The organism is Pseudomonas sp. RGB (genome assembly GCF_007713445.1).
Classification (GTDB): Bacteria; Pseudomonadota; Gammaproteobacteria; order Pseudomonadales; family Pseudomonadaceae; genus Aquipseudomonas.
On sequence record NZ_VMSH01000012.1, the window covers coordinates 55810 to 161348 of the forward strand.

Below are 105539 nucleotides of genomic sequence, written 5' to 3' on the forward strand. Positions count from 1 at the left end.
GGGTTTCGGCCATGCGATTGATGCCCGAGGCCAGCTGATCCAGCTCCTGGCTGCCCAAGGGTGGCAAGCGGGTTTCCAGGTTGCCGTCCTTGAGTTGGGCCACGGCCAGCTTGATCTGGCCAATCGGCGAGTTGATCGTGCGGCTGATCCGCAGCGCGAGCGCGGCGGTGCAGATCAGGCCGATGGCGATCAACAGCAAGCTGGCGAACAGGCTGCGGTAGCCGCGCAACAACATGCCATTGTGCGACAGCTCTACCTCGACCCAACCCAGCAAACGGTCGGCTTCATCGGGGATCAGCTCGCCGGCGAGGTTGCGGTGGCGGCCAAATACCGGCAGCAGGTAGCGCGTGGCGTCATTGCCGGTGCGCTGCAGCAGGTGGGAACTGTTACCGACGGGCGGCTGGTTGAGCATGGTCGGGCCGGCGTGCGCCAGGGGCGAGCGGTCTGGCGCCAGAAACGACACGGCACGCACGTCCGGTTGTTCCAGCGACTGGGTAGCGATGCGTTCCAGCAGGTCGGTGTTCTTGCTACTCAGGGCCGGGGCTACCAGCGGCGCCAATTGCTCGGCAATCATTTCGCCACGCTGCAGCAACTGGGTTTGCAACTCCGAGAGCTGCATCCAGGTGAAATAACCCCCCAACAACAGGGCCATCAGGCTGGTCGGTAATAAGGTCAGCAACAGTACGCGGCCTTTTATCCCCATTCTTCTAAGCACGCCACTCTCCTGCTACCACATTGTTTTCGATTATCTGCGCGGGCATCCGGCCCACGCCACTTGCGCAGTGTAGCCATTTGCGCGGCCTGGAATCTCGCAAATTAATGACATACCGCAATCTTCGGGCCATTGAGAGCCGGGCGGCGATTGCCTGGGGCAGTTTAATCTTGAATAATCAGCGATTGAGAATGACTTGCAGACGCTAATGACTCCCGCAGCTGGCTCACCCAGTATCCTGACGATCGAAGACGACCCTGTGCTGGGTGCTTATGTGCATGAGCATCTGGGCCGCTGTGGCTTCCAGGTGACGTGGTGCCAGAATGGCCAGCAAGGTCTGCAAATGGCCCGCGACCAGGCGTTCGACGTGGTGTTGATGGATATCCTGTTGCCCGGGATGGACGGGTTGTCGATCCTCACCCACCTGCGCCAGAGCCATGCGATCCCGGTGATCCTGATGTCGGCGCTGGGCGCAGAAGCCGACCGTATCAGTGGCTTTCGCCTCGGTGCGGATGACTATTTGCCCAAGCCATTCAGCATGATCGAGCTGCGGGTGCGCATTGAAGCCATCTTGCGCCGTGTGGCCCTGGATCGGCGCCCGCTGCCCATGCCTCGGGCGGTGCGCGACGACAGTCGTACGCTGCGCTTTGACGACGAGCTGTGCGACGTCTTCTATCAGGCACACTGGGCCGGGCTGACCCGCAGCGAATACCGTCTGCTGGAAACCCTGCACCGCAATGCTGACGAAGTGCTCAGCAAAGCCTTCCTTTATCAGCATGTGTTGCAGCGCGGTTATGCGCCCCACGACCGCAGTCTGGACATGCATGTCAGCCAGATTCGCCGCAAGCTCAAGGCCATCGGCTACAGCGAATTTGAAGTGCGCACTGTTTGGGGCAAGGGTTACGTACTGAGCGGCCATGATGAAGGGCGTTGAGCGGTTGCCGGGCAAGCATTCGTTATTCTGGAAACTGGCCTGCCTGCTGATCGCTTTCTGTTTGCTGATGATTTGGCTCAGTTGGTCGTGGGGCCGCTACATGGAAGAGCAGAATGCCTACGTGGCCGAGGAGTCGCGCGAGATTCTGCGGGGTTATGCCGCAGGCGCCGAACTGGCCTGGAGTACCCAGGGCAGGGCAGGCGTGGATGCCTGGTTAGCGCTTATGGCCAGGCGTGAGGCCACGTGGATCGGTGTGATCGGCAACGACTTGCAGTCTCTGAGCAGTACGCCACTGAGTGACAAAGAAAGCCAGCGCCTGACCTTTCTGCGCGGGTTGGAGTGGCCGGTCAGCCGGCATGTCAAAGGCCTGCCGTGGATGAAAATCCCGTTTCCGGTCGACCCAGGCGCGGGTTCGCTGGTGATTGAGCTGCCCCAACGTTTCATGCCGGGGCGCTACCAACTGTTTTGGCGCGTGGTGACCAATGGCGTGATCCCCGGCCTGTTTACGCTGTTGCTGTGTATTGGGCTTTATCGGCTTTTGATCATGCCCCTCAATCAATTGCGTGAGCAGGCCAATGCCTGGCGCGCCGATCAATTGAATACGCGCATGTCGCGTGAGGCCACCAGCCGTCAGGACGAGCTGGGCGAACTGGGCCGGGCCTTTGACCATATGTCCGAGCGCTTGCAGGGCACGGTGGTGTTGCAGCAACAACTGTTGCGGGACATGTCCCATGAGCTGCGCACACCGTTGAGCCGTTTGCGCGTGGCCTGCGACAGTGAACAGGATTTGACGCAGTTGCGTGAGCGCCTGGGCCGGGAAATCGATGCCATGCAGCGCCTGGTGGAAGACAGCCTGCAGCTGGCCTGGCTGGACAGCGAACGCACGCCGTTGCCCAATGAAGACATTCAACTCCCGGCCCTGTGGGACATGCTGAGGGAAAACGCGTGTTTTGAAAGTGACTGGCCGGCGTCGCGTTTACCTTGCCGGTTGCCCGCAGACTGCTGGGTACAGGGCAACCTGAACGCGCTGGCTCAGGCCCTGGAAAACATCCTGCGTAACGCCATTCGGCATTCTCCCCCGCATGGGCGGGTGCAGCTTGATGGCTGTCGAGACGCTGATTACTGGCATATCTGGCTCCAGGATCAGGGCGCCGGCATTGATGAACGTGACTTGGAGCGTATTTTTGCGCCGTTCACACGCTTGGAAGGGTCACGGCCCGGTGATGGCGGTTTCGGCCTGGGCCTAAGCATCGCCCGCAATGCCGTGCAGCGTCAGGGCGGGCGTTTGTGGGCGGAAAATACCGGGCAAGGCCTGCGTGTGCATTTGCGTCTGCTGGCGCGCTAGCCTTCACGCGCGACGCTGTTTGCGCTTCTTCCACTGATGCGCGACCCACCAACGCCAATAGCCCATGGTCAGGCAATAGGCCAGCGCGCCCAATACCAGCCCCACGACCACCGATCCCAACAGGAATGGCTGCCACAGCGTGCTCAACTGGCCGCTGATCCACTCCCAGGTGAGGTTGTCCGGCAGGCTGCGCGGCGGCACGTTCATCAGCCAGGCACCGGTCAGGTAAGTGCAGATAAACACCACCGGCATTGTGATCGGGTTGGTCAGCCACACCAGGCTGACGGCGATAGGCATATTGCCGCGCACCACAATCGCCAGGATCGCGGCCAGCAACATCTGCAGCGGAATCGGGATGAATGCCGCGAACAGGCCCACCGCCATGGCACGCGCAACGGAGTGCCGGTTCAGGTGCCAGAGGTTGGGATCATGCAGCAACGTGCCGAGAAATCGTAAAGACTTGTGTTCCCGGATACTCGTGGGATCGGGCATGTACCGTTTGAATAAGCGCCGGGGCATAAGGGGGCCAGGTCAGTTCGAGGGGCAAGTATGCCCGCATTCTATAAACAGAAAATTCAGACTTTGTGACAAAACATCATCGGCAGCGCTGGGCGAGCGACTAAGACTGAGTGGATCACTTGCAAGGGATGATTCATGAAAATCGGCATGTTTGCGCTCGGACTTGGCCTGCTTTCGTTGCGACTTTTACCCGCACTGCCGCCTACCGGATGGCTACTGGCCATGTGGGTGATTGCGTTGATGTTGTTGCCTTTTCGCACCTACCCGGTGGCCTTTTTCCTGTTCGGATTGGGCTGGGCGTGTCTGAGCGCGCAGTGGGCCTTGGACGACCGTCTGAAGCCGGCGCTGGATGGCCAGACGCGTTGGGTAGAAGGCCGCGTGACCGGCCTGCCGCAGCAGACGAGCACTGGCGTACGGTTTGAACTGACCGACAGCCGGTCACGCACAGCCCGCTTACCCAAGCGCATTCGGGTGTCCTGGCACGGTGGCCCGCCAGTAAAGAGTGGTGAGCGTTGGCGCCTGGCGATCACCTTGAAACGGCCCGCGGGGCTGCTCAACTTTCACGGTTTTGACCACGAAGCCTGGCTGCTGGCCCAGCGCATCGGCGCCACGGGATCGGTCAAGGACGGCCAGCGGCTGGCGCCAGCCCGCAATGCCTGGCGCGATGCTGTCCGCCAACGCTTGGCGGCGGTGGACGCCCAAGGGCGCGAGGCGGGTTTGGCGGCGCTGGTATTGGGCGATGGCTCCGGGCTGGCTGCCGGGGACTGGCAGGTATTGCAGGACACCGGAACCGTGCACCTGCTGGTGATCTCCGGCCAGCACATCGGCTTGCTGGCGGGGTTGATCTACGGCCTGGTGGCCGGGCTTGCGCGCCACGGCTGTTGGCCGCGAGCCTTGCCGTGGCTGCCATGGGCGTGTGGCCTGGCGTTTGCCGCCGCGCTGGGTTACGGCCTGTTGGCTGGGTTTGGTGTGCCGGTACAACGCGCCTGTGTGATGGTCGGCCTGGTATTGCTGTGGCGTCTGCGTTTCCGGCATTTGGGGATCTGGTGGCCACTGTTGTTGGCGCTCGACGCCGTGCTGGTGCTGGAACCGTTGGCGAGTTTGCAGCCGGGGTTCTGGTTGTCGTTCGCGGCCGTCGCGGTGCTGGTACTGGCGTTCAGCGGGCGCCTGGGCCCATGGAGTCTGTGGCACGCATGGACGCGTCCACAGTGGTTGATTGCCATCGGTTTGTTTCCGCTCCTGCTGGTGCTTGGGTTGCCTGTAAGCCTGAGTGCGCCAGTGGCCAATCTGTTTGCCGTGCCATGGATCAGCCTGGTGGTATTGCCATTGGCCCTGCTGGGGACTGCGCTGCTGGCGATTCCGTTTGTGGGTGAAAGCTTGCTGTGGTTGGCCGGCGGCGCACTTGATGGGCTTTTCAGGGGGCTGACGCTGCTGGCGAGCCAGCAGCCGGCCTGGATACCGGCCGAGGTGCCCCTGGTGTATTGGTGTGTAAGCCTGGTGGGCGCGGTGTTGTTGCTGCTGCCCCAAGGCGTGCCGTTTCGGCTGCTGGGCTGGCCAATGCTGTTGCTGGCGGTCTTTCCACCCAGGCAGGCCGTGCCTTTTGGGCAGGTTGAAGTGGTGCAACTGGATGTCGGCCAGGGGCAGGCGCTGATCCTGCGCACGCGTCATCACACCTTGCTTTACGATGCGGGGCCGCGTTCCGGCGAGTTTGATCTTGGCGCGCGCGTGGTGCTGCCCGCGTTGAAAAAACTCGGGGTCGACACCCTGGACCTGCTGGTGATCAGCCATGCTCACGCGGATCACGCGGGCGGTGCGCCAGCCGTTGCCCAGGGGCTTGCAGTCCAGCGGGTGATCGGAGGAGAAACCCAAGGCTTGCCGGCATTGCTCGATACTCAACCCTGCGTCAGTGGCGAGCAGTGGGAGTGGGACGGTGTAGCGTTTGAACTGTGGCAGTGGCCTGGCGCCACTAGCAGCAACCCGAAATCCTGTGTGTTGGGTGTAAAGGCCAACGGCGAACGCCTGCTGTTGACCGGCGATATCGACCGCGCTGCCGAACGGGCTTTCCTCGCGTCCCCCCTGGCGGTACGGACCGATTGGCTGCAGGCGCCGCATCATGGCAGTCGCAGTTCTTCATCCTGGCCCTTACTGGAACAGCTGGTGCCCAAATCGGTCCTGATCTCACGGGGGCGTGGCAACGCGTTCGGTCATCCGCACCCGCAGGTGCTGGCGCGTTATCAGGCGTTGGGCAGTCGCGTGTACGACAGCGCCGAGCAAGGCGCCGTGCGTGTGCAATTGGGCGCCTTTGAACCACCTGAAGTTGCTCGCAGTCAACGCCGCTTCTGGCGTGAAGCGTTACCCTAAATCAACCTCGCCCAAGACCCAGGCCCGCGACGGGCGGGCCGGTGGCTGACGAGCCCCGCTGACGAACCTATATGGTAAAGTGGCGCACTTTTTCGAGGGGACATTCACTGTGTGGGAATTGGTCAAATCCGGCGGCTGGATGATGTTGCCGATCATCTTGAGCTCCATCGCCGCACTCGGCATCGTCGCCGAACGCCTGTGGACCCTGCGTGCCAGCCGCATCACGCCCGAGCATTTGCTGGGGCAGGTGTGGGGCTGGATCAAAAACAAACAACTGGATAAAGACAAACTCAAGGAATTGCGCGCCAACTCCCCCCTGGGTGAAATCCTGGCTGCCGGTCTTGCCAACTCCAAACATGGTCGCGAGATCATGAAAGAGTGCATTGAGGAAGCCGCCGCGCGGGTCATCCATGAGATGGAGCGCTATATCAATGCGCTGGGCACCATCGCGGCCATGGCGCCATTGCTGGGCCTGCTGGGTACGGTGTTGGGCATGATTGATATTTTCAGCTCATTCATGGGCTCAGGCATGACCACCAATGCCGCGGTATTGGCAGGCGGTATCTCCAAGGCCCTGATTACCACGGCTGCGGGCCTGATGGTCGGTATTCCCTCGGTGTTTTTCCACCGTTTCCTGCAACGCCGCATCGATGAACTCGTGGTAGGCATGGAGCAGGAAGCCATCAAACTGGTGGAAGTGGTGCAGGGTGATCGTGATGTCGATTTCGTCGAGGGCCGGGTGTGAAATTTCGCCGCAAGCAACGGGAAAACGTTGATATCAACCTCGCGTCGCTGATTGACGTGGTGTTCATCCTGCTGCTGTTCTTCGTCGTCACCACCACGTTCACCCGGCAAACCCAGCTGCGTGTCGACTTGCCGGAAGCGGTGAGCGGTTCGCCGGCCGAGGACCAGGACGCCAAGCAACTGGATATTGCCATCAGCGCCGACGGGGTGTTCTCGGTGAATAACCAATTGCTTGAGAAAAATGACCTCACCAGCCTGATGGACGCCTTGCAGAAAGAATCCGGCGGCGATACCAACATGCCGCTTTCGATCAGTGCAGACGGCAAAACCCAGCATCAAGCCGTGATCACCGCGATGGATGCCGCCGGCAAGCTCGGCTTCACCCATCTGCGCATGACCACCGTAGAGGCGGCGGCCCAACCCTGATGGCCATGTCCGATCGTTTGCTCAAGGCCTGGTACGAAGGCCACCCGGCACTCACGCTGCTGCGGCCGCTGGAGTCTTTGTATCGGCGTGTGGTGCAGCGCAAACGTGCGCGTTTTCTCGCGGGTGAGGGCGCGATCTATCAATCGCCAGTACCGGTGGTGGTGGTCGGTAATATCACTGTGGGCGGAACGGGCAAAACGCCGCTGATTCTGTGGCTTATCGATCACTGCCGGCGCAGTGGTTTGCGGGTAGGGGTGGTCAGTCGCGGTTACGGTGCCAAACCGCCGCAGTTGCCGTGGCGGGTCGAGGCCAGCCACAGCCCTGAAGTGGCCGGTGACGAGCCGTTGCTGATCGTGCAGCGCAGCGGCGTCCCGCTGATGATTGACCCAGACCGCAGTCGCGCGGTGAAAGCGCTGCTGGCCAGCGAGCCGCTTGACCTGATTCTTTCCGACGACGGCCTGCAGCATTACCGCCTGGCCCGTGACCTTGAACTGGTGTTGATCGATGCCGCCCGTGGCCTCGGCAACCGTCGTTGCTTGCCGGCCGGACCTTTGCGCGAGCCGGTCGAGCGCCTGCAGAGCGTTGATGCGCTGCTCTATAACGGTGCCGCGTCCGATCGCGAGGATGGCTTCGCCTTCCGTCTCCAACCCACGGCACTGATCAATTTGAAAACCGGTGAGCGCCAGCCCGCCGATTATTTTCCGGTAGGCCAACAGGTCCATGCGGTCGCGGGTATTGGCAACCCGCAGCGTTTCTTCACTACCCTTGAAACGCTACACTGGCTGCCGATACCGCATGCGTTTGCCGACCACGCGCCCTACAGCGCCGATGTCTTGAATTTTACGCCGGCATTGCCGCTGGTCATGACCGAAAAGGACGCGGTGAAGTGCCGCGCCTTTGCCCGTCCCGACTGGTGGTACCTTGCAGTGGATGCGCTGCCGTCACCGGCGTTTGTCGCCTGGTTCGACACGCAACTGATGCGCTTGCTGCCCGCCCGACTCTTGCCTTAAATCGCTTTTACCCAGGAAACGCTCATGGACACCAAACTGCTCGACATCCTCGCTTGCCCGATCTGCAAAGGCCCGCTCAAGCTCAGCGCCGACAAAACCGAGCTGATCAGCAAAGGCGCCGGCCTGGCGTACCCGATCCGTGATGGCATCCCGGTGATGCTGGAGAGCGAAGCCCGTACCCTGACCACCGATGAGCGTCTGGATAAATGACCACCGCCTTTACCGTTGTCATTCCTTCGCGCTATGCATCGACCCGCTTGCCGGGTAAGCCGCTGCAATTGATCGGCAACAAGCCGATGATCCAGCTGGTGTGGGAGCAGGCCTGCAAAAGCAGCGCCGAACGGGTCGTGGTGGCCACCGATGACCCGCGCATCATCGAGGCCTGCAAAGGTTTTGGCGCCGAAGCGGTGTTGACCCGCGAAGACCACAATTCCGGCACCGACCGCCTGGCCGAAGTCGCCACGCAGCTGGGTTTGGCGGCGGATGCAATTGTGGTCAACGTGCAGGGCGACGAGCCATTGATCCCGCCGAGCGTGATCGATCAGGTCGCCGCCAACCTGGCTGCCCATGGCGAAGCGCGCATGGCGACCCTGGCCGAGCCTATCGAAGACATCGACACGCTGTTCAACCCGAACGTGGTCAAGGTGGTCAGCGACATCAATGGGCTGGCGCTGACATTCAGCCGCTCGACCCTGCCTTGGGCGCGCGACGCGTTTGCCAGGAGTCGCGACGTCTTGCCGGAGGGCGTGCCGTACCGCCGCCACATCGGCATCTATGCCTATCGCGCCGGTTTCCTGCATGACTTTGTCAGTTGGGGCCCGTGCTGGTTGGAAAACACCGAGTCTCTGGAGCAACTGCGTGCCTTGTGGCACGGCGTGCGTATCCATGTGGGCGACGCGCTGGAAGCACCGCCGGCCGGCGTCGATACCCACGAAGACCTTGAGCGCGTCCGTCGCCTGCTGGGGGCCTGATGGAGGTTCTGTTTGTCTGCCTGGGCAACATCTGCCGTTCGCCGACCGCCGAGGGCGTATTGCGCCATAAACTGCGCGAAGCGGGCTTGGCAGGCCAGGTCGAAGTGGCGTCTGCGGGCACCGGTGATTGGCATGTCGGCAACCCGCCGGACCAGCGTAGCCAGCGTGCGGCGTTGGTGCGCGGGTATGATCTGTCGGCTCAGCGTGCCCAACAGGTCTCGCGTGCCGACTTTGCACGTTATGACCTGATCCTGGCTATGGACCACAGCAACCTGCGCAACCTCAAGGCGCTGCACCCCGGGCAGGGTAAAGCGGAGCTGGACTTGTTCCTGCGCCGTTTTGAGTCTGAAGTAGACGAGGTGCCAGACCCTTACTACGAAGGTGAACAAGGCTTTGAACGGGTTCTTGACCTGATCGAGCGCGCCTGTGATTTATTGGTAATCGAATTGAAGGGGCGGTTATGACCTTGCAGGTGCTTGCGCAGGTATCGCTCAAGCCATTCAACAGCTTTGGCATCGACGTACGCGCCCAATTGTTTGCCGAGGCCCGTAGTGATGCCGATGTCCGCGAAGCCCTGGCTTACGCGGCTGCGCACGCAGTGCCGCTGCTGGTGATCGGTGGCGGCAGTAACTTATTGCTGACCCAGGACATTCAAGCATTGGTGTTGCGCATGGCGACCCAGGGCATTCGCGTGTTGCAGGATGATGGGCAGCAGGTGGTGGTCGAGGCCGAAGCGGGCGAAGCGTGGCACCCGTTTGTACTGTGGACCCTGGAGCACGGTTTCTGTGGTCTGGAAAATCTCAGCCTGATCCCCGGCACTGTCGGGGCCGCGCCGATGCAGAACATTGGTGCCTATGGTGTAGAGATCAAGGATGTGTTTGCCGGCTTGACCGCTCTGGATCGCCAAACGGGCGAGCTGCGCGATTTCAGCCTGCAAGAGTGCAACTTCGCTTACCGCGACAGCCTGTTCAAACACGAAACCGGGCGCTGGTTGATTCTGCGCGTGCGTTTTGCCTTGAGTCGCACCAGTCACCTGAAGCTCGGCTACGGCCCGGTGCAGCAGCGCCTGGCCGGGCAGGGGATCACCGAGGCGACGCCCAGCGACGTCAGCCGCGCAATTTGCAGCATCCGCCGGGAAAAACTGCCGGACCCGGCCGAGCTGGGTAATGCCGGAAGCTTTTTCAAGAACCCGCTGGTGTCCCAAGCGCTGGCCGCAGAGCTACAGGCGCTGTATCCGGACCTGGTGGCTTACCCGCAGACTGACGGGCAGATGAAACTCGCGGCCGGCTGGCTGATCGATAAGGCCGGCTGGAAGGGCTTTCGTGATGGCGATGCGGGCGTACATAAGATGCAGGCACTGGTGCTGGTCAACTATGGTGGGGCGACAGGGCACGATATTGCCGACCTGGCGCTGCGTATCCAGCAGGACATTGCTGAACGCTTCAAGGTTGAGCTGGAAATGGAACCTAATCGGTACTGAACCGTTAGAAACAAAAATGCCCCGCATCTTTCGATGCGGGGCATTTTTTATGGCGCTAGCAATCAGTCATCACGGCCCATGATGCCGAAGATCTGCAACAGGCTGATGAACAGGTTGTAGATCGATACATACAAGCTGATGGTCGCCATGATGTAGTTGCGCTCACCGCCGTGGATGATGGCGCTGGTCTGGAACAGGATGCATACAGAGGAGAACAGCACAAACCCTGCGCTGATCGCCAACTGCAGGCCGCTGATCTGGAAGAACATGCCTGCGACCACTGCTGCCAGCAACACGAAGAAGCCAGCGGTGATGAAACCGCCCAGGAAGCTCATGTCCTTGCGGCTGATCAGCACGTAGGCCGACAGACCACCAAAGACCAGGGCCGTCATGGCAAACGCCGAGCTGACCACTTGCGCGCCGCCGGCCATGCCGAGGTAACGGTTAAGGATCGGGCCGAGGATAAAGCCCATGAAACCCGTCAAGGCAAACGCCGACACCAGACCCCAGGCCGAGTCACGCAGCTTGTTGGTCAGGAAAAACAGACCGTAGAAACCGATCAACACGACAAAGATGTTCGGGTAGCCAACGCGCATTTGCTGCGCTACATACGCCATTACGCCGCTGAATGCGAGGGTAAGGGCGAGCAAGCCGTACGTATTGCGCAACACGCGGCTGACTTCAAGCTGCTCAGCCTGCGCGTTACCATTCACCGCGTAATTCTGTTCGCGCATGGCGACACTCCTTCAGTTTTGAAACGTTCAGTCGCAAAGATCATAACAGACGCTCTGTAACAAGCGATGCCGAGAGTTTGACAGTGTGTTTCATTCGGGTATTATGGCGCCCGCTGACACGGGATGGGCTACTATAATCCTGTGATGCAAAAGGGAAATTGGCAGAGTGGTTGAATGCACCGGTCTTGAAAACCGGCGAACGTTAATAGCGTTCCCAGGGTTCGAATCCCTGGTTTCCCGCCGCGAACTCAACAAAATCAAGGGCTTGGATGAAAATCTAGGCTCTTTTTTTGTGTTTTTTCGGCCGAGAGATGGGGTAGGGCGTGCCACTCCCTGGATAAAATGAGTGGTCTCTAAGAGTGCAACAATTCCAGTTGCACCTTACCAATCCTTTCAGTTGACGCTTTGGGGGGGTGACTACCTTTCACTTCTCTCTGTGCTTCCCTTAGGCGCACGTCCAATAAATGAACGTGGTTCGCTGGCCGGGCGATTTGTCCCAATCCTAATATGAGCTAGAGCCCAGAGTCTGATGGTGGCCAAAGGAGGCGGCATGTGCACATTGTGATGCCCCGTTGATGACTAGTAGAAATGAAAAAGCTGCGGCGTAAGATGCTCGGTTGGGACATTTTCAGATTGGCGAACTGATTGGCTTCCTCCTTCGGCAAAATCACGTCTCGTGCAGAGTCTTCGTTCAGCGACCGATTTCCTCCGCTTCCTGTCTGCCCCTCCCCGCACGATGTTGCTGAATTTTTGGTAGTGCCCCCTTTGGTATTTATCTCATCCAAAAACATTCATCACTCGCCCGCTTGCCTCTGGCTGTGATGGGGCGAAACGGTCGCCGGTGAATTCGTTAGGCTACCGCAGATCCATCAGCGGTATCTCCGCCTTGCTGAATTTGAATCCCTCCAGGAACAGCTCGCTTAGGGTCGCAACCGCAGCCTTTGTGATGACCCGCGTGTCGTCCGTTGGATATGGCAGCTCACAGATAACACCGCGAGCATACCCAGGGGGCCTATGACCAGCATCACGAGCCTTGATAAGCGCCCCAAGGCACTGAACAAGACATCGATCAGCCTTTCGAGACGGGAACTCAAACCACTGAAGCCTGCGACTTTCCAAAAACTTCGCGTAGTTCAACAGCCCGTTCAGGTTGCTAGAAACGGTCTTAAGGATTGCCTCACCATTGGTGACTCTCTCCATAGCCCAGAGATTCGCTTCTCTCCAGGGCAAACCGTCTTCCTAGAATATTTGTGGTAGCCCTTCGATCACTACACGGGAGCTATTCAGCGAGTAGCTAATCAGGCGGTCTTTGACAGAAAGGTCATGCGGACTGAAGTGAGTGTGTTCGACGGTAGGCAAGGGAAATCTCTGTAAGAACAAGCGTCAATGTCCATGAACGCGCCATCTGACTTTGGACGTCCACGGTATGCAACTTATTGTTATCAATGCTGTAGACCTCAAGCGCTGGCACCATCGACTCGTTGATCGTCATGACGCGTTCGCGCGTGTCGCCCTTTATGTGGAATAGACAATCAACGGGAATTGTTCGATAGCAGGCATTTGAGCACGCAGGCTTGTGTATTCGCAGGTGGGCAGGCGGATGCATTGCCGCTTTCAGCTGGCGATTACGCGTATAAACTGCCAGGCGGCGAAGCCCAGCAGGAAGAGGCCTGCGCTGCGGTCGATCCATTGCATGGCGCTAACTCCCAAGCGGTGACGAATACTGGACACGCCGAAACTGAGGGCTAGCCACCAGAGCGCAGAGCCGCAGAATATGCCCAGCACCATCACCAGCCCGTCCGCACCGGACAGAGCCTCGCCGCCGGACAGAGTGGCAAAGATGGCAACGAAAGAAAGTATGGTCAGCGGGTTGCTCAGCGTCAGGAGGAACACCGAGGCGAATGCCGGCAGCACGCGGGCTTGGTCGCTCGCACTGGCGGCTTGTTCCGGTGGTGTGGCGCGCAACATCTTCAATCCCATCCAGGCCAGAAACAGGGCGCCAAAGAGGGCGAGCGGGGTGACCAGCGTGACGAAGACACGGGTGATTGCACCGATACCAAAGGCGCCCAGCGCACCATAGCAGGCATCCGCCGCCGCAGCGCCCAGGCCGCTTATAAAACCGATGCGCGCACCATGCCCCAGGGTTCGCTGGATGCACAACAGACCAATGGGGCCAACAGGCGCTGCGATGGACAGGCCGATCAGGACGGATTTGAGAAACAGGAGGGTCGCCATGCGCAGGCTCCGGGACAGTGGACATGGGCAATATTCTGCGTTGCAATGCATCGATCCTGAATGCAGGGATTACGGTAGTTTCGTGTAATCGCCTGAATAAATTACGAATTTAGAATCGGATGCCTGAAAAAATGGAGCTGGATGCAAAATCCTGGAAAATACTTCAGGTCGTACAACGTGAGGGACGTATTTCCCTGACAGATCTAGCACCAAGGGTGACCCTTTCGCTGCCGGCCACCTCCGAGCGCCTAAAGCGCCTGGAAGAGGCCGGAGTGATTGAGGCGTACTGCGCAACGGTTTCCGCCGAAAAGGCCGGTTACGGGGTGATGGCGCTGATCGGCATGACTACTCCGCAATTGAACAAGGCGCGGCTGATCGGCCAGTTGCAGCAGATGTCGGAGGTGCTGGAATGCCTGCACGTGACCGGGCAGGACTCCTTTATCCTGCGGGTGGTGACCCGCGATATCCGCCACCTGGAGCGTTTCGTCGGCAGCATCAACCACTTTGGCGAGACGCGTACGTCCATCGTCATGTCTGCGCCCATTCCCATGCGCGGGGTGGCACCGCCACGCGATTGATCACTCGAGTTGGGCAGAGCTCAAGTTCGAATGGAAACGACCTGACGACGGCGCACCTAACGCTGCCAGGATCATTGAGGCCGCGACAATTGATGGCCTTGGGCAGGTTGCTGCGCAGCTTTCCGGATCATAAGCTGACTACCCGGCAGCGCCGCCTGGACTGCCTCGACCACTCGGCGAAGGTGGGTGAATTTGTGGTTCTCTTCGACCGCCTTGTCATACCAAAGCTCACGGGCTTCATCTTTGCTCAGATTGCCCAGTTCCCAGTCATGGCGGCCTGTCCGCTGGCGGCGGCGCTGCAGGATGCACTTCTGGGCCAGGGCGTGCAGAGCGTTGCCGCTGAACACTGTAGGGCTGATGCCGCGATCCAAGCAATTTAGGATGTAGTCCCAGCCGCAGTCGGCGACGAGCTCGGCGACGGTGCGCGGACCCATTCCATCCCAGTAGGTGTTCCGATCGGCTGGCTCTATGCATTTCCGTGGCAGATGTGGTTTGCGTGGGGAAGCTGATTAGCCGATCACTGGCTGGTGTTACCAGGTGACGCCCGGGTGGCGGTGGCGATTGATTTGAACTGCTGATTCCACCAGGTGCCGAAACAGCTACCACCCAGAGGACATAGCGATGACTGAAGAAAAGAAGAAAGAGCCCGAGCAGGAAACCCCGGCACATTCCACCGAGGAAGAGCGGGAACGCCTGAAGGACTTCAACAAAGACGGCATACCGCCTGGCGCGTGCTGATCAACTCGCCAATTGAAGCAATAGCCGCCGCCCGATCCATCGAACCACGGCAACGGCCTTACTGTTGCCGATCGCCTTGTAGCGGGGGACCGTCCGGGCATTTGCTGGCTGGTGGGTAATTGCACTCCACCTGACCACCCATTTGCATTCGACTTGACCAGTCGTTTGCATCGGATTTGACCAGCACACTGGGCGGCCCTGACTGGCAGTAGTCGACCCAAAGCGGACCAAGGATTATTGCAGGTGGGTTAGTTTCCTGACGCTTTTGTGCGCCTTATAGTGGCAATAATTTTTCGGTCAAAGGAATGGCTATGACCCCGTTAAACGGCCTACTCATCGGTGCAATTGGCGACTTCGACATCGTAAATACCACTTCGCATTGCACAAAAAGGGGAGCGCCATGCGTGCAGGAATGATCCTTGCCGGGATTGGCACCACTCTGGCGCTGTCGTCTGCATCGCTAGCCCAGCCTGCGCCTCTGCCGCCACTCACCGTCAACCAACGTGGCATCTCGGTTCTGGTACAAGGCTCGGGAACAGATATCATCTTGATCCCAGGGTTTGCGTCGTCCTACGAAGTATGGGCTGATTTGGCCTCTAGATTACGGCAGAGCCACCGCCTCCATCTCGTACAGGTAGCTGGTTTTGCCGGCTCGCCTGCTGTAACCAATCCAGACGGGCGAGTAGTGGCGTCGACGGTCGAGGCTATCTCTGAATACATCCGCAGCCAGCGCATCGAGGCGCCTGTCATCATCGGTCATTCGTTGGGTGGTGAGGTGACGCTGATGTTAGGGGCTCGTCATCCCGATCAGGTGGGACGCCTTATGATTGTCGATGCGATGCCCTTTTATACGTTGCTGTTTGACCCCTCAGCGACCAGTGAAACTGCTGCGCCGCATGCTGCTGCGATGCGCGATGGAATGTTAGCGGCAACGCCCGAGCAGGTGGAAGCTATGCAGCATGCCTCCATCGCCCGTCTTGCCAAAACCGAAGCGGCCAGACCAGGCCTGGTGGCAGCGGGGATAAACTCGGACCGAAAGACTATGGCCGATGCCATGTATGAACTGATGGTTACCGATCTCCGGCCTGAGCTTGGACGCATCAAGGTGCCTGTCGAGGTCGTTTATGCCTACGACTCGCATTACGGCGTAGAGGCGTCCCAGGTTGATGCAATGTTCCGTAACGCCTATGCCTCAACCCCAAACATCAGCTTCAGGCGCATTGACGACAGTTTTCACTTCATCATGCTTGATCAGCCAGAACTGTTTGCCGGTGCTGTCATCAAGTATCTGAACCCGTGAGCGACGGAGGGTTTGCTAGAGTGATGAATTACCGTTAAAGGGCACAGGATTCGTTGCTGTGCTTGCAGATCACCGACCGTCCGTTTTTGGCCGTTTTTGCCGGTCAAGGCCACCCAGTGTGCTGGTCAAATCCGATGCAAACGACTGGTCAAGTCGAATGCAACTGGGTGGTCAAGTCCATGCAATTACGCAGCTGGCTTGCCGCGCCGGGGAATCAGCGTGTGGTCGTCGGCCATGTCTTGGAGGCGCTCGCACTCGACGGGAGTGAGGCGGCGCAGCATTGCAGAGTGGCAGCAGCAGGTGACCAAATGATCATCAAAGTTCTGGAGTTCAGGCGGGAGGACTGGCGCGACGCGGCCAAGACCCTGCGCAAGATCGCCGATGACCTCGATGCGGCCGAACATCCGGAGTGCACCGTAGGCGCCTTGACGCTGATCGGTGCGAAGGGAGAGGTGACCGTGTTCGGCCTCGGCCCCAAGTGCGATGACCTGTAAGGCTTAGGTGCGATGCGCTTGGGAGAGCAGAAGCTGATCGATGTGCTGCGCGACAGTTCAGAAGGGTAAATTGCTGACCCAATTCTTCGCCTACGTCACGCTTTCGCTCTTTTCAATGTAAGGGCGAGCATAGCTGTCGAGACTGTCCCCGGCATCAGAAAAATGTATGTGAGCTCGGGTAGCGTGCGCGTGCAGTACGCGAGAACCATACCCCAAATCATCGCAATCACTGCTCCTGATGCCAGTAAGCCTGAGTTGCGCACAATGGGTCTGGCCGCCATTGAAAGTGCATAGATCTTCCATGCCGACCCTATCGCGAATGCCGAGACGATTACTGCGCCTATAAGTGCTAGCGTCCCGAGCGGAGGACTCTTCGCGACAAAAATGAGCGGAATAAAGAATGCCACGACGCCGACTGCGAAGAGAATGGTAATTGGTAGAAAGGCGCCAACCGCTGCCACTGTCAGTCCGATGCGTAGCTTTATCAGGTTATCCATTTCCTGCATCTTGAGCCCTATAGCGTTATCGGGCGGAGTTATAACCGCCAACGCGCCACCATTTCAAGCGTGAGAGAGAACCATGGACCGGTCATACCCTCCATCGTCACTTCTTGAGTTGTCCGAGCTTTGCGACTTCGGTATCCGCCTGACACCCGCACCTGACGTAGCGGGCTGCCACTGATCTTCGAGTGCATGGCAATTCTAAGCAGGAATTGAAGCCCTCGCTTACCATTGGCGGCTTACCGCCAACATTTGGTAGGAGAGTGGGGGACGTGCAAGATCAGCACAAACCGTTTGATTGACAGTCTTGCAGTGTTGATCATCAAGCGCTGGATCAGAATGGAGCGGTTATGAATCGAGTATGGAAGATCTCAGCACTTGTCTGGTTGGGGCTCTTAAGCGCCTGCACGATCACAGGGCCAACATTTACACCTCTTGAAAACGTGGATTCACAACAGGGTGTCATCTATGTCTACAGGCCCAGTAACTACGACATGGGCTTAATGTCTGCCTTGATTTCTTTGGATGGCAAGCAAGTAGCGTCTCTGGAGAACGGTGGTTACATAGCCGTACCTGTTGCACCCGGTGAGCACAGGGTCACTCAGAAATGGAAAGCTGGAATCCTGGGGAATTCTGATCTTGAGGGCGGCACCACCGCCGTTGTCATCGACGTTAAAAGCTCAGATGCCTCGTACATCAGCCTCACGTCCAGCAGCGCAAGAGTGCGTGTAAACCAATCAAACGCTGTCAAGCTGCATTGGCAGCTTAATAAAATCTCTGCCGACCAGGCATTGCCCGAGATTTCTCAATGTAGAAAGGTTGAGGCGATCTAGTTCCAATCGGGTCGCAATATCAACAGCTAAATTGCGCGCAAAGAAAAGCCCGCGATGGGGATCAGCGGGCTTAAAGGGATGTTCACCAGGAGCTTGGGTTAACCATAGGCGCTCGACTGTGAAAAGTTTGTGAGTGTCTGGCGAGGTCACTGCCTGGATTGCGATATAACGGCAATGGCGTCCACCCAAAATCCGTGGGCAGCCATGCCAAGGGCTTTAGGCGGCCTACGGTGCAACACCGCGCCGTGATGACATAAAGGCGTTATTCTGGGTACAGGCGACGCAGCATGGCGCCGCCGTTTCGCTTGTATCCGCCGGTAAGCATCAGGAGATCCTGTGTCCACTTCCGAGCTGACTTCGCACATCTTCAGTACGCCCCGTCATACGACGCACTATGTGGCGTCGGGGCCTGCCGAGGGGCCATTGATGATGTTCCTGCACGGCTGGCCGGAGCTCGGTCTGATCTGGCGCGCGCAGATGGAAGCGTTCGCTGCCCAGGGCTGGCACTGCGTTGCACCCGACATGCGCGGCTATGGCGGCTCTTCTGTGCCGGCGGACACCCGCGCGTACACCATTGAAAACATCGTGGCGGACATGGCAGAGCTTCATGACCATCTCGGTGGAATGCCCGCCATTTGGGTGGGCCACGATTGGGGCAGCGTTGTGACGGGTGAATTGGTCGCTCATCAGCCCCAACGCAGCCGCGGCGTTGTGCTGATTTCGGTCCCGTACTTCCCCACCACCAACGCGTTGCCGACGCTCGTCCCGCTGGTTGACCGAACAATCTATCCGGCAGACGAGTATCCAGACGGTCAATGGGACTACTACCGCTATTACAACACGCACTTCGCGTCCGCCGTCGCTGACCTTGATGCACATAAAGCCGCATCACTGGCTTCGATTTATCGACGAGGCGACCCTGCGAGCATCACTAAAGTCGCATCAAACGCCCAAGTCACCAGCAAAGGAGGGCGGTTTGGCGAAGCGCACCGAGCCCCGCCCACCCAGCCCGACCCCGCGCTCTGGCCGCAGACGGACTTCGCAGCACTGGTGCGCAGTTTTGAGGAGCATGGTTTTCGCGCGCCCTGCGCGTGGTATTTGAACGACGATGCCAACATCGCTTATGCCCATCGAGCGCCCAATGGCGGCCGCCTGTCCTTGCCCGTACTGTTTGTGAACGGCGACTACGACCCGATGAATACCATCAAGGGTAATCAGTTGGGCGAGCCAATGCGTGCGGCCTGCGCAGACCTCACTGTGACGAGCTTATCTGGCGGGCATTGGTTGCCGGTGGAGTGCAAGACCGAACTCGTCGAGGCAATCAGTACCTGGCTTCAACGCAGAAACTTACGATGAATATCGAGACATTCATGTTGCGGTGCGCCGGCTAAGGCTTATGAACGTTTCGGCATGGCTCATGAACACGGCCATGATCACCAGCCGGTTATTGACAGGCCTCACTACCCGGCAAACTGCGCGTCTGCCGGGCTTGAAGAGCGTTTAAGGCATCAAGACCGAGTCGACAACGTGGATCACGCCGTTGGACTGCATCACGTCTTCGATGCTGATACTTGCCTTACCGCCTTTGGCATCTACCACCCAAAGCTTGCCGTCGTGCAGCTTGATATTCAGCGACTCACCTTGAACTGTTTTCAACACAACGGTGCCGCCGTTCTTTTTGGCGTCGGCCATCAGTTGTGCCGATGTATGAGTGCCGGGTACGACATGGTAGGTCAGGATTTTAGTCAGGTCGGCTTTGTGTTCAGGCTTGACCAGCGTATCTACGGTGCCTGCGGGCAGCTTGGCAAAGGCTTCGTTTGTCGGCGCGAATACGGTGAATGGTCCTTTGCTATTAAGCGTATCAACCAACCCGGCAGCCTTGACTGCTGCAACCAGCGTCGTGTGGTCCTTTGAATTGACCGCGTTTTCCACGATGGTTTTACTGGGGTACATCGCTGCGCCTCCGACCATCACAGAGTCGGCGGCGAAGCTTGCGGTTGCAGTTACGGAGAGAATAGCGAAGCAGGCTGCTGCAGCAATTTTTTTGTAAAAGGCGTGCATGGTGTATCTCCTTGGCTCGTATGCCCTCCGAGTGAGGGTATTGAATCTACGCGCCAGCGATCAAAGTGGATGCACCCGTTCATACAATAATTTTGTGAGCGTCTCGCGTGTTCGCTCAAGTTTCTTCCTGAAGTGGCCGCCGCACCCACCACATCTGGCTACCCGCCAAGACTCACACAAAAGCCCCGTTAAAGCGGGGCTTCTGCATTTCTGGGATGAAAGACGCTCGACGCAGGAGCCTCCGATTATTTCTTCTTACTTGAACAAACCACCGATGGCGTTGATCGCATCCGCGGCCTTGTTCATGTTTTGTTGGCGTTGAGGGTGGGTGTCCACCTGCGCCTGAGCGTTGTAGTTGGAATTACTGCAGCTTTTGTTGGTTTGCGTCAACGCTGCCTGGAAGGCCGTCGCGCGCAAGGTGTCACCCTTGGCATTGGCCGCGTTTATGTTTGCCTGGAGGTCGCGGATCTGTTGCTGGCAGGAGGCGTTATTGGTGTTGAGGGTGTTGCTGTTGCTGGCGCCGCCCAGGGCAGACGACAGGGCGCCTGTCAGGGCGGTCAGGTCGGCAGCGTGGGTGGGCAGAGTAAACAGGCTGAGCAGGGTGGCGGCTGGCGCGAGTTTGGAAAGACGCATGGCAAACCTCAATGTTTGATTGCCTGCGCTCAAGTGGGGACCCGAGCTGGCGCAGAACAATATCCGTATAGAGGTGAGCGCTCGGGTGAAGCGAAATATAGGTTGGTCAATTATTGACCTTCAATATCGACGTTGCATAAATGTGAGTTGTTTCACGTTGTGCGTCGGCCATCGCTGGCGGCCCATCAGGTTTACAGCGGCTCTACCTGCGCGCGGTAGTAAACATCCGAAGCTCAAAGCGTTAAGACCGAGCGTTGATCGGCACCATTCGTCTAATGCTTTGCACTCTGAATGCTGCGCCGTCTCTCAAGCTTAAGTGCGCATTTCCCGTGCGCCAAAGCGGAGAGTCAACATGGAAATCAACGAGAAGGCGCCAGGAAACCTTTCCCAACAAGCCGTGACGCGCGGCACAGACAACGAAACGGGCCACGATCCGCGCCAAGATGAGGGCGCGCTCCCATTGCCGCCTGACGACGACGCGCCACTGGAAGAGGATATGTCGGATGTGGATGCGGCTGATTCAGTCGCGAGTGAACATCCCGATAATTGATCATTTCACTTCAGCGAACCCGGCCACTGCGCCGGGTTTTTTATTGCCTGCAGAACGTGATCACCCATGCAACCCGTCTAGATCAATGGTTTTAAGGCGACTCGGGGTTGCCATGCGTGGTTTTGGCGATTAACCTGAAAATGTTTGAATTGTTACGAATAATTTCGGGTGCGACCGATTTCGGTTTTGCACGACTTCAGGATGAGGAACGAAAAATGTTTTCACACGAAGGTCCCGCACTAGAGCTGTTACTGTTCGTTTTTGGCTTGGCAGGCCTGCTTCTGGTCGTCTGGTTCTGTCATCACCAATACGAGCGAAAAACCGGGAAGGGCGTTAAAAAACAACAAAATCGTAACGAAAGCTGTTCGAGCTAGGGTGATCAACGCGGTGCCAGCGGTCGGCCAGTAAGCCTGACCGCCGGCAAAATGCAGCGTTACGCGACGGTGCAAATCCAGCGGTGATTTTGCCGATACGGCGCGCGGGTGAAGTGCACATCTGAAACCAAATTCAGGCCGCGCTCCTGAAGCGCTTCGGTCAATGCTACGAGTGTCTCTGCTTGGATAGTCATTGCTGTTACCTCGTCAGATTTACTGCGTTCATAGTTCTTGACCGGGCGGGCAACTGACTAATTCAAATTATCTATGCGCGTGCTTAACCTCTTGCGCTGGGTGGCGATTGGTTCAGCGTCATCGCTCATTCATCCAGTTCAATAAACAGGTGAAATGGAGCAAAAAAACCGCGCAGCCAGTGCTGTGGTACGACGATAAGGCGAGTATCCAATGAGAATCGCAGACAAAGAAAAGCCCACGATGGGGGCGCGGGCTTAAAGGTGTTCACTTAGGAGCTGAGTTGAGCCTATGCGCCCGACTGTGAAAACCGTGTGAAATGCGCTCCTCGGTTAGGCTTTTTTGCACCTTGGCGGCGTGCTCACGTACTGTGCGGCTTCCTTAACCAAACTTTGCGGTGGTGTTTGCATGTCAGATGAAGTGCGGCTTGTCGTCATTATCAATACGCAGCCCGGCAAGGGCGCCGAGCAACGTGCAGCGTTCGCCAAACTGGCCCCATTGGTCAGGGCTGAGCAGGGCTGTCTGCAGTACGATTTGCACCCCGTGGTCGGCAAACCCGACAGTTTTGTCTTGATCGAAAAGTGGGCTTCGAAGGACGCCCTGACCGCCCACCATGAGGCCGCTCATATGGTTGAAGCAGCCAGGCACAATCCGTCTTTTCGCGCCGGCCCCGCGACCGTTCTGCTGTTAGAGGATGCGCTCTAGCCTCATAGCTGCACCCGCCGCAGCCTGCCACTGAGCGGCGCCACAGTGCCGTCGGGTGTCGGCAGCGGTCGGCCCGTCAAGCCCATGCCTTCGCTCACCACTACCGCGTCCTGCACCACACACAGGTTGGACGGCGTATCCAGCCCGCGCGCGAGCACTTCAACTGTTGCGTTGCGCAGGTCACAGCGCAACAGTCGCCCGGTAAAGCGGGTAAAGCCTCCGTGCAGCGGCTCGCCGTTCCAGTCCGGCAGCAAGGGCTGTTGCAGATGGCTGCACAGCTCCAGCACCAGCAGATTGCCTTGCGGGCACAGCGCCAGCCCGGTGGGCAGTTGCAGGCCGCGAATCACCACTTCGATTTGCCCACTGGCCGGGTGAACTCGAATCACTTGCCCGGCGTAGTCGGCAAAGTCGATGCCTTTGCGCGCGGGGTCGCCGTGCAATTCCCCAGAGAACAAGCTGATCAACACGGCGTCTGTGTGCGGCTCGTACACCAGGGTGACAGGAACAGCTTCCTGATCCTCATCCAGAACGGGCAATTGCGCGAGCACGCGTTCTTGCTCGCCGTGGCTGAACTCCACCAGTTGATTGGTATCCGGTTTCACCGCCAGCCAACTGCGTCGCGTTGGGTGGTAGCACAGCGCGTTCAGGTTGCCACGGCTGTGGAACACCGGCTCGGGCGGGTTGTATTGCAGGTCGAGCAGTCTGGAACCGCCGACGTAATCGGTCTGGCTGGCCAGGCAACGTCCGTCACCACAGGCGATGTCGGACAGGCCCATGATTTCATCGCGCAGCATGCGCGCCTGCAGGTTCATGCTGCGAAAACCCTGGGCGAGCACTTCGCCGGGCAGATAGGCCCCAGGCCTCAGCGGGTCAGGCTGCAGCCGACTGATGCGACTGCTGAACGGCTGGTCCGCCACGCCTGAGCCGGCTTCGGCCAGCCACAGGCTGCCATCGGCTTGCAGGCTCATGCCACGCGGGTTGAGCAGGCCTTCGGCGATAACGCTGCTCGGACGCAAGGCTTCGATGGGCTGTGCGGGAATATGAAGTGTCATAGCGTTTGCCTCCTATTGCGGTGGCTGCCACGGGCTGCCGGTGAGATAGGCCCGCAGCAGTGCGCGCTGGGCGGGGGACATCGAGCGCACCACCGGCATGAACAGCGTGGTGCCTTTGTAGGCGTCCGAGGTGCGCGCGAGGATGGCGTTCTTCGCGCCCATGATCGCGTCAGGCTGGTTCAACGGCACGTAGCGCGACATGGCGGGGAAGGCCAGATAGTGAAAGCGCAGCACATTCGGGTACACCTGTTGCCAGGTAATGACGCTGCCCTTGGCGATGCCAAAGTCGGTCTGAGCGTATTTTCGGAAGTTGGTGAAAAAGGCGCCGTCGTCCACGCCATTGGCCGTGTAGGTCAGGGCCACGAAGCCCGCCTGGGCGGCGCTGCCGGATTTGAGCGTAACGGGGAAACTCACCGTCTGTTGGCCAGCATTCACCGTCAGCGAGGTCGGAAAGTTGAGAAAGTCCGTGTACTGCTTCTGCTCGTAGACGCCCGGCGCACTCGCTGCGAGGCTGACTTTGGTGGCGCCGGGCACCGGCCCGCCCAGGTAGCGAACCTGCAAGGTGACCGTCAGGCCGTTGGGGTAATCCTCCAGGTACACGTTGCGCTGATCCGCATACACCCGATAGGTCGACTCGGTCGCCTGCAACTGAGTCCCGGCCACCTGGCCAGGGGCGTTGATCGCCAACGGCGTGGTCCTGACGGCCTGCTGCTGGCTGGTGGTCAGCGCCACATCGACGATGCCGCCATACACGTAGTAATTGACCAGCGGGCTGGCAGTCGGGTTAAGGGTGATCAGCGGCGCGGCACCGGCTGAAATGGTCACCGGCCCATAATTCGCATTCGGCCCGATCGGGCTGGTGATGTCGTCCCGTACCGCGCGGAAGGTTTGCTTGGGAATCACGTTGACCATGTCCAGGCTCAACAGCCCGTTATTGCCCAGCGCCGCATAGGCGGCGTTGTTCGTGGCTGCGTTGACCAATTGCCGCCCCGGCTGGCAGCTCAGCGGCTCGCCGGCAAACGCCGGGGCCAGCGTACCGATGACCCGGCCAATGCTCGGGTTGGGCGTGTATTTACCGGCAGCATAATCGGCATCGAGCTGCGCGGTGGTCATCTGCGGGCACATCTCGAACATCACGAAACGCAGGACGATGCCCGTCGCGCCCGGCGCCTGGATGATCGCCTTGAGGCCGCTGCTGTTCGGGTTCCAGCTGACGATGCTGCTCAGCGGGAACGTCAGCTGGAACGTGCCGCTGGCATGGAACGATCCCGGAGCGTCCATTTTTGCCGGCTCGAGCACGCGCCCGGTCACGTCGAAACTGCTGCACACCGCATTGCAGCGAATCAGCAGCTGGATATTGTCGTTGCTGCCGATTTGCAGGCCGCCGACAAAAATCTGCGTGGTGGTCGAGGCGCTGGGGTCCAGATCCACCATCATCGGCCCGGACACCGGTGCCTGGCCGCTCACCGGGTCCACCGAACCGAGCAGGTACACCGGCTGACCGACCTGGTCACCCGTTGTACTGATATTGCCGGGGCTGCCTTGGGAACTGATCAAGGCGTTCTGCATGTCCACCACGTGCTGGCCGTAGTGGTTCCAGCCGCCGGCGGTGTAGTAGTTGCCGTCGGGCGCGTTGATCATGCTGTTCAACTGGTCGTCGGTGTAAGACTGCGCGCCGGGTGCCAGGGTCGACGTGGTCAGGTCGAAGAGCGGCCATTGCTTGTTGCCATTAAAAGGAATGGTCGGCGAGTTGTTCGGCAAGCTCACGTCCGTGCGGATGCCGCCCCAGAAATTCAGTCGTGGTCCGTTGAGGATGCTCATGGTCTATTCCTTGCCCGTGGCGTGTGGGGTGATGGGGCTGTTGGCAAATTTGAACAGGTAGGAGAAGTCGGACTTGAACGGGCTTTTCACCGGTGTCGCCATCGAATGGCAGTTCATGCAACTGCTGGTGGGCTGGATATAGCTTTCCATGGTCACGTTGGCCGACAGCGCCGGGGTCGGCTGGCCCAGTGGGTTGCCTGGGTTGTTCGGCATCAGCGGGCGCTGGGTGGTGATCAACTGGTAGTACTTCAATACGCTGCGTTGCAGGCCCGGATCATTGCGATAGTTGTTGTTCACCCAACTCGTTACATCCGCAATGGGCGTCACGCGGTTCAGCGGGTTGGGCGTCTGGAATGTGGTGCCGGGCTTGGGCACGCAGACCAGCTGGGTGCCTTGTGTTTGCCAGTTGCAGGGTGACTGGTTCAGCGCGGCGGCGGGCGCGGCCGCATTGAAGTAGGAATAGGCCGTGCCGGGAGCCGGTTGATCGACCCATTGACCGTTGACTTTGGCTTTGGGCGGCACGTTCTCGACCTGCTCGAAGGTGGACCAGATCCACTGCGGGTAACCGTTGACCTTGGTGATGATGTGCAAGCCCACCAGGCCCAAGTACGCCTCGCCGACGCCAATGCGCTGCCCCTGGCTGTTGAACCGCGCCACGCGGGCAAACTGCGTGAGGTAGTGGCTGGCATTGTCACGGGCGGTGAGCACGCGCCAGCTGGATTTAACCTCGATCACGCCATTGGGGAAGTTGATGGTATTGGCCCTGGACACCACATTCGCGTTGTAGAAGTTATTGCCGACGATGTAGTTGTAGGACGCCTGGTTGGCCGAAATATCGTAGTAGGTCGGGTTGCCTGCCTGATCGATCAACCAGCCGCCCACCGCCTGGTCGATGGAGTTGACCAGTGAGCTGTTTTTCAGCGCTGCGATGTTGATGATGCCCAGGCTTCTGGCGGTCAGCGGGCTATTCCACGGCCCGGGGTTGGCGGCCCCCGGCAGGAAAATTTCGCTGACGGTCTTGTAGGTCTGCCACACGGTATAGCCGGGGTCGCCGGGCTGTTTGCTGCAATTGGGCGCGCCGCGCTGCCCGTCCTGTGCCGGCCAGTTCAAGGCAACAAAAAGCTGCCAGCTGTATTGATCGAACTGGTCCTGGCTGGCAGTGGCTGCGGGCGCGCTCGTGGGCGGCTGGCAATTGAGTTGCGTGGCCAATGCCGAGGGCTTGCCGCTGTCGTCCCTGGCAAAGGCGCCGGGGCTGAGCAGCATCAGCAATAGCAACAGTCGGCTCAAGAGGCTGGCGTTCATAACACACTCCTTTGAAAACCGGGTGACAGGGGCGTCACCCGGTGGTCCTGTGCGTGGCTTACGCGTAGTCGTTCATGCTCAGCGGGACGGGTGGATAGTTACGCTTCACCAACGCCTGCGCCCACAGTTCCAGCACGGCGCGACGGCTTTGCGGCATGTCCCGCGTGATGGGCATCGCCAGCGTGCTTTCCTCCTGATAGGCCTTGCTGATCAACACGATCAGTTGGTCGACGGCGCCCTCGATGCGCGTCAGGTTATTGAGCGGCATGTACTTGCTCATGATCGGGTAGAGGTAATAGAACGGCTGCAGGATGAACGGGTAGATGAAGGTCTCCCAGATCAGCTGGCCGGCATTTTCACGCTGATAAATCAGGTTCCAGGCGTTGACGAAATCCTGCTGCATCTGCGGTTCCAGCGGCAGTACACGCAGCGGCGCGAGAAAATCGGTAAAGGCCTGGTTGAGCGGAAAGCTGAAAGGAATCTCCGGTTCCTGCTGGCCTTCCTGGACAAAGAAACGCAAGGTCGGAAAGCCCGGCGCCTGGGCCGTGACCGTCAGGTTGGCGATGCCATTGGCATCGGTCTGGATCTTGGTCAGGCTAAATTGCACCGGGCTGTTCAGTGGGTCTTGCAACGTGCGTTGCAGGGTGATCGGGTTGGCGAACGTCAGCGTCGGGCTCAGGGCGACAGCGGCGGGCGTCGGCAGGAATTGCTGGTAGGTCACCGGCACGGTTTGATCGGCGGGCACCGCCAGCCGGGTTGCCATGAGCTGGCGGCCCGTGCCTTCGGTGATCTGGCCGGCCAGGGTCTTCGCACCGACAAATTGCGGCAGGCAGGGGCTGTTGTTGGCCGGGTTCTGCGGGTCGTTATTGAACAGCGAAAAGTCCGCTGCGTTACTGAACGCCAGGTAGTAATCGGTGGTGCACAGCATGTAGGCATTGCCGTATTCGGCCACCCACAACGTGGTGCCGGCCGGTGCGGGCTGGCCGTCGTATTGCACCATCACCTGCAACGTCTTGGTGTCGCCCACGTCGATAAAGCTGGCGCTCTCTACCACCTCGGCAGTCCACAGTTGCTGGGTCGCGGCGATGACCGGCGTGGTGCCTTGCTGTTGCAGTTCCAGCGTGCCGGATTGCAGCTGCGCCTGGGCCTCGACGGTGAGGGGCAGGTCGAGGATGCCGGCGCGCTTGTCGAACGCCAATTGCTGGTAATCGTCATAGCCAAAGCTGGCCAACGGGCTGAATTGCGTGCCTTGGCGGATACCGATCTGGTAGTTGCCGGCCTGGTACTTGGCCGCGACCGGAATGTCGGCTTTGCTGTCGATGGGGTAGAACGGAAAGGCGTTGCCCAGGTCCAGCGACAAGGTATTGCCATGGGCCTGGGCCGAGATCACGCCCAGTTGAACCTGGCTGGTGGTGCCCGGTGAGGTTTTGTAGATCGCCACCTTGGCGGCCGGCACCAGGCGCCTGCCTGCCGGCGCGGTGGGGAATTCATCCTCAAACCACAACCCCAGGCTGCCGACGGTACGGCTATAGGCCGGGTTGAAGAAAATATCACCGACGTTATCCAGCGCCTGTTGATACATGGCCTGTACCTTGGCCTGGGCTTCGGGCGTGGCGCTGTGGGTGTTGATGGGTGGGTAGTTGTTGAAGATGCCGTTCTTGTCGTAGCAGGTCAGGTAGGTGGTAAAGCGGAACATCAGCCCCTTGGCCTGTTGTTGCGCCATCTGCGCCTGCAGGTTTTGCAGCAAGGCCGAGTTGCCGATCACCCACTCCAGGTTTTCTTTCGCAAAGCAGGTCTGCCAGGTGGTGGTCACGTACGCCAGGCCGCCGAGGTTGGCCCAGTTGAAATTGAGGAAACGGTCGAGCATGCGATGCTCGCGGTTGAGCGTCAGGCCGCATTGCGCATTGCCCAGCACCAGCTTGTCGAAGTACAGCGCGGTGAAAGTGTTCTGCCACGGGCTCACGTCGACAAAACGCGCCGGCGACGTCGGCGCGCCGCCAAACGGATTGCCGAGCAGCTGATAACTTTGATTGATCAGCGGGTCCTGGCTGACGTAACCACCGTCGGGCAACTCGCCGCCGGTGATCACCGACTGGGTCTGGTTGTAGCTCACGGTGCCGCAGGCGTTATCGCCGAACAGGTTCCACTCGCCGGGAATCATGGGGGATGCCAACTGCCCGGCATTGCCCGGCACCTGCATCACGTAGTCCGGCACGGCGGCCGGCGCCAGTGGTGCGATGGTCCACGGCAGCAATTGGCTGGCGGCGTTCAGCGGCGTGATCTTGAAGGCTTCCAGGAACCGCCAGTTCATCTGCATTTTTACCGCATCGTAAAGCGGGTACATGTCGTTGTTGTTGGCGGTCGGCGGGTTCCAGAACATATGGCCGCCCAGGTAGATACGCGGGAAATTCAATACGCTCATGTGAGGCTCCTTAGCGTTGCCACTGGGCGCGTTTGAGCGACCAGACAAAGTCCAGTTTGTGATACCCGACAAAGTCGGAAGCCGGCAGTGCGGCGGTTGGGTAAACGATGCCGCCGTCTTGTTTGAGGGCGAAATTGAAGTAGCCCTTGGTCGGCGAATACGCGGCGGTGCCGTGGCAGGCGAAACACGACGACTGGTTCTGGAACGCCGATTCCAATTGGGAGTTGGCGAGCAGCGTGGGCGTGGTATTGGATTGCACGCCGATCAACTCGTATTGCGCCAGCGTGGGGTTGCTTGCCTGAAAACTCGTATTGACCGGCTGCGCCGCCGGGGTCGGCCCGGTGCTGTTGGTCATCGGCGTGGGCGGGATCGCGTTGGTCACGGTGTACTTGCTGTTGTTGCGGTTTTCGAAGGTGGTCCACACCCAGTCGGGGTTCAACTTGTTGATCACATGCAAGCCGCTCAACGCGGCATAGCCGACCACGTACTCACTGCCTTGCTGGTAGTAGGTCTGGGCGATGTAGTAGCCATCGTTGGCCAGTTGCTGCTGGTAGGTGGGGTTGTTGCCGATCCACAGCCAGGCGGCCTTCAGCTCCCAGGCCGTGGAGGGAAAGTTGAGGTCGCTGGTCAAGGCGGCCTGGCCATTCACGTTGTAAACCTTCTGCTGCACGATGTAGTTGAAGGTGTCCGGGCCCATCAGCAGCTGAAACCGCACCGCCTGGCCTTGCTGGGCTTGCGGCACCTGGCCGCCCATTTCCAGGATCAGCCCGTCCACCTGTTGCGTGGCGTTGAGGTTGTGAAACAGACGATTGACGTTCATGCCCATCGCCTGGGCTTGCGTCAGCACCGCAGCGGGCACGGGTGTGCGCTGGGCGTAGGGCAGGGGTTGCGTGCCATTGGCCAGGTAAACCTGGTCTGAAGGCTTCATGGTTTCCCAGGCCCGATCAGGGCTTTGTGCCGCAGCCGGTTGGTTGAGGCAGACAAACCAGTTCCAGGCCAGGGTCTCGGGGCTCTGGGTGAAGGTGGCTCGCGTCTTGTCGAGGTTGCCGCCAAACTGCAGAAAATTCGTGCAGTCGAAGGCCGTGCTTGCGCCTTGGGCCTGGGCCAATCCGGCCAGTGCACTCAGGACAGTGATAGATAAGGCTCGCCGCATGGAAGCTCCTTGGCATTGGCCAGTTCGAGGTGTGGGCGCCCCAGGAAATGTTCCAGGAGCAGTTGCTTGACTGCCGTCGCCGCAAGCTGCTGCGGTAACGCCAGGTCGCAATTGGTGATCAGCAATGGGCCGGTCTGTGCGCTGCTGGGCAGGCGGCCGTGGCTGCCACGCACCAGCGTGGTGTCCAGCGCGATCAAGTCCATGTAGTAGCGAAAGCCGAGCTTTTTTTGCAGCAGGCGGCGCGCCATTTTCAGTTTGGGGAAGCGAATCGCCGGGTCGATGAACAGCTCGACCGGGTCGTAGCCAGGCTTGCGGTGGATGTCCACGGTGCGCGCAAAGTCCGGCGCCTTGCGCTCATCCAGCCAGTAGTAGTAATCGAACCAGTACCCCGCGGCGGCCACGGCCACCAGCTCGCCGCTGCGCGGGTGATCGAGCTGCCAGGTGCGTTGCTCGGCTTTATCGAGCACTTGCTCGATACCGGGCTGGCGCTGCAGCAAGGCTTTGATCCGCGCAATGTCCTGTGCCTGCTTCACGTAGATGTGCGCAACCTGATGATCGGCCACCGCAAACGCCGCGCTGGCGCCCGGGTCGAGCAATTCCCAGCTCAAGGATTGGCGCACCTGCAATAGGCCTTCGGCGCGCAGCACGCGGTTGATCGACACCGACTGCTCGACCGCTTCGATGCCGTACTCGGACAGCACCATCACCGCCGCCCCCTGCGTCTCGGCGAAGGCCAGCAGGCGCCCCACCTCGGCGTCGATGGCGCGCACTTCATCGGCAATCGAGGGGTGCTCAGGCCCCACGCGCTGCAAGCTGTAGTCGAGGTGAGGCAAGTAGATCAATTGCAGGTGAGGGCGATTGATCTGGAACTCGGCCATTGCGCAATCGACGATCCAGCGGCTTGATGCAATGCCCGCCGCCGGCCCCCAGAAGCCATGGAAAGGGAACTCGCCAATCTGCGCCTCGATCTGCTCATGCAGCCCGGGCGGTGACGAATACAGGCCGAACTGTTTGCGCCCATCGGCCGGGTAATGCGGGCGCGGGGTGATGGCGGCGTCTACGTCGGCGTACATGTTGTACCACCAGAACAACTGGCTGCAGCGAAAGCCCGGCAGCTCGCGCTTGAGCGTGTGCCAGACCTTTTCGCCCTGGATCAGCGCGTTGGGTTGCAGCCAGAAACGCACCTCGGCCTGATCGCGAAAGTACCAGCCATTGCCGACAATCCCGTGCTGCGACGGCGGTGCGCCGGTGAGGATCGAGGCCTGCACCGTCGAGGTCACGGCGGGGAACACCGGTTGCAGGCTGGCCATCTTGGCGGTCTTGAGCAGGGTGTTGATGTGCGGCGTCGCTTCGCCCAGCAGCGAGGGCGTCAGCCCGACCACATTGATCAGCAGCAGCGGTTGTTCAGAGGGCATCGGCGTAGGCCTCCCGCACATGCAACAGGTTGCGCTGGCGCAGTTGCTCTTCGACCCAGCGCAGTTCGGCGGCGATGCCGGCCAGTTGAGCGGCCTCGGTAGCGGGCCGCAATTCAACGGGCAGCACGCCCCAACTGTAGGTTTCCACCTCCAGCACCGGGCGAAAATCGGCATGCGCCGCCAGGTAATCGAAGGTCTGCGCCAGGGCAACCTGACTGCCGCTGAGTTCGGGCAACAACAGGTGGTCGCTGAACAGCGGGATGTGGAAGTGGATGCGCAGTTCGTCGAACCCGGCGCAGTCAGTCAGGGCGGCCGGCAGGTCTGGCCAGGCCACTCGATGGCCCTGGGCCGTGAGCGCTTTCACCTGGTGCAAGTAGGTGAGTTCGGCGAAGCTGCTCAGGGTCGTGAGCACGTGTTCGCGCCGGCTGGCATCGTCCGATGGCAAGCGGCAAATCATCGCGTTGGACAGCTGGACCTTGCCCACCGGCACCCCGGCCGCGCGCAGCCGTTCCAGCGACTGGTAGCAGTCTTCGAACATCACCGCCTGATGGCACACATCGAAGCACAACGCCAAGTAGGCATGGTTGGGGTCCATGGCTTGCCGACGCTGGAAAAACGCGATGGCCTGCTCGGTGTTTTCCAGCACGCAGTCCGGCTCCATTTCCAGGCAGAACACGATTTTCTTGCCGGTTTGCCAATGCAGGTGGGCGAGTGCGGCGGTGAGTTGGCTCAGATGCTCGTCGGCGCGCGCCTGCAATGCCGGCGTCCAGGTGGCGGCATAGCCCAGCGGTACCGTGGAAATCACGCCGTGGCGGCAGTCGTTTGGCAAGGCATCGGCGAGAATGCGCGCCAGGTCCAGGCTGTAGGCCAGGCGTTGCGGGTCGGCCCAATTGGGCAGGTAGACGTCGGCTTTGACGGCGCCCCGATGAAATTCGCCATAGGGAAAACCGTTCAGTGAGGTCAGGCGCAAGCCGCTTTGCGTGAGCAATGCCAGGAACGGCACGCGCGCCGATTCCTGCTGCAACTGCGCCGCCGCGTGAGCGCAAATCCACAGGCCGCTGTCCTGTTGCCGCAGCCCGCGCAAACTGCGCACGCCTTCAAAGTGCTGCTTGATCGAGGCACGTAACCCGGCCAGGTCGCGGGTCGGGTGCACATTGCTGCAATACCCGAGTTGGGCGGCCGTCCAGCCGTTGCCGACACTCATTTGACCACCGGTTCCTGGCCGCGCAGGGCCGAGTTTTCCTGCCATTGCTTGCGCTGGTCGATGGGCAGTGGCGTGCTCACCAGCGCCTTGTCGAGCTGGCCACTTTGGGCAAAAAAGTCCACCGGGTTATGGAACAGCACCTGTTCCACCTGGGCTTCGCTGAAGCCTGCGGCCAACATCGCCTGGCCGGTCTTGGGCACTTTGAGTGGGTCGCTGATGCCCCAGTCGGCAGCGCTGTTGACCACCATTTTTTCGGTGCCGTATTCCTTGAGCAGCGCGACCATGCGCTGCTCCGACATCTTGGTGTTGGGGTAGATGGAATGGCCGCGCCAGCACTCGCTGTCGAGCACCAGCGGCAGGGTCAGTTCGTTGAGGTGGTCGATGATCACCAGGTGCTCGGCGATGCCTACTTCACGGATCACCGCGAGGGTGCGTTTGGTGCCGCCGATCTTGTCGCGGTGCGGCGTGTGCACCAGCACCGGCAGGTTGAATTGCTTGGCCAGCTCCAGCTGCGCGGCGAGAAAGCGGTCCTCTTCAGGGGTGATGTCGTCGTAGCCGATTTCGCCCACTGCCACCACGCCGTCCTTGACCAGATAGCGCGGCAGAATCTGCAGCACTTCATTGGCGATCGACAGGTCATTCGCTTCTTTGGGGTTCAGGCCGATGGTGCAGAAATGATGAATGCCAAACATGCTCGCGCGAAAGCGTTCCCAGCCCAGCAGCGTGTCAAAGTAGTCGACAAAACTGCCGACACTGGTGCGCGCCTGGCCCTGCCAGAACGCCGGTTCGATCACGCCGGTGATGCCGGCGGCGGCCATGTTCTGGTAGTCGTCGGTGGTGCGGCTGACCATATGAATATGCGGATCGAAGTACTTGAGCATGGTGAATCCTCGTCAAGGGCAGGGGCGGCGTTGTGCGGTGTCAGGTCAGGTAGGCGCGCCATTGCGGCGGCAGGTTCAGGCTTCGCAGGCGCTGGTGTTGCGCCGGGCTGAGCAGGTCAAAGGCGATGACGGTGGGCAGCCCGGGGGACACGGTTCGCTCGGCCGCGAGCTGTTCGTCGAGCAGGTCAAGGGCCAGCTGGTTGAGCGTGACGCCCTGGCGCTGCGTGAGGCCCATCAAGCGCCCGACGTCGAGGCCCATGCCGAGCGCTTTGAGTACCAACTGGTGAAAGGCGCGCTCCGGGTAATGGCGTGACGGGTAAGCCGTATCGAGGGCAAGGGCGGCAAATACCTGCGGGTTGCTGGTGCGCCCGGCCTGCAGGGCGAGCTCCACGCAAAGGCCGTCGCTGTCGAGCCAGTCGAGCGCACCCAGCAGGGCGATTTTTTCCTGGTCGTCACCCCACAGGAACAGCTGACGCAGCAACGGCACCTGCTCGGTGGCCGGGGTGTGTTCGAGTGCCTTGGCCGCCACCAGTGCACGTGCCAACTCGACGGCCGGCGCGGGCAGCAGACGCTTGCATTGGCCGCTCAACAACGCCGCCAGGGTGGCGCTGGGTTGCTGGGCAAGCTGCGCCTGCGCCTGCTGCCACCAATCCAGTTCGGCGGCGTTCAGTTGCTGGGTCAGGGCTTGAAGGTGTGCGGCGAGGCCATCCTGGCGCATGTTCATGTCGGCTTGATCCAGCGCTGAAAGTGGGGAAGCAGGAAAAACACCAGCACACACAACAGGCTGCCCAACGGTTGGTTGGCCACCGCCAGCACCAGCGCGTCGAACAGCGGCAGGGCGGCCAGGCCAGCGCCGATAAAGGCACGCACCTGGCGTTGTTGCGGGTTGGCCAGGTGTTTCCAGTAATGCCAGCCCAACCAGCCGAGCCACAGCAGCAATACCGGCCAGAACCACAGCGTGTTGGAGTAGAACGCCAGGGCCAGCGGGCTGAGCATCAGCAGCAATGGCAAGCGGCTGATCAGCTGGTTGCGATGCTCCTGGCGCGCCAGGTAGGTCAGGCCGCTGATGTACACGCCGAGCAGCATCGCGCACAGCCAGATCGGCTCCGGCGGCACCGCCAGGCTGGCCGCTGCCGTGAGGTACAGCGCCGAGCGACAGGCGCCCATCAGCCACACGCTGTGGGCGTATTTCTTGTGCAGCAGGTTGTAGCCGACGATGCAGCCCACCAACAGCACCACGCTGCCAAGCAACCAATGCGGCTTGTCGATCAAGCGGCTCAGGCCCAGTACCGCTGCGGCGGCGAGTATCAGCAGCAGCGCCGTGGCCAGGCCGACTTGCTGCCGGCTGGCCAGGCCCAGGGTGATCGGACGCGGGTTGTGGTGTTGCCGATCCCAGTCGGCGTCAAGCCAGTCGTTCAACAGCATGCCGGCCAGGTACAGCAACGACAGCGTGATCAGCAGCAGCCCCCACACCAGCGACGACGGCGGTGCCAGGGCGCCGGCGCTGCTGGCGAGCAGGGCCGCAGCGAGGGTGTTGGTCCATACCGTGGGCAGGTTGGAGACGCGGCCCAGGGTCATCCAGGTTTTCATCGGGCTCATTGTGCGTAACCCTCGCCCAGCACCAGCGCTGCATCGCTTGCGGTCGACAAGCGTTGCAGCGCGACCTCCATCGTCGCGCTGTCGATTTCATGCAGGTCCACCGACTGGCCGATGCGGTTGAGCATGGGGATCGACAGTTGCCCGCCCAGGTGCTGGCGGAACTCCTCCAGCCCCAGCAACAGCGGCGAGCGGCCCTGCGCATCTTTCAAGGTCAGCTCCGGCGGGCACAGGTTGAAGCCCAGTTTGCGCAGCAGGCTCATCACTCGTTCAGTGTCGGTATCGCTCAACAACCCCAAGGCATTCGCATACAGCCCATCCAACGCCATGCCCACCGCGACCGCTTCGCCATGGCGCAGCCGGTGGTGGCTGAGGTTTTCCAGTTTGTGCGCGGCCCAGTGGCCGTAATCCAGCGGCCGACCGTTGCCGCGTTCGAACGGGTCGCCGGCGCCGGTGATGTGCGCCATGTGCAGCTCGGCGCAGCGGCGAATCGCATGGCGGCTGGCCGGGTGATCAAAACGGGCGAGGGCATCGGCGTGTTGCTCCATCCACGCGAAGAACGCCTGGTCCTTGATCAGCGCCACCTTGACCGCTTCGGCCAGCCCGGCGATCTGGTCGCGGCGGGTGAGGCTGGTGAGCAGTTGGAAGTCGTTGATCACCGCCGTGGCAGGGTAGAAAGCGCCCAGCAGGTTCTTCTGGCCGAAGGCATTGATGCCGTTTTTCACGCCGATGCCGGCGTCGTTCTGGGCCAGTACCGTGCTGGGAATACGGATCAGGCGAATGCCACGGTGGAAGGTGGCGCAGGCGTAGCCCACCGCATCCAGGACCGCGCCGCCGCCCAGGGCCAGCACGTAGCAATGCCGGTCCAGCCCGTGTTGCAGCATGTCGGTGTAGAGCTGCTCTAGCACGCGTGAGGTTTTGCTCAGTTCACCCGCCGGCACGGCGATGGGGGCGGTTTGCAAATGCAGGTCTGCATGGGCGGCGAAATAGGCGTCGATTTGCGCCAGCAACTGGGGGGCGCTGTGCAGCAGTTGCTCATCGACGAACACCATCACCGTCACCGGCGCCTCGTGCTGGGTGACGAGCGCGCAGTGCAGGCACGGGTTGAGCGGATCAAACACGTGATCGGTGAACATCACCGGGTAGTCGTAACTGACCTCGAACCGTCCGCGCAGCGGCTGCTGCCCATCGGGTTTGCGTTTGAGCAGGCTGTAACCGGCCATAAACGCCAGCGGCAGCACCATGCTGGCGAGGAGGGTGACCAGCAGCGAGTTCTGCTCGATGAGCAGCGTGCCGATGGCGGTGTAAGCCAGTGCCAGTCCGGCGTTGGCCAGGGTGGTGATCAGCAAGAATGCGCGCAGCGGGTAGCGTTGCATGCCGGCGGCCACCACCGAGGTTTCCGCCAGCACCGGCACGCCGCGCAGGCAAATCAGCGACAACGTGCCCAGCCGATACGCCAACTGCCCAGGCTGGCGCTGAGGCAAGCCAAGGCGGCCGGACAGCAAGCGCAAATAGCCGGCGCCAAGGGCATAGCCCAACCCGGCGCCCAGGCACAGCCCAATGAAAATCACCAGGTAACCGCCAAGGCTGCCGAGCATGGCCACCGCCAGCAACGCCACCAGGCTTGACGGCACCGGCAACACCACATCGAGGGCGAGCAGGGCGAGCAACAGCAGTGCCAGGTTGAATGCCTGGACAGGCGTCGAAGGTTGGTACAGGTTGAGGTGAATCAGGAAGTCCTGGATCTGTTGTTCAAACAACAGGAAGCTGGCGATCACCAGCACAGCAAAGCCTATCAACGACAGCCAAAAATGTTCGGCTGGCCCCTTTTTCGAGAACGCACGGTACCACCGGCTGCGCTTCATCAAAGCATCCCTTTTGAGAGTTAAGACTAAGTTCCGTGTCAGTGTTAAGCGCTGTTTTCAGAGCAATAGAGTTCCTCGCCCGTCGGGCTGGTTGTGTGCGTAATGGCTGATGGCTTTCACGGTATTCATGAACGTAGCCGGTTGTGGTTTTTTTGCAAGTTTGCGCCGCAAGGAGTTTAAAATCGGCAGGTTGGCGAGGTTTACACAGCGATATTTATCTATGTTTTACAATTAGTTGTATGGCTTTTTTTAAAGCGTCAAGAACCCGTTGTTGCAGGCGTTGGCAAGTAACAAGTTCAATACAAGGTCTTAACGTTGGTTATTTGGATTATTGCCGCTGGCTATAAGTCGTTCGGCACTAAGTGCTTGTCGAGAATGGTTCCGCTTAAGTCGTCTGCATAAGTGTGTTACTTACCCATGAACCGAAAACCGCCGGACAACTTATCCTTTAGATAGCCAACTAAGGTACTGACCGATTTAGGTACATGGGGCGAGTACGGTCGAATCAGGTATATCTCATCGGCAAACGCGCCCCTGAGCGTCCAGCCCTTGAGCACCTGCACCAACATGCCATTGGCCAGTGCGGCCTGCGCGCTGAAATCCGGGAGCAGGGCGATGCCGAGGTGGTTCACCGCCGAGTCGCGCAGCGCTTCACTGTTATTGGTCGAAAAACTCCCAGCGATCGGCACGGTCACCCGTTCAACCTGTTTGCCGCCGCGTTCAAAGGTCCACGCCGGCTGGTCGGTGCCCCGCGGGTAGTACAGGCAGTTATGCGCGGTGAGGTCGCCAGGTTCGCGCGGTTCGCCGTGCTGTTGCAGGTACTCGCGCGTGGCGACCAGCACCGAGCCGGTGTCGCACAGCTTCCACGCCACATGGGTTTCCGGCACCTGGAAGCCGTGCCGTACCGCCAGGTCGTAGCCTTCGGCCGCCAGCGAACTCAAGGCATCCGAGACGTCCAGCTGGATGCGCACCTGCGGGTAAAGCTGCAGGAACTCGGACAGGTGCGGCACCAGCTGCTGGCGGGCAAACGCCACCGGCGCGGTGAGGCGCACCAGGCCGCGAATTTCCCCGGCAGCGTCGCGCACCGACGAGAAACTACGGGCGATGTGCGCATAGGCGCTGCGCACTTCGCGGGTCAGTGACAGGCCCGCATCGGTCAGCCGCACGCTGCGCGTGGTGCGGGTGACCAGCCGGGTGCCGGTGGCTTTCTCCAGGTCTGAAATGCGCTGGCTGACGGCGGATTTGCTCACGCCCAGGCGCGCGGCGGCGGCGGTGTAGGTGCCTTGCTCCTCAAGCACCGACAGCCAATGAATGTGGGTCCACAGCCCTTCGATCTCAGCCTTTTCCATGATTCTATTGTTCGCTTATGAGGACAATAAGTTCTGGATTCTGCTCTGGTTCGGAACAAACTGAAAGCCTATCGTGGGCTCCAACGTTACCGACCTGGGATCAACTGCCATGCGCACCATCGAGCATTACATCAACGACCAGCGCGTTTCCCGCGATGATCGCTATCAGGACGTTTACAACCCGGCCACCGGTGAGGTGACCGCTCGCGTGGCCTTGGCCAGCCGCCAGACCGTGGGCGAGGCCGTCGCCGCCGCCCAGGCCGCCTTCGCCGGTTGGGCCGACACCCCGCCGATCCGCCGTGCCCGCGTACTGTTCCAATACCTGCACCTGCTGCGTGAACGCAAAGACGACCTGGCGCGCATCATCGTCGCCGAACACGGCAAGGTGTTCACCGACGCCCAGGGCGAAGTCGACCGGGGCATCGACATCCTCGAGTTCGCGTGCGGCATTCCCAACCTGCTCAAGGGCGAACATTCCGACCAGGTGTCGCGTGGCATGGACAACTGGACGATGCGCCAGCCTTTGGGCGTGGTGGCCGGCGTGACGCCGTTCAACTTCCCGGTGATGGTGCCGATGTGGATGTACCCGATCGCCATCGCGGCGGGCAACACCTTCATCCTCAAGCCCAGCCCGACCGACCCGAGCGCGTCGCTGTTCATGGCTGAGTTGCTGCGCGAAGCCGGCCTGCCCAACGGCGTGTTCAACGTGGTGCAGGGCGACAAGGAAGCGGTGGATGCCCTGCTCGAACACCCGGACGTCAAGGCCGTGAGCTTTGTCGGCTCCACGCCGATTGCGCAATACATCTACGAGACCGGCGCGCGCAACGGCAAGCGCGTGCAAGGCCTGGGCGGCGCGAAAAACCACATGGTGGTGATGCCCGATGCGGACATCGAAAAAACCGTCGACGCATTGATGGGCGCCGCCTACGGCAGTGCCGGCGAGCGCTGCATGGCGATATCGGTGGCGGTGCTGGTGGGTGATGTGGGCGATAAAGTCATCGCTGCCTTGACCGAGCGCGCGAAGACATTGCGCATCACCGACGGCCGCGATTTGAAAGCCGAGATGGGCCCTATCGTGTCGCGTGCCGCACTGGAACGCATCAGCGGCTACATCGAACAAGGCGTGCAGGCCGGCGCGCAACTGCTGCTCGATGGCCGTGACTACGTGCCCACCGAACCCGGCCTGGAAAACGGCTTCTGGCTCGGCGCCACCTTGTTCGACCACGTGACGAAAGACATGAGCATCTACCGCGAAGAAATCTTCGGCCCGGTGCTGGCCTGCGTGCGCGTGAATGACTTCGGCGAGGCGATCAAGCTGGTCAACGACCACGAGTTCGGCAACGGCGTCAGCTGCTTTACCCGCGACGGCAACATTGCCCGCGAGTTTGCACGGCGTATCGAAGTGGGCATGGTCGGCATCAACGTGCCGATTCCGGTGCCGATGGCCTGGCACGGCTTTGGTGGCTGGAAGAAGAGCTTGTTTGGCGACATGCATGCCTACGGCACTGAAGGCGTGCGCTTTTATACCAAGCAGAAATCGATCATGCAGCGCTGGTCGGAGAGCATCGAGCAGGGCGCGGAGTTTGCGATGCCGGTGTCCAAATAGTTCGATAACACCGCAGATCAACTGAGGGAAATCTACTGTGGGAGCGGGCTTGCTCGCGAAGGCGGTGTGCCAGCCAGCTCATGTGTCACTGACCCAACGCATTCGCGAGCAAGCCCGCTCCCACAATTTGACCGAGTTCAACTGCCAGCCCCGTGGTGCTCTGCGTTTCTGTGGGAGCTGGCAAGCCAGCTCCCACATTTTTTTGACCGCGTTTATTCAGGCCGTGGTTTTTGTCGGGTTCAGGCACTCAATGGAGCGATCCACCGTCGTCCTGGCCATCTCCAGCAAATGCCACACCGCCAGAATCTTCGCCCGCTCGGGGTTTGGCAGCAGCTCGCTGCAATTGAGGGTGGTGGCCGACGCGCTGTCGAGCAGGCTCGCGGTGTAGAGCAGGGCGTCTTCGAAGCTCAAGTCTTCGATGGGAACACCCTGGGCAGGCAGGTAATGGTCGATGGCGCGGTTGAATGCGGCGCGGGCCTTGGCTGAACTGAGGGGTGGGTCGGGGACGACTTTATTCATGGTGTAACTCCTATTGAACAAGGAAGCTACCGCCAACGCTGCTAAACGAGGGTGGCAGCTGTACGCGGGTTAGCAGACCGGTCAATAGGAAAACCAGCGCACCCGAAGGTGCCCCACGCACAGCCACCATAAAAGCAGAAGTGAACCGTGTGCCTATTGAAGTCAGGCTGCTAAACCCGGTCGCTGAAATGCAGCGACGGACCGCAGACTAGCCACCGATTCCAACAGGCACAAGGCGGCGGGGATTGTCTAGGAAACGTCCTGCGATTAAAAGCGACGCGCCTTGCTGGCCTTTTAAAAACCAGAAAAAAAGCCATTTCCTACTCATTGGTGGTGCTCGTGGGTTGACCGCGTACTGAATGTCCACTACTGTATATAAACACAGTGTTTAAGCGCTGATCAGCCAAAACCGGCATTACCAGCCACGCCGAACACTGTGTGCAAGTTAACGGATTAACTTGAATGCACAGGTTCGCACTGTCGAGCCGCTTTTTATGAAAGAGAGGGAACTCATGTCGTATCCAGAAAGCAAGCTCATCGGCTTGACCGGTTTCGCCCTTGCGGCAAAAGTCACTGGTGGCTGGGCGGGCCAGGTGGTCAGTATCACCACGCTGGACCAACTCAAGGCCAATATTGGCGACACCACCCCGCGGGTGCTGGTGATCAACAGCAATATCTCGGCGTCGAGCCTGACCAAAGTGAACATGGGCGCCAACAAGACCCTGATCGGCTCCTTCCAGAACCGTACGCTGGAGAACATCCACCTGCGTGCCACGGCGCAGTCGCAGAATATTATTCTGCAGAACATTATCTTCAAGCATTCGGCAAGTATTAAGGCCAATGACGATATCCAGGTGTACCTGAACTACGGCAGTAAATACTGGATCGACCATTGCTCTTTTGTCGGCCACACCTGGTCCACCACGGACGGCAGTGAAGATAAACTGGTGTATATCGGCGAAAAGGCCGACTACGCCACCATCAGCAACTGCTTTTTTGGCAACCACAAATACGGCTTGATCTTCGGCCACCCAGCCGATGACAACAACGCAGCTTTCAATGGTTACCCGCGTCTTACGCTGTGCCATAACCGCTTCGACAACATGGAAGTGCGCGCGCCGGGTTTGATGCGTTACGGTTATTTTCACGTGTATAACAACTACGTGAATAACTTTCACCTGGGTTTTACCCTGGCGCAGAACGCCAATATCCTTTCTGAAAGTAATTACTTCGGCGAGGGCAGCCAGAATAACGGCATGTTGGACGATAAAGGCACTGGTACGTTCACCGACACCAACAGTGTGCCCAGCATCACCAACCAGAAGTCGCCTAACGCCCAGTGGACAGCGCGTTCCAACTATAACTACACCTTGAAAACCGCAGCACAGGCCAAGGATTTCACGCAAAAGAACGCTGGGGCTCAGGCAGTAGCGCTGGTGTTTGGTAGTTGAGCAGCTCACTGTCTATTGATCGATCATTTATGAAGCGTGCCACTGTATTTATATCAAGGATATAAATACAGTGGTGGCACTTGTGACTTAAATAATTCTTAATGTTGTCATCAATAGGCTTCATGTTAAACCTTGTTTCGCACATATAGAGCCAACTACGGCTCGCTCTTTTCAGTCGCAATGCAGTTGCCGGCTGTCAGTGTTATTTAATCTTCGCTTGTCACTAAAGCGTCAGTAAAAGGACATCATCATGAAACCTGCGAATCACACACCCACTCGCTGGACTCGGGCCGATGCGCTAAAAGTTAATGAAAATGACCCGACGACTACACAGCCGTTAGTGAGTCCTGACTTCCCTGTCATGAGTGACACCGTGTTTATTTGGGACACCATGCCATTGCGTGAACTGGATGGCACGGTGGTATCGGTTAATGGTTGGTCGGTTATCTTCACGTTGACCGCAGACCGTCGCCCGCATGATCCACAATTTATCAATGCCGATGGCCGTTACGATATCAAGCGTGATTGGGAAGACCGCCACGGCCATGCGCGCATGTGCTACTGGTATTCGCGCACCGGCAAGGACTGGATCTTCGGTGGCCGCGTGATGGCCGAAGGGGTTTCGCCGACCACCCGTGAATGGGCAGGTACGCCGATCCTGCTCAACAACCACGGCGATATCGACCTGTATTACACCTGCGTAACGCCGGGGGCCACGATTGCCAAGGTCAGGGGCCGGGTCGTCACGTCGGACAGCGGCGTTACGCTTGAGGGCTTCACTGACGTCAAGTCGCTGTTCGAGGCGGATGGCATGTATTACCAGACCGAAGCGCAGAATGCGACGTGGAACTTTCGCGACCCCAGCCCGTTTATCGACCCCAACGACGGCAAGTTGTACATGGTGTTTGAAGGCAATGTCGCGGGCGAGCGCGGTACTCACGACGTAGGCCCGGATGAACTCGGCCTGGTGCCGCCTGGCCATGAAGGCGTCGGCGGTGCGCGGTATCAGGTCGGTTGCATTGGCATTGCCGTGGCCAAGGACCTCAATGGTGACGAATGGGAAATCCTGCCGCCACTGGTGACGGCGGTGGGCGTGAACGATCAAACCGAACGCCCGCCGCCACTGGTGACGGCGGTGGGCGTGAACGATCAAACCGAACGCCCGCATTATGTGTTCCAGGACAACAAGTACTACCTGTTCACCATCAGCCACAAGTTCACCTACGCGGACGGTGTGACGGGGCCGGATGGCGTCTACGGGTTTGTTGGCGATCATCTGTTTGGTCCCTACACGCCGATGAATGGCTCGGGGCTGGTACTTGGCAACCCACCGTCGCAACCTTTCCAAACCTATTCGCATTGCGTGATGCCCAATGGCCTGGTGACGTCGTTTATCGACAGCGTGCCCACCTCCGGCGATGACTACCGTATCGGCGGCACCGAGGCGCCCACCGTGAGGATTGTATTGAAGGGGGACCGTTCGTTTGTGCAGGAGGCTTACGATTACGGTTACATCCCGGCAATGCGTGATGTTGTGCTGAGCTAGACCGGCCAAAAAGAAGCCACTCATTCGAGTGGCTTTTTTTATGGCTGTGATTCAGCGCCGCCCGGCCCGCGTACTCACATCCACCCACACCGCCAGCACCAGAATGCTGCCCTTTACGATCATCTGCCAGTAACTGTCCACATCCAGCATCGACATGCCGTTATCCAGGCTGGTAATCACCAGCGCGCCGAGCAGCGCGCCATACACCGTGCCCGAGCCACCGCGCATCGAGGTGCCGCCGATAAAGCACGCGGCGATGGCATCCAGTTCGCCCATGTTGCCCGCCGACGGTGAGCCCGCCGCGAGGCGCGCGGTGTTGACCAGGCCGGCGAGGGCGCACATCACGCCCATGATGCCGAAGATCCACAGTTTCACCGCCTGCACGTTGATGCCCGACAGGCGCGTGGCTTCCATGTTGCTGCCCACCGCATACACGCGGCGGCCGAACACGGTCTGGCTGGTGACGTAGCTGAATACGCCGAGCAGCACCAGCAACAACAGCACCGGCACCGGAATGCCGTCGTAGCTGTTGAGGGTGGTGACGAACCCGGCGAGTACGGCGCCGATCACCGCCACGCGCAGCCCATCACGCATCAGGGAGTGCGCAGCCAGGCTGTGCAGGGCGCGGTTCCGCCGTTGTTTCCAGGTGAGGAACAGAGTCAGAGCGAACAGCAAAACCCCGAGGCCGATACCCACGCTGTGCGGCAAATACCCTTGGCCCACATACACCAGCGACGGTGACACTGGCGCGATGGTGGTACCGCCGGTAATCCCCAGCAGAATCCCGCGAAACGCGAGCATGCCGCCCAGGCCGACGATAAACGACGGGATGCGCAGGTAGGCGGTCATGTAACCGTTGGCCAGCCCGAGCATCAGGCCGCAAAGTGCCACCAGGCTGAGGTTGGCCAGCAGCGGGATGTGATAGACCACATCCAGAATCGCCGCGAGCCCGCCCAGCAATCCGAGCAGTGAACCCACCGACAAATCGATCTCGCCGCTGATGATCACCAGCACCATGCCGCACGCCAGGATGCCAGTTATCGACATCTGCCGCAGCAAGTTGGAGAGGTTGCGTGGCGTCACGAAACCGCCCTCGGTCTGCCAGCTGAAAAACAGCCAGATAAACGCTACGGCAATCACCAGGGCGAGCATTTTGTAGCGGGTAAACAGCTGTTTGACGTGGTTCATCTACGCGGTCTTCCGATCATTATTGTTATGGCTGAGCGCGGCGGCGAGCACCTGTTCCTGGGTGAGGCCCTGGTTGATGAAATCACCGCGCAACTGGCCGTCGCCGATCACCAGCACGCGGTTGGAAACCCCCAGCACCTCGGCCAGCTCCGAGGAGACCATGATGATCGCCACGCCTTCGGCCGCCAGCGCACACATCAGTGTGTAGATCTCATACTTGGCGCCCACGTCCACCCCACGCGTAGGCTCGTCGAGGATCAGCACCTTGGGCTTGGTCATCAGCATTTTTGCCAGCACGGCCTTTTGCTGATTGCCCCCGGACAGGCTGGTGATCGGCAAAAACGGGCTGGCGGTCTTGAGGTGCATACGCGCGATTTGCTGGTCGATGCTGCCCAGTTCGGCCTCGGCGTCGATGCGGGTCAGGTGCGCATAGGTATCGAGCACCGCCAGGGTGATGTTCTGGCCCACACCCAGGTCGGGAATGATGCCTTGGCGCTTGCGGTCTTCGGGCACCATGCACAGCCCGGCGCGGATCGATTTGAGCGGTGTGCGCGTGTCGATCACCTGGCCATCGAGCCACACTTCGCAGCGGTAGCGGCCGGGGTACGCGCCGAACAGCGCCGACACCAGCTCCGTGCGCCCAGCCCCCACCAGCCCGGCAATGCCGAGGATTTCCCCGCGCCTGAGCACAAAGGAAATATCGTCGACGCGTTTGCGCTTGGGGTTGTCCACGTCATAGCAGGTCACGTTACGCGCTTCGAAAATCACCTCGCCGACCTCGTGCGGCTCGGTGGGGTAGAGGTTGCTCATCTCGCGGCCTACCATCTGGGTGATGATCTGCGGGATATCCATGTCGGCCATGGCGGTGGTAGCGATGTGTTTGCCATCGCGGATCACCGCGATGGTGTCGCACACCGCTGCCACTTCATCGAGCTTGTGCGAGATATACACGCAGGCCACACCCTTGGCTTTCAGGTCACGGATGATGTCCAGCAGTACGTCGATTTCCGAGCGGGTCAGGGCCGAAGAGGGCTCGTCGAGGATCAACAGGCGCGCCTGTTTGTTCAAGGCCTTGGCGATTTCCACCAGTTGCTGGTAGCCGCCGCCGTACTGTGAAACCGGCAGCGCCACGTTCATGTCCGGCACCTTGAGTTCACGCATCAGTGCCTGCGCACGATGAATCATCGCCGGGTAGTTCATGCGCCCGCCGGGCAGGGTCAGTTCATGGCCCATAAAGATGTTTTCGGCCACCGACAGGTCCGGCACCAGCGTCAGCTCCTGGTGGATGATGACGATGCCCGCGGCCTCGGTTTCGCTGATCGACTGGGCCTTGAGTGGCTGCCCATCCCAGAGGATTTCACCGTCCCAGGTGCCATACGGGTAAACCGCCGACAGCACCTTCATCAAGGTGGATTTGCCCGCACCGTTTTCACCGCACAGGCCAACACATTCCCCCGGCCGTACCTTGATATCGATGCCGTTCAGCGCCTTGACACCGCCAAAGGTTTTGACGATGCCGTTCATTTGCAGCAAGTAGTCGGCCATGGCGGTCACTGCCCGGCAATCTGCTCTTGGGTATAGAACCCGTCTTTCTCCAGCAGATCGATATTGGCCTTGGTCAACGGCGTAGGCGTGAGCAGGATGGTGTCGACCTTCTTGCTGCCGTTGTCGTATTGCGAGCTGTAGGTGGGTTTCTCATTGCGCGCCAGTTGCACCGAGAGCTTCGCCGCTTCCGAGGCGATCAGTTTGAGCGGCTTATACACGGTCATGGTCTGGGTGCCGTCGATCACGCGCTTGACGGCAGCGAGGTCGGCGTCCTGCCCGGAGATCGGCACTTTGCCCGCGAGTTTCTGCGCGGCCAGGGCCTGGATCGCACCGCCGGCGGTGGCGTCGTTGGAGGCGACGATGGCGTCGATCTTGTTGTCGTTTCGGGTCAGGGCGTTTTCGACGATGCTCAAGGCTTCGGTGGGGTTCCATTCCTTGACCCACTGCTGGCCGACAATCTTGATGTCGCCCTTGTCGATGGCCGGTTGCAGCACTTTCATCTGGCCTTCGCGCAGCACCTTGGCGTTGTTGTCGGTGGGCGCGCCGCCGAGCAGGAAGTAGTTGCCTTTGGGCGCCGCTTGCAGAACACCATTGGCTTGCATCTCGCCGACTTTTTCATTATCGAAGGAGATGTAGGCGTCGATATCGGCGTTGAGGATCAGGCGGTCATAGGACACCACCTTGATACCGGCCTTCTTGGCTTCGGCGACGGCGTTGGTCAGCACGGTGGCGTTGAACGGCACGATAACGATCACATCGACGCCTCGGGAGATGAGGTTTTCGATCTGCGAGATTTGCTTCTGTTCATTGGCATCCGCCGACTGTACGAAGACCTTGGCGTCGAGTTTTTCGGCCGCGGCGACGAAGTAATCACGGTCACGGGACCAGCGTTCCAGGCGCAAATCGTCAATGGAGAAACCGATTTTTGGATGGGCGGAATCGGCCATCACCGGCAGGGCGAGCAGGGCCAGAGCAGTGGCGAGCAAGGTGCGTTTAAATGACTTCATGGTGGTGCGTCCTTTTATTGTTGTTGGAAAGACACGGTGTGACGACTGTAGGCGAACAGTGTAGTTGTGGCGAGCGGGCTTGCCCCGCGTTGGGCGGCGCAGCAGCCCCATTCCTGGCGACCCGCTCTACCTGAAATACCGCGGTGTCAGGTTTCAGGGCCGCTTCGCGCCCCAACGCGGGGCAAGCCCGCTCGCCACAGGCAGACACCCTGTCAGGTATAGATAAACCGGTTGACCACGCCTTCAAGCATCTCCTGCCGGCCACTCACGGCCTGCGGGTTCAGCTCGTGTGCAAAGGCATGCTCGGCCAGCGACTCCAGGCTGAACTCACCGGCCAATACCGCCCGGCCCAATGGCTGGTTCCAGCCGGCATAACGCTGGTCCTTGAACTGCTGCAGCCGGTCGTTCTGCACCATTGCCGCTGCGCGCTCCAGCGCCAGGGCCAGCACATCCATGGCAGCGACGTGGCCATGGAACAGGTCGACATCGTCCAGGCTCTGGCGGCGGACTTTGGAATCGAAGTTGTAGCCGCCGTTCTTGAACCCACCGGCCTTGAGGATTTCGTAGGTGGCCAGGGTCATCTCCTCGACGCTATTGGGGAACTGGTCGGTGTCCCAGCCGTTCTGCGGGTCGCCGCGGTTGGCGTCGATGCTGCCGAAGATCCCGAGGGACACGGCGGTGGCGATCTCATGATGAAAACTGTGACCGGCGAGGGTCGCGTGGTTGGCCTCGATATTCACTTTGATCTCGTGTTCCAGGCCGTACTCATGCAGGAAACCGAACACCGTGGCGCTGTCGTAATCGTATTGGTGTTTGGTCGGCTCCTGGGGCTTGGGCTCAATCAACAGGTCGCCTGTAAAGCCGATCTTGTGCTTGTGCTCCACCACCATGCGCATAAAGCGTCCGAGCTGTTCGCGCTCGCGTTTGAGGTCAGTATTGAGCAGGGTTTCGTAGCCCTCGCGGCCGCCCCACAGCACATAGTTGGCACCCTTGAGCCGCAGCGTGGCGTTCATCGCGCTGAATACCTGCGCGGCGGCGTAGGCGAACACCTCCGGGTCCGGGTTGCTGGCAGCGCCGGCGGCAAAGCGCGGGTTGCTGAAGCAGTTGGCGGTGCCCCACAGCAATTTGATGCCGGTCTGTTCCTGGTGGCGCTCCAGGTGGTCGACCATTTGCGCAAAATGGTTGCGGTACGCCTTGATCGAGGTGCCTTCGGGTGCGACGTCGGTGTCGTGAAAGCTGTAGTAGTCGATGCCCAGTTTGGAGAAAAACTCGAACGCCGCTTCCGCCTTGCCGATGGCCAGTTCCATCGGGTCGCCGGTGCGCTGCCAGGGGCGTTTGAAGGTGCCTACACCAAACATATCCGCCCCTGGCCACACGAAGGTGTGCCAATAACAGGCTGCCATGCGCAGGTGCTCGCGCATGGGTTTGCCGAGGATGATTTTGTTGGCGTCATAGTGGCGAAAGGCGAGGGCAGAGTCGCTGCTGGGGCCTTCGAAGCGAACCTTCTCGACACCGGGGAAGTACGGCATGGCGATTTCCTTATTGTTCTTGGCGGTGACTCGATACTAGCAACGGCATCGGGACTGCCGATTATGAAAATCACCAAGCCATGGTGCGATTTTGACTAGAGAGGTCTAGGCTGTGGCGACCGGCTTCAAGGATAAAAACAATGAAAACCCTACCGCCTGTTCACCGCATCGCCTTGCTGTTCAATGGCAGCAAGATCTACGACCGGGGCATCATCACCGGCATCGGCAATTACCTGAGCAGCACGCGCGTGTCCTGGGACCTGTTTCTTGAAGAGGACTTTCTGTGTCGCCTCAAGGGCATCGAACGCTGGCAGGGCGACGGCATCATCGCCGACTTTGACGACCCGCTGATCGGCGAGGCGCTGGCCGACATCAAGCTGCCGGTGGTGGCGGTGGGCGGCTCCTATCAGGATGCGCGTGCCTACCCGAAGGGCATTCCCTATGTCGCCACCGACAACCGTGCGTTGATGAAGCTGGCGTATGAGCATTTGATCGAAGCAGGCCTGCGCCGTTTTGCCTGTTTCAGCCTGCCGGAAGCCCAGGCCAATCGCTGGGCCCAGGAGCGTGAGAAAGCCTTCCGCCGTCTGTTGCAACGCGATGGCCTGCACGTGGAGGTCTACCGCGGTCTAGGCACCAGCGCACCGTTGTGGGACAGCGCCGTGGAACAGCAGATTGCCTGGCTGCACAGTTTGCCCAAGCCCATCGGCATCATTGCCGTCACCGACGCCCGCGCACGGCAGTTGCTGCAAGCCTGCCTCACTGCCGGCATTGCCGTGCCCGAAGAAGTCGCATTGATCGGCATCGACAATGACCCGCTGACTCGCACGCTGACGCGCGTGCCGTTGAGTTCAGTCATCCAGGGCACCGAGACCATGGGCCGCACGGCTGCGGCGCTGCTGCACCAGATGCTGCACGGCAAACCCTGCGCGGGCACACAGATTCTGGTGCCGCCGGATGCGATCAATGTGCAGGCGTCCAGCTTGCATCAACCGTTGGGTAACCCGTACGTGATGCAGGCGCTGTTGTTTATCCGCCAGTACGCTTGCCAGGGCATCAAGACCGCCCAAGTGGCGGCCTATGTTGGCGTTTCGCGCTCCTCCCTCGAATCACACTTTCGCAAGGCGCGCGGCTGCAGCGTGCACGATGAGATCCTGCGCTTCAAACTCGCAGCCGCCGCCAAGGGCCTGGAAAACCAAACCCTGGCGATTGCCGACATCGCGGCGCGCTGCGGCTTCAAATCGGCGCAGTACCTGCACACCGTGTTTCGGCGGGAGTTTGGGTGTACGCCGCGTGAGTATCAGCACACAGCGGCTTCATAATGTCGGCAGACGCGGGGAAAGGGATAAGGACATGCGGTATTACTTACTCAGGCCGGATCACTCCGTGCCGGAGAAATGGGTGCTTGGAGACATACGGCACGTTAATAACTGGCACTTCAGTAATCCGCCGCCCAATTACATGGAGCCTGGCACGTACACCCTCGACGTCAGGTTCGAAGGGGTTGAGGTTGATTACGCGCTGGCGGGTTATGGCAGTGTCCCGGTATTGAGCAGAAGAGCACGTGATGCATTAGTGGGCTTGCCGGAGGTGGATAAGCCTTATCACCATCTCGTACTTGAGCCGGTGCACATCGCGAACACGCACGTTGAACAGGACTATTTCGTGATGATCATCGAGACGCAGGTTGAGTGCGTTGATCAACAACGCTCGGAATATCAGCGGTATGCCGTGGATGATCCGGTACGGCCGGACCGGGCGGGGGATTATCGCGGCTTTACCAGGCTCGTTATCGATCCGGTAAACGTGGGTGGCCGAGATATTTTCAGGCTTAAGCACTATCTGGGTGCAATCATCGTCAGCGAAGAGGTAAAGCGTCGCTTCGAGAGCGCAGGGGTAGTCGGGATGGTGTTTGATTCGGTAAATGGTGACACAACCACTGTGACCTGACAGGCGCGAGACGCAGCTGGCGCTCGCGCCTCGGCCTTTATCCGGTCAGAAAGTGGCCTTCACCTGTAAACCCACTACCAGCGCGTTATCGATGTTCTCACCGGAAAACGCCCCCGGCTCGATGATGTATTGCACATCCGGGCGCAACGTCAGCCACGGCGTGGCCTGGTAGCCGTAACTGAGTTCGATCAGTTGCTCGGCATTGTTCAGGTTGGGGTAGTCGGTGCCCGCGTTGAACGCCGCCAATTCCTGCACATCCCGACTGCGCGGGTTCGGCACCGCACGGCCATAACCCAGGGCGACGGTGTCGCGCGGGCGGCCTTCGAACGGTTTGTACAGCACCACGCCCGCGCCATACCACTTGCTGAACGGCGAGGCGGCCTCGCTGGCGGCCGAGTACTGGCCGAAGGCATGCAGCACGCGACCGGCTGATGTGCTGGACGCCCACACGGCCTGGTCGATCAGCAGGTAGTGACCGCCGCGCCCGCTGACTTCTTTGTTGCTACCGATGCGTTTGACGTCGGAGCTGTCGTAGTAGTAACCCAGCTTGTATTCACCCGGCAGCGTGCCCGCGTGTTTGTAGACCAGCTCGATCGGTACCACCGTGCCGGTGGTGCGTTTAGGGTCCAGGCGCCAGGCGCGGCTGGAATTGCCGTTACTGTCCGGGTCGACATTGAACGCTGCCACGCGCAGTTGCCAGGATGGCGAGAAATCGTATTTCACCCGCGCGCCGAGGCGCGCATTCGGGTAGTTGGTCCAGCCGCTGCCGCCGGACATGTTCAGCGGGTGCCCACAGAAACCGGCGTTCATGAAGTTGCACAGGATGCCGCTGTCGAGGCCGCCGAGGTCATTGCCCATGGCCATGTAGCCCAGCTTGACGTTCAGCGCGGGGGTGAACAGCGTGCGTTCGTAGCTCAACTCGGTGAGGCGCGTGTAGAGGCCGCCGTAGTTTTCCTGGATCGGCAGGCGGTTGCCCACCAGGTCTTCGGAGGCGCTGTTGCCGCGCCGGTCGTTGATGGTCAGCTGGATGCGGTCGCCGTTGTTGAAACCGTAGAGCATGCCCAGGTCGAACTGCACGCCAAGCTTGATGTTTTGCGAGTAGCGCGCCGAACGGTGTTGGCCGCCGTCGGCGTTGTAGGCGGTTTCGCCACTGTAGTCGCCGGTGAAGCGGATGCCTTGCTCGTCGAGTTCACGGCGCAGGCCGCCCCAGTCGCCGGTCAGGGTGGTGTCGTCGGCTTGAACGGGCAGGGCGGCAGCAAAGGCCAGGCCCAGCACCAGGCGGCCAAGGGGCAGATGAGAAGTGGGGGTCATGCGTGGTTTTCCAGACAAAAAGCGCGGTGCCGGAGGGCGACACCGCGCGAACACGGGGTTATGGCAGGGCGTAGGCGATCACGTAGTCGCCACGGTCAGTGGACTGCCGCGCGCCGCCGGCGGTGATGACGATGTATTGCTTGCCGGTTTTCGGCGACACATAGGTCATCGGGCCGCCTTGGCTGCCCACCGGCAGGCGGGCTTTCCAGACTTCATCACCGTTGCCGCTGTTGAAGGCGCGCAGGTAGAAGTCCTGGGTGCCGGCGATAAAGATCAGGCCGCCCTGGGTGGACAGCGTGCCGCCGAGGGTCGGCAGGCCAATCTTGATCGGCAGGTGCATGCGGATGCCCAGCGGGCCGGTGTCTTCAACCGTGCCCACCGGCACTTGCCAGGCGATCTGCTGGGTCTTCATGTCGATGGCGGTCAGGGTACCGAACGGCGGCGCCTGGCACGGGATGCCGGCCACCGAGAGGAAGCGGTTTTTGTTCACCGCATACGGCGTGCCCTTGAGCGGTACGGCGCCCATGCCGGTGTTCAGCGCTTCGCCACCGGACGAGGCCTTGGCCTTGTTCTGCGACGGGATCATCTGGATCCACAGGCCCAGGCGCATGTCGTTGACGAAGATAAAGCCATGCACCGGGTCGGTGGAAATGCTGCCCCAGTTCATGCCGCCCAGCGAGCCTGGGAAACTCAGCGATTTATCGGTGCCCGGCGCGGTGTACAGGCCTTCGTAGCGCATGCCCTTGAAGTCGATACGGCACAACAACTGGTCGTAGGGCGTGGCGCCCCACATGTCCGATTCGTTCAGGGTTTGCGCGCCGATCTGCGGCATGCCCACCGATTTAGGCTGGGTCAACGAGTACGGCTCGTTGGGAATGTTCGCGGCCTTGACCGGCACTTCCTTGACGTCTGTCAGCGGCTTGCCGGTGGCGCGGTCGAGCACGTAGATCTGCCCGGCCTTGGTGCCGATCACTACAGCCGGTACTGCCTTGTCGCTGCCCGGTGGGGTGAAGTCGATCAGGCTCGGCTGCATCGGCAGGTCGAAGTCCCACAGGTCGTTGTGGACGGTCTGGTACACCCACTTTTCTGCGCCGGTGGAGGCGTCCAGCGCCAGCACCGAGGCGCCGTATTTGTGATTCAGTTGGGTACGTTCAACGCCATAGATGTCGGTGGACGAGCTGCCCATCGGCAGGAAAACCGTGTTCATCAGCGGGTCGTACGACATCGGCGCCCAGCTGTTCGGCGTGCTGCGCACGTAGGTGCTGCCCGCGGCTGGCGCTTGTTTGTCTTCGGGGTTGCCCGGGTCGAAGGCCCAGCGCATTTGGCCGGTGATCACGTCGAAACCACGGATCACGCCGCCGGGCATGTCGGTTTGTACGTTGTCGGCGACGCGGCCACCGACGACGACGGTGGTGCCGGCCATCAACGGTGCCGACGACAATTGGTAGTAGCTGTCCGGCACATCGCCCAGGCCGGCTTTGAGGTCCACTTGGCCGTGGGTGCCGAAGTCTTCGCAGAATTTGCCGGTGTCGGCATCCACCGCGATCAGGCGTGCATCAATGGTGTTGGTCAGCAGGCGACGCTGGCACTGTGCACCGGCCGCCACGCTGGCAGCCATGATCGGCGAGCTGTTGGGTTGGGTCGGCTGGGCAATGGGCGCGGTGGCGTCGAAATACGCCATGCCACGGCAACGCTGCCACACCGCCGATTTGGCGTTGACTTCGTTCTTCCACAGCTCTTTGCCGGTGTCGGCGTCCAGTGCGATCAGGTTGTTGTGCGGTGTGCAGATGAACACCTTGTTGCCGATCTGCAGGGGCGTCAGTTGGTCTTCGGCACCGTTGCCGTCGCTGATGGCAACGTCGCCGGTGTGGTAGGTCCACGCCACTTTGAGCTTGTTGACGGTGTCGCGGTTGATCTGGTCCAGCGCGGCAAAACGGCTGCCGCCTTCGGTGTTGCCGTAGTGGGCCCAGTCTTTCTGCGCGTCGGCGGCAGCCACCGGCGTGATGCCCGGGCCTTTACCGGTGGGCGCCACGCTTGGGTGCGCCACGAACATGTTGCCTGCAGCGACGACCACGCCCACTGCCAATACGGCAGCAATGCCATACGCGCCGCGAGCCGGCTTGCCGGCCAGCAGCGGATACACCAACGCCACCACCACGCCGATCACCGCAAACATGAACAGCCGCGAGAACAGCGGCCAGTACACCAGCCCTACATCCGCCACCGCCCAGACCGCCGTGCCCACCAGAAAGGCGGCGAACAACCACGCGCCAGCCGGGTTGCGTCGCGCGATCAACAGGCCGGAAACGGCCATGGCCACGCCACCGATCAGGAAGTACCAGGAACCGCCCAGGCTGACCAGTTTGGCGCCGCCAACGGCCAGGGCCACGCCGAGCAGGGCAATGATGATGCCCAGGCCCAGCAGGAGATATCGTGAGGCGCCAGCGGCGCGGGATGCTCGTTTCATGTCGACAGGACTCGAAGGTGAGTGACTAAAGGTCGAATGTTAGCAAGATAAGTAACTGGTTAGTACATTCTACTGGGTAATAGTCTGTTACAGGCTTTGGGATGATGGTGTTGCAAACCGCCTTGAAGTGGCAAGCAGGCTTTTGTGTGGTGAGCAGGCTTGCCCTGCGTTGGGCTGCGAAGCGGCCCCAATAAAAACACCGCGGTCCGCCAGCCAGAACGCGGTGTTTGTTTTCAGGACTGCTCCGCAGCCCAACGCAGGGCAAGCCTGCTCGCCACTCTTCACTTCAGGGAGGCGAGAAACTCGGCTACACACGCCATGCACGCTTCACGCTCTTCAACATGCGGCATATGGCTGGACTGCTCGAAAATCTGCCAGCGCACGTCGCGGATGCCGTCGGCAAACGGCTGCACCGTGGCCGGTGTGGCTTCGTCGAAGCGCCCGGAGATCAGCAGCGAGGGCACCTGGATACGCGCCAGGCGATCAATGATCGTCCAGTTGCGCATGCTGCCGATCACGTGGAACTCAGTGGGACCATTCATCGCGTGGTAGACGGTGGGGTCTTCTTCGATGGCGGCATTGGTGCGCTCAACTTCGGCCGGTATCGGTTGGGTACGGCACACATGGCGCGCGTAAAACACTTCCGCTGCGGTGAGGTATTCAGCGGTGTCGGTGGTGCCGGCGGCCTCATGGCGCAGCAACGTGGCCTGCACCTCGGGCGGCAGCGCTTGGCGCAGTTCATTGGCCGCTTCGCACCACAAGTCCATCGAAGCTGGTGAGTTGGCAATAATCAATGCTTTCAAGCCGGCAGGCTGGCGCACCGCGTGCTCGGCGCCGAGCATGCCGCCCCAGGACTGGCCCAGCAGCGCGTAGTCGCTGATCTCAAGGTGCTCGACCAGGTTGTCCAGCTCTGCCAGGAACAGTTCCACGCTCCAGAAGTCGACAGAGGCGCCGGGTAAGTGGGTCGAGCGGCCATTGCCGACCTGATCGTAATGCACCACCGCGCGGCCCGTGGCGGCCAGGTCTTTGAAACTGTCGACGTAATCATGGGTGCAGCCCGGGCCGCCGTGGGCAACGATCAAGGGCAGGCGCCCTGAATTCAAGTCGCCGGTGACCCGGAACCACGTCCGATAGCCACGGAAATCGGCATAACCTTCGCGAACCTGCATGTTCTGTACCTCATTGGGATCGATGCGGTACAGGCTAGCCAAAACGGCGCGTCAGGTGCACTGGTAAAAGTGATAGGTTCTCAAACTTCCACCAGCCGGTAATGCAAACCACGCGCCACGGCTTCGACGCGATTGCGCGCACCCAACTTGCGCGCGGCGGCGACCAGGTGCAGGTTGACCGTCGCCTCGGAGCGGTTGAGGGCCGCCGCAATGCACTTGGCCGACAGCCCCTTGGCCGAATGCTGCAGGCACTCGCGTTCGCGCCGGGTGAGGTGAACATGCGTGCAACAGCGCTGCGCCGGTGCCAGCAGTTCGCTGGCCCGGGCCTGGAAGGTGTGTGCCAATCCCAGCATGTCACCAAGACTTTGCCGAGCCTGCTGCTCGGCCTGCGCCGGGGTGCCGTCGATGATCGCGGTAAGCGTGGCAAAGCCGCCATCCGGCAAGTGCAGCGGCACCGTCAGGCCGGTGCTCAGGCCGTAGTCGCGGACATAGTGGGCCACCGGGCGATGGGCGTCGGTCAGGGCGACGTTCCACGGGGTGTCGCTGCCGAACGACCACACAAACGGCGTGGTTCTGCGCGCTGCGCATTGCTGCACCGGGTCGATCTGGTAATAGCCGCCTGTGCACCACAGGTCGTGCATGTCCAGCGGTGCATTCAGCGCCTTGAACACCGACGGGGTGATCAGCGCGCCTTCATGGCTGACCGGCACTGGCGCAAAGTCGTAGATCAGCGTGTTGAACCCCAACCGGTTGGTCACCGCCTGCACATGCGCCAGGCACGCATCCAGGCTGGTCAGGTGGGCGAGTTGCTCGCTGAATGTCATCAGGTCGGTGTGCATGATGCCTCCGGGCGGTGGGATGCGCGGTTTCTCCAGCAAACGCCATACCAACGGTTGTCATGCGGGCTTTGGCGCATCGCGCGCCGAACCGGCGGTGGCAGGTGAAATGCGCCTGACAAGCACCACCTGCCTTCGTGAGCCTGTTGATGCGCTCAGCCGATGCGCTCGCCACCCAACGCATCGCGCTGCATCGACTGCAGGTTTTTCTCGATGGTTTCGCAGATGCTTTCCATCTGGATCTGGTGCTCGCTTGAGTGAAACGGGCTTTGCAGGTCGGTGCCGATACGCTCGATCGCCAGCAGCATAAAGCCCACCACCGTCGAGGCCAGCGGGGTGAACCAGCCCAGGGACTCCACCAGCCCGACCGGCACGATCAGGCAGAAAAGAGAAATAAACAGCCGTGGAAAATACACGTAAGGGTAGGGCAGCGGCGTATTGGCGATGCGCTCCATGCCACCTTGGGCGTTGGACAAGTCCACCAGGGTTGACTCCACTCGGGACAGGCGGATGCTGTCTAGGTGGCCGGCCTTGTACTCCCTGGCCAGCAATGCCGCCGAGCCGGTAAGGATGTCATTGGCGAAGTTATTGGTCGCACCGTTGCGCGCGAACTCCTCGGCCGGGATGAACGCACGCACCTCGTCGGGGCACGGCTTGCCCCTGAGGTGCGCCGCCAGGCAATTCACATAGGCCACATGACGGCGCAGCAACGTGGCTTTGGCCGGGTTCACTTCGCCGTCCGGGTCGTCCAGCAGCGTCAGCACCTGTCGGGCAAAACTGCGTGAGTTATTGACCATCGCGCCCCATAGCGTGCGGGCTTCCCACCAACGGTTGTAAGCGCTGCTGTTGCGAAAACTGATCAGCACCACCAGCGCCGAACCCAGCAAGGTCAACGGCATCAGCGGCAAATTGATCTTGGTGGTGAGAAACAGCATGAAATCCACCGTCACGGCGACATCCCACAACAACAGCCAGAACAGGGCCCAGCCCACATAGCCCATGGTCTTGATGATCAGGCGGTATTTTTTGATGATGGCGGCTTTCAAACGAGGTCCTCGCGGCGAGCGGTAAGCAACAATGCCTTAGCTCGGACGCTGGTTTGGGGGGAAGGTTCGCTGATGACCTGAATCGTTTAAGGCGAGTGCGGTCAATGTTCATAACCCTTAGGAGGCTCTATGAAAATTGGCGTGATTTCCGATACCCACGGCTTGCTGCGGCCTGAGGCGATCGCGGCGCTGCAAGGCTGCGAGCAGATTATCCATGCGGGCGATATCGGCGGGCCGGACATCCTTGAACACCTGGCGCGGATCGCGCCGGTGCATGTGGTGCGCGGCAACAATGATCAGGACGCGGCCTGGGCGCAGCAGGTGCCTGACCATCTGAGCATTGATCTTGACGGCTGGAAAACCCTGGTCGTGCATGACATTGCCGACGTGCCCGCGTTACTCGACCCGCACACACGGCTGGTGATCACCGGCCACTCGCACAAACCCTTGATCGTGTGGCGCGGCGCAACGTTGTACGTCAACCCGGGCAGCGCTGGCAGGCGTCGGTTCAAACTGCCGGTGACACTTGCGGTGCTTGAGATCGTTGAGGCGTCGATTGAGTCGCGGCTGATTTCGCTGGTGGACGCTGTTCAGTAGCCGATTGGCTCAATCAGGTGACGCCCGTCGTGCATTTACAACGGGGTCAGTACGTTCATCACCGTGTCCAGCGCCACGCGCGTGTCGTCCAGTTGCACCAGCGAAGCGTGGCGGGCGCCGAGGGCGTCGCGGTTCTGGATCGCCGTGAGGATCGCCTTGTGACGCGGCAGGCTCAGGCCCTGGATGTCCGGGCGGCGGTTGGTGATGTTGATCGACTCGCGCAGCGGCAGCGAGAGCATGTTGCACATATAGGCAAGCAGGTCATTGCGGGTGGCGTCGGCAATCGCGCGGTGAAAGTCCAGGTCGGCCTGCAGCAGGTCGTCATGGGTCTTGGCGGTTTCCATGCCCAGGTAGGCTTGTTCGATGGTGGCAATGTCTTCATCGGTGGCGGTGGTCGCGGCCATGGCGGCGATTTCCGGTTCGAGGATGCGCCGCACGCCGGCCAGGGTGTTGAAAAACTCACTGTGAGGCGTGGTCTGCATCAGCCAGGACAACACGTCAGGGTCGAGCAAATGCCATTTCAGGCGTGGCCGCACCACCGCGCCCACCCGGGGTTTGGAATACACCAGGCCCTTGGCGCTGAGCACGCGCGTCGCCTCGCGTAACACCGACCGGCTGACCTTGTACTCCTCGCACAGCGTGGCCTCCATGGGCAGGCGTTCTTCGGGTTTGAAGCGACCGGAAACGATGTGCATGCCCAAGTCCTGAACGATCTGGGCATGCATGCTCTTGCGCGGCTTGGACGGCTGGTGATCCATAACGAACGGGAGGCCCTGGCTAAATAGGCGGCATCATAGCATCCCAATTAGTGGGAATGACGGGGGACTTCAGCCCCGCGGCAACCCACCAGAAAGTCGAAGTCGCAGCCTTGGTCGGCCTGCAGCACATGGTCGATGTACAGCTGACGGTAGCCGCCGACGATCAGCTTCTCCGGCGGCGGCAGCTCGGCCATGCGTGCCGCCAGCTCTGCGTCGGGGATGTCCAGGTGCAGGCGGCCATTGGCGCAGTCCAGTTCGATCCAGTCGCCTTCCTGCACCGTGGCCAGCGGCCCGCCGGCGGCGGCTTCGGGCGCCACGTGCAACACTACCGTGCCGTAAGCGGTGCCGCTCATGCGCGCATCGGAAATACGCACCATGTCGGTCACGCCCTGGGCCAGCAGCTTGGCCGGCAAGCCCATGTTGCCGACTTCGGCCATGCCTGGGTAACCCTTGGGGCCGCAGTTTTTCATGACCAGGATCGAATTGGCGTCCACGTCCAATTCCGGGTCATTGATGCGCGCCTTGTACATGTCGAAGTTCTCGAACACCACCGCGCGGCCGCGATGCCGCATCAACTCGGGGCTGGCGGCCGATGGTTTGAGCACGGCGCCCAACGGCGCGAGGTTGCCGCGCAGCACGCAAATGCCGCCGTCGGCGCGGATCGGGTTGTCGAGGGTCCGGATCACTTCGTCCTGGCCGTAGATCGGCGAGTCCTTGGTGTTCTCGCCCAGGGACTTGCCGTTGACGGTCAGCGCATGCGGATGCGGGATCAGGTTGGCTTCGCCCAATCGGCGCAACACGGCGGGCAGGCCACCGGCATAGTAAAACTCCTCCATCAGGAAACGCCCCGACGGCTGCAGGTCGACAATGGTCGGCACGCCGCGGCCCATGCGCGTCCAGTCATCCAGGTCGAGTTCGACGCCGATGCGCCCCGCGATGGCCTTCAGGTGGATCACCGCGTTGGTCGAACCGCCGATGGCCGCGTTCACGCGGATCGCGTTTTCAAACGCTTCCTTGGTGAGGATCTTCGACAGCTTCAAGTCTTCGCGCACCATCTCTACCGCACGCATGCCGGACATATGCGCCAGCACATACCGGCGCGCATCCACCGCCGGGATCGCCGCGTTGTGGGGCAGGGAAGTGCCCAGTGCCTCGGCCATGCAGGCCATGGTGGAGGCCGTGCCCATGGTGTTGCAGGTGCCGGCCGAGCGCGACATGCCGCCTTCGGCCGCGAGGAAATCGTCCAGGGTGATGGTGCCGGCCTTGACCTGTTCGCTGAGCTGCCACACCACCGTGCCCGAGCCGATGTCCTGGCCTTTGTGTTTGCCATTGAGCATCGGCCCGCCGGTGACGACGATGGCCGGCACGTCGCAACTGGCCGCGCCCATCAGCAGCGCAGGGGTGGTTTTGTCGCAGCCGGTGAGCAGCACCACGCCGTCGATGGGGTTGCCGCGAATCGCTTCTTCCACGTCCATGCTCGCCAGGTTGCGCGTGAGCATGGCGGTGGGGCGCAGGTTGGATTCGCCATTGGAGAACACCGGGAATTCCACCGGGAAGCCACCGGCTTCGATCACACCACGTTTGACATGCTCGGCGATCTGGCGGAAGTGCGCGTTGCACGGCGTCAGCTCCGACCAGGTGTTGCAGATACCGATGATCGGTTTGCCATGGAACTGATGGTCGGCGATGCCCTGGTTCTTCATCCAGCTGCGGTACATGAAGCCGTTCTTGTCGGCGGTGCCAAACCACTGGGCGGAGCGGAGGGTGGGCTTTTTATCAGGCATGGTGGTCTCTCTTATTGTATGACTATATGTTCTATATACGGCTAAACATAAGCGCAAAATCGAGGCTTTGGAAGAGTTGTTTTGTAAATAGTCATACTATATAGTCGGCTTCAAATGAGGTATCGCCCTGCCTGAATTTGGCCGGCGGCAACCCCCGAGCTTCTATAAAAACAACAATCGGAGATCGACCCATGAGCCAGGAACTGCGGCTTATTCGGCGCATCACGCTGAAACTGATTCCCTTCCTGATCCTGCTCTACCTGATCGCCTACGTGGACCGCTCGGCGGTGGGTTTCGCCAAGCTGCACATGGGCGCCGACGTCGGCATTGGCGACGCCGCCTATGGTTTGGGCGCGGGGCTGTTCTTCATTGGCTACTTCCTGTTCGAGATTCCCAGCAACCTGATGCTCGACCGCTTCGGCGCCCGGCGCTGGTTTGCGCGCATCATGCTGACCTGGGGCGCGATCACCATCGGCATGGCCTTCGTGCAGGGGCCGCACAGTTTTTACGTGATGCGCTTTCTGCTCGGCGCGGCGGAGGCGGGGTTCTTTCCGGGCGTGCTGTACTACATCACCCAGTGGTTCCCGGTGCGCCATCGCGGCAAGATCCTCGGGCTGTTCATCCTTTCCCAACCCATTGCGATGATGATCACTGGCCCCGTGTCCGGCGGCTTGCTGGGCATGGACGGCATCCTCGGCCTGCATGGCTGGCAGTGGTTGTTCATCGTCATCGGCACGCCGGCGCTGTTGCTGACCTGGCCGGTGCTGCGCTGGCTGCCGGACGGCCCCCAGCAGGTCAAGTGGATGAGCGAGGACGAGAAATCCTGGCTCACCGGCGAGCTTAATAAAGACCTGCAAGCCTACGGCCAGACCCGCCACGGCAACCCGTTGCATGCACTGAAAGACAAACGAGTACTGCTGCTGGCGCTGTTCTACCTGCCCGTGACCTTGAGCATTTATGGGCTCGGCCTGTGGCTGCCGACGCTGATCAAGCAGTTCGGCGGCAGTGACCTGGTCACCGGTTTCGTCTCGGCGGTGCCGTATATCTTCGGCATTCTCGGCCTGCTGATCATTCCGCGCAGCTCCGACCGTTTGAATGATCGCTACGGCCATCTCGCGGTGCTGTATGTGCTGGGCGCCATCGGGCTGTTCTTGAGTGCCTGGCTGAGCTTGCCGGTGCTGCAAATGGCCGCGTTGTGCCTGGCGGCGTTCGCGCTGTTCTCCTGCACTGCGGTGTTCTGGACCCTGCCGGGGCGCTTTTTCGCCGGCGCCAGTGCGGCGGCGGGCATTGCGCTGATCAACTCGGTGGGCAACCTCGGCGGCTATATCGGCCCGTTCGTGATCGGCGCGCTCAAGGAGTACACCGGCAACCTGGCCTCGGGCTTGTACTTCCTGTCGGGTGTGATGGTGTTCGGGTTACTGCTGACCGGCGTGGTGTACCGCGTGCTGGAACGCAAGCACGTGCTGCCCGCCGAGCAATTTGCCGCCAGCGCCCGGGGTGCCACGCGGACTTAATCAAGGAGACATTTCATGCGTTTAGTTCAGTTTGAGTTACGCAACGGTGAGCGCCGCGTCGGCGTAGTAGAAGGCACCAAGCTGCGCGAAGTGCAGACGGCCCGCAGCGTGCGTGAGCTGGCGTTGGCGGCCATCGAGGCGGGCGTCAAATTGGCGCAACAGGTCGACAAGCTGGGCCTGGGCGACAGCTACGATTACCGCGCATTGCTGGCTGACCTGAAAATCCTGCCGCCGCTCGATCACCCGGACCCGGCCCACATGTTGGTCAGCGGCACCGGCCTGACCCACCTGGGCAGCGCCTCGGCGCGGGACAAGATGCACCAGCAGGCCGGTGACGACAGTGCGATGACCGACACCCTGCGCATCTTCAAATGGGGCGTGGAGGGCGGCAAGCCCGCGTCTGGCCAAGCGGGTGTGCAACCGGAGTGGTTCTACAAAGGCGACGGCAGCATCGTGGTACGCCCGGGCCAGGCTTTCCCGGTGCCGCCGTTTGCCGAAGACGCCGGTGAAGAGCCGGAAATCGGCGGCCTCTACGTGATTGGCCACGACGGCAAACCCTATCGACTGGGCTTCGCCATGGGCAACGAGTTCTCTGATCACGTGATGGAGCGCAAAAATTACCTGTACCTGGCCCACTCCAAGTTGCGCAGTTGCAGCTATGGTCCGGAGTTACGCGTAGGCGAGTTGCCGCAGCACCTGGCGGGCACCAGCCGTATCCTGCGTGACGGCAAAGTGATCTGGCAAAACGAATTCCTCAGTGGCGAGGCCAACATGTGCCACAGCCTCGAAAACCTTGAGTATCACCACTTCAAATACAGTCAATTCCTCAAGCCGGGTGACGTGCACATTCATTTCTTCGGCACTGCCACCTTGTCATTTGCCGACGGTATACGTACGCAGCCGGGCGATGTGTTCGAGATCAGCCAGGCCGAGTTCGGCGCGCCGCTGGTCAACACGGTCGGCAAGGCCGACGCGGTGTTCGAGCCCGGCAATGTCATCACCCTTTAAGGAGATCAACATGACCCAATTCCTCGGCCACAACTACATCGGCGGCCAGCGCAGCGCCCTCGGCAGCGTGACCCTGCACAGTGTCGATGCCAGCACCGGCGAAGCCTTGCCGCAGGATTTTTTCCAGGCGACCCCCGAAGAAGTCGACGCCGCCGCCTCAGCGGCCGCCGCGGCTTACCCGGCATACCGCGCGTTGAGTGCCTCGCGGCGCGCGCAGTTTCTCGACGCAATAGCCGACGAGCTGGATGCCTTGAGCGATAACTTCATCGCGCTGGTGTGCCGCGAAACGGCACTGCCCGCCGCGCGTATCAAAGGCGAACGCGGGCGCACCAGCGGCCAGATGCGTCTGTTTGCCACCGTGCTGCGGCGTGGCGATTTCTACGGCGCACGCATCGACAAAGCCTTGCCCGAGCGTCAGCCGTTGCCGCGTCCGGACCTGCGCCAATACCGCATTGGCCTGGGCCCGGTTGCAGTGTTTGGCGCGAGCAACTTTCCGCTGGCATTTTCCACCGCCGGTGGCGACACCGCAGCGGCGCTGGCGGCGGGTTGCCCGGTGGTGTTCAAGGCCCACAGTGGGCACATGGCTACGGCTGAGCAGGTCGCCGATGCAATCCTGCGCGCGGCCCACGCCACCGAAATGCCGGCGGGCGTGTTCAATATGATCTTCGGCGGCGGCGTCGGTGAGGCGCTGGTCAAGCACCCGGCGATCCAGGCGGTGGGTTTTACCGGCTCGCTCAAGGGCGGTCGCGCCTTGTGCGACATGGCCGCAGCCCGGCCGCAGCCGATCCCGGTGTTTGCCGAGATGTCGAGCATCAACCCGGTGATCGTATTGCCCCAGGCATTGCAGGCGCGGGCGCACACCATCGCCCGCGACCTGACGGCCTCGGTGGTGCAAGGCTGTGGTCAGTTCTGCACTAACCCAGGCCTGGTGATCGGCATTGCATCGCCGCAGTTCAGCGCATTCACCCAGCAGGTGGCCAGCCTGATCAATGATCAGCCGGCGCAAACCATGCTCAACGCCGGCACCTTGAGCAGCTATGGCAAAGGCCTGGAAAAGCTGCTCGCGCACCCGGGCATCCAGCATCTGGCGGGCAGCGCTCAAGCAGGCAACCAGGCGCAGCCGCAGCTGTTCAAGGCCGACGCCCGCCTGCTGATCGACGGCGATGAAGTGCTGCAGGAAGAGGTGTTCGGCCCGACCACGGTGGTGGTTGAAGTGACTGATCAAGCCCAACTCAGCGCCGCCTTGCAGGGGCTGCATGGCCAACTGACGGCGACGATTATCGGCGAGCCGGCCGACTTTGAGCAGTTCACCGAACTGACCCCGCTGCTGGAACAAAAAGTCGGCCGCATCCTGCTCAATGGCTACCCTACCGGCGTTGAAGTCTGCGACGCGATGGTCCACGGCGGGCCCTATCCGGCCACCTCGGACCCGCGCGGCACCTCGGTCGGTACCTTGGCCATCGACCGCTTCCTGCGTCCCGTGTGCTTCCAGAATTACCCTGATAGCCTGCTGCCCGACGCGTTGAAAAACGCCAACCCGTTGCGCATCCAGCGGCTGGTCGATGGCACGCCATCGCGCGAGCCGCTGTAAAAAACAGGAGGTCACATGCCGTTTAATGCCGTTACCGCACACCGTGCACAGTTGGGCGAAGGCCCGTTTTGGGATGCGCCGACCCAGGCGCTGTATTGGGTCAATATCATCGGCAAACAGGCGTTGCGCCTGATGGACGGGCAGTTGCAGATCTGGCAGCTGCCCGAGCACGTCTCGGCGTTTATCCCCTGTGAAAGCGGCGATGCGCTTGTGACCTTGAGCAGCGGCGTCTACCGGCTCGACCTGGCGACCGAAGCGCTGACGCTGCTGTGTGTGGCCGACCCGCAACCCGGCAACCGTGGCAATGAAGCACGCTGCGATGCCCAGGGCCGCCTGTGGCTGGGCACCATGCAGAACAACATTGGCGAGCGGGGCGAAGACCTGCCGATCACGCGACGTTCCGGTGGGCTGTTTCGCATCGACGCCGATGCGCAGGTCACGCCGCTGCTGCACGGCCTGGGCATTCCCAACACCTTGCTGTGGAGCGAGGACGGCAGCCAGGTGCATTTCGGCGACAGTCTGGACGGCACGCTCTACCGACACGTGATCCAGGAGGGCGGCCAACTCGACCCGGCGCACGTCTGGTTTGGCCCGCATCCACGCGGAGGGCCGGACGGCTCGGCGATGGACAGTCAGGGTTATGTCTGGAATGCACGCTGGGACGGCAGTTGCCTGCTGCGCCTGACGCCTGACGGCGCAGTGGACCGCGTCATCGAACTGCCCGTCAGCCGCCCCACCAGTTGTGTTTTTGGTGGGCCGACTCTCACCACGCTCTATATCACAAGCGCCGCCAGCCCGTTGGATCACCCCCTGGATGGCGCGGTATTGGCCATCGAGGTCGATGTGCCCGGCACACCCTGTCACCGCTTTGCCGGTTAAATCCTGACATTCAAAAACAACGCCAAGGAGTCACCCGTATGAATCGTCGTCGTGGTTTGCGTTCCCTGTGCTGCGCCGCTGTGGCGGTGTCAGCCCTGAGCCTGAGCGGCCTGTTGCTGGCTGCTGAAGAAGTGAAGATCGGTTTTCTGGTCAAGCAGGCTGAAGAGCCGTGGTTCCAGACCGAATGGGCGTTTGCCGAAAAGGCCGGCAAGGAACATGGTTTTACCGTGATCAAGATCGCCGTGCCCGATGGCGAGAAAACCCTGGCGGCCATCGACAGCCTGGCGGCCAACGGCGCCAAGGGCTTTGTGATCTGCCCGCCGGACGTGTCCCTCGGCCCGGCCATCGTCGCCAAGGCCCGCGTCAACGGCCTGAGAGTGATTGCCGTGGACGATCGCTTTGTCGATGCCAAGGGCAACTTCATGGAGGACGTGCCGTACCTGGGCATGGCCGCTTTTGAAGTCGGCCAGAAGCAGGGCGCGGCGATGGCGGCTGAAGCGAAAAAACGCGGTTGGGACTGGAAGGACACTTATGCGGTGATCAACACCTTCAACGAACTCGACACCGGTAAAAAGCGTACCGACGGCTCGGTCAAATCCCTGGAAGATGCAGGCTTTCCCAAGGATCACATCCTGTTCACGGCCGCCAAGACCCTCGACGTCCCGGGCAGCATGGACGCCACCAACTCGGCTCTGGTCAAGCTGCCCAGCGGTGCGAAAAACCTGATCATCGGCGGCATGAACGACAACACGGTGCTCGGCGGCGTACGCGCTACCGAAACCGCAGGCTTTGCCGCAGCCAATGTGATCGGCATCGGCATCAATGGCACCGACGCCATCGGCGAACTGAAGAAAGCCAACAGCGGCTTCTTCGGCTCAATGCTGCCCAGCCCGCACATCGAAGGCTACAACACCGCGAAGATGATGTTCGACTGGGTCACCACCGGCAAGGAACCACCGAAGTACACCGCCATGGATGAAGTGACGCTGATCACCCGCGAGAACTTCAAGCAGGAACTGGAAAAAATCGGCCTCTGGAACTGAGCAGTGGCCAAACCGATGAACCATTGCTGAGCCATGCTCAGTGAGCACTGAATGTGGGAGCGGGCTTGCTCGCGAAAGTAGAGTGTCAGTCACTGCGTCTGTCACTGAACCACCGCTTTCGCGAGCAAGCCCGCTCCCTCAGTTCAATCGGCGGAGAACTTGAACACGGTGTTCTGGGTGTAGGTCTGCCCAGGGTTCAACCGGGTCGATGCAAATGCCGGCTGGTTGGGTGCGTCCGGAAAGTGCTGGGTTTCCAGGGTAAACGCGCTCCAATGCGCATACGCCTTGCCGGCCTTGCCCTTCACCGTGCCATCCAGGAAGTTGCTGGTATAGAACTGCACGCCCGGCTCGGTGGTGTAGAGCTGCAAACGTCGGCCGGAGGCGGGGTCGTGTACGTCGGCGGCGAGTTGCTTGATATCGCCTTTGGTATCCAGCGCCCAGTTGAAGTCAAACCCACCCTGTTTGGGCTCGGCGAACTTGAGCTGCGGATGGTCGTCCTTGATGTGCTGGCCGATCGGCGTGGGTTTGAGGAAATCCATCGGCGTGCCTTTGACCGGAGCCAGTTCGCCGGTCGGAATCAACGTGGCATTTACCGGTGTGTAGTGGCTGGCATGCAAGGTCGCCACTTGCTTGAGGATGTCGCCATTGCCTGCGCCGGCGAGGTTGAAGTAGCTGTGGTTGGTGAGGTTCAGCACCGTCGGTTTGTCGGTGGTGGCCTTGTAGTCGATGTGCAGTTCGTTTTTATCGTTGAGGCTGTAGGTGACCTCGGTCTTCAGGTTGCCGGGGAAGCCCATTTCACCGTCCTTGGACAGGTAGCTCAGCTTCACGCCGACCGAATCCTTGCCCTTGACCGGTTCGGCTTGCCACACGTGCTTGTCGAAACCCTGAGCACCGCCGTGCAGCGAGTTGGGGCCATCGTTGAGCGGTACCTGGTAACGCTTGCCATCGAGTTCGAACGCCCCGGCGGCCAGACGGTTGCCGAAGCGGCCGATGCTCGCGCCGAAAAAGGCCGTACCGCTCTGATAGCCCTGCACGTCGTCGAAACCGAGTACCACGTCATCGACCTTGCCGTTTTTATCCGGCACTTTCAGCGACTGCAATACGCCGCCGTAAGTGATCACCGTGGCTTGCATGCCATGGCTGTTGCGCAAGATGTATTGCTCGACGGCGGTGCCGTCGTTGGTTTTGCCGAAAGGCTTGTGTTCACTGCTAAGCCCGGCGGCCTGGGCGCCACCGCTGGCAACCAGCATGGACAAGGCAAGGCTTGAAAGCAGGTGTCGAGGGTGCTTCATGGTCGAACTTCCTTTTGTTGTTTTCAGTGGAATAGTTCTACTAATGTGCGATATTTCGTCGAGTTGACAGCGAATTTATAGCCTTAAACCCCAGATACGCCAAATAAAATAAGACTAATTGATCGAGGCAAGCGTTATATGAGTACTGCACACGCCGTTTATCCCGACCTGAAGGGTAAGACCGTACTGATTTCCGGAGGTGCCTCGGGCATCGGCGAATTCATGGTGCGCGCCTTCGCCGCGCAGGGCGCCAACGTGGCCTTTGTGGACCGCGCGCAAAGCCAGGGCGAGCGGCTCGCGGCGGTGTTGAGTGCCCAAGGGCATAGCGTTGAGTTCGTGTGCTGCGACATCACTGATGAAATCGCCTACAAAGCGGCGATCGCCCGTTTTGAGCAAACGCTGGGGCCGATCACCGTGCTGGTGAACAACGCGGCCAACGACGTGCGTCATACGCTGCAAGAAGTCGATTCGGACACGTTCGACAGGCTGATCGCCGTCAACCTCAAACACGCCTTTTTTGCCGCCAAGGCCGTGGTGCCGATGATGAAAAGTGCGGGCGGCGGGGCGATTATCAACCTGGGCTCGGTCGGCTGGATGATGGCGTCGGCGGGCTACCCGGTGTATGCGGCCAGCAAGGCGGCGGCCCATGGCATGACCCGAGCGCTGGCGCGGGAACTGGGCCCCAGCCGTATCCGCGTCAACACCCTGGTGCCCGGCTGGGTCATGACCGAAAAACAGCTGGCGATGTGGGTGGACGATGCGGCCAGGGAGCTGATCAGCCGCAGCCAGTGCTTGCCAGGCAGTGTGCTGCCGGAACACATCGCCAACATGGCGCTGTTTCTTGCCTCCGATGCGTCGGCGATGTGTTCGGCACAAAACTTCATTGTGGATGGGGGCTGGGTCTAGGCCAGTTATTCGATGGGGTATTTCCTGAACGCCGGATGCTGTTCCAGCTGATTGGCGTGGTGTTGCAGGTTGGGATACGCCTGGGCCTTGAGCAGCGTCGGCAGTTTTAACTGCGTGAACGACCAGGCCACGGCCGCCGTCAGCGCGGCCTGGTTCAGGCGTTCACCGCTCGCCTGGGCCAGGTGTGTTTCCAGCAGCGAATAAGCCGCCAGCAACTGCCCGGTCACGCGATCGAGCCACGGTTCATGCAGTTTCTCAGCTGGGCGCAAGTGGTGCTCGTAGACGATCTGCACGGTTTTCTCACACGCCGCCAGGGCCAGGCCGAGCACTTGCAGCTCTTTGGCGCGTGCGCCGGCGTTGTGTGGCAGAAGTTTTTTGTCGGTCGGCGCCAGGGTTTCGAAGTAGTCCAGGATCAGGCTGGAATCCATCAGCACCGTTCCATCATCGAGCACCAGCGTGGGCGCCTTGACCACCGGGTTGATTGCAGAAAATTCAGCGTAGGTGCTGAACACCGAGAGCGACTCGTGTACGAAATCCACGCCGTACAGTTCAAGGGAGATTGCGACGCGACGAACGTAAGGCGAGTCCAGCATGCCGACCAGTTTCATGAAGCCTCCAAGGCTCTCAGGGTGTTTGGCTCAAGAGATTAAAGGCACCGGGCCGGCCTGCGCAATGGCGGCGCGCAGCGGCTGATAGGCGTGCACCAGTTGCTCCAGGCTGAACGCCAGGTTGCGCCCGCTCGGGTTGGGCAACACCCACACCGAGGCGCCGCCCAATAACTGTGGCTGCAGCCCCCAGGCGATCTCGCGCTGGCCGGACAACGCGCTGTAACCGACCTTGCCCAGGAACGCCACACACCGCGGCTGGCAACGACGGATCTTGTGTTCAAACGCCGTCGCCGCTTCGGTGAATTCATGTCGCGCCAATTCCCCCGCGCTCGCCGTCGGGCGCTCGACCAAGGTGGTCAAGCCGCAGTGATAGTCGAGCAGGCTGCGTGCATCCTCCGGGCGGATTTCATGCGGGGTAAAACCCGCCAGGTGCAACGTGCGCCAGAAGCGGTTGCTGCGATTGGCGAAGTGCAGGCCGAGGGCGGCAGAGCCCTTGCCCGGGTTGATGCCGCAGAACACCACGTGCAGGTGGTCGGCGAGGATGTCTTCGAGGCGGATGGCTTAATCGTCCTTGGCCAGGAGCGTGCGGGCAAACTGGTCGGAGGCGATAAAATCCAGGGTCTGGCGCAGCTGCGCCGCCGCTTCACGGCCGAACGCCTGATCAAAGCGCTCGGCCATTTGCGTCGAGATGCGCTTGGCGGCCGCGTGCGTGCGCTGGCCTTGCTCGGTCAGCAGCACGCGGCGGGTGCGGCGGTCGAATTCGTCCACGCGCAGCTCTACCAGGCCATCGCGCACCAATGGCTTGAGTGTGTGGCCCAGGGCGGACAAATCCATCACCAGGGCTTGCGCCAGTTCGCCCATCTTCGGCGTGCCGGCCTTGGCGATGCGGTTGAGCACCGCGTATTGAGTGGCTTTCAACCCGCAGGGCGCATACGCCTCGTCATAGATCTGGCCCAGGCGACGGGACGTGCGACGCACGGCACCGTTCACGCAGGCGCTGGGACTCTCGGAACAAGGCGGGGCAGATTTCAAGGGCAGATACTCTCTGATACAAAACACGACGCGGGTGATTATGCCTGCGCGACCTGTCAGGACAAGGCCTTTCAGACCGAAGATGGCTTGCAGATGAAGACTGAGACAGCTTGAAACAAATTAGTTGCGTACGCCACTAAATTAGATATCGTGGCATATGCCTCTTTGTGACCGGATGTCGTTACAAGCTCCCCAGGAAACGCGTGGGGCGAGGCGGGAAAACGGCACGGCTCTGCCTGCTTGATCATCCAACCCCTGTCTGGATCACCTCCTATGCTGAGCCTCGTGCGCATCGCGTTGCGGCGCCCCTATACCTTTCTGGTATTGGCTATTTTCATCCTGATCATCGGCCCGCTGGCGGCCTGGCGAACGCCGACCGACATCTTTCCCGAAATCCGCATTCCGGTCATCGCGGTGATCTGGCAGTACACCGGCCTGCCGCCCGACCAGATGGCGGGGCGCATCACGTCGCCGTTCGAGCGCGTGCTGACCACCACGGTCAACGACATTCGCCATATCGAAGCGCAGTCGATGAATGGCTACGGCATCGTGAAGATCTTCTTCCAGCCCGGCGTCAACATCAGCACGGCCAACGCCCAGGTCACGTCGGTGTCCCAGGCGATCCTGCGGCAACTGCCGCCCAGCACCGTGCCGCCGCTGGTGCTCAACTACAGCGCCTCCACCGTGCCCATCGTGCAGTTGGCCCTGTCGGGCGCGGGTTTGAGCGAGCAGCGCCTGGGCGATATTGGCCTTAACCAGGTGCGCCTGATGCTCACCACCGTGCCCGGTGCGGCGCTGCCATACCCATTTGGCGGCAAGAGCCGCCAGGTGCAGATCGACCTTGATTCGGCGCGCATGCAGGCGCGCGGCCTGTCGGCGCAAGACGTCGCCACCGCCCTGGCCACGCAGAACCTGATCACGCCGGTGGGCACGCAGAAGATCGGCAGCTACGAATTCAACCTGCAACTGAACAACGCGCCGTCGGATTTCCATGACCTGGAAAACCTGCCGATCAAGACCGCCGACGGCACCACCGTGCTGATCCGCGATGTGGCCACCGTGCGCGACGGCAACCCGCCGCAAACCAACATCGTGCACGTGAACGGCAACCGCTCGGTGCTGCTGCCGGTGCTCAAGACCGGCTCGGCATCGACCTTGGGCGTGATCGCCGGGATCAAGGAAAAGCTCGCGGACAACAAGGCCGCCTTGCCGCCTGACCTGAACATCGACCTGATCGGCGACCAGTCACTGTTCGTGCGCTCGGCCATCAGCGGCGTGGCCCGTGAAGGCGTGATCGCGGCGGCGCTGACCAGCCTGATGATCCTGCTGTTCCTTGGCAGCTGGCGTTCGACGGTGATCATTGCCACGTCGATTCCGTTGGCGATCCTGGCCTCGATTGCCACGCTTTCGGCTCTGGGCGAAACCCTCAATATCATGACCCTCGGCGGCCTGGCGCTGGCAGTCGGCATCCTGGTGGACGACGCCACGGTGACCATCGAGAACATCAACTGGCACCTGGAGCAGGGCAAGCCGGTGGAGACCGCGATCCTCGACGGCGCGGCGCAGATCGTCACGCCGGCGTTCGTTTCGCTGCTGTGTATTTGCATCGTGTTTGTGCCGATGTTCTTCCTCGACGGCGTGGCGCGCTTCCTGTTTGTACCGATGGCTGAGGCGGTGATTTTCGCCATGATCGCCTCGTTCATCCTGTCACGTACGCTGGTACCGACACTCGCCAACTACCTGCTCAAGCCGCATGTGCACGGTGAGGACGGGCACACGCCGTCGCGCAACCCGCTGGTGAATTTCCAACGTGGTTTCGAGCGGCGTTTTGAAGGCTTTCGCGAGCGCTACCACAGCGTGTTGGACAGTGCCTTGCACCATCGCCGCACGGTGGTGATCGGCTTGCTGGCGTTTGTTGCGGTGTCGTTTGCACTGGTGCCGTTCCTGGGCCGCAACTTCTTCCCCGAGGTCGATTCCGGGCTGATCCTGCTGCACGTGCGTGCCCCGGTGGGCACGCGGGTGGAAAGCAACGCGCACTTGATCGCCGACATCGAGAACGCGATCCGGCGCAAGGTCCCGGCCAATGAGCTCAAGGCGTTGGTCGACAACATCGGCCTGTCGATCAGTGGCATCAACGTGGTGTACAACAACACCGGCACCGTGGGCTCCCAGGACAGCGACATTCAGATCAGCCTCAATGAAGGCCACCGCCCGACCGCAGAATACATGCGCATATTGCGCGAAACCCTGCCACGCGAGTTCCCCAGTGCGGTGTTCTCGTTCCCGGCGTCAGACATCGTCGGGCAGATCCTCAACTTCGGCTCCTCGGCGCCGATTGACCTGCAAATCACCGGCAATAACCTGGCGGGCAACTTCACGTACGCCAGCGCGTTGCTGCGGGATATTCGCCGGGTGCCGGGCGTGGTCGATGCGCGCATCCAGCAGTCGCGGCAATTGCCGACGTTCAATATCGACGTGGACCGCACCCGCGCGCAATTGGTCGGCTTGACCGAGCGTGACGTGACCAACAGCCTGGTGGTCAACCTCGCCGGTTCCAGCCAAGTGGCGCCGACCTTTTGGTTGAACCCGGCCAACGGCATTTCCTACCCGATCGTGATGCAAACCCCGCAGTACAGCCTTGAAAGCCTGGCGGCGTTGCACAACCTGCCGTTGAGTGGCGGCAGCGGGGCGGCCACCGACCAGACGTTGGGCGGCCTGGCGAATATCCAGCGCAGCCACAGTAATTCGGTGTTCACCCAATCGGATATCCAGCCGGTGGTCGAAGTGCTGACCGCGATTCAGGACCGCGACCTCGGTGGCGTTGCCGCCGATATCCAAAAAATCATCGCCGCCCACGCCGGTGAAGTACCGACCGGCTCCAAGGTCATCCTGCAAGGCCAGGTACAGACCATGAACGCGGCGTTCAGTGGCTTGCTGTTCGGCCTGCTCGGCGCGGTGGTGCTGATCTACTTGCTGATCGTGGTCAACTTCCAGTCCTGGGCCGACCCGTTTGTGATCATCACCGCGTTGCCGGCGGCATTGGCGGGCATCGTGTGGATGCTGTTTGTCACGCACACGCCGCTGTCGGTGCCGGCGCTGACCGGGGCGATCATGTGCATGGGCGTGGCCACTGCCAACGCCATTTTGGTGGTGAGCTTCTGTCGCGAACGCCTGGCGGTGCACGGCGATGCGGTGCAGGCCGCGCTCGAAGCCGGCTTCACGCGGCTGCGGCCGGTGTTGATGACGGCCATTTCGATGATCATCGGCATGGCGCCCATGGCCTTGGGCCTGGGCGAGGGCGGCGAGCAGAACGCGCCACTGGGCCGCGCGGTGATCGGCGGCCTGGCGTTTGCCACCGTCGCCACGTTGATTCTGGTTCCGTTGATTTTCAGTCTTGTCCACGGGCGTCGCCAGCACGCCACGCGTGCGACCACCGTTACCCAAGGGGTTTGACATGTCCGTTTCCGTTTCTAAATCCAAGTCTTCCCGTGGCCTGCTGTGGCTGATCGTGGGCGCGGCAGTGGTGGTTGTCATCGTCGGTGTCGGCATCGGCGTGCGCGCCAGTGAATCGCGCGACCTCAAGACCTGGACCGACGCCCAGGCGTTGCCCAGCGTCAACCTGATCAAGCCGGTGGTGCAAGCCCAGGGCCCGGTGCTCAACCTGCCGGGGCGGATGGAGGCGTATTCACGCGCGTCGATCTTCGCCCGGGTCAACGGCTACCTGAAATCCTGGAATGTCGACATCGGCACCCGCGTCAAAGCCGGGCAAGTGTTGGCTGAAATCGACACCCCGGAACTCGACCAGCAACTGCTGCAGGCCCGTGCCACATTGGCCTCGGCCCAAGCCGATGAGCACCTCGCCGAAACCACCGCCAAACGCTGGCAGGCCATGCTGGCGAACGACTCGGTGTCGCGCCAGGACGTGGATGAACGCACCGGTGACCTGACCGCCAAGCAAGCCAAAGTGGCGGCGGCCAAGGCCAATGTCGACCAGCTGGTCGCAACCAAGGGCTTCCAGCATCTGGTCGCGCCGTTTGCCGGTGTGGTCACCGCGCGCAGCACTGACGTAGGCGCGTTGATCAGTGCGGGCGGGACCGCCGGCAAAGAGCTGTTTGCGGTGGCCGATGTCAGCCGCCTGCGCGTGTATGTGCAGGTGCCACAAACCTTCTCGCCACAGATTCGCGAAGGCACCACCGCGCGCCTCAGCGTGCCGGAGTACCGCGGCGAAACCTTCACCGGCAAAGTGATTGCCACCGCCGATGCGGTCAACGCCGCCTCTGGCAGCACGCTCGTGCAATTGCTGGTGGACAACCCCGGTGGCCGCTTGCTGCCCGGCGGCTACACCAGCGTGCAGTTTGACCTGCCGGTGCAGGCCGACGTCATCCGCGTGCCGTCCAGCGCCTTGGTGTTCGATGACAAGGGCATGCGCGTCGCGACCCTGGACGCCAACAACCATGTGCACTTCAAGACCGTCAGCATCGCTCGTGACTTTGGTGACAGCGTCGAAATCGCCAGCGGCCTGCAAGCCGCCGACCGCGTGATCGACACGCCGCCCGATGGCCTGGCTGATGATGATTCGGTGCAGCTGGCGGTCGCTGCCACTGAGGTCAAACCCCATGGCTAAGCGCAATGTGCTGGGCTTGATCGCCACGCTGAGCCTGGGCGCCTGCTCGTTGGCGCCACCGCTGAACGTGCCGCAAACACCGATGGCTGCGCAGTTTCACACCCAAGGGCCCTGGACGGTCGGCACGCCGAACGATCAGGCCAACCGGGATGGCTGGTGGCGCGTCTACAACGACCCGCAGCTGGATGCGATGCAGCAGCAGTTGTTGAAAAACAACGCCGACCTGAGCGCGGCGCTCGCGCATTACCAGCAATCTCAAGGGTTCCTGGCCCAGGACCGTTCGGGGCTGTTCCCGAAGATCTCGGCCATTGGCAACGGCCAGCGCATTCGCCAGTCAGACACCAAGCCGTTGCGCTCGGCCACTTCACCGGATGTCTACAACTCCGCGACCCTGGGCCTTGAAGTCGACTATGAAGTCGACCTGTGGGGCCGCGTGCGCGACACCGTGGCCGCCGGCACCAGCGACTCGGATGCGGCCAGGGCAGACCTGGCGTCGGTACGCCTGAGCCTGCAGGCGCAACTGGCCGACAGCTACATCCGCCTGCGCGGCATCGACTGGCAGAACCAGTTGCTGGCGCAGACGCGCGACGCTTACGCCAAGGCCCTTGGCCTGACCGAAGGTTTGCATGGCGGCGGTATCGTCTCCGGCCTGGACGTGGCGCGGGCGCGTACGCAGTTGTCGACGGTTAAATCGCAGCTCAGCCAGAGCCAGGTGCAACGGGCGCTGCTGGAGCATTCGATAGCGGCGATGCTCGGTGAGTCGGCTTCCACTTATAGCGTCGCCGTGAACGTGGCGCCGATTGCCTTGCCGAACGTGCCGACCGGCGTGCCTTCCAGCCTGTTGCAGCGCCGGCCGGATATTGCGGCTGCCGAGCGTCGTATCGCTGCGGCCAATGCGCGGATTGGCGTCGCCAAGGCGGCGTGGTTCCCGCAGATCACGCTGAGCGCCCAAGGCGGTTATCAGAGTGACGAGTTTGCCCGCTTGCTCAGCGCACCCAATCTGTTCTGGGCCATCGGCCCATCACTGGTGGGCACCCTGTTTGACGGCGGCGCGCGCCAGGCCCAGGTGGACATCGCCAAGGGCGCCACCGATGAAGCGGCGGCCAAATACCGTGGCGTGGTGTTGGGTGCGTTCGAGCAGGTGGAGGACAACCTGTCGCAAATCGCCGGCCTGGGCGCTGCGCTGGATGATCAGCGCGATGCGGCGGCTGCGGCGCAATACGCTGAAGACCTGTCCACCTCGCGTTATCGCCAGGGCGCCGTGGCATACCTGGATGTGGTGACTGCGCAAGTGGCGGCGCTGGAAGCCAAGCGCAGCGTATTGCAATTGCAAACTCAGCAATTGAGCGCCAATGTGGGCCTGATCAAGGCGCTGGGCGGCGGATGGAACGTGGCTCAATTGGCTGCGTCGACCCCTGATGAAACCAAGGAGAAGTGAGCATGACCGAGTACGTACCCCCGAAAGTCTGGACCTGGGACACTGAAAGCGGCGGCACCTTTGCCAGTATCAACCGGCCTATCGCCGGTGCGACTCACGAGCAGGAGTTGCCGGTTGGCAAGCACCCGTTGCAGCTGTATTCGCTGGCCACGCCCAATGGCCAGAAGGTCACGATCCTGCTGGAAGAGCTGTTGGCCCTGGGGCACGCCGGCGCGGAATACGACGCCTGGCTGATCAAGATCGGTGACGGTGATCAGTTTGGCAGCGGGTTTGTGGCGGTGAACCCGAATTCGAAGATCCCGGCGTTGCTGGACCGCAGTGGGGATACGCCGATTCGGGTATTTGAGTCGGGGGCGATTTTGCAGTACCTGGCGCAGAAGTTCGGGGCGTTCTTTCCCTCTGAGCCGGCGGCGCGTGCGGAGTGTTTGTCGTGGTTGTTCTGGCAGATGGGCAGTGCGCCGTACCTGGGCGGCGGGTTTGGGCATTTTTATGCGTATGCGCCGAGCAAGATGGAGTACCCGATCAATCGGTTTGCCATGGAGACCAAACGCCAGCTGGATGTGCTGGATCAGCGGTTGGCAGTGAGTGAGTACATTGCCGGGGATGAGTACACCATTGCGGATATTGCGATCTGGCCTTGGTATGGCGGGTTGGTCAAAGGCCGGCTGTATGGGCAGTCGGCGGAGTTTTTGTCGGTGCATGAGTACAAGCATGTGCTGCGTTGGGCGGACGCGATTGAAGCGCGGCCGGCGGTGCAGCGGGGGCGCAGGGTGAATCGGGTTTCTGGGGAGGTTTCGGAGCAGCTGCGTGAGCGGCATGATGCGAGTGATTTGGACTGACTTTTTTTGGGGGGGGGTGAGTACATATCCGTTGCTGCGGTAACGGCCACTTAGGGTTCCGCTCTTACAGCGGGTCACTTTTGGCAAACGCCCGGAATGCCGGCCCAGCCAAAAGTAACCAAAAGGTCTTTGCCCCACCACTCGGCACCTCGCCTAGGCTCGGCATGCCCTCACTCCGGCTTGAATCCGTGGGCCGCCGCGACGGGCCATCCATGGCCCAACGCGGCTAACCCGGCGTCCTGCCGGGTTACCCACGGATTCAAGCCTGCGTTCGGCCAGCGTGGTTGACGGGGCCTGTCAGATCACAAGCAAGATCAAAAGCAAAAGCACGGCGGCCTGAAAGCCGACCTGAGTGGTAGAAGCAAAAGCAGATCAAAAGCAGAACAACACCACATCAACCTGATGCACAGAGATCCAAATGTGGGAGCGGGCTTGCCCGCGAATGCTGTGTGTCAGCTACACATTAGTTGACTGACCCACCGCCTTCGCGAGCAAGCCCGCTCCTACAATTTGACCGAGTGCAGCCCGCCACCACCGCACTGCTTTGCTTTTCTGTGGGAGCTGGCTTGCCTGCGATGCAGACACCTCGGTGTATCAGGCATAACCAGTCGATGCTATCGCAGGCAAGCCAGCTCCCACATTTGATTGAGTTCAGCTTCCAGAATCAGGTCGGCTGTCAGGCCGCCTCGGCCGCGCTTTTGATTTTGATCTTAGGCGCCCCGTTAAACCACGCTGGCCGAACGCAGGTTTTGGAGCGTGGGTAAACCGGCAGGACGCCGGTTTAGCCGTGTTGGGCCATGGATGGCCCATCGCGGCGGCCCACGCTCCAAAGCCTGCGTGAGGGCACACCGAGCCTAAGCGAGGTGCCGAGTGGTGGGGCAAGAGCCTTTTGGTTACTTTTGGGCTCTTTTCAAAAGTGACCCGCTGTAAGAGCGGAACCGATATCAGCCCTCACCCAGCTAACGGATATGCCCCCCATAGCACGCCCAACCACCCGGCCCCACGAACCGGTAAACCACACCCCCAAACCCCATTAACAACGCGAAAAAATCCCCAGCGAACCCAACTGCCAACCTCAGGCCTCCACAGACGCTACCTGCTTCCAATCCAGCCCAAACCGCGCCAGGTACTTGCGCAAACGGTCCGCGTCATTCGGTTGCGCCTTGGCCTGTCGCGACACGCCGAACAACCGGCGCCCCGCATCCGAGAGGCTGTCGGACTGCCGACACACCTCAATCACCGCCTTCAGTTGCACCTGATCAAACAGATCCAGCTCCGCCGGCAGCAAGGCTTGCCACTCAGCCTGCGGCGCAGACAACCCCCAGGCATAACGCAAACGTTGAATTTCCTCTTCAGCTTGCGCCTCATCAATACGCCCACTGTCTGCCAGCGTGGCCATGCGCGTGATCGAGGCCGACAACTCACGAAAGTTACCCAGCCAGGCGGCTTCGCTGGAGCAGGCAAACGCCAGGTAACGCCGCCGCGCCTCCAGGTTGAAACGCACGCGCCGGCCTTGCTCGCGGGCATGGCGCTCCAGTTCGAAATCGATATTGGGTTCGATATCCTCACGCCGGCCGGCAAGGCCCGGCAGGTCAAAGGTCCACAGGTTGATCCGCGCGTAAAGGTCTTCGCGAAACAACCCTTGCGCCACCCGCTCGCGCAGGTCGCGGTGGGTGCCGGCGATGATCAGGAAGTCGCTGCCCACCTCTTGGTCGGCACCCAAGGGGTAGAAGCGTTTTTCTTCGATGGCCTTGAGCAGCATCGCCTGCTCATCCAGCCCCAACTCGCCGATTTCATCGAGAAACAGCATGCCGCCATCCGCTGCGCGCAGCAGGCCATCGCGGGCATGTTGGGCGCCGGTGAAAGCGCCCTTGATGTGACCGAACAACGCCGACATCGCGCCATCGCCGCGCAATGTCGCGCAGTTCACTTCAACAAAACGCCCCTGGATTTGGTGGCGGCTGCGCTTGAGTTCGTAGATGCGCCGGGCGAGGAATGACTTGCCGGCGCCGGTCGGGCCGATCAGCAGCATCGGCGCCTTGGAGCGCACGGCCACGCGTTCGATCTGCTCGATGGAGTCGTTGAAAGCGCTATTGCGCGTGGCGATCCCCGACTTGAGAAACGCCAGGCCCTCCAGGCGCTTGTGGGCAAAGCGCGAGGCGATGCGGTCGTAGCGCGACAGGTCGAGGTCGATCAGCGTGTGCGTGCCGGTGGCGGGCGCGGTGTCGTCACGGCGGCGGGCTGGTGCGGTCTGGATCAGGCGCGCCGGCAGGTTGCGCGCCTCGGTCAGCAGGAACCAGCAAATCTGCGCCACGTGCGTGCCGGTGGTGATGTGCACGAGGTAGTCCTCGTGCTCGGTGTTGAAGGCATAGTCGGTGGTGAAATCGTGCAGCGCGGCATAGACCTCTTCGAAATCCCACGGGTTTTGCAGCGGCATCGCGTGCAGGCGCACCTCGGTGTGCGGGGAGATTTGCAGAATGTCGGCGCGCACCCGTTCGGCGAGGCTGACGTCACGGGCATCGACGTCGTGGATCAGCTCCAGGCGATCAATCAGCACATCGGCCTGCTGGCACAGACCGACGCTGGGGCGCCAGTGGTTCCAGCGGTTGGCGCCTTTGCCGACGCGGTCCAGCTTTGACCCGATAAACCCGATGGCGACGGTACGCTTGTGTTTCATGACTAGACCAAAATATAAGTAACGATAAGCAAGGATATGAATTGGCGAACACGCTTGCCATCGATTTTCAGCGTTTAAATCTTATTGGTTATAAATATCTATATAAAACAATGTGATATGGATTTTATCTGAGTTGCGTGAAAAGCTGGCACGTCCGCTGCTATAGCCTGTTCAACGCCGCGATGACGGCTTTCAAAAAAAGAATCGAGATCATGCAAGAGAAAACCTACCAACTGCTGGAAGTGGCCAACGGCAAGCCGATCAAACTCTGGACGCAGGGCGTGCCGGTTGAGCCTGAAGCTCGCCAGCAACTGATGAACACCGCCAGGATGCCGTTTATCTTCAAGCACCTGGCGGTGATGCCGGATGTGCACCTGGGCAAGGGCTCGACCATCGGCAGCGTAATCCCTACGGTGGGGGCGATTATCCCGGCGGCAGTGGGCGTGGACATCGGCTGCGGGATGATTGCCGCGCGCACCACGCTGACCGCCAGCGACTTGCCCGACAACCTCCACGGGCTGCGTTGTGCCATCGAGGCCGCCGTGCCCCATGGTCGTACCCGCAGCCGTAAAGGGCGTGACAAAGGCGCCTGGGAAGACGTGCCGGCCCAGGCCGATCAGGTATGGGCGACGCTGCACCCCAGGTTCAAGGCAATCACCGATAAGTATCCGCAGCTCGAGCACAGCAACAACCGCCAGCATTTGGGCACGCTCGGCACGGGTAACCACTTTGTCGAGGTGTGCCTGGATGAAGCCAACCGTGTCTGGTTCATGTTGCACAGCGGTTCACGCGGCGTGGGCAACGCCATCGGCAACCTGTTTATCCAGTTGGCGCAGGCGGACATGCGCCAGCACCTGACCAATTTGCCGGACCGCGACCTGGCCTATTTCGAAGAGGGCAGCCAGCACTTCGATGACTACGTGCAAGCCGTGGGCTGGGCCCAGGACTTTGCCCGCCAGAACCGCGAATTGATGATGCGCGCGGTGGTTCAGGCCACGCGCCAGGTGATCAGCAAGCCGTTTGAGGTGGTGCTGGAAGGGGTGAACTGCCATCACAACTACGTGCAAAAAGAGCGGCACTTTGGTGAAGAGATTCTGGTGACGCGCAAAGGCGCGGTATCGGCGAAGAAGGGCGAGCTGGGGATCATTCCGGGCTCCATGGGCGCAAAAAGTTTCATCGTGCGCGGCCTGGGCAACGAAGAGTCGTTCTGCTCGTGCAGCCACGGCGCGGGCCGCACCATGAGCCGCACCAAGGCCAAAAACACCTTCACGGTGGCTGACCAGATCCGCGCGACGGCCCATGTGGAGTGCCGTAAGGACGCCGACGTGATCGATGAAATTCCGATGGCCTACAAGGACATCGACGCCGTCATGCATGCCCAGCGCGAGCTGGTGGAAGTGCTGCACACCCTGCGTCAGGTGGTGTGCGTAAAAGGTTAAGAGGAGAACACCGATGGAAAGGGAGGAACGCCACCCACTCAGCGGCGCCATGCGCGCGCGGGTGCTGGATGAGTTGCAACGCATAGAGCGCGAGCGCAACGTGAGCGTGCTGTATGCCTGCGAGTCGGGCAGTCGCGCCTGGGGGTTTGCGTCTACCGACAGCGATTACGACGTGCGCTTTGTCTATGTGGAAAAGCCTGATTGGTTTATGCAGGTGGATGCGCCGCGGGATGTGATCGAGCGCCCGCTGGATGACGAGCTGGATGTCAGCGGTTGGGAGCTGCGCAAGACCTTGGGGCTGCTGCGCAAGTCCAATCCTACGTTGCTGGAGTGGCTGGATTCGCCCCTGGTGTATCGCCAGGAGACTGAGGCGACGGCGCAATTGCGGGCCTTGGCCGAAGCGTTCTACAGCCCGCCGGCGGCGCGTAATCACTACTTGTCGATGGCCAGGAAGAATTTTCGTGGTTACCTGCAAGGCGAGGAGGTGCGGTTCAAGAAGTACTTCTACGTGCTGAGGCCGTTGCTGGCAGTGCGTTGGATCGACCTGGGCCTGGGACGCCCGCCGATGACCTTCGCCGACTTGCTTGGCACGGTGGATGACCCGCAACTGCTCGACGAAGTGGCAACGCTGCTGGCCCTCAAGCGCAATGCCGGCGAGGCCGCTTATGGACCACGGCGCCCGGCGCTGCACGCATTTATCCTGCGCGAGCTGGAACGCGAAGTGCCGGTTTTGCCACGCACGCAAGCAGACTCAAAACGCCTGGATCATTACCTTCGGGACACGGTTAACCGCTACGCATAAGGACCAACATGAAACAGGACGTGATTGAACTCGACGGCGCCATCGGTGGTGGCCAGGTGTTGCGCAGTGGCTTGAGCCTGGCAATGGTGACCGGGCTGACGTTGCGCATCAAAAACATCCGCGCCAAACGCAGCCGGCCAGGCTTGATGCGCCAACACCTGACCGCCGTGCTGGCCGCCGCCCAAGTGTGTGGCGCCAAGGTGCAAGGGGCTGAGCTGGGCTCGCAGAACCTGCTGTTCGAGCCCGGGCCGATACAGGGCGGCGAGTACCGCTTTGCGATCGGCACGGCCGGCAGCTGCACCCTGGTGTTGCAGACGTTGCTACCGGCGCTGTTGCGCGCGCCAACCGCCAGCCGCGTGACGATCAGCGGCGGCACCCATAACCCGCTGGCGCCGCCAGTGGACTTTTTGCAGCGGGCCTGGCTGCCGCTGTTGCGGCGCATGGGGGCGCGCGTTGAATTGAACCTCATGCGCCATGGTTTCGTCCCGGCTGGCGGCGGCGAAGTGGAGGCGTTTATCCAGCCATCGGACCTGCAGGCGTTGCAGCTGATGCAGCGCGGCAAGCTGCTGGAAAAACGTGCCATCGTGCTGAATGCCGGGCTGGCGGATCAGGTGAGTGAGCGTGAATTCAAGCGCGTCCGCCAGCGCCTGGGGTTCACCGAGGCGCAGCTGTGTCCTGTGCAAATTGATCCGCAGCAAGGACCGGGCAATGTGCTGATGCTCGAATATGTTCACGCGCAGGTCACCGAAGTATTCAGTGCGTTCGGCATGACCACCGTGCGGGCCGAAGCCGTGGCCGATGACGCCATCAACCAAGCGATGGAATGGCAGGGCACCGACACCGCAGTGGGTGAGCACCTGGCGGATCAACTGCTGTTGCCGATGGCGTTGGCCGGCGGCGGGCGTTTTACCACGCCACACATGAGCGAGCACTTGCACAGCAACATGACGGTGATTCAACGTTTCCTGCCGGTGGTGATCGAAAGCCGCGTGCGCGAGGAGGGCGGGTTGCTGGTCGAGTGTCGCAGTATCTGATCTGCTCACTCGCGCGGGTCAAAACCGCCCTCAGCCGTTGGATGTTCATCATGAGTACGTGCCCCGTTCAGCCACCTCTTGAACCGCAGTTCGTCTGCCACCCCATCACCCGCAGCGCGATTTTCATGGTCGCCACTCTGACGCCCGGCGGCGTTGTATCCATATCGCGAGTTAGGTGTGCAAGAGCGCAAGGCCGTCTCGACCCCTGGCGACATCCTGCTGCACATCCGTGCCGATTAGATGGCCCTGGCCACCCAATTGATGGCGGCCCTGGGCGACAGCGTCAAGGTGGAAGAAGTGAAGATCCTGCGCGACAACATGCCCTTTGGCCGCCCGGTGGGTAACTACGACCGTTTGCTGGACTTCAGCACGGCGGTCACCGGCGGCCTGTTTTTCGTGCCCTCGGCCGACCTGCTCGAAGCATTGGCCGACCGCCAGCCTGGGGCTTAGCTCCGCACGGCTTAACTCAAAAAGCCGGTGCTGACCGCCACGATCAGGAAAATCCCCAGCAGTGCGCGGTAGATCACGAACGGCCAGGTGGAGAACCGCTCCAGGAACTTCATCAGGCCCCAAATGGCAAAGAACGCCGAGACGCTGGCGACCACCAGCCCGAAGATCAAGTGCGACCAGGCGTGGGCAGGCATGTCGGCGTGCAGCAGCACCCACAGTTCTTTCAAGCCGGCGAGGGCGATGGCCGGCAGGCCCAGCAGGAAGGAAAAGCGCGCAGCTTCTTCACGCTTGAAGTTCAGGAACAGCGCGGCGGTGAGCGTCGAACCGGAGCGCGACACCCCAGGGATCAGCGCGCCAATCTGCGCGATACCGACAATCAGCGCATCGCGCAGGCGCATTTCGCTCATTTCACGGGTATGGCGCGCGCGCACTTCGGCCACTGCCAGCAATACCGCCATCACCACGCAGGCAATCCCGATCACCATCAGGCCGCGTAACGGCGAGTTGCAGGTATTCAGGGTCGAAGACAGCGCCAGGCCGGCAATCCCAATCGGGATAGTGGCCAACACAATCGCCACGGCCAGTTTGAACCACCGGTCGTTGTAGTCGCCCCGGCGCACCGCACTGATGCTGCCGGTGGTCACCTGGCGCACGTCACGCCAGAAGTAACTGACCACCGCCGCCAGCGCCGCCAGCTGCATGGCCGCGGAAAACGCCGAACCCGGGTCTTGCCAGCCGAGCAGGGCGGGCACCACTCGCATGTGGGCTGTGGACGACACCGGCAACAGCTCGGTAATGCCCTGGATGACGCCCAGGATGAAGATCTGCAGGTAGTCCAGAGAGGCAAAGCCCACATCCAGGCCGGCGGAACAGACGTTTGTCACAATACGTGTCCTTGAAAAAAGGGGCTTTAGAAGAAGCAGTGAGCAAAGTTTATTCTAAATGTTTCAGGATATTGGACGCGGAGTAGCAAATCCGCAATCGGTTCAGCAAACAGAAAGGTTATGCAATGTATTGGCGTGTGTATCACTTTTGTGAACAATGGGGCTTTGCGTATTTTCACCGAGAGCCCAATGCCTGAAACCACCGTCGAATTGATCCAGACCGGCCCCGATGCGTCTGAGCTGATCCGTAATCTTTACCAGTACTATGCCTATGAGTCGTCAGACTGGGAGCAGGAAGATGTGGAGTCGGATGGCCGTTTCTATATCCATGACGAGCACCTGACCCGCTACTGGCAAGACCCGCAATGGAGCGCCAACCTGCTGCTGGTGGATGGCTACATCGCCGGCTTCCTGCTGATCGAAGGCAGCGAGCTGCCGGGCATCGACGCACTGGAACTGGCCGACTTGTTCATCCTCAAGCGCTACCGCCGCAAAGGCATTGGCCGCGCTATCGCCACCCAAGTGCTGCGCAGTGGCGAGACCAATTGGCTGGTGCGGTTCTACGATCAGGATGAAGTGTCCCAGGCGTTCTGGCGCGCGGTGCTCGATGACCTGCCGCGCCCGGTGCAGCTGCTTGAGCTGGATGACGATCCGCAGTTGGTCAGTTATTTGATTACGCGGGCCGCGCTGCATTAAACACGATGTTGAACTTAGCCGGGCACGGCCGCACTTGGACTCGTCGGCCGGTTTCGCCCTGAATGGCACAGGCCCAAGGCCCGGCCTCTACTCTATTCGCAGCGCGTTTTGCCTGAATATCCGAAGGACACAGTGACCCGCCGTGGCCTGGGTACGGGTAAACAACCCAACAGCCAAAACCCTTATCACTGCCGCTAGGCACCCGCGTTGAACAACACTTGCTGCATCGCCTGCGGCGGTTGCCCGAACGCGCGCAGAAACGCCTGGCGCATGCGCTCGCGGTCACCGAAGCCGGTTTCGCGGGCCACCACTTCGACCGGGTGACGGCTGGTTTCCATCATCGCCCGGGCAGCTTCCACCCGCAGCGACTCGATGGCCTTGGCCGGCGTCTGCCCGGTTTCTTCGCGGAACACCCGGCTGAATTGGCGCGGGCTCAGCCGAGCCACCTCGGCCAGGGCTTCCACCGACAGGTCGTGGGTCAGGTTTTCGCGGGCATAGGCCAGGGCCAGTTGCACGCGGTCGGACTTGGGGTCCAGTTCCAGTAACGCCGACAATTGCGATTGCTCACTGCCGCGGCGCTGGGCAATCACCAGCTTGCGGGCGATACGCCGGGCGAGGTCGCTGCCCAGGTCGGCTTCCACCATGGCCAACGCCAGGTCGACTCCGGCGCTCATGCCGGCGCCAGTCCAGACCTGGCCGTCAACCACGAACAGTTTGTCTTCTTCGAGCTGAATATCCGGGTAGCGCTTGCGAAATGCCGGCGCGTGAATCCAGTGGGTGGTGGTGCGCTTGCCTTCAAGCAAACCGGCTTCGGCCAGCACGAAAATGCCCATGCACAGCGAGGCCACGCGCCGCGACTGCGCAGAGGCGGCTTTGACCACTTCCAGCAGGTTGGCCTCGGGCAGGCGAAATTCCAGGTAGCCGCTGACGATCAGCGTGTCATAACCCTGTGGCCGAATCGGGCTGGTATTCACCGAAAAACCCTGGGAGGTCATGACGGCGCCGCCGCTCTCCGAGACCAGATGAAACTCATAAGCCGGTTCACCGCGCAGCAGGTTCGCGCACTCGAACACCGAACCCAGGCTGAGGCTCAGGGACTGGAAATTCGGGTAAACCATCAGCGCAACGCTGTGCATCGTCATTCTCCAAGGGGCGTGGGAGAGGGGATTGTCGGCGGGTGCCAGGCAAACGGCAACCGACTTTGTGCCATGTCCGAAATCCTTGCGGATATGACATTGTTGAAGTTTTTCTCGACGCCTAACATCCCCTCAACGAACTAGACGACTGGTCTAATCGGGACGAGATGAATGATGACTAACGCGACTAACAGTACAAGGCAGACCATTCTGGATACGGCGCAATTGATTGTGAGCCGCAAAGGATTTTCTGCCGTGGGGTTGAATGAAATACTTCAAGCCGCCGATGTACCCAAAGGGTCGTTTTATCACTACTTCCATTCCAAAGATGCATTCGGCGTGGTCTTGCTCGACACCTATTTCGACCAATACCTCAAAGGCATGGAGCAACTGTTCCAGCAACCCGGGCTGCCCTGGGCCGCCAGGTTGATGCGCTATTGGCACACCTGGATCGACAACCAGACCGGCTGCACCGACGCGGGCAAATGCCTTGCCGTCAAACTTGGTGCCGAGGTGTCAGACCTTTCAGAACCAATGCGTTTGTCCCTGCAGCGCGGCACCACACGCACCATCGCCTTGCTGGCCGAGGCCTTGCAGCACGGCATCCAGGACGGCTCGCTGGCGGTTCAGCAACACCCCGAAAGCCTGGCTCGGCGCTTGTACGCGCTGTGGTTGGGGACCAGCGTCATGAGCAAGATCACCCGAACATCCGCGCCTTTTGACGAAACGCTGCTGCTGACCCGACAGTTATTGGGTTGCCCTGAACCTGCTGATGCATACACCTACTGAAACCATCGATCGAGGCACTGGAAAATGAAAGTATTAATGGTACTGACCTCTCACGACCAGCTTGGCAATACCGGTCGTAAAACCGGCTTCTGGCTCGAAGAATTTGCGGCGCCCTATTACACCTTCAAAGACGCGGGTGCCGAACTGGTGCTGGCATCCCCGGCCGGCGGCCAGCCACCGCTGGACCCGGTCAGCGATCAGCCGGATGCACAGACCGAGCAAACCCGTCGCTTTGCTGGCGACCCGGCGGCCCAACAGGCCCTGGCCAGCACCGTCAAGCTGGACACGGTCAACGCCGACGACTTCGACACCGTGTTCTACCCAGGCGGCCATGGCCCGCTGTGGGACTTGGCCGAATCGCAAACGTCGATCGCACTGATCGAAGCGTTTGAGCGTGCCGGCAAGCCGATCGGTTTTGTCTGCCATGCGCCGGGCGCTCTGCGTCATGTCAAGGCCGTGAATGGCGAGCCGCTGGTCAAGGGCCGTCGTGTTACCGGCTTCTCCAACGCTGAAGAAGCTGCGGTTGGCCTGACCGATGTGGTGCCGTTCCTGATTGAAGATGATTTCAAGGCGCTCGGCGGCCACTATGAAAAGGGCGCTGATTGGCAGTCCTTTGTGCTCGAAGACGGCTTGCTGGTGACCGGGCAGAACCCTGCCAGTTCCAGTGCTGTGGCCAAGGCCCTGCTCACACTCACCGCCTGAATTAACCACACGCGTTATTGATTGGCGGCTCCTTGGAGCCGCCAATGCTTTTGCTCGCCCTGAATTTGGAAATTTCACATGACTCATCATTTAAATACCCCGGTAAAACTGGGCCATCACACGCTCAATAACCGTGTTGTCTTGCCGCCTCTGACGCGTCAACGCAGCGCGCAACCCGGCGATATCGCCACCGACCTGATGGCCGAGTATTACCGCCAGCGCGCCACGGCCGGTTTCATGGTCAGCGAAGGCACGCAGATCGAACCGCGCGGCCAGGGTTACGCCTGGACGCCGGGTATCTACAGCCCGGCGCAGATCGACGGCTGGCGCAAAGTCACCGACGCCGTGCATGCCGAAGGTGGCGTGATCTTCGCCCAGCTGTGGCATGTGGGGCGCGTGTCCCATAACGCGCTGCAACCGGAGGGCGCCGCACCGGTCGCGCCGTCGGCCATTGCGGCGGAGCAGGCAAAAGCCTTTATCGAAACCGGGCCTGGCGTCGGCGAGCTGATGCAGCCGCCCGTGCCGCGTGCGTTGAGCCGGCTGGAAATTGAAGAACTGGTAGGGCACTACGCACAGGCGGCGCGCAATGCGTTGGACGCCGGTTTTGATGGGGTGGAAATCCACGCCGCCAATGGTTACCTGGTCAACCAGTTCATCTCGGCCCACGCCAACCAGCGTGACGACGAATACGGCGGCTCGCTGCACAACCGCCTGCGCTTTCTGCGCGAGATCGTCGAGGCCGTGACCGCCGTGGTCGGCCCGCAGCGCCTGGGTGTGCGTTTTTCTCCGCTGTTCAGCGGCACGGACCAGGACCGCGTGTACATCGGCCTGGTCGAGGAAGATCCGCATCACACCTACATTGAAGCGATCAAGGTGCTGGAGGCATCGGGCATTGCCTATGTGTCTATCGCCGAGGCTGACTGGGACAACGCTCCCGACCTGCCCGAAACTTTCCGTCAGGCGGTGCGCAGCACGTTCAGCGGGCGCATCATCTACGCCGGTCGCTATACCGCTGAGCGTGGGGCAAAATTGGTGGAGGCGGGGCTGGCAGACTTGATTGCCTTCGGCCGTCCGTTCATTGCCAACCCGGACCTGCCGCAGCGACTGTTCAACGGCTGGCCGCTGAACCCGTTGCGGGCGCAGGGCATGTACGGCGGCTCGGAAGAGGGCTACACCGATTACCCGGCGTTCGCCGAGTAATTAGTCGATGCCCCGGCACAGATCCGTTGTCGGGGCCGTCGAGCAGTGGCGCGGCGGCGAAGGCGGTGGGGCAGGCAACAACAGGGTGACCGTGCCGCCGCCATTGCAGCCTCGCTGGGGCTCTACAGCTGCCAGCGTTGATCTTCAGCGGGGCGGATGAGCGTCATTCCACGCGCAACACAATCTTGCCAATGTGATCGCCGCCTTCCATCCGCGCATGGGCCTGGGCGGCGTCGGTGTATTCGTACACCTTGTCGATCATCGGCAGGCAGCGTCCGGCGGACAGCACCGGCCACACGTATTCGCGCAGTTGTTCGGCAATGGCAGCCTTTTCGTCCTTGGTGCGTGCGCGCAGCAAGGAGCCGGTGATCACGGCGCGCTTGCCGAGGATGGTCAGCAGGTCGACGTCATTGGCCTTGCCGCCGCCGAGGAAGCCGAGCATCACCAGGTGCCCGTCCATGGCCAGGGACTTGAGGTTATTGTTCAGGTACGAGGCGCCCATGATGTCGAGGATCACATTCACGCCCTTGTTGTCGGTCTTCTGCGCGATGACCTCGGCGAAGTCCTGCTCGCGGTAGTTGATCGGCTCGGCGCCCAGCTTGGCGATCGCCGCACATTTGTCGGCGCTGCCGGCGGTGGCGAACGCCTGGATACCGTATTCGCGGCACAGCATCAACGCGGTGGTACCGATGCCGCTGGTGCCGCCGTGGATCAGCACGCTCTGGCCGGTATGAGCATCACCTAGGCCAAACAGGTTGGCCCAGACGGTGAAGAAGGTTTCCGGCACGGCGGCGGCTTGAATCCAGTCCATGCCATCCGGAATCGGCAAGGCCTGGCTGGCAGGCACCGCGCAAAATTGTGCATACCCACCGCCGTTGGTCAGGGCACACACTTTGTCACCCAGCGCGTACTCGCTGACACCTTCGCCCAATACAACCACTTCACCCGCCACTTCCAAGCCTGGAATGGGGCTCATGCCAGGTTTCATCGGGTACTTGCCGGCGCGCTGCAACGCATCCGGGCGGTTGACGCCGGCCGCGTGCACGCGAATCAGGATTTCACCGGGCTCTGCCACCGGCACGTCGGCCCGGCGCGGTTGCAGGACCTCGGGGCCGCCAGGGGCGGTGATTTCGATCAGGGTCATTTCTTTTGGCAGTGACATGTGCGATTACCTGCAACGATGAGCGTATGAGTTGGGACCGCGTCGGGCAGTCGCCGGTTCAGCCGCATCATACCGAGGGTCAGCGCCTGTCGAAAAAAAGCCGGGCAAGCCCGGCAAAATAAGGAGAGGGTGATTCACTCGCTTCAGCGATTGAGGAACGCCAACAAGTCTTCGTTCAGCTGCTGGGTGTGGGTGGCGGCAAAACCGTGCGGCGCATCCTTGTACACCTTCAGCTGTGCGCCCTTGATCATCTCGGCCGCGACTTTGCCGGTGGTTTCGAACGGTACGACCTGGTCGCCGTCACCGTGGATCACCAGGGTTGGCACCTCGATCTTGGCCATGTCCGGGCGGAAGTCGGTCTCGGAGAACACGGTGACACAATCCACGGTCGATTTAAGCGACGCCAGCAACGCGACCTGCAAGGTCTGCGTCAGCACGCCCTGGGAGACTTTCTGGCCCTTGTTGATGCCATAGAACGAGGCATTGAAGTCGCTGATAAATTGCGCGCGATCCTTCAGCAGCCCGGCCTTGATGCCATCAAACACCGCGGTAGGCACGCCCTGCGGGTAATCCGGTTTTTGGCCGAAGATCGGCGTGACGGCGCCCAGCAGCACGAGGCCGGCCAAACGCGAGTTGCCGTGGCGCGCGATGTAGCGGGCCACATCGCCGCCGCCCATCGAGAAGCCCACCAGGGTCACCTCCTTGAGGTCCAGGTGTTCGATCAGTTGGGCGATATCGTCGGCGAAGGTGTCGTAGTCGTTACCGGTCCACGGTTGGTCCGAGCGGCCAAAACCCCGGCGGTCGAAGGCGATGGTGCGAAAGCCACGGCTGCTCAGGTATTCCATCTGGTATTCCCACATGTCGGCATCCAGTGGCCAGCCGTGGCTGAACAGCACGGGCTTGCCGCTGCCCCAGTCCTTGAAATAGATCTGGGTACCGTCTTTGGCAACGAATGTGCTCATGGAAAACTCCTTGGGGTCAGGGGGCAAAAGCTCAGTCTCACTATCGCGTTAAACCGGCCCAGGGGCTTGTACGGATGTGCTCGGTTGAACGCTTGCGCGTCTGCATTGGTCCACTGACCTCTACCGTCAGTTCAACAGGTGAACCAAATGGCCAAGACTTACAGCTACGCCGCTCGGGATTCCAAGGATGCACTCAAGCCTTTTACCTTCGAGCGCCGCGCGCCGGGGTCGGACGACGTCCAGATCGATATTCTCTATTGCGGCGTGTGCCACTCCGACCTGCACACCGCGCGTAACGAATGGCACAACACCTTGTATCCGTCGGTGCCCGGCCATGAAATCGTCGGCCGCGTCACGGCCGTCGGTGCCAACGTGAAAAAATTCAAGGTCGGTGACCTGGCCGGTGTCGGTTGCATGGTCGACAGTTGCCAGCACTGCGCATCCTGCGCCGAGGGCGAGGAGCAATACTGCGAGAACGGCTTTACCGGCACCTACAATGGCCCGGTGTTCGGCGGCGAAAATACCTTTGGCGGCTACTCGGACAATATCGTGGTCAAGGAGAAGTTCGTGCTGCGCATCTCCCACGATGATTCGAACCTGGCGGCCGTGGCGCCGCTGCTGTGCGCCGGCATCACCACTTACTCGCCGCTGCACCACTGGAAGGTGGGGCCCGGCAAAAAAGTCGGGGTCGTCGGCCTCGGCGGGCTAGGGCATATGGCAGTGAAGATCGCGCATGCCATGGGCGCACATGTCACGCTGTTCACCACCTCGCCGAACAAGCGCGAAGACGGCCTGCGCCTGGGTGCCGACCAAGTGGTGGTGTCGAAGAACCCGGACGAGATGGCCAAGGTCGTCAACAGCCTGGACTTCATCCTCAATACCGTTGCCGCGCCGCATGACCTCGATGCGTTCCTCAATCTGCTCAAGCGCGATGGCACCATGACGCTGGTCGGCGCACCCGACAGCCCGCATCCGTCGCCGACGGTGTTCAACCTGATCTTCAAACGCCGCAGCCTGGCCGGCTCGTTGATTGGTGGTATTCAGGAAACCCAGGACATGCTGGACTTCTGCGCCAAGCACAAGATTGTCTCGGACATCGAGATGATCGACATCCAGGGCATCAACGAGGCGTACGAGCGGATGCTCAAGGGCGACGTGAAGTATCGCTTCGTGATTGATATGGAGAGCTTGAAGAAGGAAAGTCACGCGGCTTGAAACGCTGCAGACCTACGGTGGGAGCGGGCTTGCTCGCGAAAGCGCATTGACAGTCAACAGAGTCATCGACTGATCCATCGCCTTCGCGGGCAAGCCCGCTCCCACATTTGTTCAGTGCGAGCCGTTAAGCCGACAAGTGCTCGTAGAGAATCGTCGCACCCACCAGCATCAACACCACGCCGCCGACCATTTCGGCGCGCTTGCCCACCACCGTGCCCAGCACCCGACCGAGCATCATGCCGATGGTTACCATGGTCATGGTCGCCAGGCCGATGGCTGCCGACGCCACCAGAATATTCACATCGATAAAGGCCAGGCCCACGCCGACGGCCATCGCATCAATGCTGGTCGCAAAGGCGGTAATGGCCAAGATCATGAAGGAATGCTGGGTCGGCTTTTCCGCCTCCTCATCGTCCGCCTTGAGCCCGTTGTAGATCATGTGCAAGCCCAGTGCGACCAGCAGGGTAAAGGCGATCCAGTGATCCCAGTCCTCCACCCAACGCGTGGCTGCATGGCCGATGGCCCAGCCGATCATCGGCGTGATGGCTTCGATCACACCAAAGATCAGGCCGGCGCGCAGTGCTTCGATCAGACGCGGTTTGTGCAGGCTGGAGCCTTTGCCGATGGCCGCCGCGAAGGCGTCCGTGGACATGGCCAGGGCGAGAAAAATCAGGGAAATGGGGTTCACGGTGAGGCTTCCAGTCGGGCTGTATGAGTCAACGACACAACCACACGCCCGACTTTAGGCATGGATGTGTCGCTGGTCTCACCAACCTCAACGGTGTTCGTACCACGGCAGGTTGCCGAATATGTTGATACGAACGCTTCTGAGCGGGTCAGAAGCCGGTTACTCCCCAACGAAGGGGCGCATCATAGACAGCCAGATATGAAAATTCCGTCAACGCCCTTCAAATACCGGTGGGCGGCGCTCCATACGCTCTGGCCGACGTCGGCGCCGAGATCACCACGCCGACGCGCTGGGCGGCGAGGGCGACCAGGCTTTCGTCCAGGCTGTCGAGCAGTTGCGCGCTCAGGGCATTGCGCTGGCTGGGGTTACCGGCTCTCCAGCAGCGCTTTCAACGCATCGCGGTGCGTTGAAAGCGCTTCATTGTTGGCAAAGCGCGGGTCGTTCGGCAGCTCGGGCAGGTCCAGCAGCACACACAGCTTGCCCCACATGGCCGGGGTGATCGGCGCCAGGTTCAATGGGCCGTCCAGGGTCTGGAACACGCCGTAAGGCGCGATCACCGCGTGGGATCACTTGGGTTTCTGGGTGTCGAGCGCCGTTGCAATCACGCTGCCCATGGGCGTCGGTTTGGGCGACTGACGGTGCAGCACGGCATTCACGGCCCACTCTTCAAGGCGTACGCGGTCACGCTGGAACACCATCATGTGAGTCGAGCCGCCGAACTCGAAGTGACCGATTTCAGTGCCGCGTGTGATCTTCACCGGCTTGCTGCCTTCGTCGACGATAAACCCCGGTTCGATGATGCAGGTCGACACTTCAACCATGCCAATGCAGATCAGCGCCACGTACCCGCAGGTGGGGTGTTCGAAGATGAAAATGGCGCGCGCGGCCACATGGCCCAGGTAGGGTTGCGACTCGGTGCCTTCCCACGTGCCCGGGCCTTCTTTTTGCGCCGGGCGTTGGGCGAAGTAGGTGCCAGGTTGCACCCACGAACGCAGCAGGGTGCCGTCCAGCGGCGCGTTCCAGCGGTGGTAGTGGGTGGCGGAGAGGAAACCCTGATACAGCTGCCCACCTTCAAAGTGCTTGGCCCAGTCACGTTGGCCGGCGAACAAGTCCAGCAGTGAGTAGTTGACGTCCTTGATCCAGAAGTCGCTTTCGAAGGCGATGTTGTTCTGGTACGCCCACGGCGTGGTTTCGCAGCCGATATCGACCTGCGTCTGCGCGTTGCCCTGAAACGGCCGGGCGCCGGGCACGAACTTGCGGATGAAAAACGCGTTCCAGGAGTCGTAGCCGTAGCCGGGCTTTTTCGGGTCGCATTCCATCTGGTCCCAAACACCGGCTGCCCAGGCGGCCTTGGAGATCCACGAGCCGGGCTTTTCCGGGTTGTTGATGTCGAGTTTGTCCAGTGACTGCGGGCTTTTGAGGTAGGCGTTCCAGGTGTTGAGCACGTTCTTGAATTGCTCATTGAAGGTGGCGTCATGGAACAGCGCAACACCGGCTTCGGTGGCCATGGAAATCGCCAGGAAGGCATTCATGGGCGTGCCGACCTGGGCGGTGTCGTTGAACGAGGACGAGGTGGTGACAATTTCGTTGAGGATCTCGAAGAAACTGTCGTAGTCCTTGATCCACACGACGTCGCCGTCCTGGGTCTTGATCTGGTCGCGAGTGTGCGGCGCCAGGGTCAGCACGAACGCATTGGACTGCTCGATCAGCGACATGACCCACATGCGGTACACGCTGTGGGTGGTCACCCAGTTTTTGAATTCCACCAGTTGCGGCTGCATCGGCGCGAGGGTGCCGGCCTTTTTCATGCTGTCGATGTAGTCGCGCAGTGGCACCAGGAAGTTGGCGGTGGCCCACACGCGGTTGGGCACCCAGAAGCCCATTTGCACGGGGCCGGCATTGTCCAGGGTGAGCAGGTTTGAACCGCTGCCCTCGACGGGTGGCGGAGTCTTGCGAGGTTGGGTGGCGGGCGAAGAACAATCGGAGTGCGCCATATCATTAGTCCTTAAACGTAACTGCGTGGGAAAGCTCCTTTTGAGCACTCTCAGCGTAGCTAGCGTGGGACCGGGGTTTGTAATAGTTGGCTATAACCAGGCGCGCCCGCCGACGAAAATCATTTTTGACACCAGCTCCACGATGTTTTTCACCTCAAGTTTCTTCATCAGCCGTGCCCTGTGCACTTCCACCGTACGGTGAGAGATCGCCAGGCGCTGGGCGATCTCCTTGGATTTAAGACCGTTGACGATGTGCATGGCGATTTCCCGCTCCCGCGGCGTCAGGTCGCCGGTGCCCTGGTGCGTGCGGTCCAGGCGCTCGAAGTGCCAGATCATCAGCTTGAACGGGTCTCTGGGCGTGAGCGTGTAGCCGTGGGACTTGGCCCAGAACACCTCGCCGCTTTTGTGCTGCATGAAGCGTTCATCGGAGTAGAAGCCGTTCTCGCTCTCCAGCAGCCAGTCGTGGCTACGCTTGCCGATGGCGTGATAATCGGCCTGGGACGGGTAGATCAACAGGGTCAGTTGGTTGACCAATTCGTCGCGCGAATAGCCGAACAACTGCAGGAAGGCCTCATTGCAATCGACCATCACGCGGTTGCGCGTGACCAGTTGCGGGGCGGGGGAGAGCTGGAACGCCAGGCGTTCGATATCTTGAAGTTGCTGGGTAAACGCGTTCATTGGGCATCCTGCCTCGTTGCTTTTCTCACCGGGCTACTTATCCATGTAAGTAGTTACACGAATTGGCGAGCGCTCAGCGGTGCGTCATTGTAGGTAAATGTCCGCATCAAAAATAGAAGAAATTGATTATGCCAGCTGATTGCGTCTCCATTGTTGCCGCCGGTCATTCGCGTTTTGGTCGCCTGGAAGGCACCACCCTTGAAGACCTGATCGTGCAGGTTACCCGCGAAGCCCTGGCCGATGCGGCCATTGATGCGTCGCAAATCGATGCGTTGTTCCTGGGGCACTTCAACTCGGGGTTGGTGCCTGACGGGTTTGCCAGCTCTTTGTTGTTGCAGGCCGACCCGGGCCTGCGCTTCAAACCCGCCACGCGGTGTGAAAACGCCTGTGCGTCCGGCTCGGCGGCGATTCAGGCCGGGGTCAATGCGATCCTCTCCGGCAGTGCCGACCTGGTGCTGGTGGTCGGCGCCGAGAAGATGACCCACACGTCCACCGCCGAGGTCACCCAGGCCCTGGCCGGCGCCGGTTATCAGAACGACCCGGCCGAAGCCGGCTTGAGTTTCCCGCAGCTGTTCGGCCGTGCGGCGCGCCAATACACCGAGCGCTACCACTGCCCGCTGGGCTCGATGGCCGCCATCGCCACCAAGAACCACACCAATGCCATGGCTAACCCGCTGGCGCAAATGCACCGGGTGATGGATTTCGAACACTGCAACAACGTGTCCAAGAGCAACCCGTTTGTGGCCGAGTCACTGCGCCTGACCGATTGCTCGTTGATCAGCGACGGCGCCGCCGCGATCATCCTGGCCTCACCCAAGCGAGCGCGCGCGTTTCGTCGAGACGTGCAGATTCGCGCGATGACCCAGGTCAACGACTGCTTGCCCATTGCCCAGCGCGACATCCTGGCGTTTGAAGGCCCGCAACGGGCCATCCACTCGGCGCTGCGCGGGGCGAATATCACCCTGGCCGACCTGAGTTTCGCCGAGGTGCACGACTGCTTCACCATCGCCGAACTGCTGATCTACGAAGCCATGGGCCTGGCGCCCAAGGGCGAGGGCCATCGCGTGCTCGACAGTGGCGTGGTGCGCGCCGGCGGGCGGCTGCCGGTGAACCTCTCGGGTGGGCTCAAGGCCAAGGGGCATCCGGTAGGTGCCACCGGCGTGTCGATGCACGCCTTGGCGTTCCGCCAATTGACCGGCGAACCGATTGGCCTGGCGGTGCCCAACGCGGAGTTTGGCCTGGTGTTCAACATGGGCGGCATGGCAGTGGCCAACTACGCCTCGGTCCTGCACGCGCGCCGGTACTGACCCATGAACATTGCCAACTGGTTGCACGACACCCAGCGCCGCGACCCGCAGCGACCGGCATTGTTCGAAGGCACGCGGCAAGTGGCCGACTACGCGACCTTTGCTGCGCATGTTCGCCAGCGCGCCGCGCACTTGGTGGACCAGCACGGCGTGGTCGCCGGTGATGCGGTCGCCGTGCTGATGAAGAACAGCTGCGACTACCTGGAAGTGCTCTACGCCATCTGGTGGCTGGGCGCCGTGGCTGTGCCGATCAACGCCAAATTGCACCCGGCTGAGGCGGCGTGGATCGCCGATAACGCCCAGGCGCGCCTGATCTTTACCGACGGCGGCCGAATATTTTCGGCGTCGCGCGACTTGCCTCAGCACTGCAAGGAACTGGACGGCCACACGCTGCCGCCGACGCGTGGCTGGCCGACCCTGGCGCAGCCGGAGCCCCGCCAGGACCAGGACCTTGCCTGGCTGTTTTACACCTCCGGCACCACCGGGCGCTCCAAGGGCGTGATGCTGTCCCACGGCAACCTGATGGCGATGTCGTTGTGTTACCCCACAGACGTGGATCCGGTCAGCGCCGATGACGCAGTGCTGTATGCCGCGCCAATGTCCCATGGCGCCGGGCTCTACAACTTCATTCATGTGCGCTGCGGCGCGCGGCATGTGGTGCCGGCTTCCCACGGTTTCGACGCCGCCGAGCTGTTTGGCCTGGCGGCCGAGTTGGGCAATGTTTCACTGTTTGCGGCGCCGACCATGGTCAAGCGCATGGTCGAACAGGCGCGGCGCCAGGATTATCGCGGCGAAGGCATCAAAACCATCGTTTACGGTGGCGGCCCGATGTACCTGGCCGATCTGTGTGAGGCCGTCGACACCTTCGGCCCGCGGCTGGTGCAGATCTACGGCCAGGGCGAGAGCCCGATGACCATCAGCGTGCTGCCTCGCGCGCTGATCGCCGACCGCCAACGCGCAGACTGGGCCATGTTGGCCGCCTCCGTCGGCCATGCGCAATCGTGCGTTGAAATCCGCATTCTCGACGCACAGCACCAGCCGGTGCCGACGGGCGAGCGCGGCGAAATCGCCGTGCGCGGTGCCACGGTGATGCAAGGCTACTGGCGCAACCCCGAGGCATCGCGTCAGACCCTGGTCGAGGGCTGGCTGTTGACCGGTGACGTCGGCTTTCTCGACGCGGCGGGTTACCTCACCCTCACGGACCGTTCCAAGGATGTGATCATCAGCGGCGGCAGCAACGTGTACCCGCGTGAAGTCGAGGAAGTGCTGGCGCAACATCCCGAGGTGTTCGAGGTGTGCGTCGTGGGAGAGCCGGATACGCAATGGGGCGAATCGGTGGTCGCGTTTGTGGTGACGCGCAGCGGCCAGCCCCTCGATGAAGCCGAGCTGACGGCCTGGTTCGTGGCGCGTATGGCCTCGTTCAAGAAACCCAAGAAGTACCTGTTTCCCGGCGAATTGCCAAAGAACAGTTACGGCAAAATCCTCAAGACCGACTTGCGGCAGTGGCTGAAAGCAGCGAGTATCGCCGCGCTTCCCTAGACCCGTTTTTCATGGACAGAACATCAGACAAGGAGTCCCTTTGATGGGCAATCAAGCGCAAGACACGGTCCGCAAGCGGCGCCGTGCGTTTCTCGGTGCCACTTCCGGTCACTTGATCGAGTGGTACGACTACGGCGTCTACGGCTTTCTCGCCGTGTACATCGGCCAGGCATTTTTCGTCTCCGATGACCCCACCACCAGCCTGTTGGCCAGCTTCGCGGCGTTTGCCCTGAGCTTTTTCATCCGGCCTCTGGGCGGGCTGTTCTTTGGTCCGCTGGCGGACAAGATCGGCCGCCGCAAAACCCTGATCATGGCGCTGGTGATGATGACCGGTTCCACCGTCATGCTCGGCCTGTTGCCCACCTATGCAACGCTTGGCATTGCTGCGCCGATGCTGCTGATTCTGGTGCGCTGCGTGCAGGGTTTCTCGGCGGGCGGCGAGATCGGCACAGTGACCAGCTTTATCTCCGAATACGCCGGCCCCGGCCGACGCGGTTTTGCCACGTGCTGGCTGATGGTCACCGCCGTGCTCGGCCTGCTGCTGGGCGGCGCTGTGGCCAATGGCATGACCTGGGTCCTGGGCGCCGAGGTGATGCAGGAATGGGCCTGGCGCGTGCCGTTCCTGATCGCCGCACCGTTGGGTTTTATCTCCATGTACATCCGCCTCAAGCTGGAAGACAGCCCGGAATTTCTCGCCTTGCAGCGCGCCGGGCAGACTTCCCGTGCACCCTTGCGCGAAGTCTGGCAGTGGAAGCGCGCGATTGCCCTGGTGTTCTTCATCATCACCTTGCACAGCTCGATCTTTTACCTGGTGCTGACCTTCGCCTCGACCTACATGGCCAAGATCCTCAAGTTCGACAGCGGCACCACGCTGCTCTATGTGTTCGTCGCGAGTTTCTCGGCCGCGTTCGTGATGCCGTTTGGCGGCGCGTTCACCGATAAATACGGACGTAAGCCGTTTCTGATGGTGATCGGCACCCTGGCCACGCTGGCGATGTTCTGGCTGTTCAAGTCGGCGCCAACCGCCACTGCCGCGTCGTTCTTCGCGCCATTGATGGCGGTGGCGATCCTGTTCGGGCTGTATGCCTCCTCGACCTATGCGCTGATGAGCGAGCTGCTGCCCACGCGCATCCGCTCCACCGGGATTGCCGTGGCGTACAACGTGCCGGTCGCGGTGTTTGGCGGCAGCGCGCCGCTGATCTCCACCTGGCTGATCAAGGTGACGGGCGACATCACTTCACCCTGGTATTTCTACGTGGCAACCGGTGTGGTGTCGTTGATCGCACTGGTGGTGCTGCGCAAGGAAGATTTCGTCGCCAGTGGCAGCCCGATGGTGGCGCCGGCGGTGGCCGTGTTGGCCCCGGCCGCCTGATCGACTGCGGTTTTCGAAAACCCGGCTACGCTGTTTCAGGTCTCATCATTGATCAACAAGGAAGACCTGACCCTGAGAGAACTGACCAACAGCGTTACCCCGAAAAGCCTGACATTCAGCGCTGCAGCACGCCACGAAACGTTGCGCTCAACGCGCGCAACGTTTCGCGCGAGCGCGCATCACTGATCCGGCTATACAGCAGCACTTCACTGACGGGTAATGCGGGCAGGCCGTATTGCTCGCTCACGTCCACCGCCCCGGCCGGGGCCACGCGGTGGGCGAGGGCGGCGACCCCCAATCCGGCGCTCACTGCCGCGCCTACCGCCATTACGCCACCGCCGACAAACACTTCGGTCCAGTCGATACGCGCGGCCTCCAATGCCCTCACCGCCAGGTGCCGAACGCCACAGGGCGCGGCCATGGTCGCCATGCGCAGCGGTGTGCCGGGGCTGTGTTGCCAGTGTGGCGCCGCGAACCAGCCAAAGCGTTCCACGGCCAGCACTTCGCCGTCCTGGCGATCGCCTTCGTTGCGCACGATCACCGCGTCCAGTTCATTGCGATCAAACGCGGCCACCAGGTCGCGGGACGAGGCGATGCGCACCTCGAGAATCACCAGCGGGTCGTAGGCCGCGAGTCGGCTGAGCCAGGTGGGCAAGTCCGGCCCGGCCACGTGGTCGCTGATACCAATCACCAAACGCCGAGGCGCGTGGGCGCCCAGGTCAGCCAGTGCCCGCTCATGGGCATTGAGCAGGGCACGCGCGGCCACGATGAAGCGCTCGCCCTGGGGCGACAGCTGCACATGGCGAGGCGTGCGTACCAATAGGCGATAACCGAGGCGTTCTTCCAGGCGCTTGAGCTTCAGGCTGATGGCGGCCTGGGACGTGTCGAGCGCCTCGGCGGCGCGGGTGAAGCTGGCGAAATCAGCCACCAGCACAAAGGCGTGTACGGTGTCGATATCGAGGGGTTTGAGCGCGTCAGTCATATCCAATCCTTATCGCAATTATATTCGGCCATATCTTGTTGAAATCATCGCCAGCGCGCAAGCTCTGTCCACATCTTGCACAGGAGCTTTGCCATGTTTGCCAAACAGTATTCACACCGCCTGCCTGCCGACTACGACATGGACGTAATACGCCGGCGCGCCGCGCAATTGGGGCCGTTGTGGGAGGACACGCAAGGGTTGCTGTTCAAGGCGTTTATCGCGCAGACGCGTGGGCAGGCGCCGGGCAATGTGTATGCGTCGGTGTACCTGTGGGCCGACCCGTTGCAGGCCGCCGACTTTCTACTCGGCGAGCGTTTTCAGAAAGTGCTCGACAGCTTTGGCCGTCCGCACATCGAAAGCTGGTTGCCGCTGGATGTGCAGCGTGGGCCCACGCAGCATGCGTTGAGCCTGTACCGAGAGGAGTGGCCGCTGGTGCCGGGGGCGGATCGGGCGGGGATCGTCGCCGAGGAAAAACGGCGCAATCAGCAGTTGGCTGACAGCGGTGACACGTTTGCAGTATGCCTGGCGCTGGATGTGCAGGCGTGGCGGCTGGTGCGCATCACCTTGTCAAGCAAGGCGCTGGATGCGGCGCATCCCGGAACGGGCTATGAGGTGTTGTACCTGGCCCGCCCCGGGGTTCAGTTCAAGGGTTGAAACGCGCTGTTGGCTGGCTGAGCTTGCGCTCGGCCACCGCGCCAAACACCAGGCCGAGGGTGGTCCACAGCACCAACTGGATACCCAGCGACGCTACGCGGAATTTCCACAGCAGCACGGCCGAAAACGCCTCCGGCACTTCGTTGATCACCGGGAACAGGCTGCCGGCCACCGACACAATCACGATGTACAACGCCACACCCAGGATCGCCCCGGCCCAGACGCCACGGCGGACAATCAGCTTGCGCGCGGCGTTGATCGCAATCACCGCGGCCGCCACCGACACCAGCAGCATCAGGAAGAACAGCCTGGTGCGCTGCGCGATGGTTTCGGGGTCGCCCACCGAGGGCGGGTTGGCCGGGTACTTGAGCCCTGGCACCAGGGTAATTGCCACAAATGCCGCCAGTGCCAGCAGCGCCGCCAGGCCACGCGGGCCGACCTTGCCGATACGGCCCAGGGCGTAAGCGAACACCAGGGCGAAGAGGCCGCCCAGTGACACGCTGTATACCACCACGCCGGTGAACAGGCCGAAGGTGCTTTGCACCTCGCGGCTCACCAGCTCCTCTTCCGGCGCATCGCCGTGCATCTGTGCCATGTGGTCTTCAAAGGCGATGGCCTTGTCGATCTGCGGTTCACCAAAGGTCTTGGCGAAGCCGAAAGCCAGCACGCCGGCGAGCAAGCCCACCAGCATCCCGCGCAGGAGTAAATGCCCTGTCATGTCGTGTCTCGCTTATCGGTTAATGGCAGGGGAAACCCAGCAGGTGGCGGCCGTCGTGCACAAACTCATGCACATACATGCCTTTGAACACCGCGGTGGCGCCTTGCTCGGCGCCGACAAAATAGAGCGCCAGCAGCAACAACAGGCCGCCGAAGATCGCCCACGGCAGAATGTCGCCCAAGGGCAGGGTGGGTAAATGCACATCAGGATTCGTTGCAGCAGTGTTAGCCATGAAAACCTCCAGGGATGACGCGTCCCGAAATGGATTGCGATTGGGCTGAAACAGGGTCTGGCTTACGGCTAAAAGGCCGAATACAGTGGCGCGACCGCGCCGGATTCGAACCGGCTTCCTCTTTCATGTTCGTTGTAACATGTTGAAACAACTTTGCCAGTCTACGCCGACTGCGCGTCGAAACAGAGTGAATTGTGATGCAGGCCACCCGGTTGACCTTGATATGCCATGCCGCCACGCCGTTGCAAAAACAGGGGCGGTTTCCCGATGACGAATCGGTAGCGATGCAATGGCAACCCGCGGCCTTGTCCCTGGCGGGTCGTTTCAAGAAAAGCCCGCGGCTGGTATGTGGGCCCGAGGCCAGAACCCGGCAAACCGCCGGCTTGTTCGGCGATGACGCGCAGGTCGAAGACGCGTTGCGCGACGGTGATTTTGGCGCCTGGAAAGGCCAGGCCATCGCCCAGCTCGACAGCCATGCATTGAGTGACTGGCTGACCAACAGCGCCAGCGCGCCTCACGGCGGTGAGTCGGTGGAGCAGATTTGCGTGCGCGTCGCTGACTGGATGAAAAGTCTCGAAACCCAACCCGGGCACGTAGTGGCTATCACCCACCCGTTTGTGATTCGCGCCGCGATGCTGTACGTGTTGCAGTTCCCTGTCTCGATGTTCTACCTGATTGATGTCGAGCCGCTGTCCGCCACCGAACTGCGCTTTAACAAGGTGTGGCGCCTGCGTCTGGAAACTCACGCCTGAGCGCGTGAACATGGCAAAATCCACGCCCCGCAATGAGAGCAACCCATGAAACGCATCCTGATCATCGGCATTGGCGCCGGCAACCCTGACTACATCACGATGCAGGCCGTCAAAGCGCTGAACCGCACCGACGTGTTTTTCCTGATGGACAAGGGCCAAAGCAAAGACAAGCTGATCGACCTGCGCCGCGAGATTTGCGAAACCTACATCACCGAGCCTGGCTACCGTTTCGTCGAGGCCGACTGCCCCGAGCGCGTGCGCGGCGATATCGACTACACCACCGCCGTGCAGGACCTGAATCGCGACAAGCAGCAGACCTTCGAGCGCATGATCAACGAGCAGATGGCTGACGGTGAAGTGGGCGCGTTCCTGGCCTGGGGCGACCCTGCGCTGTACGACAGCACCATCCGCATTCTGCAAGCGATCCTGGCCAGTGGCCGCAGCGTATTCGAGTTCGAAGTGATCCCCGGCATCACCAGCGTGCAAGCCCTGGCCGCCCAGCACAAGGTGCCGCTGAACCGCATAGGTCGCTCCATCGAGATCACCACCGGGCGCCGGTTGGCGGCGGGGCAGGCGAGTGATGCGGACACCTTGGTGGTCATGCTCGACGCCGAAGATTCCTACCGCAGCGTGGCCGATCAGGACATGGACATCTACTGGGGCGCCTATCTGGGCACGCCGGACGAAATCCTCATCAGCGGCAAAGTCAGCGAAGTGGCTGAGCAAATCCAACAGGTGCGCAAGGCGGCGCGTCTGGAAAATGGCTGGATCATGGACACTTACTTGTTGCGCAAACCCTGAGGTCACTTTCCTATGCTCAAACTGTTTGCCCTGGCACTGACCCTGATGGCCAGCGCCGCCCACGCCGACTCCACGCTGCACACCGATTTGCCCCTGTCTTATCTGGAACAGACCCAGAGCGATGCGCGCAATCAGCCGCTGGTGATTTTCCTGCACGGTTTTGGCAGCAACGAGGAAGACCTGTTTGGCATCAAGGACGCGCTGCCGTCCACCTGGACCTACCTGTCGGCACGTGCGCCGATGCCCGTGGACCCACAGGGTTATCGCTGGTTTACCAAGACGCCGGGTGACGGCGACTACAATGGCGAAACCGCCGACCTGCAACGCAGCGCCGCGCTGATCGAAGACTTTGTGGGCAAGGCCACTGCCAAATACCACACGCAAAGCGATCGGGTGTTTCTGGTGGGGTTCAGCCAGGGCGCGATCATGTCGTACGAGGTGGGCTTGCGAAAGCCCGCGTTGGTGCGCGGCATCGCGGCCTTGAGTGGCAGTGTATTGCCGGTGCTCAAGGCTGAACTCAAGCCCAGCGAATCATTGGGCAAATTGGCGATCTTTATCGGCCACGGCACTCTCGACCAGGCACTGCCGTATGCCTCGGCGACGCAGGCCAATGAGGTACTGGTGGGCCTTGGGTTGACGCCGGAGTTTCACGGGTATCCGGGCATGCCGCATACCGTCAGTGAGACCGAAGTGCAGGACCTTCAGGCCTGGCTGGAGAAAAGCCTGAAGTGAAATGGCGGGTGAGGGGTGCTGGGATGGTTATTTTTCGTTTGGTAGCGTTGAGTGCCTGTCCGTTGCTGCACTAATGGCTTTTCTGTGGGAGCGGGCTTGCCCGTGATGCGGGTGCCTCGGTACATCAGCCATACCCAGTGGATGCCATCGCAGGCAAGCCAGCTCCCACATTTGATTGAGTTCAGCTTCCAGAATCAGGTCGGCTGTCAGGCCGCCTCGGCCGCGCTTTTGATCTAACCACTCAGGTCGGCTACTAGGCCGCCGTGCTTTGCTTTTGACTTTGATCTTAGGCGCCCCGTTAAACCACGCTGGCCGAACGCAGGTAGTACGGAGCGGGTAAACCGGCAGGACGCCGGTTTAGCCGCGACGGGGC

Annotated in this window: 95 protein-coding genes, 1 tRNA gene, 2 pseudogenes and 1 riboswitch (1 of these 99 running past the window's edge); of the genes and pseudogenes, 50 read left to right on the forward strand and 48 right to left on the reverse strand. The window is 61.2% G+C overall.

The genetic code is table 11. From position 1 onward, the window contains the following. Window positions 1–715, reverse strand: the start of a protein-coding gene (locus tag FPT15_RS22440) for a response regulator (RefSeq protein WP_145164741.1). Its footprint begins 2039 nt before the window's first position; only the first 715 of its 2754 coding nucleotides appear in the window; its start codon is at window positions 713–715; its stop codon lies off the left edge, out of view. A gap of 205 nt (window positions 716–920) precedes the next feature. On the opposite strand from FPT15_RS22440, the gene FPT15_RS22445 reads away from it, so the two are divergent. Continuing rightward, entirely contained in the window at window positions 921–1646 is a 726-nt protein-coding gene (locus FPT15_RS22445; protein ID WP_145164743.1) for a response regulator transcription factor, read from the forward strand. Then, entirely contained in the window at window positions 1633–2991 is a 1359-nt protein-coding gene (locus FPT15_RS22450; RefSeq protein ID WP_145164918.1) for a sensor histidine kinase, read from the forward strand. The genes FPT15_RS22445 and FPT15_RS22450 overlap by 14 nt, the downstream gene beginning before the upstream one ends. A 3-nt stretch (window positions 2992–2994) precedes the next feature. On the opposite strand, the gene FPT15_RS22455 is transcribed toward FPT15_RS22450, so the two are convergent. Next, a complete protein-coding gene (locus FPT15_RS22455; protein WP_145164745.1) occupies window positions 2995–3510 on the reverse strand; it encodes a DUF2062 domain-containing protein in 516 nt (171 codons plus the stop codon). Between the two features lie 135 nt (window positions 3511–3645). Here FPT15_RS22455 and FPT15_RS22460 point away from each other — a divergent pair, with 135 nt between their 5' ends. The 8 genes from FPT15_RS22460 to murB all read left to right on the forward strand — a co-directional run bounded on the left by FPT15_RS22460 (window position 3646) and on the right by murB (window position 10502). Further along, window positions 3646–5871 (forward strand): DNA internalization-related competence protein ComEC/Rec2, encoded by a 2226-nt coding sequence (locus tag FPT15_RS22460; RefSeq protein ID WP_145164747.1) that lies wholly within the window; start codon window positions 3646–3648, stop codon window positions 5869–5871. Between the two features lie 109 nt (window positions 5872–5980). Continuing rightward, window positions 5981–6616, forward strand: coding sequence for a MotA/TolQ/ExbB proton channel family protein (locus tag FPT15_RS22465; RefSeq protein ID WP_106579832.1), 636 nt, complete (start codon window positions 5981–5983; stop codon window positions 6614–6616). Continuing rightward, window positions 6613–7041 (forward strand): biopolymer transporter ExbD, encoded by a 429-nt coding sequence (locus tag FPT15_RS22470; RefSeq protein ID WP_106579831.1) that lies wholly within the window; start codon window positions 6613–6615, stop codon window positions 7039–7041. The genes FPT15_RS22465 and FPT15_RS22470 overlap by 4 nt, the downstream gene beginning before the upstream one ends. Next, a complete protein-coding gene (gene lpxK / locus FPT15_RS22475) occupies window positions 7041–8051 on the forward strand; it encodes a tetraacyldisaccharide 4'-kinase (protein ID WP_145164749.1) in 1011 nt (336 codons plus the stop codon). Before FPT15_RS22470 ends, lpxK begins: the two co-directional genes overlap by 1 nt. A 24-nt stretch (window positions 8052–8075) precedes the next feature. Then, window positions 8076–8261 carry a Trm112 family protein gene (locus FPT15_RS22480; protein WP_003174668.1) on the forward strand — a complete coding sequence of 62 codons (186 nt, stop codon included), beginning with the start codon at window positions 8076–8078 and terminating at the stop codon, window positions 8259–8261. Beyond that, the gene (gene kdsB / locus FPT15_RS22485) at window positions 8258–9022 is read left to right on the forward strand and encodes a 3-deoxy-manno-octulosonate cytidylyltransferase (RefSeq protein ID WP_145164751.1); all 765 of its coding nucleotides are present in this window, start codon (window positions 8258–8260) and stop codon (window positions 9020–9022) included. Before FPT15_RS22480 ends, kdsB begins: the two co-directional genes overlap by 4 nt. Next, a complete protein-coding gene (locus FPT15_RS22490; RefSeq protein ID WP_145164753.1) occupies window positions 9022–9486 on the forward strand; it encodes a low molecular weight protein-tyrosine-phosphatase in 465 nt (154 codons plus the stop codon). Before kdsB ends, FPT15_RS22490 begins: the two co-directional genes overlap by 1 nt. Then, complete coding sequence (gene murB / locus FPT15_RS22495; RefSeq protein WP_145164755.1) at window positions 9483–10502, forward strand: UDP-N-acetylmuramate dehydrogenase; 1020 nt, start codon at window positions 9483–9485, stop codon at window positions 10500–10502. The genes FPT15_RS22490 and murB overlap by 4 nt, the downstream gene beginning before the upstream one ends. 62 nt (window positions 10503–10564) lie before the next feature. Here murB and FPT15_RS22500 read toward each other — a convergent pair whose 3' ends face one another. Next, window positions 10565–11236 (reverse strand): Bax inhibitor-1/YccA family protein, encoded by a 672-nt coding sequence (locus FPT15_RS22500; RefSeq protein ID WP_145164757.1) that lies wholly within the window; start codon window positions 11234–11236, stop codon window positions 10565–10567. 152 nt (window positions 11237–11388) lie between these two features. Here FPT15_RS22500 and FPT15_RS22505 point away from each other — a divergent pair. Further along, window positions 11389–11476: transfer RNA gene (locus tag FPT15_RS22505), tRNA-Ser, on the forward strand. A 1374-nt stretch (window positions 11477–12850) separates the two neighbouring features. Here the strand turns inward: FPT15_RS22505 and FPT15_RS22520 are convergent. Next, window positions 12851–13471 carry a LysE family translocator gene (locus FPT15_RS22520; protein ID WP_145164761.1) on the reverse strand — a complete coding sequence of 207 codons (621 nt, stop codon included), beginning with the start codon at window positions 13469–13471 and terminating at the stop codon, window positions 12851–12853. 131 nt (window positions 13472–13602) lie between these two features. Here FPT15_RS22520 and FPT15_RS22525 point away from each other — a divergent pair, with 131 nt between their 5' ends. Next, window positions 13603–14049, forward strand: a complete 447-nt coding sequence (locus FPT15_RS22525) for an Lrp/AsnC family transcriptional regulator (RefSeq protein WP_145164920.1) — start codon at window positions 13603–13605, stop codon at window positions 14047–14049. 71 nt (window positions 14050–14120) lie between these two features. Here the strand turns inward: FPT15_RS22525 and FPT15_RS22530 are convergent, their stop codons facing one another. After that, on the reverse strand, window positions 14121–14483 hold the full coding sequence (locus FPT15_RS22530) for a hypothetical protein (protein WP_256676507.1): 363 nt from the start codon (window positions 14481–14483) through the stop codon (window positions 14121–14123). A gap of 704 nt (window positions 14484–15187) precedes the next feature. Here FPT15_RS22530 and FPT15_RS22540 point away from each other — a divergent pair. Both FPT15_RS22540 and FPT15_RS22545 read left to right on the forward strand, forming a co-directional pair. After that, on the forward strand, window positions 15188–16087 hold the full coding sequence (locus tag FPT15_RS22540) for an alpha/beta fold hydrolase (protein WP_145164764.1): 900 nt from the start codon (window positions 15188–15190) through the stop codon (window positions 16085–16087). Window positions 16088–16395: 308 nt separating this feature from the next. Continuing rightward, a pseudogene (locus FPT15_RS22545) lies at window positions 16396–16650 on the forward strand (hypothetical protein). A gap of 26 nt (window positions 16651–16676) precedes the next feature. Here the strand turns inward: FPT15_RS22545 and FPT15_RS22550 are convergent. Then, window positions 16677–17078: a hypothetical protein gene (locus tag FPT15_RS22550; RefSeq protein WP_145164766.1), complete on the reverse strand. Its 402-nt coding sequence runs from the start codon at window positions 17076–17078 to the stop codon at window positions 16677–16679. A gap of 353 nt (window positions 17079–17431) precedes the next feature. Here FPT15_RS22550 and FPT15_RS22555 point away from each other — a divergent pair, with 353 nt between their 5' ends. Beyond that, a complete protein-coding gene (locus FPT15_RS22555; RefSeq protein WP_145164769.1) occupies window positions 17432–17914 on the forward strand; it encodes a DUF2846 domain-containing protein in 483 nt (160 codons plus the stop codon). A 336-nt stretch (window positions 17915–18250) separates the two neighbouring features. Further along, window positions 18251–19270 carry an alpha/beta fold hydrolase gene (locus FPT15_RS22560; protein WP_145164771.1) on the forward strand — a complete coding sequence of 340 codons (1020 nt, stop codon included), beginning with the start codon at window positions 18251–18253 and terminating at the stop codon, window positions 19268–19270. Window positions 19271–19414: 144 nt separating this feature from the next. Here FPT15_RS22560 and FPT15_RS22565 read toward each other — a convergent pair whose 3' ends face one another. Both FPT15_RS22565 and FPT15_RS22570 read right to left on the reverse strand, forming a co-directional pair. Beyond that, window positions 19415–19975 carry a fasciclin domain-containing protein gene (locus FPT15_RS22565; protein ID WP_145164773.1) on the reverse strand — a complete coding sequence of 187 codons (561 nt, stop codon included), beginning with the start codon at window positions 19973–19975 and terminating at the stop codon, window positions 19415–19417. A 255-nt stretch (window positions 19976–20230) separates the two neighbouring features. Further along, window positions 20231–20608, reverse strand: a complete 378-nt coding sequence (locus FPT15_RS22570; protein ID WP_145164774.1) for a DUF1090 family protein — start codon at window positions 20606–20608, stop codon at window positions 20231–20233. Between the two features lie 352 nt (window positions 20609–20960). Here FPT15_RS22570 and FPT15_RS22575 point away from each other — a divergent pair, with 352 nt between their 5' ends. Beyond that, window positions 20961–21158, forward strand: a complete 198-nt coding sequence (locus FPT15_RS22575; protein ID WP_145164776.1) for a hypothetical protein — start codon at window positions 20961–20963, stop codon at window positions 21156–21158. A gap of 974 nt (window positions 21159–22132) precedes the next feature. Then, window positions 22133–22429: a putative quinol monooxygenase gene (locus FPT15_RS22585; protein WP_145164780.1), complete on the forward strand. Its 297-nt coding sequence runs from the start codon at window positions 22133–22135 to the stop codon at window positions 22427–22429. Window positions 22430–22431: 2 nt separating this feature from the next. Here the strand turns inward: FPT15_RS22585 and FPT15_RS22590 are convergent, their stop codons facing one another. The 12 genes from FPT15_RS22590 to FPT15_RS22645 form a co-directional block, all read right to left on the reverse strand. Next, entirely contained in the window at window positions 22432–23481 is a 1050-nt protein-coding gene (locus tag FPT15_RS22590) for a hypothetical protein (RefSeq protein ID WP_145164782.1), read from the reverse strand. Window positions 23482–23493: 12 nt separating this feature from the next. Next, window positions 23494–25302: a hypothetical protein gene (locus tag FPT15_RS22595; RefSeq protein ID WP_145164784.1), complete on the reverse strand. Its 1809-nt coding sequence runs from the start codon at window positions 25300–25302 to the stop codon at window positions 23494–23496. Window positions 25303–25305: 3 nt separating this feature from the next. Next, the gene (locus FPT15_RS22600; RefSeq protein WP_145164786.1) at window positions 25306–26604 is read right to left on the reverse strand and encodes a hypothetical protein; all 1299 of its coding nucleotides are present in this window, start codon (window positions 26602–26604) and stop codon (window positions 25306–25308) included. A 58-nt stretch (window positions 26605–26662) separates the two neighbouring features. Further along, window positions 26663–29026 (reverse strand): hypothetical protein, encoded by a 2364-nt coding sequence (locus FPT15_RS22605; protein WP_145164788.1) that lies wholly within the window; start codon window positions 29024–29026, stop codon window positions 26663–26665. A 10-nt stretch (window positions 29027–29036) separates the two neighbouring features. Next, window positions 29037–30179 carry a hypothetical protein gene (locus tag FPT15_RS22610; RefSeq protein ID WP_145164790.1) on the reverse strand — a complete coding sequence of 381 codons (1143 nt, stop codon included), beginning with the start codon at window positions 30177–30179 and terminating at the stop codon, window positions 29037–29039. After that, window positions 30149–31594 (reverse strand): alkaline phosphatase family protein, encoded by a 1446-nt coding sequence (locus FPT15_RS22615; protein WP_145164792.1) that lies wholly within the window; start codon window positions 31592–31594, stop codon window positions 30149–30151. Before FPT15_RS22615 ends, FPT15_RS22610 begins: the two co-directional genes overlap by 31 nt. Next, window positions 31584–32798 (reverse strand): metabolite traffic protein EboE, encoded by a 1215-nt coding sequence (gene eboE, locus FPT15_RS22620; RefSeq protein WP_145164794.1) that lies wholly within the window; start codon window positions 32796–32798, stop codon window positions 31584–31586. The genes FPT15_RS22615 and eboE overlap by 11 nt, the downstream gene beginning before the upstream one ends. Beyond that, window positions 32795–33679: a TatD family hydrolase gene (locus FPT15_RS22625; protein WP_145164796.1), complete on the reverse strand. Its 885-nt coding sequence runs from the start codon at window positions 33677–33679 to the stop codon at window positions 32795–32797. Before FPT15_RS22625 ends, eboE begins: the two co-directional genes overlap by 4 nt. Before the next feature lie 40 nt (window positions 33680–33719). Next, window positions 33720–34403, reverse strand: coding sequence for an EboA domain-containing protein (locus FPT15_RS22630; RefSeq protein ID WP_145164797.1), 684 nt, complete (start codon window positions 34401–34403; stop codon window positions 33720–33722). Next, entirely contained in the window at window positions 34400–35269 is an 870-nt protein-coding gene (locus tag FPT15_RS22635; protein WP_145164922.1) for a UbiA family prenyltransferase, read from the reverse strand. Before FPT15_RS22635 ends, FPT15_RS22630 begins: the two co-directional genes overlap by 4 nt. Before the next feature lie 5 nt (window positions 35270–35274). Beyond that, on the reverse strand, window positions 35275–37140 hold the full coding sequence (locus FPT15_RS22640) for a 3-dehydroquinate synthase (protein WP_145164799.1): 1866 nt from the start codon (window positions 37138–37140) through the stop codon (window positions 35275–35277). A gap of 407 nt (window positions 37141–37547) precedes the next feature. Continuing rightward, window positions 37548–38489 carry a LysR family transcriptional regulator gene (locus FPT15_RS22645; RefSeq protein ID WP_145164802.1) on the reverse strand — a complete coding sequence of 314 codons (942 nt, stop codon included), beginning with the start codon at window positions 38487–38489 and terminating at the stop codon, window positions 37548–37550. 109 nt (window positions 38490–38598) lie between these two features. Between FPT15_RS22645 and FPT15_RS22650 the strand changes: the two genes are divergently transcribed. Continuing rightward, complete coding sequence (locus FPT15_RS22650) at window positions 38599–40095, forward strand: CoA-acylating methylmalonate-semialdehyde dehydrogenase (RefSeq protein ID WP_145164803.1); 1497 nt, start codon at window positions 38599–38601, stop codon at window positions 40093–40095. A gap of 216 nt (window positions 40096–40311) precedes the next feature. On the opposite strand, the gene FPT15_RS22655 is transcribed toward FPT15_RS22650, so the two are convergent. Next, window positions 40312–40614 carry a DUF6124 family protein gene (locus tag FPT15_RS22655; RefSeq protein WP_145164805.1) on the reverse strand — a complete coding sequence of 101 codons (303 nt, stop codon included), beginning with the start codon at window positions 40612–40614 and terminating at the stop codon, window positions 40312–40314. Window positions 40615–41126: 512 nt separating this feature from the next. On the opposite strand from FPT15_RS22655, the gene FPT15_RS22660 reads away from it, so the two are divergent. Beyond that, window positions 41127–42065: a pectate lyase gene (locus FPT15_RS22660; protein ID WP_145164807.1), complete on the forward strand. Its 939-nt coding sequence runs from the start codon at window positions 41127–41129 to the stop codon at window positions 42063–42065. Window positions 42066–42315: 250 nt separating this feature from the next. After that, on the forward strand, window positions 42316–43611 hold the full coding sequence (locus FPT15_RS22665; protein WP_145164809.1) for a glycoside hydrolase family 68 protein: 1296 nt from the start codon (window positions 42316–42318) through the stop codon (window positions 43609–43611). A 51-nt stretch (window positions 43612–43662) separates the two neighbouring features. Here the strand turns inward: FPT15_RS22665 and FPT15_RS22670 are convergent, their stop codons facing one another. The 4 genes from FPT15_RS22670 to xylA form a co-directional block, all read right to left on the reverse strand. Continuing rightward, window positions 43663–44799, reverse strand: a complete 1137-nt coding sequence (locus tag FPT15_RS22670) for a sugar ABC transporter permease (protein WP_145164811.1) — start codon at window positions 44797–44799, stop codon at window positions 43663–43665. Next, on the reverse strand, window positions 44800–46344 hold the full coding sequence (xylG, locus tag FPT15_RS22675; protein WP_145164813.1) for a D-xylose ABC transporter ATP-binding protein: 1545 nt from the start codon (window positions 46342–46344) through the stop codon (window positions 44800–44802). It abuts the gene before it with no gap. 5 nt (window positions 46345–46349) lie between these two features. Further along, the gene (gene xylF / locus FPT15_RS22680; protein WP_145164815.1) at window positions 46350–47351 is read right to left on the reverse strand and encodes a D-xylose ABC transporter substrate-binding protein; all 1002 of its coding nucleotides are present in this window, start codon (window positions 47349–47351) and stop codon (window positions 46350–46352) included. Between the two features lie 212 nt (window positions 47352–47563). Beyond that, window positions 47564–48880, reverse strand: coding sequence for a xylose isomerase (xylA, locus tag FPT15_RS22685; RefSeq protein WP_145164817.1), 1317 nt, complete (start codon window positions 48878–48880; stop codon window positions 47564–47566). 140 nt (window positions 48881–49020) lie between these two features. Here xylA and FPT15_RS22690 point away from each other — a divergent pair, with 140 nt between their 5' ends. Together FPT15_RS22690 and FPT15_RS22695 are read left to right on the forward strand one after the other, a co-directional pair. Beyond that, the gene (locus FPT15_RS22690; protein ID WP_145164819.1) at window positions 49021–50199 is read left to right on the forward strand and encodes a XylR family transcriptional regulator; all 1179 of its coding nucleotides are present in this window, start codon (window positions 49021–49023) and stop codon (window positions 50197–50199) included. 31 nt (window positions 50200–50230) lie between these two features. After that, window positions 50231–50827 (forward strand): imm11 family protein, encoded by a 597-nt coding sequence (locus FPT15_RS22695; protein ID WP_145164821.1) that lies wholly within the window; start codon window positions 50231–50233, stop codon window positions 50825–50827. A 45-nt stretch (window positions 50828–50872) separates the two neighbouring features. Here the strand turns inward: FPT15_RS22695 and FPT15_RS22700 are convergent, their stop codons facing one another. The 5 genes from FPT15_RS22700 to FPT15_RS22725 form a co-directional block, all read right to left on the reverse strand. After that, the gene (locus FPT15_RS22700; protein ID WP_145164823.1) at window positions 50873–52138 is read right to left on the reverse strand and encodes a carbohydrate porin; all 1266 of its coding nucleotides are present in this window, start codon (window positions 52136–52138) and stop codon (window positions 50873–50875) included. 58 nt (window positions 52139–52196) lie between these two features. After that, window positions 52197–54605, reverse strand: coding sequence for a glucose/quinate/shikimate family membrane-bound PQQ-dependent dehydrogenase (locus FPT15_RS22705; RefSeq protein ID WP_145164825.1), 2409 nt, complete (start codon window positions 54603–54605; stop codon window positions 52197–52199). A gap of 281 nt (window positions 54606–54886) precedes the next feature. Further along, window positions 54887–55774, reverse strand: coding sequence for a proline iminopeptidase-family hydrolase (locus FPT15_RS22715; RefSeq protein WP_145164828.1), 888 nt, complete (start codon window positions 55772–55774; stop codon window positions 54887–54889). Between the two features lie 80 nt (window positions 55775–55854). Further along, window positions 55855–56613 carry a LuxR family transcriptional regulator gene (locus tag FPT15_RS22720; protein ID WP_145164830.1) on the reverse strand — a complete coding sequence of 253 codons (759 nt, stop codon included), beginning with the start codon at window positions 56611–56613 and terminating at the stop codon, window positions 55855–55857. A gap of 152 nt (window positions 56614–56765) precedes the next feature. Continuing rightward, window positions 56766–57656, reverse strand: a complete 891-nt coding sequence (locus tag FPT15_RS22725) for a bestrophin family protein (protein ID WP_145164832.1) — start codon at window positions 57654–57656, stop codon at window positions 56766–56768. A gap of 129 nt (window positions 57657–57785) precedes the next feature. Here FPT15_RS22725 and FPT15_RS22730 point away from each other — a divergent pair, with 129 nt between their 5' ends. Further along, window positions 57786–58253, forward strand: a complete 468-nt coding sequence (locus tag FPT15_RS22730) for a metallophosphoesterase family protein (protein ID WP_145164834.1) — start codon at window positions 57786–57788, stop codon at window positions 58251–58253. Window positions 58254–58288: 35 nt separating this feature from the next. Here FPT15_RS22730 and FPT15_RS22735 read toward each other — a convergent pair whose 3' ends face one another. Then, on the reverse strand, window positions 58289–59011 hold the full coding sequence (locus FPT15_RS22735; protein WP_145164836.1) for a FadR/GntR family transcriptional regulator: 723 nt from the start codon (window positions 59009–59011) through the stop codon (window positions 58289–58291). Between the two features lie 47 nt (window positions 59012–59058). Next, a complete protein-coding gene (locus tag FPT15_RS22740) occupies window positions 59059–60795 on the reverse strand; it encodes an IlvD/Edd family dehydratase (RefSeq protein WP_145164838.1) in 1737 nt (578 codons plus the stop codon). A gap of 191 nt (window positions 60796–60986) precedes the next feature. Between FPT15_RS22740 and FPT15_RS22745 the strand changes: the two genes are divergently transcribed. From FPT15_RS22745 to FPT15_RS22765, 5 genes are read left to right on the forward strand one after another with little or no spacing between them, the layout of a single operon-like run. Then, complete coding sequence (locus FPT15_RS22745) at window positions 60987–62309, forward strand: MFS transporter (RefSeq protein WP_145164840.1); 1323 nt, start codon at window positions 60987–60989, stop codon at window positions 62307–62309. A gap of 15 nt (window positions 62310–62324) precedes the next feature. After that, complete coding sequence (gene araD1, locus FPT15_RS22750) at window positions 62325–63317, forward strand: AraD1 family protein (RefSeq protein WP_145164842.1); 993 nt, start codon at window positions 62325–62327, stop codon at window positions 63315–63317. A gap of 10 nt (window positions 63318–63327) precedes the next feature. Next, window positions 63328–64908 (forward strand): aldehyde dehydrogenase (NADP(+)), encoded by a 1581-nt coding sequence (locus tag FPT15_RS22755; protein ID WP_145164844.1) that lies wholly within the window; start codon window positions 63328–63330, stop codon window positions 64906–64908. A 15-nt stretch (window positions 64909–64923) separates the two neighbouring features. After that, a complete protein-coding gene (locus FPT15_RS22760; RefSeq protein ID WP_145164846.1) occupies window positions 64924–65787 on the forward strand; it encodes an SMP-30/gluconolactonase/LRE family protein in 864 nt (287 codons plus the stop codon). Between the two features lie 38 nt (window positions 65788–65825). Then, window positions 65826–66830 carry a substrate-binding domain-containing protein gene (locus FPT15_RS22765; protein ID WP_145164848.1) on the forward strand — a complete coding sequence of 335 codons (1005 nt, stop codon included), beginning with the start codon at window positions 65826–65828 and terminating at the stop codon, window positions 66828–66830. 143 nt (window positions 66831–66973) lie between these two features. Here FPT15_RS22765 and FPT15_RS22770 read toward each other — a convergent pair whose 3' ends face one another. Further along, on the reverse strand, window positions 66974–68122 hold the full coding sequence (locus FPT15_RS22770) for an aldose epimerase family protein (RefSeq protein WP_145164850.1): 1149 nt from the start codon (window positions 68120–68122) through the stop codon (window positions 66974–66976). Window positions 68123–68260: 138 nt separating this feature from the next. Here FPT15_RS22770 and FPT15_RS22775 point away from each other — a divergent pair, with 138 nt between their 5' ends. Further along, window positions 68261–69028, forward strand: a complete 768-nt coding sequence (locus tag FPT15_RS22775; RefSeq protein WP_145164852.1) for an SDR family NAD(P)-dependent oxidoreductase — start codon at window positions 68261–68263, stop codon at window positions 69026–69028. A gap of 5 nt (window positions 69029–69033) precedes the next feature. Here FPT15_RS22775 and FPT15_RS22780 read toward each other — a convergent pair whose 3' ends face one another. From FPT15_RS22780 to FPT15_RS22790, 3 genes are read right to left on the reverse strand one after another with little or no spacing between them, the layout of a single operon-like run. Beyond that, window positions 69034–69636 (reverse strand): glutathione S-transferase family protein, encoded by a 603-nt coding sequence (locus FPT15_RS22780; protein WP_145164855.1) that lies wholly within the window; start codon window positions 69634–69636, stop codon window positions 69034–69036. 30 nt (window positions 69637–69666) lie between these two features. Continuing rightward, window positions 69667–70194, reverse strand: coding sequence for a G/U mismatch-specific DNA glycosylase (gene mug, locus FPT15_RS22785; protein ID WP_145164857.1), 528 nt, complete (start codon window positions 70192–70194; stop codon window positions 69667–69669). A 3-nt stretch (window positions 70195–70197) separates the two neighbouring features. Further along, on the reverse strand, window positions 70198–70614 hold the full coding sequence (locus FPT15_RS22790) for a MarR family winged helix-turn-helix transcriptional regulator (RefSeq protein ID WP_145164859.1): 417 nt from the start codon (window positions 70612–70614) through the stop codon (window positions 70198–70200). 327 nt (window positions 70615–70941) lie between these two features. Here FPT15_RS22790 and FPT15_RS22795 point away from each other — a divergent pair, with 327 nt between their 5' ends. The 4 genes from FPT15_RS22795 to yghU are packed head-to-tail and all read left to right on the forward strand — an operon-like array spanning window position 70942 to window position 77569. Then, a complete protein-coding gene (locus FPT15_RS22795) occupies window positions 70942–74121 on the forward strand; it encodes an efflux RND transporter permease subunit (RefSeq protein WP_145164861.1) in 3180 nt (1059 codons plus the stop codon). Window position 74122: 1 nt separating this feature from the next. After that, window positions 74123–75292 carry an efflux RND transporter periplasmic adaptor subunit gene (locus FPT15_RS22800; protein WP_145164863.1) on the forward strand — a complete coding sequence of 390 codons (1170 nt, stop codon included), beginning with the start codon at window positions 74123–74125 and terminating at the stop codon, window positions 75290–75292. Beyond that, window positions 75285–76730 (forward strand): efflux transporter outer membrane subunit, encoded by a 1446-nt coding sequence (locus FPT15_RS22805; protein WP_145164865.1) that lies wholly within the window; start codon window positions 75285–75287, stop codon window positions 76728–76730. Before FPT15_RS22800 ends, FPT15_RS22805 begins: the two co-directional genes overlap by 8 nt. A gap of 2 nt (window positions 76731–76732) precedes the next feature. Further along, entirely contained in the window at window positions 76733–77569 is an 837-nt protein-coding gene (gene yghU / locus FPT15_RS22810) for a glutathione-dependent disulfide-bond oxidoreductase (RefSeq protein WP_145164867.1), read from the forward strand. A 1075-nt stretch (window positions 77570–78644) separates the two neighbouring features. On the opposite strand, the gene rtcR is transcribed toward yghU, so the two are convergent. Beyond that, window positions 78645–80246 (reverse strand): RNA repair transcriptional activator RtcR, encoded by a 1602-nt coding sequence (rtcR, locus tag FPT15_RS22825; RefSeq protein ID WP_145164871.1) that lies wholly within the window; start codon window positions 80244–80246, stop codon window positions 78645–78647. Window positions 80247–80458: 212 nt separating this feature from the next. Here rtcR and FPT15_RS22830 point away from each other — a divergent pair, with 212 nt between their 5' ends. From FPT15_RS22830 to FPT15_RS22845, 4 genes and pseudogenes are all read left to right on the forward strand, one after another. Then, complete coding sequence (locus FPT15_RS22830) at window positions 80459–81685, forward strand: RtcB family protein (RefSeq protein ID WP_145164873.1); 1227 nt, start codon at window positions 80459–80461, stop codon at window positions 81683–81685. Between the two features lie 13 nt (window positions 81686–81698). Continuing rightward, entirely contained in the window at window positions 81699–82487 is a 789-nt protein-coding gene (locus FPT15_RS22835; protein ID WP_145164875.1) for a nucleotidyltransferase domain-containing protein, read from the forward strand. A gap of 8 nt (window positions 82488–82495) precedes the next feature. Further along, window positions 82496–83521 (forward strand): RNA 3'-terminal phosphate cyclase, encoded by a 1026-nt coding sequence (rtcA, locus tag FPT15_RS22840; RefSeq protein WP_145164877.1) that lies wholly within the window; start codon window positions 82496–82498, stop codon window positions 83519–83521. A gap of 50 nt (window positions 83522–83571) precedes the next feature. After that, window positions 83572–83971: pseudogene (locus FPT15_RS22845) on the forward strand (Dyp-type peroxidase domain-containing protein). Between the two features lie 11 nt (window positions 83972–83982). Here the strand turns inward: FPT15_RS22845 and FPT15_RS22850 are convergent. Next, window positions 83983–84855, reverse strand: coding sequence for an undecaprenyl-diphosphate phosphatase (locus tag FPT15_RS22850; RefSeq protein ID WP_106579591.1), 873 nt, complete (start codon window positions 84853–84855; stop codon window positions 83983–83985). A 189-nt stretch (window positions 84856–85044) separates the two neighbouring features. On the opposite strand from FPT15_RS22850, the gene FPT15_RS22855 reads away from it, so the two are divergent. After that, complete coding sequence (locus FPT15_RS22855; RefSeq protein ID WP_145164879.1) at window positions 85045–85551, forward strand: GNAT family N-acetyltransferase; 507 nt, start codon at window positions 85045–85047, stop codon at window positions 85549–85551. Between the two features lie 194 nt (window positions 85552–85745). Here FPT15_RS22855 and FPT15_RS22860 read toward each other — a convergent pair whose 3' ends face one another. After that, entirely contained in the window at window positions 85746–86687 is a 942-nt protein-coding gene (locus tag FPT15_RS22860) for a GlxA family transcriptional regulator (RefSeq protein ID WP_145164881.1), read from the reverse strand. A gap of 174 nt (window positions 86688–86861) precedes the next feature. Between FPT15_RS22860 and FPT15_RS22865 the strand changes: the two genes are divergently transcribed. The 3 genes from FPT15_RS22865 (at window position 86862) to FPT15_RS22875 (ending at window position 89378) form a co-directional block, all read left to right on the forward strand. After that, window positions 86862–87476 carry a TetR/AcrR family transcriptional regulator gene (locus tag FPT15_RS22865; RefSeq protein WP_145164883.1) on the forward strand — a complete coding sequence of 205 codons (615 nt, stop codon included), beginning with the start codon at window positions 86862–86864 and terminating at the stop codon, window positions 87474–87476. Window positions 87477–87500: 24 nt separating this feature from the next. Continuing rightward, window positions 87501–88178, forward strand: a complete 678-nt coding sequence (locus tag FPT15_RS22870) for a type 1 glutamine amidotransferase domain-containing protein (RefSeq protein WP_145164885.1) — start codon at window positions 87501–87503, stop codon at window positions 88176–88178. A 78-nt stretch (window positions 88179–88256) separates the two neighbouring features. Further along, window positions 88257–89378: an alkene reductase gene (locus FPT15_RS22875; protein ID WP_145164887.1), complete on the forward strand. Its 1122-nt coding sequence runs from the start codon at window positions 88257–88259 to the stop codon at window positions 89376–89378. Between the two features lie 163 nt (window positions 89379–89541). On the opposite strand, the gene FPT15_RS22880 is transcribed toward FPT15_RS22875, so the two are convergent. Together FPT15_RS22880 and FPT15_RS22885 are read right to left on the reverse strand one after the other, a co-directional pair. Further along, the gene (locus tag FPT15_RS22880; RefSeq protein ID WP_145164889.1) at window positions 89542–90540 is read right to left on the reverse strand and encodes an NAD(P)H-quinone oxidoreductase; all 999 of its coding nucleotides are present in this window, start codon (window positions 90538–90540) and stop codon (window positions 89542–89544) included. 143 nt (window positions 90541–90683) lie between these two features. After that, window positions 90684–91502, reverse strand: coding sequence for an alpha/beta fold hydrolase (locus tag FPT15_RS22885; RefSeq protein WP_145164891.1), 819 nt, complete (start codon window positions 91500–91502; stop codon window positions 90684–90686). A gap of 147 nt (window positions 91503–91649) precedes the next feature. On the opposite strand from FPT15_RS22885, the gene FPT15_RS22890 reads away from it, so the two are divergent. Next, complete coding sequence (locus FPT15_RS22890) at window positions 91650–92717, forward strand: NAD(P)-dependent alcohol dehydrogenase (protein ID WP_145164893.1); 1068 nt, start codon at window positions 91650–91652, stop codon at window positions 92715–92717. Between the two features lie 124 nt (window positions 92718–92841). Here FPT15_RS22890 and mntP read toward each other — a convergent pair whose 3' ends face one another. The 4 genes from mntP to FPT15_RS22915 all read right to left on the reverse strand — a co-directional run bounded on the left by mntP (window position 92842) and on the right by FPT15_RS22915 (window position 96077). Beyond that, window positions 92842–93405: a manganese efflux pump MntP gene (gene mntP, locus FPT15_RS22895; RefSeq protein WP_145164895.1), complete on the reverse strand. Its 564-nt coding sequence runs from the start codon at window positions 93403–93405 to the stop codon at window positions 92842–92844. Window positions 93406–93770: 365 nt separating this feature from the next. Beyond that, window positions 93771–93962 carry a CoA transferase gene (locus FPT15_RS22905; protein ID WP_256676508.1) on the reverse strand — a complete coding sequence of 64 codons (192 nt, stop codon included), beginning with the start codon at window positions 93960–93962 and terminating at the stop codon, window positions 93771–93773. A 9-nt stretch (window positions 93963–93971) separates the two neighbouring features. Then, window positions 93972–95399: a phosphatidylserine decarboxylase family protein gene (locus tag FPT15_RS22910; RefSeq protein WP_145164897.1), complete on the reverse strand. Its 1428-nt coding sequence runs from the start codon at window positions 95397–95399 to the stop codon at window positions 93972–93974. Window positions 95400–95489: 90 nt separating this feature from the next. Next, window positions 95490–96077, reverse strand: coding sequence for a LuxR C-terminal-related transcriptional regulator (locus FPT15_RS22915; RefSeq protein WP_119736077.1), 588 nt, complete (start codon window positions 96075–96077; stop codon window positions 95490–95492). A 128-nt stretch (window positions 96078–96205) separates the two neighbouring features. Here FPT15_RS22915 and FPT15_RS22920 point away from each other — a divergent pair, with 128 nt between their 5' ends. Genes FPT15_RS22920 through FPT15_RS22930 form a run of 3 tightly spaced genes read left to right on the forward strand, consistent with a single transcriptional unit; the run spans window position 96206 to window position 100295 of the window. Then, entirely contained in the window at window positions 96206–97384 is a 1179-nt protein-coding gene (locus tag FPT15_RS22920; protein WP_145164899.1) for an acetyl-CoA acetyltransferase, read from the forward strand. Between the two features lie 3 nt (window positions 97385–97387). Beyond that, a complete protein-coding gene (locus tag FPT15_RS22925) occupies window positions 97388–98923 on the forward strand; it encodes a class I adenylate-forming enzyme family protein (RefSeq protein ID WP_145164902.1) in 1536 nt (511 codons plus the stop codon). Window positions 98924–98966: 43 nt separating this feature from the next. Next, window positions 98967–100295, forward strand: a complete 1329-nt coding sequence (locus tag FPT15_RS22930; protein ID WP_145164904.1) for an MFS transporter — start codon at window positions 98967–98969, stop codon at window positions 100293–100295. 115 nt (window positions 100296–100410) lie between these two features. On the opposite strand, the gene FPT15_RS22935 is transcribed toward FPT15_RS22930, so the two are convergent. Further along, window positions 100411–101277, reverse strand: a complete 867-nt coding sequence (locus tag FPT15_RS22935; protein WP_145164906.1) for a LysR family transcriptional regulator — start codon at window positions 101275–101277, stop codon at window positions 100411–100413. Between the two features lie 93 nt (window positions 101278–101370). On the opposite strand from FPT15_RS22935, the gene FPT15_RS22940 reads away from it, so the two are divergent. Further along, window positions 101371–101931 carry a DUF4865 family protein gene (locus FPT15_RS22940; RefSeq protein WP_145164908.1) on the forward strand — a complete coding sequence of 187 codons (561 nt, stop codon included), beginning with the start codon at window positions 101371–101373 and terminating at the stop codon, window positions 101929–101931. Here FPT15_RS22940 and FPT15_RS22945 read toward each other — a convergent pair. After that, window positions 101921–102649 (reverse strand): CbtA family protein, encoded by a 729-nt coding sequence (locus FPT15_RS22945; protein WP_145164910.1) that lies wholly within the window; start codon window positions 102647–102649, stop codon window positions 101921–101923. The two genes, FPT15_RS22940 and FPT15_RS22945, sit on opposite strands and share 11 nt — an antisense overlap. Window positions 102650–102668: 19 nt before the next feature. After that, window positions 102669–102881: a CbtB-domain containing protein gene (locus tag FPT15_RS22950; protein WP_145164912.1), complete on the reverse strand. Its 213-nt coding sequence runs from the start codon at window positions 102879–102881 to the stop codon at window positions 102669–102671. 34 nt (window positions 102882–102915) lie between these two features. Continuing rightward, window positions 102916–103040: riboswitch (cobalamin riboswitch) on the reverse strand. A 38-nt stretch (window positions 103041–103078) separates the two neighbouring features. On the opposite strand from FPT15_RS22950, the gene FPT15_RS22955 reads away from it, so the two are divergent. The 3 genes from FPT15_RS22955 to FPT15_RS22965 are packed head-to-tail and all read left to right on the forward strand — an operon-like array spanning window position 103079 to window position 105166. Continuing rightward, window positions 103079–103633 carry a histidine phosphatase family protein gene (locus tag FPT15_RS22955; RefSeq protein ID WP_145164924.1) on the forward strand — a complete coding sequence of 185 codons (555 nt, stop codon included), beginning with the start codon at window positions 103079–103081 and terminating at the stop codon, window positions 103631–103633. 45 nt (window positions 103634–103678) lie between these two features. Beyond that, window positions 103679–104434, forward strand: coding sequence for a precorrin-6A synthase (deacetylating) (gene cobF, locus FPT15_RS22960; RefSeq protein ID WP_145164914.1), 756 nt, complete (start codon window positions 103679–103681; stop codon window positions 104432–104434). Window positions 104435–104446: 12 nt separating this feature from the next. Further along, window positions 104447–105166, forward strand: a complete 720-nt coding sequence (locus FPT15_RS22965; RefSeq protein WP_145164916.1) for an alpha/beta hydrolase — start codon at window positions 104447–104449, stop codon at window positions 105164–105166. Window positions 105167–105539 lie beyond the last annotated feature (373 nt).

Excerpts from the sequence above, each read along its gene's own strand:
- FPT15_RS22445 (WP_145164743.1), top strand. The coding sequence starts at position 921 with ATGACTCCCGCAGCTGGCTCACCCAGTATCCTGACGATCGAAGACGAC.
- FPT15_RS22450 (WP_145164918.1), top strand. The coding sequence starts at position 1,633 with ATGAAGGGCGTTGAGCGGTTGCCGGGCAAGCATTCGTTATTCTGGAAA.
- FPT15_RS22455 (WP_145164745.1), bottom strand. The coding sequence starts at position 3,510 with ATGCCCCGGCGCTTATTCAAACGGTACATGCCCGATCCCACGAGTATC.
- FPT15_RS22460 (WP_145164747.1), top strand. The coding sequence starts at position 3,646 with ATGAAAATCGGCATGTTTGCGCTCGGACTTGGCCTGCTTTCGTTGCGA.
- lpxK (WP_145164749.1), top strand. The coding sequence starts at position 7,041 with ATGGCCATGTCCGATCGTTTGCTCAAGGCCTGGTACGAAGGCCACCCG.
- FPT15_RS22480 (WP_003174668.1), top strand. The coding sequence starts at position 8,076 with ATGGACACCAAACTGCTCGACATCCTCGCTTGCCCGATCTGCAAAGGC.
- kdsB (WP_145164751.1), top strand. The coding sequence starts at position 8,258 with ATGACCACCGCCTTTACCGTTGTCATTCCTTCGCGCTATGCATCGACC.
- FPT15_RS22490 (WP_145164753.1), top strand. The coding sequence starts at position 9,022 with ATGGAGGTTCTGTTTGTCTGCCTGGGCAACATCTGCCGTTCGCCGACC.
- murB (WP_145164755.1), top strand. The coding sequence starts at position 9,483 with ATGACCTTGCAGGTGCTTGCGCAGGTATCGCTCAAGCCATTCAACAGC.
- FPT15_RS22500 (WP_145164757.1), bottom strand. The coding sequence starts at position 11,236 with ATGCGCGAACAGAATTACGCGGTGAATGGTAACGCGCAGGCTGAGCAG.
- FPT15_RS22520 (WP_145164761.1), bottom strand. The coding sequence starts at position 13,471 with ATGGCGACCCTCCTGTTTCTCAAATCCGTCCTGATCGGCCTGTCCATC.
- FPT15_RS22525 (WP_145164920.1), top strand. The coding sequence starts at position 13,603 with ATGGAGCTGGATGCAAAATCCTGGAAAATACTTCAGGTCGTACAACGT.
- FPT15_RS22530 (WP_256676507.1), bottom strand. The coding sequence starts at position 14,483 with ATGGGTCCGCGCACCGTCGCCGAGCTCGTCGCCGACTGCGGCTGGGAC.
- FPT15_RS22540 (WP_145164764.1), top strand. The coding sequence starts at position 15,188 with ATGCGTGCAGGAATGATCCTTGCCGGGATTGGCACCACTCTGGCGCTG.
- FPT15_RS22550 (WP_145164766.1), bottom strand. The coding sequence starts at position 17,078 with ATGGATAACCTGATAAAGCTACGCATCGGACTGACAGTGGCAGCGGTT.
- FPT15_RS22555 (WP_145164769.1), top strand. The coding sequence starts at position 17,432 with ATGAATCGAGTATGGAAGATCTCAGCACTTGTCTGGTTGGGGCTCTTA.
- FPT15_RS22565 (WP_145164773.1), bottom strand. The coding sequence starts at position 19,975 with ATGCACGCCTTTTACAAAAAAATTGCTGCAGCAGCCTGCTTCGCTATT.
- FPT15_RS22570 (WP_145164774.1), bottom strand. The coding sequence starts at position 20,608 with ATGCGTCTTTCCAAACTCGCGCCAGCCGCCACCCTGCTCAGCCTGTTT.
- FPT15_RS22575 (WP_145164776.1), top strand. The coding sequence starts at position 20,961 with ATGGAAATCAACGAGAAGGCGCCAGGAAACCTTTCCCAACAAGCCGTG.
- FPT15_RS22585 (WP_145164780.1), top strand. The coding sequence starts at position 22,133 with ATGTCAGATGAAGTGCGGCTTGTCGTCATTATCAATACGCAGCCCGGC.
- FPT15_RS22590 (WP_145164782.1), bottom strand. The coding sequence starts at position 23,481 with ATGACACTTCATATTCCCGCACAGCCCATCGAAGCCTTGCGTCCGAGC.
- FPT15_RS22595 (WP_145164784.1), bottom strand. The coding sequence starts at position 25,302 with ATGAGCATCCTCAACGGACCACGACTGAATTTCTGGGGCGGCATCCGC.
- FPT15_RS22600 (WP_145164786.1), bottom strand. The coding sequence starts at position 26,604 with ATGAACGCCAGCCTCTTGAGCCGACTGTTGCTATTGCTGATGCTGCTC.
- FPT15_RS22605 (WP_145164788.1), bottom strand. The coding sequence starts at position 29,026 with ATGAGCGTATTGAATTTCCCGCGTATCTACCTGGGCGGCCATATGTTC.
- FPT15_RS22610 (WP_145164790.1), bottom strand. The coding sequence starts at position 30,179 with ATGCGGCGAGCCTTATCTATCACTGTCCTGAGTGCACTGGCCGGATTG.
- FPT15_RS22615 (WP_145164792.1), bottom strand. The coding sequence starts at position 31,594 with ATGCCCTCTGAACAACCGCTGCTGCTGATCAATGTGGTCGGGCTGACG.
- eboE (WP_145164794.1), bottom strand. The coding sequence starts at position 32,798 with ATGAGTGTCGGCAACGGCTGGACGGCCGCCCAACTCGGGTATTGCAGC.
- FPT15_RS22625 (WP_145164796.1), bottom strand. The coding sequence starts at position 33,679 with ATGCTCAAGTACTTCGATCCGCATATTCATATGGTCAGCCGCACCACC.
- FPT15_RS22630 (WP_145164797.1), bottom strand. The coding sequence starts at position 34,403 with ATGAACATGCGCCAGGATGGCCTCGCCGCACACCTTCAAGCCCTGACC.
- FPT15_RS22635 (WP_145164922.1), bottom strand. The coding sequence starts at position 35,269 with ATGAAAACCTGGATGACCCTGGGCCGCGTCTCCAACCTGCCCACGGTA.
- FPT15_RS22640 (WP_145164799.1), bottom strand. The coding sequence starts at position 37,140 with ATGAAGCGCAGCCGGTGGTACCGTGCGTTCTCGAAAAAGGGGCCAGCC.
- FPT15_RS22645 (WP_145164802.1), bottom strand. The coding sequence starts at position 38,489 with ATGGAAAAGGCTGAGATCGAAGGGCTGTGGACCCACATTCATTGGCTG.
- FPT15_RS22650 (WP_145164803.1), top strand. The coding sequence starts at position 38,599 with ATGCGCACCATCGAGCATTACATCAACGACCAGCGCGTTTCCCGCGAT.
- FPT15_RS22655 (WP_145164805.1), bottom strand. The coding sequence starts at position 40,614 with ATGAATAAAGTCGTCCCCGACCCACCCCTCAGTTCAGCCAAGGCCCGC.
- FPT15_RS22660 (WP_145164807.1), top strand. The coding sequence starts at position 41,127 with ATGTCGTATCCAGAAAGCAAGCTCATCGGCTTGACCGGTTTCGCCCTT.
- FPT15_RS22665 (WP_145164809.1), top strand. The coding sequence starts at position 42,316 with ATGAAACCTGCGAATCACACACCCACTCGCTGGACTCGGGCCGATGCG.
- FPT15_RS22670 (WP_145164811.1), bottom strand. The coding sequence starts at position 44,799 with ATGAACCACGTCAAACAGCTGTTTACCCGCTACAAAATGCTCGCCCTG.
- xylG (WP_145164813.1), bottom strand. The coding sequence starts at position 46,344 with ATGGCCGACTACTTGCTGCAAATGAACGGCATCGTCAAAACCTTTGGC.
- xylF (WP_145164815.1), bottom strand. The coding sequence starts at position 47,351 with ATGAAGTCATTTAAACGCACCTTGCTCGCCACTGCTCTGGCCCTGCTC.
- xylA (WP_145164817.1), bottom strand. The coding sequence starts at position 48,880 with ATGCCGTACTTCCCCGGTGTCGAGAAGGTTCGCTTCGAAGGCCCCAGC.
- FPT15_RS22690 (WP_145164819.1), top strand. The coding sequence starts at position 49,021 with ATGAAAACCCTACCGCCTGTTCACCGCATCGCCTTGCTGTTCAATGGC.
- FPT15_RS22695 (WP_145164821.1), top strand. The coding sequence starts at position 50,231 with ATGCGGTATTACTTACTCAGGCCGGATCACTCCGTGCCGGAGAAATGG.
- FPT15_RS22700 (WP_145164823.1), bottom strand. The coding sequence starts at position 52,138 with ATGACCCCCACTTCTCATCTGCCCCTTGGCCGCCTGGTGCTGGGCCTG.
- FPT15_RS22705 (WP_145164825.1), bottom strand. The coding sequence starts at position 54,605 with ATGAAACGAGCATCCCGCGCCGCTGGCGCCTCACGATATCTCCTGCTG.
- FPT15_RS22715 (WP_145164828.1), bottom strand. The coding sequence starts at position 55,774 with ATGCAGGTTCGCGAAGGTTATGCCGATTTCCGTGGCTATCGGACGTGG.
- FPT15_RS22720 (WP_145164830.1), bottom strand. The coding sequence starts at position 56,613 with ATGCACACCGACCTGATGACATTCAGCGAGCAACTCGCCCACCTGACC.
- FPT15_RS22730 (WP_145164834.1), top strand. The coding sequence starts at position 57,786 with ATGAAAATTGGCGTGATTTCCGATACCCACGGCTTGCTGCGGCCTGAG.
- FPT15_RS22735 (WP_145164836.1), bottom strand. The coding sequence starts at position 59,011 with ATGGATCACCAGCCGTCCAAGCCGCGCAAGAGCATGCATGCCCAGATC.
- FPT15_RS22740 (WP_145164838.1), bottom strand. The coding sequence starts at position 60,795 with ATGCCTGATAAAAAGCCCACCCTCCGCTCCGCCCAGTGGTTTGGCACC.
- FPT15_RS22745 (WP_145164840.1), top strand. The coding sequence starts at position 60,987 with ATGAGCCAGGAACTGCGGCTTATTCGGCGCATCACGCTGAAACTGATT.
- araD1 (WP_145164842.1), top strand. The coding sequence starts at position 62,325 with ATGCGTTTAGTTCAGTTTGAGTTACGCAACGGTGAGCGCCGCGTCGGC.
- FPT15_RS22755 (WP_145164844.1), top strand. The coding sequence starts at position 63,328 with ATGACCCAATTCCTCGGCCACAACTACATCGGCGGCCAGCGCAGCGCC.
- FPT15_RS22760 (WP_145164846.1), top strand. The coding sequence starts at position 64,924 with ATGCCGTTTAATGCCGTTACCGCACACCGTGCACAGTTGGGCGAAGGC.
- FPT15_RS22765 (WP_145164848.1), top strand. The coding sequence starts at position 65,826 with ATGAATCGTCGTCGTGGTTTGCGTTCCCTGTGCTGCGCCGCTGTGGCG.
- FPT15_RS22770 (WP_145164850.1), bottom strand. The coding sequence starts at position 68,122 with ATGAAGCACCCTCGACACCTGCTTTCAAGCCTTGCCTTGTCCATGCTG.
- FPT15_RS22775 (WP_145164852.1), top strand. The coding sequence starts at position 68,261 with ATGAGTACTGCACACGCCGTTTATCCCGACCTGAAGGGTAAGACCGTA.
- FPT15_RS22780 (WP_145164855.1), bottom strand. The coding sequence starts at position 69,636 with ATGAAACTGGTCGGCATGCTGGACTCGCCTTACGTTCGTCGCGTCGCA.
- FPT15_RS22795 (WP_145164861.1), top strand. The coding sequence starts at position 70,942 with ATGCTGAGCCTCGTGCGCATCGCGTTGCGGCGCCCCTATACCTTTCTG.
- FPT15_RS22800 (WP_145164863.1), top strand. The coding sequence starts at position 74,123 with ATGTCCGTTTCCGTTTCTAAATCCAAGTCTTCCCGTGGCCTGCTGTGG.
- FPT15_RS22805 (WP_145164865.1), top strand. The coding sequence starts at position 75,285 with ATGGCTAAGCGCAATGTGCTGGGCTTGATCGCCACGCTGAGCCTGGGC.
- yghU (WP_145164867.1), top strand. The coding sequence starts at position 76,733 with ATGACCGAGTACGTACCCCCGAAAGTCTGGACCTGGGACACTGAAAGC.
- rtcR (WP_145164871.1), bottom strand. The coding sequence starts at position 80,246 with ATGAAACACAAGCGTACCGTCGCCATCGGGTTTATCGGGTCAAAGCTG.
- FPT15_RS22830 (WP_145164873.1), top strand. The coding sequence starts at position 80,459 with ATGCAAGAGAAAACCTACCAACTGCTGGAAGTGGCCAACGGCAAGCCG.
- FPT15_RS22835 (WP_145164875.1), top strand. The coding sequence starts at position 81,699 with ATGGAAAGGGAGGAACGCCACCCACTCAGCGGCGCCATGCGCGCGCGG.
- rtcA (WP_145164877.1), top strand. The coding sequence starts at position 82,496 with ATGAAACAGGACGTGATTGAACTCGACGGCGCCATCGGTGGTGGCCAG.
- FPT15_RS22855 (WP_145164879.1), top strand. The coding sequence starts at position 85,045 with ATGCCTGAAACCACCGTCGAATTGATCCAGACCGGCCCCGATGCGTCT.
- FPT15_RS22860 (WP_145164881.1), bottom strand. The coding sequence starts at position 86,687 with ATGCACAGCGTTGCGCTGATGGTTTACCCGAATTTCCAGTCCCTGAGC.
- FPT15_RS22865 (WP_145164883.1), top strand. The coding sequence starts at position 86,862 with ATGACTAACGCGACTAACAGTACAAGGCAGACCATTCTGGATACGGCG.
- FPT15_RS22870 (WP_145164885.1), top strand. The coding sequence starts at position 87,501 with ATGAAAGTATTAATGGTACTGACCTCTCACGACCAGCTTGGCAATACC.
- FPT15_RS22875 (WP_145164887.1), top strand. The coding sequence starts at position 88,257 with ATGACTCATCATTTAAATACCCCGGTAAAACTGGGCCATCACACGCTC.
- FPT15_RS22880 (WP_145164889.1), bottom strand. The coding sequence starts at position 90,540 with ATGTCACTGCCAAAAGAAATGACCCTGATCGAAATCACCGCCCCTGGC.
- FPT15_RS22885 (WP_145164891.1), bottom strand. The coding sequence starts at position 91,502 with ATGAGCACATTCGTTGCCAAAGACGGTACCCAGATCTATTTCAAGGAC.
- FPT15_RS22890 (WP_145164893.1), top strand. The coding sequence starts at position 91,650 with ATGGCCAAGACTTACAGCTACGCCGCTCGGGATTCCAAGGATGCACTC.
- FPT15_RS22910 (WP_145164897.1), bottom strand. The coding sequence starts at position 95,399 with ATGGCGCACTCCGATTGTTCTTCGCCCGCCACCCAACCTCGCAAGACT.
- FPT15_RS22915 (WP_119736077.1), bottom strand. The coding sequence starts at position 96,077 with ATGAACGCGTTTACCCAGCAACTTCAAGATATCGAACGCCTGGCGTTC.
- FPT15_RS22920 (WP_145164899.1), top strand. The coding sequence starts at position 96,206 with ATGCCAGCTGATTGCGTCTCCATTGTTGCCGCCGGTCATTCGCGTTTT.
- FPT15_RS22925 (WP_145164902.1), top strand. The coding sequence starts at position 97,388 with ATGAACATTGCCAACTGGTTGCACGACACCCAGCGCCGCGACCCGCAG.
- FPT15_RS22930 (WP_145164904.1), top strand. The coding sequence starts at position 98,967 with ATGGGCAATCAAGCGCAAGACACGGTCCGCAAGCGGCGCCGTGCGTTT.
- FPT15_RS22935 (WP_145164906.1), bottom strand. The coding sequence starts at position 101,277 with ATGACTGACGCGCTCAAACCCCTCGATATCGACACCGTACACGCCTTT.
- FPT15_RS22940 (WP_145164908.1), top strand. The coding sequence starts at position 101,371 with ATGTTTGCCAAACAGTATTCACACCGCCTGCCTGCCGACTACGACATG.
- FPT15_RS22945 (WP_145164910.1), bottom strand. The coding sequence starts at position 102,649 with ATGACAGGGCATTTACTCCTGCGCGGGATGCTGGTGGGCTTGCTCGCC.
- FPT15_RS22950 (WP_145164912.1), bottom strand. The coding sequence starts at position 102,881 with ATGGCTAACACTGCTGCAACGAATCCTGATGTGCATTTACCCACCCTG.
- FPT15_RS22955 (WP_145164924.1), top strand. The coding sequence starts at position 103,079 with ATGCAGGCCACCCGGTTGACCTTGATATGCCATGCCGCCACGCCGTTG.
- cobF (WP_145164914.1), top strand. The coding sequence starts at position 103,679 with ATGAAACGCATCCTGATCATCGGCATTGGCGCCGGCAACCCTGACTAC.
- FPT15_RS22965 (WP_145164916.1), top strand. The coding sequence starts at position 104,447 with ATGCTCAAACTGTTTGCCCTGGCACTGACCCTGATGGCCAGCGCCGCC.